At 71.3% G+C, this 84,634-nt stretch carries 67 protein-coding genes and 3 pseudogenes; 31 read left to right on the top strand and 39 right to left on the bottom strand.

Annotated features, from left to right (window positions below; translation table 11 throughout):
• Positions 1-303 precede the first annotated feature (303 nt).
• Together ACZ61E_RS07780 and ACZ61E_RS07775 are read left to right on the top strand one after the other, a co-directional pair.
• The gene (locus tag ACZ61E_RS07780; RefSeq protein ID WP_469698492.1) at positions 304-546 is read left to right on the top strand and encodes an SCO2195 family GlnR-regulated protein; all 243 of its coding nucleotides are present in this window, start codon (positions 304-306) and stop codon (positions 544-546) included.
• Positions 547-556: 10 nt separating this feature from the next.
• Positions 557-1,255: a DUF4191 domain-containing protein gene (locus ACZ61E_RS07775; RefSeq protein WP_469698490.1), complete on the top strand. Its 699-nt coding sequence runs from the start codon at positions 557-559 to the stop codon at positions 1,253-1,255.
• Positions 1,256-1,405: 150 nt separating this feature from the next.
• On the opposite strand, the gene ACZ61E_RS07770 is transcribed toward ACZ61E_RS07775, so the two are convergent.
• On the bottom strand, positions 1,406-1,870 hold the full coding sequence (locus ACZ61E_RS07770; RefSeq protein ID WP_469698488.1) for an RDD family protein: 465 nt from the start codon (positions 1,868-1,870) through the stop codon (positions 1,406-1,408).
• 307 nt (positions 1,871-2,177) lie between these two features.
• Here ACZ61E_RS07770 and glnA (ACZ61E_RS07765) point away from each other — a divergent pair, with 307 nt between their 5' ends.
• From glnA (ACZ61E_RS07765) to ACZ61E_RS07755, 3 genes are all read left to right on the top strand, one after another.
• Positions 2,178-3,587: a type I glutamate--ammonia ligase gene (gene glnA / locus ACZ61E_RS07765; RefSeq protein ID WP_469698487.1), complete on the top strand. Its 1,410-nt coding sequence runs from the start codon at positions 2,178-2,180 to the stop codon at positions 3,585-3,587.
• Positions 3,588-3,821: 234 nt separating this feature from the next.
• Positions 3,822-4,508, top strand: coding sequence for a CBS domain-containing protein (locus ACZ61E_RS07760; protein ID WP_469698485.1), 687 nt, complete (start codon positions 3,822-3,824; stop codon positions 4,506-4,508).
• A gap of 48 nt (positions 4,509-4,556) precedes the next feature.
• A complete protein-coding gene (locus ACZ61E_RS07755; RefSeq protein WP_469698483.1) occupies positions 4,557-5,585 on the top strand; it encodes a zinc-dependent alcohol dehydrogenase family protein in 1,029 nt (342 codons plus the stop codon).
• On the opposite strand, the gene ACZ61E_RS07750 is transcribed toward ACZ61E_RS07755, so the two are convergent.
• Both ACZ61E_RS07750 and ACZ61E_RS07745 read right to left on the bottom strand, forming a co-directional pair.
• A complete protein-coding gene (locus tag ACZ61E_RS07750; RefSeq protein WP_469698482.1) occupies positions 5,554-8,202 on the bottom strand; it encodes a glycoside hydrolase family 65 protein in 2,649 nt (882 codons plus the stop codon). The genes ACZ61E_RS07755 and ACZ61E_RS07750 overlap by 32 nt on opposite strands.
• The gene (locus ACZ61E_RS07745; RefSeq protein ID WP_469698480.1) at positions 8,199-10,715 is read right to left on the bottom strand and encodes a phosphoketolase family protein; all 2,517 of its coding nucleotides are present in this window, start codon (positions 10,713-10,715) and stop codon (positions 8,199-8,201) included. The genes ACZ61E_RS07750 and ACZ61E_RS07745 overlap by 4 nt, the downstream gene beginning before the upstream one ends.
• Positions 10,716-10,955: 240 nt before the next feature.
• On the opposite strand from ACZ61E_RS07745, the gene ACZ61E_RS07740 reads away from it, so the two are divergent.
• Entirely contained in the window at positions 10,956-11,681 is a 726-nt protein-coding gene (locus tag ACZ61E_RS07740; protein WP_469698479.1) for a response regulator, read from the top strand.
• Between the two features lie 118 nt (positions 11,682-11,799).
• On the opposite strand, the gene ACZ61E_RS07735 is transcribed toward ACZ61E_RS07740, so the two are convergent.
• The 4 genes from ACZ61E_RS07735 to ACZ61E_RS07720 all read right to left on the bottom strand — a co-directional run bounded on the left by ACZ61E_RS07735 (position 11,800) and on the right by ACZ61E_RS07720 (position 16,022).
• Positions 11,800-12,261 (bottom strand): cyclic nucleotide-binding domain-containing protein, encoded by a 462-nt coding sequence (locus ACZ61E_RS07735; RefSeq protein WP_469698477.1) that lies wholly within the window; start codon positions 12,259-12,261, stop codon positions 11,800-11,802.
• Positions 12,262-12,452: 191 nt separating this feature from the next.
• Entirely contained in the window at positions 12,453-14,180 is a 1,728-nt protein-coding gene (locus ACZ61E_RS07730; protein WP_469698476.1) for a sensor histidine kinase, read from the bottom strand.
• A gap of 165 nt (positions 14,181-14,345) precedes the next feature.
• Positions 14,346-15,086, bottom strand: coding sequence for a helix-turn-helix domain-containing protein (locus ACZ61E_RS07725; protein ID WP_469698475.1), 741 nt, complete (start codon positions 15,084-15,086; stop codon positions 14,346-14,348).
• A gap of 63 nt (positions 15,087-15,149) precedes the next feature.
• Positions 15,150-16,022, bottom strand: coding sequence for a universal stress protein (locus ACZ61E_RS07720; RefSeq protein ID WP_469698473.1), 873 nt, complete (start codon positions 16,020-16,022; stop codon positions 15,150-15,152).
• A gap of 229 nt (positions 16,023-16,251) precedes the next feature.
• Between ACZ61E_RS07720 and ACZ61E_RS07715 the strand changes: the two genes are divergently transcribed.
• The 3 genes from ACZ61E_RS07715 (at position 16,252) to ACZ61E_RS07705 (ending at position 19,181) form a co-directional block, all read left to right on the top strand.
• On the top strand, positions 16,252-17,235 hold the full coding sequence (locus ACZ61E_RS07715) for an Acg family FMN-binding oxidoreductase (RefSeq protein WP_469698472.1): 984 nt from the start codon (positions 16,252-16,254) through the stop codon (positions 17,233-17,235).
• Positions 17,236-17,366: 131 nt separating this feature from the next.
• The gene (locus ACZ61E_RS07710) at positions 17,367-18,242 is read left to right on the top strand and encodes a universal stress protein (RefSeq protein WP_469698624.1); all 876 of its coding nucleotides are present in this window, start codon (positions 17,367-17,369) and stop codon (positions 18,240-18,242) included.
• Positions 18,243-18,254: 12 nt separating this feature from the next.
• Positions 18,255-19,181 carry a universal stress protein gene (locus ACZ61E_RS07705; protein ID WP_469698470.1) on the top strand — a complete coding sequence of 309 codons (927 nt, stop codon included), beginning with the start codon at positions 18,255-18,257 and terminating at the stop codon, positions 19,179-19,181.
• Between the two features lie 10 nt (positions 19,182-19,191).
• Here the strand turns inward: ACZ61E_RS07705 and ACZ61E_RS07700 are convergent, their stop codons facing one another.
• The 5 genes from ACZ61E_RS07700 to ACZ61E_RS07680 form a co-directional block, all read right to left on the bottom strand.
• Complete coding sequence (locus tag ACZ61E_RS07700) at positions 19,192-20,022, bottom strand: ABC transporter ATP-binding protein (RefSeq protein WP_469698468.1); 831 nt, start codon at positions 20,020-20,022, stop codon at positions 19,192-19,194.
• Positions 20,019-21,095 (bottom strand): FecCD family ABC transporter permease, encoded by a 1,077-nt coding sequence (locus tag ACZ61E_RS07695; protein ID WP_469698466.1) that lies wholly within the window; start codon positions 21,093-21,095, stop codon positions 20,019-20,021. Before ACZ61E_RS07695 ends, ACZ61E_RS07700 begins: the two co-directional genes overlap by 4 nt.
• Positions 21,092-22,027 carry a FecCD family ABC transporter permease gene (locus tag ACZ61E_RS07690; protein WP_469698622.1) on the bottom strand — a complete coding sequence of 312 codons (936 nt, stop codon included), beginning with the start codon at positions 22,025-22,027 and terminating at the stop codon, positions 21,092-21,094. Before ACZ61E_RS07690 ends, ACZ61E_RS07695 begins: the two co-directional genes overlap by 4 nt.
• Before the next feature lie 137 nt (positions 22,028-22,164).
• The gene (locus ACZ61E_RS07685; RefSeq protein WP_469698464.1) at positions 22,165-23,199 is read right to left on the bottom strand and encodes an iron-siderophore ABC transporter substrate-binding protein; all 1,035 of its coding nucleotides are present in this window, start codon (positions 23,197-23,199) and stop codon (positions 22,165-22,167) included.
• A gap of 193 nt (positions 23,200-23,392) precedes the next feature.
• Positions 23,393-24,166 carry a helix-turn-helix transcriptional regulator gene (locus ACZ61E_RS07680; RefSeq protein WP_469698463.1) on the bottom strand — a complete coding sequence of 258 codons (774 nt, stop codon included), beginning with the start codon at positions 24,164-24,166 and terminating at the stop codon, positions 23,393-23,395.
• A gap of 132 nt (positions 24,167-24,298) precedes the next feature.
• On the opposite strand from ACZ61E_RS07680, the gene ACZ61E_RS07675 reads away from it, so the two are divergent.
• On the top strand, positions 24,299-25,603 hold the full coding sequence (locus ACZ61E_RS07675) for a hypothetical protein (protein WP_469698461.1): 1,305 nt from the start codon (positions 24,299-24,301) through the stop codon (positions 25,601-25,603).
• Here the strand turns inward: ACZ61E_RS07675 and ACZ61E_RS07670 are convergent.
• From ACZ61E_RS07670 to ACZ61E_RS07660, 3 genes are all read right to left on the bottom strand, one after another.
• Positions 25,593-28,409, bottom strand: coding sequence for a glycosyl hydrolase family 95 catalytic domain-containing protein (locus tag ACZ61E_RS07670; RefSeq protein WP_469698459.1), 2,817 nt, complete (start codon positions 28,407-28,409; stop codon positions 25,593-25,595). The two genes, ACZ61E_RS07675 and ACZ61E_RS07670, sit on opposite strands and share 11 nt — an antisense overlap.
• Positions 28,406-28,534 (bottom strand): hypothetical protein, encoded by a 129-nt coding sequence (locus ACZ61E_RS07665; RefSeq protein WP_469698457.1) that lies wholly within the window; start codon positions 28,532-28,534, stop codon positions 28,406-28,408. The genes ACZ61E_RS07670 and ACZ61E_RS07665 overlap by 4 nt, the downstream gene beginning before the upstream one ends.
• 290 nt (positions 28,535-28,824) lie before the next feature.
• On the bottom strand, positions 28,825-29,637 hold the full coding sequence (locus ACZ61E_RS07660) for a hypothetical protein (protein WP_469698456.1): 813 nt from the start codon (positions 29,635-29,637) through the stop codon (positions 28,825-28,827).
• A gap of 172 nt (positions 29,638-29,809) precedes the next feature.
• Here ACZ61E_RS07660 and ACZ61E_RS07655 point away from each other — a divergent pair, with 172 nt between their 5' ends.
• Positions 29,810-30,364: a GNAT family N-acetyltransferase gene (locus ACZ61E_RS07655; protein WP_469698454.1), complete on the top strand. Its 555-nt coding sequence runs from the start codon at positions 29,810-29,812 to the stop codon at positions 30,362-30,364.
• Here the strand turns inward: ACZ61E_RS07655 and ACZ61E_RS07650 are convergent.
• The 3 genes from ACZ61E_RS07650 to ACZ61E_RS07640 all read right to left on the bottom strand — a co-directional run bounded on the left by ACZ61E_RS07650 (position 30,345) and on the right by ACZ61E_RS07640 (position 33,187).
• On the bottom strand, positions 30,345-31,268 hold the full coding sequence (locus tag ACZ61E_RS07650) for an AEC family transporter (protein WP_469698452.1): 924 nt from the start codon (positions 31,266-31,268) through the stop codon (positions 30,345-30,347). The genes ACZ61E_RS07655 and ACZ61E_RS07650 overlap by 20 nt on opposite strands.
• 435 nt (positions 31,269-31,703) lie before the next feature.
• The gene (locus ACZ61E_RS07645) at positions 31,704-31,991 is read right to left on the bottom strand and encodes a hypothetical protein (protein ID WP_469698450.1); all 288 of its coding nucleotides are present in this window, start codon (positions 31,989-31,991) and stop codon (positions 31,704-31,706) included.
• A 236-nt stretch (positions 31,992-32,227) separates the two neighbouring features.
• Positions 32,228-33,187 (bottom strand): Gfo/Idh/MocA family protein, encoded by a 960-nt coding sequence (locus ACZ61E_RS07640; RefSeq protein WP_469698448.1) that lies wholly within the window; start codon positions 33,185-33,187, stop codon positions 32,228-32,230.
• Between the two features lie 183 nt (positions 33,188-33,370).
• Between ACZ61E_RS07640 and ACZ61E_RS07635 the strand changes: the two genes are divergently transcribed.
• Entirely contained in the window at positions 33,371-33,547 is a 177-nt protein-coding gene (locus ACZ61E_RS07635; protein ID WP_469698632.1) for a hypothetical protein, read from the top strand.
• A gap of 483 nt (positions 33,548-34,030) precedes the next feature.
• Positions 34,031-34,630: a winged helix-turn-helix domain-containing protein gene (locus ACZ61E_RS07630; protein ID WP_469698446.1), complete on the top strand. Its 600-nt coding sequence runs from the start codon at positions 34,031-34,033 to the stop codon at positions 34,628-34,630.
• 92 nt (positions 34,631-34,722) lie between these two features.
• On the opposite strand, the gene ACZ61E_RS07625 is transcribed toward ACZ61E_RS07630, so the two are convergent.
• Positions 34,723-36,291 carry a PepSY-associated TM helix domain-containing protein gene (locus ACZ61E_RS07625; protein WP_469698445.1) on the bottom strand — a complete coding sequence of 523 codons (1,569 nt, stop codon included), beginning with the start codon at positions 36,289-36,291 and terminating at the stop codon, positions 34,723-34,725.
• A gap of 55 nt (positions 36,292-36,346) precedes the next feature.
• Positions 36,347-37,063, bottom strand: coding sequence for a hypothetical protein (locus ACZ61E_RS07620; protein WP_469698444.1), 717 nt, complete (start codon positions 37,061-37,063; stop codon positions 36,347-36,349).
• A gap of 119 nt (positions 37,064-37,182) precedes the next feature.
• On the opposite strand from ACZ61E_RS07620, the gene ACZ61E_RS07615 reads away from it, so the two are divergent.
• From ACZ61E_RS07615 to ACZ61E_RS07600, 4 genes are all read left to right on the top strand, one after another.
• Entirely contained in the window at positions 37,183-38,187 is a 1,005-nt protein-coding gene (locus ACZ61E_RS07615) for an NAD-dependent epimerase/dehydratase family protein (RefSeq protein WP_469698442.1), read from the top strand.
• Positions 38,188-38,327: 140 nt separating this feature from the next.
• Entirely contained in the window at positions 38,328-39,599 is a 1,272-nt protein-coding gene (locus ACZ61E_RS07610; RefSeq protein WP_469698440.1) for a sensor histidine kinase, read from the top strand.
• Positions 39,584-40,240: a LuxR C-terminal-related transcriptional regulator gene (locus tag ACZ61E_RS07605; RefSeq protein WP_469698439.1), complete on the top strand. Its 657-nt coding sequence runs from the start codon at positions 39,584-39,586 to the stop codon at positions 40,238-40,240. The genes ACZ61E_RS07610 and ACZ61E_RS07605 overlap by 16 nt, the downstream gene beginning before the upstream one ends.
• 203 nt (positions 40,241-40,443) lie before the next feature.
• Positions 40,444-41,934, top strand: coding sequence for a DUF1996 domain-containing protein (locus tag ACZ61E_RS07600; RefSeq protein WP_469698437.1), 1,491 nt, complete (start codon positions 40,444-40,446; stop codon positions 41,932-41,934).
• A 59-nt stretch (positions 41,935-41,993) separates the two neighbouring features.
• Here ACZ61E_RS07600 and ACZ61E_RS07595 read toward each other — a convergent pair whose 3' ends face one another.
• Positions 41,994-42,518 carry a hypothetical protein gene (locus ACZ61E_RS07595; RefSeq protein ID WP_469698436.1) on the bottom strand — a complete coding sequence of 175 codons (525 nt, stop codon included), beginning with the start codon at positions 42,516-42,518 and terminating at the stop codon, positions 41,994-41,996.
• A 131-nt stretch (positions 42,519-42,649) separates the two neighbouring features.
• On the opposite strand from ACZ61E_RS07595, the gene ACZ61E_RS07590 reads away from it, so the two are divergent.
• Entirely contained in the window at positions 42,650-45,835 is a 3,186-nt protein-coding gene (locus ACZ61E_RS07590) for an alpha-N-acetylglucosaminidase (RefSeq protein ID WP_469698434.1), read from the top strand.
• A 218-nt stretch (positions 45,836-46,053) separates the two neighbouring features.
• Positions 46,054-48,018 carry a hypothetical protein gene (locus tag ACZ61E_RS07585; protein WP_469698620.1) on the top strand — a complete coding sequence of 655 codons (1,965 nt, stop codon included), beginning with the start codon at positions 46,054-46,056 and terminating at the stop codon, positions 48,016-48,018.
• Positions 48,019-48,056: 38 nt separating this feature from the next.
• On the opposite strand, the gene ACZ61E_RS07580 is transcribed toward ACZ61E_RS07585, so the two are convergent.
• Positions 48,057-48,590 carry a hypothetical protein gene (locus ACZ61E_RS07580; RefSeq protein ID WP_469698432.1) on the bottom strand — a complete coding sequence of 178 codons (534 nt, stop codon included), beginning with the start codon at positions 48,588-48,590 and terminating at the stop codon, positions 48,057-48,059.
• 52 nt (positions 48,591-48,642) lie between these two features.
• Here ACZ61E_RS07580 and ACZ61E_RS07575 point away from each other — a divergent pair, with 52 nt between their 5' ends.
• Entirely contained in the window at positions 48,643-49,389 is a 747-nt protein-coding gene (locus tag ACZ61E_RS07575) for a TetR/AcrR family transcriptional regulator (RefSeq protein ID WP_469698430.1), read from the top strand.
• Positions 49,390-49,445: 56 nt separating this feature from the next.
• Here the strand turns inward: ACZ61E_RS07575 and ACZ61E_RS07570 are convergent, their stop codons facing one another.
• The 9 genes from ACZ61E_RS07570 to ACZ61E_RS07530 form a co-directional block, all read right to left on the bottom strand.
• Entirely contained in the window at positions 49,446-50,153 is a 708-nt protein-coding gene (locus ACZ61E_RS07570; protein WP_469698428.1) for a DUF4230 domain-containing protein, read from the bottom strand.
• 114 nt (positions 50,154-50,267) lie between these two features.
• Complete coding sequence (locus tag ACZ61E_RS07565; RefSeq protein ID WP_469698426.1) at positions 50,268-52,307, bottom strand: ATP-binding protein; 2,040 nt, start codon at positions 52,305-52,307, stop codon at positions 50,268-50,270.
• A 96-nt stretch (positions 52,308-52,403) separates the two neighbouring features.
• Complete coding sequence (gene pulA / locus ACZ61E_RS07560; protein WP_469698618.1) at positions 52,404-57,686, bottom strand: pullulanase-type alpha-1,6-glucosidase; 5,283 nt, start codon at positions 57,684-57,686, stop codon at positions 52,404-52,406.
• 192 nt (positions 57,687-57,878) lie between these two features.
• Positions 57,879-59,582 (bottom strand): carbohydrate-binding module family 20 domain-containing protein, encoded by a 1,704-nt coding sequence (locus tag ACZ61E_RS07555; RefSeq protein ID WP_469698424.1) that lies wholly within the window; start codon positions 59,580-59,582, stop codon positions 57,879-57,881.
• A 357-nt stretch (positions 59,583-59,939) separates the two neighbouring features.
• A complete protein-coding gene (locus tag ACZ61E_RS07550; RefSeq protein WP_469698422.1) occupies positions 59,940-61,007 on the bottom strand; it encodes a LacI family DNA-binding transcriptional regulator in 1,068 nt (355 codons plus the stop codon).
• The gene (locus ACZ61E_RS07545) at positions 60,992-62,701 is read right to left on the bottom strand and encodes a glycoside hydrolase family 13 protein (protein ID WP_469698420.1); all 1,710 of its coding nucleotides are present in this window, start codon (positions 62,699-62,701) and stop codon (positions 60,992-60,994) included. Before ACZ61E_RS07545 ends, ACZ61E_RS07550 begins: the two co-directional genes overlap by 16 nt.
• A 47-nt stretch (positions 62,702-62,748) precedes the next feature.
• Positions 62,749-63,645: a sugar ABC transporter permease gene (locus ACZ61E_RS07540; RefSeq protein ID WP_469698617.1), complete on the bottom strand. Its 897-nt coding sequence runs from the start codon at positions 63,643-63,645 to the stop codon at positions 62,749-62,751.
• Between the two features lie 5 nt (positions 63,646-63,650).
• Complete coding sequence (locus ACZ61E_RS07535) at positions 63,651-64,664, bottom strand: carbohydrate ABC transporter permease (RefSeq protein WP_469698418.1); 1,014 nt, start codon at positions 64,662-64,664, stop codon at positions 63,651-63,653.
• 33 nt (positions 64,665-64,697) lie between these two features.
• Entirely contained in the window at positions 64,698-65,972 is a 1,275-nt protein-coding gene (locus ACZ61E_RS07530) for an extracellular solute-binding protein (RefSeq protein ID WP_469698416.1), read from the bottom strand.
• A gap of 382 nt (positions 65,973-66,354) precedes the next feature.
• On the opposite strand from ACZ61E_RS07530, the gene ACZ61E_RS07525 reads away from it, so the two are divergent.
• Positions 66,355-67,434 carry a LacI family DNA-binding transcriptional regulator gene (locus ACZ61E_RS07525; RefSeq protein ID WP_469698414.1) on the top strand — a complete coding sequence of 360 codons (1,080 nt, stop codon included), beginning with the start codon at positions 66,355-66,357 and terminating at the stop codon, positions 67,432-67,434.
• Between the two features lie 74 nt (positions 67,435-67,508).
• Complete coding sequence (locus tag ACZ61E_RS07520; protein ID WP_469698412.1) at positions 67,509-68,624, top strand: phosphatase PAP2 family protein; 1,116 nt, start codon at positions 67,509-67,511, stop codon at positions 68,622-68,624.
• Here ACZ61E_RS07520 and ACZ61E_RS07515 read toward each other — a convergent pair.
• Positions 68,609-71,698, bottom strand: a complete 3,090-nt coding sequence (locus ACZ61E_RS07515) for a bifunctional [glutamine synthetase] adenylyltransferase/[glutamine synthetase]-adenylyl-L-tyrosine phosphorylase (RefSeq protein ID WP_469698410.1) — start codon at positions 71,696-71,698, stop codon at positions 68,609-68,611. The genes ACZ61E_RS07520 and ACZ61E_RS07515 overlap by 16 nt on opposite strands.
• A gap of 388 nt (positions 71,699-72,086) precedes the next feature.
• Here ACZ61E_RS07515 and ACZ61E_RS07510 point away from each other — a divergent pair, with 388 nt between their 5' ends.
• The 4 genes from ACZ61E_RS07510 to ACZ61E_RS07495 all read left to right on the top strand — a co-directional run bounded on the left by ACZ61E_RS07510 (position 72,087) and on the right by ACZ61E_RS07495 (position 75,726).
• On the top strand, positions 72,087-72,599 hold the full coding sequence (locus tag ACZ61E_RS07510; protein WP_469698408.1) for a pyridoxamine 5'-phosphate oxidase family protein: 513 nt from the start codon (positions 72,087-72,089) through the stop codon (positions 72,597-72,599).
• A 57-nt stretch (positions 72,600-72,656) separates the two neighbouring features.
• On the top strand, positions 72,657-73,415 hold the full coding sequence (locus ACZ61E_RS07505) for a sulfite exporter TauE/SafE family protein (protein WP_469698406.1): 759 nt from the start codon (positions 72,657-72,659) through the stop codon (positions 73,413-73,415).
• A gap of 94 nt (positions 73,416-73,509) precedes the next feature.
• Positions 73,510-75,033 (top strand): hypothetical protein, encoded by a 1,524-nt coding sequence (locus tag ACZ61E_RS07500; RefSeq protein ID WP_469698404.1) that lies wholly within the window; start codon positions 73,510-73,512, stop codon positions 75,031-75,033.
• Positions 75,034-75,039: 6 nt separating this feature from the next.
• The gene (locus ACZ61E_RS07495; RefSeq protein ID WP_469698402.1) at positions 75,040-75,726 is read left to right on the top strand and encodes an NUDIX hydrolase; all 687 of its coding nucleotides are present in this window, start codon (positions 75,040-75,042) and stop codon (positions 75,724-75,726) included.
• A gap of 75 nt (positions 75,727-75,801) precedes the next feature.
• Here the strand turns inward: ACZ61E_RS07495 and ACZ61E_RS07490 are convergent.
• Positions 75,802-75,888: pseudogene (locus ACZ61E_RS07490) on the bottom strand (glutamine synthetase); the annotation flags it as partial.
• A 262-nt stretch (positions 75,889-76,150) separates the two neighbouring features.
• Between ACZ61E_RS07490 and ACZ61E_RS07485 the strand changes: the two are divergent.
• Complete coding sequence (locus tag ACZ61E_RS07485; RefSeq protein ID WP_469698400.1) at positions 76,151-77,554, top strand: ApeA N-terminal domain 1-containing protein; 1,404 nt, start codon at positions 76,151-76,153, stop codon at positions 77,552-77,554.
• Between the two features lie 282 nt (positions 77,555-77,836).
• Here ACZ61E_RS07485 and ACZ61E_RS07480 read toward each other — a convergent pair whose 3' ends face one another.
• Together ACZ61E_RS07480 and ACZ61E_RS07475 are read right to left on the bottom strand one after the other, a co-directional pair.
• Positions 77,837-78,505: a YdcF family protein gene (locus ACZ61E_RS07480; protein WP_469698398.1), complete on the bottom strand. Its 669-nt coding sequence runs from the start codon at positions 78,503-78,505 to the stop codon at positions 77,837-77,839.
• Positions 78,502-78,774: pseudogene (locus tag ACZ61E_RS07475) on the bottom strand (UTRA domain-containing protein); the annotation flags it as partial. The gene ACZ61E_RS07480 and the pseudogene ACZ61E_RS07475, both read right to left, overlap by 4 nt.
• A 2-nt stretch (positions 78,775-78,776) precedes the next feature.
• Between ACZ61E_RS07475 and ACZ61E_RS07470 the strand changes: the two are divergent.
• A pseudogene (locus tag ACZ61E_RS07470) lies at positions 78,777-79,502 on the top strand (tyrosine-type recombinase/integrase); the annotation flags it as partial.
• A gap of 77 nt (positions 79,503-79,579) precedes the next feature.
• Here ACZ61E_RS07470 and glnA (ACZ61E_RS07465) read toward each other — a convergent pair.
• From glnA (ACZ61E_RS07465) to ACZ61E_RS07450, 4 genes are all read right to left on the bottom strand, one after another.
• Positions 79,580-80,941: a type I glutamate--ammonia ligase gene (glnA, locus tag ACZ61E_RS07465; protein WP_078077637.1), complete on the bottom strand. Its 1,362-nt coding sequence runs from the start codon at positions 80,939-80,941 to the stop codon at positions 79,580-79,582.
• Positions 80,942-81,139: 198 nt separating this feature from the next.
• A complete protein-coding gene (locus tag ACZ61E_RS07460; protein WP_469698396.1) occupies positions 81,140-81,526 on the bottom strand; it encodes a VOC family protein in 387 nt (128 codons plus the stop codon).
• A complete protein-coding gene (locus ACZ61E_RS07455) occupies positions 81,523-81,852 on the bottom strand; it encodes an ArsR/SmtB family transcription factor (protein ID WP_469698394.1) in 330 nt (109 codons plus the stop codon). Before ACZ61E_RS07455 ends, ACZ61E_RS07460 begins: the two co-directional genes overlap by 4 nt.
• 121 nt (positions 81,853-81,973) lie before the next feature.
• Complete coding sequence (locus tag ACZ61E_RS07450) at positions 81,974-82,501, bottom strand: MarR family winged helix-turn-helix transcriptional regulator (RefSeq protein WP_469698392.1); 528 nt, start codon at positions 82,499-82,501, stop codon at positions 81,974-81,976.
• Between the two features lie 136 nt (positions 82,502-82,637).
• Here ACZ61E_RS07450 and ACZ61E_RS07445 point away from each other — a divergent pair, with 136 nt between their 5' ends.
• From ACZ61E_RS07445 to ACZ61E_RS07435, 3 genes are all read left to right on the top strand, one after another.
• Positions 82,638-83,093, top strand: a complete 456-nt coding sequence (locus ACZ61E_RS07445) for a hypothetical protein (RefSeq protein WP_469698390.1) — start codon at positions 82,638-82,640, stop codon at positions 83,091-83,093.
• A 78-nt stretch (positions 83,094-83,171) separates the two neighbouring features.
• Positions 83,172-83,819 carry a DUF3105 domain-containing protein gene (locus ACZ61E_RS07440; protein WP_469698388.1) on the top strand — a complete coding sequence of 216 codons (648 nt, stop codon included), beginning with the start codon at positions 83,172-83,174 and terminating at the stop codon, positions 83,817-83,819.
• The gene (locus tag ACZ61E_RS07435) at positions 83,816-84,493 is read left to right on the top strand and encodes a DUF305 domain-containing protein (RefSeq protein ID WP_469698386.1); all 678 of its coding nucleotides are present in this window, start codon (positions 83,816-83,818) and stop codon (positions 84,491-84,493) included. The genes ACZ61E_RS07440 and ACZ61E_RS07435 overlap by 4 nt, the downstream gene beginning before the upstream one ends.
• Positions 84,494-84,634: the final 141 nt, after the last annotated feature.

Below are 84,634 nucleotides of genomic sequence, written 5' to 3'. Positions count from 1 at the left end.
CAACACGCCCATTGGGGAACTCAGAAAAAAAGTCACCCCCAAACAACACCCCCCCCCCCCCCCCCCCCCCCCCCCCCCCCCCCTCCCGTCCCCCCCCCCCCCCCCCCGGGGCTGTTCGGGGGTGCCGCTTCGGGCATTCACGGCCGTTTGACCGCTTGGTCACGCACTGGTAACACCATCGGGTAACCCTCGTTGAGTACACGGCTCACGCCGGTTCCCGTACCGGAACCCGCACGGGCCGGACGCGCTCACGCACCACTCCCGCACCCGTCTCCGCACTCGTTCCCAGGAGGAACAGCCACCATGCAGGCCGCGCCGGTACGACCCGTCACCCAGGTGATGGCGGCAGCCAACCGCCCCACCGCCCTGCCCTCCGTCTCCCACGCCCTGCGCGCCGTGGAGTCGCTGCTCCTCGGCGGCGGCCAGCGCACGGCTCGCAGGAACGCCTGGACGGCCGTCCTGGAGGACCGCCGCAGGGCCAAGGACCGGGTCGAGGCGCAGTCCGTACTGGAGGCCGTGTCGGGCCGCGCTTCCCGGGCCACGTAAACTTCGGTACATGGCGAGGAAGGAAAACGCAGACACTGCTGCGGAAACTGGGCGACTGAAGCAGATCGCCCTTACCTACAAGATGACCCGACGGGTCGACAAGAGGGTCGGTCTCGTCGTCGCGGGCGTGGGAATCGTCACCTTCGGTGTCTTCCTCGCGATCGGTTTTCTGGTCGGTCACCCCATTTACCTGGGCATTCTGGGCTTCATTCTGGCCTTCCTCGCGATGGCGATCGTCTTCGGACGCCGCGCCGAGCGTGCTGCCTTCGGACAGATGGAGGGCCAGCCGGGAGCGGCGGCGGCCGTGCTGGACAACGTGGGCCGCGGCTGGTCCACCACCCCGGCGGTCGCGATGAACCGCAGCCAGGACGTGATCCACCGCGCGGTCGGCAAGGCCGGCATCGTGCTGGTGGCCGAGGGCAACCCGAACCGGCTCAAGAGCCTGCTGGCGGCCGAGAAGAAGAAGATGGCCCGCATCGTCATCGACGTGCCGGTGCACGACATCATCGTCGGCGACGGCGAGGGCCAGGTGCCGCTGAAGAAGGTCCGTACGACGATGCTCAAGCTGCCCCGGGTGCTCTCCGGCCCGCAGGTGACGGCGGCCAACGACCGGTTGCGGGCGATGGGCGACCTGATGAGCAACATGCCGCTGCCGAAGGGCCCGATGCCGAAGGGCATGCGGATGCCGCGCGGCGGAAAGATGCGCTGACCGGTCCCCCGGTCTCCGGACACGAGTGAGGGCGGCGTGGAACGCGAGTTCCCGCCGCCCTCTCCTATGTCCCCGGCCCCCACGCCCCGCCGAAGGGCACGGCGCCCTGATCCGTATCCGTACCGTCCGGCCGGGGCCGTACGAGAGACCCTAGATGCGTACCTGTACGGCGCGGCCGAGCCGGTCGTGCAGCCCGCGCCCGTCCCGGTCCCAGATGAGGGCGGGTACGGCGAGGCACAGCAGCACGCTGCGGACCACGGCCCACCCGAGGCCGAGCCGGTCGCGGCTCTCGGAGATGACCCGCAGCCCGAAGAGGCGCTTGCCGATCGTGGAGCCGACCGTCCCGACGGTCAGGATGTTCATGACGAGGAGAACACCGATCGCGTAGTTGCTCGCCGACTGCGGGTCGTCGGCGAGGAGCCCGAACGCGATCAGCATGCACAGCGCCCAGTCGACGAAGAGCGCGCCGAAGCGCCGCCCGAGAGGGGCGGCGGAACCGGGGCCTTCCTTCGGCAGCCCGAGGCGCTCGCCGCGGTATCCGAAGTCGGTACCCATCCCCTCGGCCGCCGCACGCGGTCCGGAGAGCCACGATCCGATTGCTTCCCTGTTGTCCACCGGAACACGGTACTGCGCGGGTGGGCGTGCGCGGGGTCCCGGGGGTACGGGACGGGCCACGGGGTAGCCGGGGGGAGAAGAGACGGATTCCGTGCCACGCCACCCACCGGGCCGGTCGTTTCCGGCCGCGGTGGCCTGTCTGTGGAACGGCACACACCCAGGCCGGTTAACTTCGGCGAAACAAACGGGTCATGCCTGAGAAATCACGCATACCTATGGTCGGGTCCTGCGTGTGCCACCGCACTGGCCGCACGACCAGTAGCGATAAACCCCCGCCCCTCCCCGGGACGGGAGGAGGAGGAGCTGGATGTTCCAGAACGCCGACGAGGCCAAGAAGTTCATCGCGGACGAGGACGTGAAATTCGTAGACGTCCGTTTCTGCGACCTGCCTGGCGTGATGCAGCACTTCACGATCCCGGCGAAGGCGTTCGACCCCGCCGACGAGCTGGCTTTCGACGGTTCGTCGATCCGTGGTTTCCAGGCGATCCACGAGTCGGACATGGCGCTTCGCGCCGACCTGTCGACCGCTCGCGTGGACCCCTTCCGCCGCGACAAGACGGTGAACATCAACTTCTTCATCCACGACCCGATCACGGGTGAGCAGTACAGCCGCGACCCGCGCAACATCGCCAAGAAGGCCGAGGCGTACCTCGCCTCCACCGGCATCGCGGACACCGCGTACTTCGGCCCGGAGGCCGAGTTCTACGTCTTCGACAACGTGCGCTTCAACACGACGTCGAACGAGAGCTTCTACCACATCGACTCCGAGGCCGGCGCCTGGAACACGGGCTCGACCGAGGACAACCGCGGCTACAAGGTCCGCTACAAGGGCGGTTACTTCCCGGCCCCGCCGGTCGACCACTTCGCCGACCTGCGCGCCGAGATCTCGCTCGAACTGCACAACGTCGGCATCGAGGTCGAGCGCCAGCACCACGAGGTCGGCACCGCCGGCCAGGCCGAGATCAACTACAAGTTCAACACGCTGCTCGCCGCGGCCGACGACCTGATGCTCTTCAAGTACATCGTGAAGAACGTCGCCTGGCGCAACAACAGGACCGCGACCTTCATGCCCAAGCCGATCTTCGGCGACAACGGCTCCGGCATGCACGTCCACCAGTCGCTGTGGGCCGGCGGCGACCCGCTCTTCTACGACGAGCAGGGTTACGCGGGCCTGTCGGACACCGCCCGCTACTACATCGGCGGCATCCTGCGCCACGCGCCGTCGCTGCTGGCGTTCACCAACCCGACGGTGAACTCGTACCACCGCCTGGTCCCCGGCTTCGAGGCCCCGGTCAACCTGGTCTACTCGCAGCGCAACCGCTCGGCCGCGATGCGCATCCCGATCACGGGCTCGAACCCGAAGGCCAAGCGCGTCGAGTTCCGCGCCCCGGACCCGTCGTCCAACCCGTACCTGGCCTTCTCGGCGCTGCTCCTCGCGGGCCTGGACGGCATCAAGAACAAGATCGAGCCGGCGGAGCCGATCGACAAGGACCTCTACGAGCTGGCCCCGGAGGAGCACGCGGGCGTGGCCCAGGTCCCGACCTCCCTCCCGGCGGTCCTGGACGCCCTGGAGGCCGACAACGAGTACCTCCAGGCGGGCGGCGTGTTCACGTCCGACCTGATCGAGACGTGGATCGACTACAAGCGCACGAACGAAATCGCCCCGATCCAACTCCGCCCGCACCCGCACGAGTTCGAGCTCTATTACGACATCTAGGAACCCCGCGGACCGGGTTGCCCGGGCGGAGGAACCGCCCGCTCACAGCTCGTCGTCCGGTCGGTTCGCCTGTGTGGTCCCGTGGACCTTTCGAGGGCCGCCACCCCGTTGCCGGGGTGGCGGTCCTCGTCCGTGTCCCCCCGGTGGACCCCCGTCAGGGCCTTTCGGCCCCTCCTGGGTGGCGGGGTGCGGGAGCACACTTGGAGGTGGAGGGGGCAGGTGGGAGGAGGGATCATGCGTCATGCGCCGCATCTTGTCGCCGATGTGATGACGAATCCCGTCGTCGCCGTCGGGCCCGGGGCCGGGTTCAAGGAGATCGTCGAGACCCTGCGGGAGTGGAAGGTGAGCGCCGTTCCGGTGCTTGAGGGGGACGGGCGGGTCACCGGGGTGGTGTCCGAGGCCGATCTGCTCGGGAAGGAGGAGTTCCGGGACGCGGATCCCAGCCGGCTGGAGCAGCGGCGGCGGCTGGGCGATCTGCGGAAGGCCGGGGCCGTGAACGCCGGGGAGTTGATGAGCGCGCCCGCCGTCACCGTGCGGGAGGACGCGACGCTGGCCCAGGCCGCGCGGACCATGGAGCGGGGGAGGCTGAAGCGGCTGCCGGTGGTCGACGGCTCCGGGATGCTGCGCGGGATCGTCAGCCGGTCCGACCTGCTCAAGGTGTTCCTGCGGTCCGACGCCGACCTCGCCGAGGAGGTGCGCGTCGAGGTGGTCGAGCGGATCTTCCTGGTGTCCCGCGAGAACGTAAGGGTGACGGTCAACGACGGGGTCGTCACGCTCAGCGGCCGGGTCCGGGACACCGCGCTCGTACCGGTGGCGGCCCGGCTCGTCCGGGCCGTCGAGGGTGTCGTGGACGTCGAATGCGACCTGGTGGGCCCGCGTGCCGCGTCGATGGGGGCCTACTCCTCGGAGCTGCGGCCCTGACGTCCTGATCCGTTTGCCCCGGCCGTGTGCCCGTCGCACGCTGGAGGCATGACGTTCACAGCCTCGGCGCGGACGACGCGCGGCTGGGCCGTCGAGCGGCCCGGTCCCATCGGCACGCGCCCCCTGACCCCGGTACGGCGGCGGTCCCCCGACCCCGGTCCCCGTGATCTGCTGCTGCGGGTGGAGGCGTGCGGTGTGTGCCGGACGGATCTGCATCTGGCCGAAGGGGATCTGGAACCCCGGCGGCCCGCGGCCGTGCCCGGCCATGAGATCGTCGGCCGCGTCGTCGCCGTCGGTGACGGGGTGACGTCGTTCCGGCCCGGCGACCGGGCGGGCGGTGCCTGGCTGCGCTCCACGTGCGGGGAGTGCCGTTACTGCCTGGCCGGGCGGGAGAACCTCTGCCCCCGGTCCACCTACACGGGCTGGGACGAGGACGGCGGCTTCGCCGATCTGGCGCTGGTCCCGGCCGACTTCGCCTACCCGCTCCCGGAGTCCCACGACGCCGCCTCCCTCGCGCCCCTGCTGTGCGCCGGGATCATCGGCTACCGCGCGCTGCGCCGCTCCGCGCTGCCCCGGGGCGGGCGGCTCGGTATCTACGGTTTCGGCGCCTCGGCCCATCTGGCGGCCCAGGTCGCCCTGGCCGAGGGCGCCACCGTCCATGTGCTGACCAGATCGGCGCGGGCGCGTGCACTGGCCCTGAGTCTGGGTGCCGCCTCGGCCGGCGGCGCGTACGACAGCCCGCCCGAACCGCTCGACTCGGCCGTCCTGTTCGCCCCCGTGGGCGATCTGGTGCCGGTGGCGCTGGAGGCGCTGGACCGGTCCGGCACGCTCGCCGTCGCGGGCATCCATCTCTCCGACATCCCCTCGCTGAACTACCAGCGGCATCTCTTCCAGGAGCGTGACCTGCGCAGCGTCACCTCCAACACCCGTCAGGACGGACGCGACTTCCTGGCCCTCGCCGAACGGATCGGTATCCGGGTCACCGTGAGCCCGTATCCGTTGAGCCGGGCGGACCAGGCGCTCGCCGATCTCGCGGGCGACCGGGTCAACGGCGCCGCCGTGCTCGTGCCCGGCTGACCCGGCCACGGCGCGGATCGGGACCGCGCGGATCGGGACCGCGCGGGTCGGGACCGCGCGGGTCGGGGCCACGCGGATCGTCGCGGCCGGGCCGGCCGGAGCCGGGAAGGTCGAGCCAGCGGGCGGTGCCGGGCGGGACCGCCGACGCGTGGTCCCCGACCACGACCCGTACGGGCCCCTCCGCCGACCGCGGCACGCCGACCCGTACCCGCTCCGCCCGGATCCGCAGGTCCACGTCCCAGTGGTCGCGGTAGCGGACGCCGACCCGGAACTTCGAGAGCTGGGGCAGTGGCGCCGGGTCGATCCACAGCCCGTCCTCCCGGGCTTCCAGCCCGGTCAGACAGCGCTGTACGAAATCCAGGGTGCCCGCCATCGCGCCCAGGTGGATGCCCTCGGCCGTGGTGCCGCCCTGGATGTCCGCCACGTCCCCGATCAGGGCCTCCTCGGCGTACGCCCATGCCTCGTCCCTGCGTGCCCTGGCCAGCACCCAGGCGCTGACCAGGGCACTGAGCGTCGATCCGTGGCTGGTGCGCGGCAGGTAGTAGTCGATCGTGGCCCGCCACGACTCGTCGTCGAGCCGGTGGCCGAGCTGCCGGAAGAGACCCGCGAGTTCCCGTGGGGGGAAGAGATGGCCGAGCATCAGCACGTCGGCCTGCTTGGACGCCTTGTACCGGTTGACCGAGTCGCCCTCGGCCTCCAGGATCCGGTCCAGCCTGCGGATGTCGCCGTACTGGTCGCGGTACCGGTCCCAGTCGAGTTCGCCGAGCGCCCCGTACCCCTCGAACTGGCTGATGACGCCGGCGTGGTAAGGCACATGGAGACGGTGCGCGATGTCGTCCCAGCGTTCGGGCTCGGCCGGGTCGATCCGGAGAAGCTCGAAGAGTTCCTGTCCGCGCGAGGGCGGGAGGGCGCGGCTGAGTTCCGCCGCGCGGGTCAGGACCCACGCCGCGGTGACGTTCGTGTACGCGTTGTCGTCGAGCCCCGGCACCGTGGCGTCCGGGTAGGCGTCGTGGTACTCGTCGGGGCCGACGACCCCCCGGACGCGGTACCGCTCGAACGACGGGTCCCAGACGGCCGAGTCCGCCCAGAAGCGGGCGATCTGGACGAGGATCTCCGCACCCTCGCCGTACAGGAACGCCGTGTCGCCGCTCGCCTGCGCGTACTGCCACACGTTGTACGCGATCGCCGATCCGACATGGTGCTGGAGGCGGGAGTGGTCGGGCAGCCAGCGGCCCGAGCGCGGATTCAGATGGAGTTCCTGCGACTCCTCACGCCCGTCGCTGCCGCTCTGCCACGGGTACATCGCCCCCGCGCGTCCCGCGTCCCGCGCGGCGCGGCAGGCCGCGGGCAGCCGCCGGTGGCGGTAGCGGAGCAGCGCCCGGGAGACCTCCGGGAAGTGCAGGTTGAGATAGGGCAGGACGAAGAGTTCGTCCCAGAAGACATGGCCGCGGTACGCCTCGCCGTGCAGCCCCCTGGCGGGTACCCCGACATCCAGGCCGGCGGTGTGCGGGGAGAGCGTCTGGAGTACGTGGAAAAGGTGCAGGCGCAGGATCACCCCCGCCTCCCCCGGCACGTCGAGAGCCGCCCGCCGCCAGATCTGCCGCCAGGCGCGCTGGTGCGAGGCGAGCAGCCGGGGGAAGTCCCTCGCCCGCCGTACGGCCTCGGTCGCGGCCGTGAGGGGGTCGCTGATGGCCGGATCGCGTGAGGTGTGGAGGGCGACCGTCTTGTCGACGGTCACCGTCTCGCCGCTCGCCACGGGAATGGTCAGGATCTGGACGGCCCGCCGGTCGGTGAGGCGTGTACGGGGCGGTGTGGCGTGGCCGGGCGCGCGGCCGGGGCGGGCGACGACCCGGGTCCGCGCGGCCAGTGCGACACGGATGTGGGAGTTGAGCGTGCGGCAGCACAGCCACACCAGGTCGCTCCGCCCGGGTGCGGTCCCGGTTGCGGTGCCGGTCGCCGTCCTCGCCAGGGCATCGGCGCCGGAACCGGCGCCCGTGCTCCACCCCGTCAGATGCAGGTTCGCGAGGTCCGCGTACCGTTCGACCCCTTCGTTGCGCACGTCACCGTCGAGCGCCGCCTCGACCTCCACCTCGCCCGTCCAGCCCTCGGCCGTGAACGAGGTGCGCTGCGCGGCCAGATGGGGCTCGTCCATGTGAACCAGCCGGCGCTGCTCCACACGCAGACGGCCCCCGCCACCGCCCTCCCCCGCCACCGTGTACACCGACCGCCGCGTGAGCGTGCCGTGCCGCAAGTCCAACGTCTGCCCGTGTTCCGTCAGTTCGGGACCGTCGGGCGCCAGCCACGGCCCGGGGCCCGCCCCTTCGGCGTGTACGCGGTAGCGCAGCGGCAGCCAGTCGGGCAGGTTGACCATGTCCTCGTTCTCGACCCGGCGCCCCGCGACGGTGGACGTCAACCGGTTGTAGCAGCCCGCCGCGTAGGTCCCGGGACGGTGCGAGGGCCCGTCGGACGTCTCGGACGCCGCCCCGCGCGTCGCGAAGTAGCCGTTGCCCAGGGTGCAGAGAGCTTCACGCAGGCGTTCGCGCTCCGGGTCGTAACCCTCGTACGTCCACGTCCAGGCGGGCGGGGTCCGGGCCCGGTCCGCCCGCGCCGTGCTCAACGCAGGGGCCCGTCACCGCCGTGGGTGACGGGATGCCAGGTCCAGTCGGCCACCTCCGGGAGGTCGGTGCCGTGCTCCCGGATCCAGGCGTGGTGCCGGAGGCGGGCGTCCTCCATGGCCTGTCGCGCCCGCGTGGCCCGGACCGCGAGCCCGGGGACACGGTCGATGACGTCCATGACGAGCTGGTAGCGGTCCATGTTGTTGAGCACCACCATGTCGAACGGGGTCGTGGTGGTGCCGGTCTCCCGGTAGCCGCGCACGTGCAGGTTCGGGTGGCCGTCGCGGCGGTAGGCGAGACGGTGGATCAGCCACGGGTAGCCGTGGTAGGCGAAGATCACCGGCCGGTCGCGGGTGAACAGCGCGTCGTACTGGCTGTCGGAGAGTCCGTGCGGATGTTCCGTCTCGGGAAGCAGCCTGGCCAGATCGACCACGTTGACGACGCGGAGCGCGAGCCGGGGAAGGTGACGGCGGATCAGCTGGGAGGCGGCGAGCACCTCCTGGGTCGGTACGTCTCCGGCACAGGCGAGCACCACGTCGGGCTCGTCCCCCTCCCGTTCGGTGCCCGCCCACTCCCAGACGCCCACGCCGCGTGCGCAGTGGGCGCGTGCCTCGTCCATGGTGAGCCAGTCGAAGGTGGGCTGCTTGCCGGCGACGACGACGTTGACGTAGTCACGGCTGTGCAGGACGTGCTCGGCGACGGAGAGCAGGGTGTTGGTGTCCGGCGGCAGATAGACCCGTACGACCTCGGGGCTCTTGTTCAGCACGTGGTCGACGAAGCCGGGGTCCTGGTGGGAGAAACCGTTGTGGTCCTGGCGCCAGACGTGCGACGTGAGCAGGTAGTTGAGGGAGGCGATCGGCCGGCGCCAGGGCAGGGCGCGGGACACCTTCAGCCACTTGATGTGCTGGTTGACCATCGAGTCCACGATGTGCACGAACGCCTCGTAGCAGGAGAAGAGGCCGTGCCGTCCGGTGAGCAGATACCCCTCCAGCCAGCCCTGGCAGGTGTGTTCGGAGAGGATCTCCATCACCCGGCCGTGCCGGTCGAGGTGTTCGTCCTCGCGCAGTGCCGTGGCCTGCCACGCCTTCCCGGTGGCCCCGTACAGCGACTGGAGCCGGTTGGACGCGGTCTCGTCCGGGCCGACGACACGGAAGTCGCGGCGCTCGGTCGTGGCCTCCATGACCGATTCGAGCAGGTCGCCCAGCACCCGCGTCGGTTCGTGCAGGCTCGCACCGGGACGGTCGACCCGCGCGGCGTACCGGTCGAGCGCGGGGACGGGCAGATCACGCAGCAGCAGGCCGCCGTTGGCGTGCGGGGTCGCGCCGAGGCGGCGCGCGCCCTCGGGCACGCAGGCCAGTACGTGCGGGAGCGGCCGGCCGTCACGGTCGAACAGCTCCTCCGGCCGGTAGGAGCGCAGCCATGCCTCCAACTGCCGAAGGTGGTCCGGGTTTTCGCGTACGGCGGGCAGCGGCACCTGGTGGGAGCGCCAGGTGCCCTCGACGGGCAGTCCGTCCACGGTGGCCGGTCCCGTCCAGCCCTTGGGGGTGCGCAGGACGATCACCGGCCAGCGCGGGCGTTCGGTGACACCGTCCTCGCGGGCGGTGCGCTGGATGAGGGCGATGGTGTCCAGCGCGGTGTCCATGGCCTCGGCCATGGCGCGGTGGACGGCGTACGGCTCGTCGCCCGTGACGTGCAGGACCTCGTGTCCGTAGCCGCGCAGCAGCTCGTCCAGTTCCTGCTCGGGGATGCGGGAGAGGACGGTCGGGTTGGCGATCTTGTAGCCGTTGAGGTGGAGGATCGGGAGGACCGCGCCGTCGCGGACCGGGTCGAGGAACTTGTTGGAGTGCCACGACGCCGCCAGGGGGCCGGTCTCCGCCTCGCCGTCGCCGATGACGCAGCCGACCAGCAGATCCGGATTGTCGAAGGCGGCCCCGTAGGCGTGGGAGAGGGAGTAGCCCAGCTCGCCGCCCTCGTGGATGGATCCGGGTGTCTCGGGCGCCACATGGCTGGGGACCCCGCCGGGGAAGGAGAACTGGCGGAAGAGGCGGGCCATGCCGTCCGTGTCCCGCCCGATGTCCGGGTACGTCTCGGAGTAGCTGCCCTCCAGCCAGGAGTTGGCGAGCACCGCCGGTCCGCCGTGGCCGGGCCCCCAGACGCACAGGGCGTCGCGGTCACGGGCCTTGACGACGCGGTTGAGATGGGTGTGGACGAGGTTGAGTCCCGGAGAGGTGCCCCAGTGGCCGAGGAGCCGGGGCTTGATGTGCTCCGGGCGCAGGGGCTCGTCGAGGAGCGGATTGGCCATGAGGTAGATCTGCCCGACGGCCAGATAGTTGGCTGCCCGCCAGTGCGCGACCAGGTCGGCCAGCTCCTCGTCGGTGACCGGGCCGCCGGGTCGGCCGGTACGCGTGCCGGTGCCGGTGCCGGTATCGGCTGGGGTGCCGGTGGCCGAATCGGTGGTCGGGTGAGCGGCCGAGTCGGTGGTCGGATCGTGCACCGGCGTACTCGCGTCTCGCATCGGTTCCTCCGGATCGTCGTGGAGCCGGGCGCCGTATTCCAGCGTCCCCCCGACGGGCGCTTCCGGCCAACGCACGGCAGCGGTCCTGCCCGCGCGTGAGGGGGCGGGGCGGGGCATGCACCCGGGACGGGGCGCCGGAGTCCTCCGGTCGTCGCATGGGCCCGTTCGGCCCTGGCCCGGTCCCGGAAGCTGGGTCACGATGGAAGCCGGGGGTTGGTCCACGACCGGTGGAGGGCCGCAATGAGCGAGGTGCGGGAGTTCTCGCCGTCGAACCCGATCCGGGTTTTCCTGCTCGACGACCACGAAGTCGTGCGGCGCGGCGTACAGGACCTTCTCGACGCCAAGCCGGACATCGAGGTGGTGGGCGACACGGGTACGGCCGCCCATACGCTGGCCCGGGGCCCGGCCCTGCGCCCGGATGTCGCCGTGCTCGACGTACGGATCCCGGACGGTGACGGAATCACCGTCTGCCGGGAGCTGCGCTCCCTGATGCCCCGCCTCGCGTGCCTGATGCTGACGTCGTTCGACGACGACGACGCGCTCCTCGACGCGATCATGGCCGGGGCCGCGGGATACGTGCTGAAGGAGATCAAGGGGTCGGACCTGGTCGCGGCCGTACGGACGGTCGCGTCCGGCCAGTCCATGCTCGACCCGGCGACCACGACGCGGCTGATGAAGAGTCTGCGCGGGGAGGAGGACGGGACGGAGTCCGAGCAGGACGTGCTGTCGCAGCTCTCGCCCCGTGAGCGGGAGATCCTCGCGCTGATCGGCGAGGGACTCACCAACCGGGAGATCGGCGGACGCCTCTATCTGTCGGAGAAGACGGTGAAGAACCACATCTCTCGGCTGCTGGCCAAACTCGGCGTCGAGCGGCGCATCCAGGCGGCCGTCCTCGCCACGCAGGCGGCCTCCCGGGCGGACGGTCATGGTGGCCGGCCCGACGGTCTCACGGGCGAGGGGCACTGAGCGGACGACCGCCGGCCGGACGGGCCCGGACAGGCCCGCCCCACGGACTCAGCGCGCGCTCACGGCGCGTGCCACCGCCGTCACCCGGTGGGCCGGTGGGCCGTGATTCGGTCCGCCGTCACTCGACCGGCAACGACATTTCGGCGCCGTGCGGGGCGTACACACCCAGCAGACGGACACGGGTCGCCTGGAGCCGGTCCGCCACCACCTCCAGCACCCGGCGGGTCAGTTCCAGGCCGAGGACGGGGTCCTCGTCGCACAGGGCGCGTACGGCGCGGGCGTCGAACTCGTCCGCCCGGACCATGCTGAACGCCTCGGCACCCAGACGCCAGGTGTACGGCGGCACCAGCCACGACCATCCGAGGAGATCGCCGTGGCCGAGCATCTCCAGCGTGCCGGCGTTCCGGCCGGGCCCGTGCAGATCGAGATTGACCGCTCCCGTACGGATGACCCAGAAGCGGTCCGCCGGACCCCGGTCCTCGAAGATCCGGGTGCCCGCCGCGAAGATCACCGGACGGGAGCATTTCATCAGACGCTCCCGTCCCTGGCCGGGGAGAGCGTTCAGCAGGGTCATGGTCATGGCCGTACCTCCCGGGTCCGCTCCGGCGACGGCCCCACCACCACGCCGGACGGGTCTTGCATCCAGACTGCCTGCCGTGGCGGGGTACGGGCAGGGGCCGTCCGGCATCGGGGGTGGGCCCGACCGGCCCGTTCGCCGCCCCGCGCGGGACGGGATCGGCGCGGGACTGGATCGCTCCGGGGGGGGCGGGGTCACCGGGGGACGACGGGCACCGTCCACACGAGCCGGGTGCCCCCCTCGTCCGGCGCGTCGAGCGTCATGGTGCCGTTCAGCCCGTGCGCCCGCTTCGCGAGGTTCGTCAGCCCGCTCCTGCGGCCCTCCGCCCCGATGCCCACTCCGTCGTCCGAGACCGTCAGCGTCAGGACACCACCGCGGACCACCAGCGACACCGAGGCCGAGGTGGCCCGCGCGTGCCGCGCGACGTTGCTGAGCGCCTCCGCCAGTACGGCGACGACATGCTCGGCCGCCTCCGGAGGAACATCCGTGTCGAGCAGGCCCTCCATGCGCAGGGACGGCGTGAAGCCGAGCGGGCGCACCGCCCGCTGGACCGTGTCGGTGACGCGCCCCCGCAGCCCCCGGTGGGAACGCCCCGCCTCACGGACCCGGAGTCCGAAGATCGTCGAGCGAATGATCTTGATGGTCTCGTCGAGGTCGTCCACGGCCCGCAGCAGCCGCTCCTGCGCGCCGGGGTGCTCGACGAACCGGACGACGCTCTGGAGGGTCATCCCCGTGGCGAAGAGCCGCTGGATCGCCAGATCGTGCAGGTCCCGGGCGATTCGGTCCCGGTCCTCCAGCACGGTCATCTGCTCGGAGGCGTGCCGGCGCTCGGCGAGTTCCATGGCCAGCGCCGCCTGCGCGGCGAAGGTCTGGAGGGGTGCCGTCTCGGTCGGGGTGAACAGCGCGCCCGACCGGAGCCTGGCCAGCAGCAGGACCCCCCGGACCTCCTCGCTGGCGATCATCGGCACCGCGACGGCCGGTCCCAGACCGCCCCAGCGCGCCGGTCCCGCGGTGATCCTGGGATCGTGCTCCACATCGGCGCTGATGAGCGGCTTCCCGGCGTGCAGGGCGGCACCGACGAACGAGCCCCGGCGGGGCAGCAGCAGACCCCGGTGGGCGTCGGCGTCGACCCCGGCGGCCAGGGCGACGCGCAGCGACGTACCGTCCCTGTCGGGGAGGGCCAGCACCCCGAGGTCGGCGGAGAGGATGTGGCGCGCCCGGTCGACGATCAGCCGCAGCACCTGTGTCTCGTCCGCGCCGGACAGCAGGTCGGCGACGACCGCCGCGTTGGCCCGCAGCCAGCTCTGTCTGTCGCGCGCGGTCTCGTAGAGCCGGGCGTTCTCGATCGCCACCCCGGCGGCCACGGCGAGCGTGGACAGGACGGTCTCGTCGTCGTCGTCGAAGTCCCCGCCGCCGCGCTTCTCGGTCAGGTAGAGGTTGCCGAACACGTTGTCGCGGACCCTGATCGGCACACCGAGGAACGAGTGCATGGGGGGATGGTTCGGCGGAAAGCCGTAGGACGCCGGATGAGTCGTCAGGTCCGACAGGCGCAACGTCCTGGGGTGGCGGATGAGTTCACCCAGGATGCCGTGGCCGCGGGGAAGGTGTCCGATGGCGGCGGCCCGGTCCGCGTCGACGCCGACCGTCACGAACTGCGACAGGCTCGTGTCCTCCCCGACGACCCCCAGCGCTCCGTACTCGGCGTCCACCAGCACCACCGCGGCCTCCACGATGCGCCGCAGCACCTGCGGGAGGTCCAGCTCCCGGCCGACGGAGAGCACGGCCTGGAGCAGACTCTGCACCGTCTCGGGCTTTCCGTGCTGCACGGCGCCGAGCTGCGCCCGCAGCTCGGCGGGCAGGACGTCCTCCGGCCCCCGTACGTCGTCGCCGTACCCGCCCGTGTCGCCGCCGTCGTCGCCCACGAGTCCTCCGTCGGGGCAGTCCTGCCGTCGGGCCTCCACGAGGCCGCAGTTCCACGGTAGCGACTGCCTCCGTCGGCGCATCCCGGGACGCCGCCCCGGCCGGGCGGCGAGCGCGGTGGGACGCCGCCCCGGCAGGCGGAGGGCGGGCCCGTCCCCGGCGGGGACTCAGGCGCGTGGGCGGCTCCCCGCCGGAGGCGGATTCGTCACCGGGCGCCGGTGGTGCCGCTGCCGGATCCGGCGCCCGGTGATCTCGGCCGGGGTGACCGCGATCCACAGGCCGCGGTCGCCGCCGGCCCAGGGCATCGTGTGGGCCCGTTCCTCCAGCCGCAGTACGCGCTCCGGATCGGTGACGGCGTGGCCGTCACCCACGACGAGGACGCTCCAGCCCTGGCTGAACGCCTCGTCGATGTGGTCCACCTCGAACGCGACCGCCTGGTCACGGGCCACGGCGGGCGCCGCTTCCGGTGAGGTCCTGAAAGCCACCACCTCGTCGTCGACCGTGTAGTTCACGGGGTACACGGCGGGCGCGCCGTGCCGCGTCACGGCCACTCTGCCCACCCCGTGGGTGGACAGGAGCCGCCGGCACTCGCGGGCGTCCAGAGCGGTCAGCTCCGGCTCGTTCCCCGCCGCCCCCAGGCCCGGCGGAAGATCGGCCGTCCCGCCGACCAGCTCCGTGACGGTGGTCTCCAGCGCGTCGGCCAGGCGCAGCAGGAAGCCGGTCCCGGGCGCCGCCGCCCACTCCTCCAGGTACTGGATGTAGCCGGGCGCCGAGCCCGCCCGCACCGCGACGTCCTCACGGGTCAGCCCCAGCTCCTGGCGCCTGGCCGTCACCCGCCGGCCGAGATCGGACCGGTGCGGTACGGGCGCGTCGGGCCGGAACCCCTGGTCCGGCTCGGTGCCGGTCATCGTGGTCGCCTCCTCCGTGTTCGCTTCCGGTGCGGCTCTCCGGTTCGGCGTTCGCCTCCGGTGTCAGCCGTGCGGGACGATCGCGACCGGGCACGGCGCGTGGTGCACCGCCGCGCCGAGGACGTTGCCCACCCGGACCGCAGTCCTCGGGTGGCTCTCGCGGCGGCCCACGACCAGCAGGCCGGCGCCCGCCGCTCCCCGTACGAGGGCCCTCGCCGGACTCTCCGCCCGCACGCTGTCGACCACCGGCACATCGGGGTACTTCTCGCGCCAGGGACGCAGGGCGTCGGCCAGTTCCCGTCGGGCGCCCCTGATGACGACGCGGGGCAGATACGGGTCGGCGACGACGCCGCCCCGTGTGTAGGCGGAGGCGGGCAGATTCCGGCCGTGCACGGCGCGCAGGGTGGCACCCCGCCGGGCCGCGGTGGAGAACGCGAACTCCAGCAGTTCGTCGCACGGACCGTGCAGCCCGAGGGCCACCGCCACGTCGTCCTCACCGGTGGCCGGTACGGAGTCGTCACGCTCCCGCACGAACACGGTCGGGGCGCGCGCCCGCACCATCAGGTGCAGTCCGATGTCGCCGAGGAAGTAGCTCGCCAGAGGTGCCATGTCCCGCGAGCCGAGCACCAGCAGCTCCGACTCCTCCGCCGCGGCCAGCAGCGCGTCCACCGGATCCTCCGCGACCAGGTCCTCGACGAGGGGCAGACCGGGGTGGAGCGGCTCGACGCTTCGGCGTGCCTGTTCGACGATCCACTTCGGCCAGTAGTTCGGGTCGTCCTCGGCGGTGGGCGGCCGGCCCCACTCCTCGGCGAGCAGCACCCACGCGTGCATCATCCGCAGGGTCACCCCGCGCAGCTCCGCCTCCCGCGCCGCCCAGCGGGCGGCGGTGAGGGATTCGGGCGTGCCGTCGAGGCCGACGGTCACGGCACGGTTCATGACGTCCCCCTTCCGGGTACGGGCCGCCGGGGACCGGGCCCACACCGTCCAGCGTGACTCCGGTGGCCACGGCGCGGCAGGTGCCACTCGGCCCTGCCGGGCGACGACAGGCCCCGGGTCCGCCGGCCGCGAGGGACCGGCCCGGCCTCGGTAAGGGGGACGGTCGGCCCCTGCCGGGGAACCCGTCGTACCGCCACGCTGGAGTTACGACGAGTCCCCGGGAGGCGCCGTGTCCGTACAGACGATCGACGAGCTGACGGTGACGGGGCTCGTGTCCGACGCCATCGCCGCGCCGTCGATGCACAACGCACAGCCGTGGCTGTTCCGGTACGCCCCGGCGACCGGCACCCTCACGATGTTCGCGGACCTCTCCCGCGCCATGCCGCACGAGGACCGGGACGGGCGGGGACTGCACGTGGGGTGCGGGGCCGCGCTCCTCAATCTGCGGGTGGCGCTCGCCCGTCTCGGCCGGCGCTGCGAGACGACGCTGCTCCCCGATCCGGCGGCTCCCGAGTGGCTGGCGACCGTACGGATCGGCCCACCCACGACCGCGGACGCTTTGGCCGAGCTGTATCCGGCGATCCGTGAACGGCACACGAGCCGGTTCCCGTTCGCCGAGCGGGAGATTCCGCCGGCCCTGCGGGACACGCTCGGGGGCGCCGCCGGCCTTGAGGGCGCGGAGCTGACTTTCCTCTCCGGGCCGCACCTGAAGTCCGTGCTGGACCTGATCGCGGACGCCGAGGGCTACAGCCGCATGGATCCCGGGCGGGACGCGGAGCGGGCGGAGTGGACGAGGAACTCCGGGGCGGATGCCGTCGGCGACGGGGTGCCGGAGTACGCGTTCGGCCCGCGCAAACGCGGCGGGACCGCGCCCGCCCGCGACTTCGCCGGGCTCGGCACGGTGCGGGGCCGGCCCATGGCCGACTTCGAGGAACGGCCCCAACTGGCCCTGCTGAGCACGGCGGCGGACGAGCCGGCCGACTGGCTGCGGGCGGGTCAGGCACTGGAACGGCTGCTTCTCGTCGCCACCCGACACGGGCTGCGGAGTTCCTTCGCCACCCAGGCCCTCGAATGGTCCGACCTGCGGTGGCTGCTGCGCGATCCGGTCTCGGGCAGGGGGCACGTCCAGATGGTGCTGCGGCTGGGTTACGGCCCGCGGGGGCCCCGGACACCACGCCGGTCGGTCCACGAGGTGCTCACGTTCGACGGCTGACCGGTACCGGCGTCCGACCGGCTCGACGGCTGACCGGTTCGGCGGCTGACCGGTTCGCGGGCCCGTCGCTTTCGAGGTGCTGGGCGGTACGAAAGCACCACCGGCGCACAGGAGGAGAGGTCGTGGGAGTGATGGAGCTTCCGGTGGTCGCGGGAGTCGACGGGTCGGAGGGCAGCCTGCGCGCGCTGGACTGGGCGGTTCCCGAGGCGGCGCGCCGCGGCCTGCCGCTGAGGATCGTGCACGCGTCGGTCTGGGAGCACTTCGAGGGCGTACGGTCCGGGCCCGGCGCGGACATCCCGTCCGAGCAGGTGTACGCGGAGAGCCTCGTCGCCCTGTCGGAGGAGCGGGCGCGCGGTCTCTCCGCCGAGGTGAAGGTGTCCACCGACATCCGGCCCGAGGAGCCCGTGACGGCGCTCCTGGAGGAGGCGGACGACGCCGCGCTGCTGGTGCTGGGCTCCCGGGGACACGGCCCGGTCGGCGGCATGCTGCTGGGATCGGTGGGTCTGTCCGTCGCCGCGCGGGCCCGCTGCCCGGTCGTCGTGGTCAGGGGCGGCGAATCCGGGGGGCGGACCGGCCCCGGGCGGGTCGTCCTCGGAGTCGGGGACGGCGCCGCGAGCGGGGCGACGGCGCGCTTCGCGTACCGCGAGGCCCGGTCGCGGGGGTGTGAACTCGTGGCCGTGCGCGCCTGGCAGGATCCGCGTCGTCCGGTCGTACGCCGCTCGTCGGCCCGCAGCGGTCGATCGACGGAGCGTCGGCTGCGGGCGGACGAGTACGTGGACACCGCCCTGTCCGCCGTGGGCGACGACCTCGCCGGGGTGACCGTCCGCCGGAAGGTCGTGCGGGGCGCGGCGCACCAGACGCTGCTGGAGACGGCGGCCCCCGCGGATCTGCTGGTCGTCGGCGCCCGGCGGCGGCACGGGGCCTTCGGTCTCCAGCTCGGGCAGGTGGGTCACGCGGTGCTGCACTACGCGCCCTGTCCGGTCGCGATCGTGCCCGAGCGCGAGTGAGGCAGGTGCGGTATGACACGTCCGGTGGTCGTCGGTATGAACAACACGGCGGGGAGCCTCGGCGCGGCGTACTGGGGCGCGCACGAGGCGTCGCTCAGGGACGCGCCCCTGCGGCTCGTCAGCGCCTGGGAGTGGCAGCCGTACGCGCGGGCGTCGCTCGGCTCGAACGAGACGGCCGAGCAGTGGTCCCGCCGGGTCCCGGTGGAGACGGCGGCGGAGATCCAGTGCCGTTACCCGCGTCTCGACATCACGACGGAGCGGTTGACGGGGCCTCCCCCGGAGATGCTGCGCCGGGCGGCATCGGAGAGCCTGCTGCTGGCCATCGGCGTCGGAGGCCTGGGCGGACGCACCGGGTTCCTCGGGGGGTCGGTGGCGTCGGCCACCGTGTCGGCCGCCGAGCGGCCCGTCGTGCTCGTCGGTTCCGGCCGTGGGGCGCCGGAGCCGGGTGGGAAGGCGCCGGGCGGCGGGTACCCCGGCCCGGGGACGGCCGGGGACCCGGTGACCGGCCCGGGGGCGGCGGCGGGCCCGGTGACCGGTCCCGAGACGGCCGCCGACCCGGTGACCTCGGGCCCGGTGGTCGTCGGCGTCGATCTCGGCCGGCCGGGCGAGGAGGCGCTCGCCTTTGCCTTCGAAGCGGCGTCACTCCGCTCGGCACGGCTCGAAGTGATCCACCGTCGGCACCGTCCCCCCGCCCGGGACGAGGAGTCGCTCCAGCACACTCTGGCGCCGTGGTTCGAGCGCTATCCGGACGTCGCCGTCCGGGAGCACTCCGTGATCGGCGGGCCCGCCCGGGAGCTGACGGACGCCGGTGACGGGGCGGCACTGGTGGTGCTCGGCCTCGGGGCGCGCCGTCACCGGCGGGGTGCCCGTGTCGGGCACGTGAACCACACGGTCCTGCACCGCTGTTCCGCCCCGGTGGCCGTCGTCCCGCGGGCGTAGGACTCGGGGTCTACGGTGCCGGCGCCGACCGGGCGGCCGTCGCACCGGTGTGATGGCGGCCGATCGGCAGCATCAGCGGTCTCCCCGAGACGGGGTCCTCGATGATGCGGCTGTCGAGGCCGAACACCGTGCGCACGGTGTCCCTGGTCAGTACGTCGGCCGGGGCGCCGAAGGCGTGGAGCCGGCCCCCGGCGAGCGCGATGAGGTGATCGGCGTACCTGGCCGCGAGGTTGAGGTCGTGCAGCACCATCACGATGGTGGTGCCGCGTGCCTCGTTCAGGTCGGTCAGCAGATCGAGGACCTCGATCTGGTGGCTCGCGTCGAGGAAGGTGGTGGGCTCGTCCAGGAGCAGCAGATCGGTCCGCTGAGCGAGCGCCATCGCGATCCAGACGCGCTGGCGCTGGCCGCCGGAGAGTTCGTCGACCGCCCTGTCCGCGAGGGAGGCGGTCCGCGTCGCCGCCAGGGCGGACGCCACCGCCTCGTCGTCCTCCTTCTTCCAGCGGGAGAAGGCGCTCTGGTGCGGGTGCCGGCCGCGGCCGACGAGATCCGCCACGGTGATGCCCTCGGGCGCGACCGGAGACTGCGGCAACAGGCCGAGCGTACGGGCCAGTTGCTTGGCGGGCAGCCGGTGCACCTCCTTGCCGTCCAGTACGACCCGGCCTTCGCGTGGTGCGAGCAGACGGGACATCGAGCGCAGCAGCGTCGACTTCCCGCAGGCGTTGGCGCCGACGATCACCGTGATCGCGCCGGGCGGCACGGCCAGGTCGAGGGATTCGATGACGGTGCGGTCGCCGTAACCGAGGGTGAGGTGTTCGGCGGCGAGTGTGTGGGTCGTGGTCATGTCGAGCCTCCCGCCCGGTTGGTGCGGATGATCAGGTGGACGAGGTAGGGGGCGCCGAGTACGCCGGTGACGACGCCGACCGGGTAGCGGGCACCGAAGGCGTACTGGCCGCAGAAGTCGGCGACGAGCACCAGCAGGGCGCCGACCAGCCCGGCGGGCACCAGCAGGGAGGTGCCCGCGCCCACGACGCGGGCCGCGATGGGCCCGGAGAGGAACGCCACGAACGCGATGGGCCCGGCCGCCGCCGTGGCGAAGGCGATGAGCCCGACGGCGGCGACGATCACGGTGACGCGGGTGCGTTCGACCCGTACGCCGAGAGCCGCCGCGGTGTCGTCGCCGAGCCGCATCGCCGAGAGGTCGCGTGACCTGGCCAGCAGCACGGGTGTCAGTACGGCGAGGGCGACGAGGGCGGGGACGGTCTGGTCCCAGGTCGCGCCGTTGAGGCTGCCGGTCAGCCAGCGCATCGCCTCCTGGAGGTCCCACTCGGCGGCCTGCGACAGGACGTACGAGGTGGTGCTCTCCAGCATCGCGGAGATCCCGATGCCGATCAGGATGAGCCGGGCGCCGACGACACCTCCCCGGAACGCCAGGCCGTAGACCAGGATCGCCACCGCGAGGGCCGCGACGATGGCGAGGACCGACACCTGGGTCCCGCCGAGGGACAGCGTCACGATCGCGATCGCCGCGGCGGCGCTCGCGCCGGAGCTGATGCCGATGATGTCGGGGCTGGCGAGCGGGTTGCGGAGCATCGTCTGGAAGGTGATGCCGGCCAGACCGAAGCTGAATCCCGCCACGACGGCGAGGACGGCGCGTGGCAGCCGGAGCCGGCCGACCGTGAAGGAGGCGCCGGGCACCTGTTCGCCGAGGATCACCCGGATCACGTCGCCCGGCGGGTAGTTGGTCCGGCCGGCCATCAGGGTCAGGGCGAACACGGCGACGACCAGGACGGCGAGCACGGTGACGACGACGCGGCGCCGGGACGCGCGGCGCAGCCGCCCGCGGGCGACGGCGTCGACGGCGGCGCTGCCGGGGGGCTCGACGGACGCCGGCCGGGTGAGGATCTCGGCGCTCACAGGGCACGCACCTTCTGACGGCGGACGATGTAGATGAAGAACGGGGCGCCGATCAGCGCCGTCACGATGCCCACGTCGATCTCGGCGGGGCGTGCCACGACCCGTCCGACCACGTCGGCGACGGTGAGCAGCGCCGCGCCGAGCAGTACGGAGAACGGCAGCAGCCAGCGGTGGTCGACACCGACCAGCAGACGGCAGGCGTGCGGTACGACGAGGCCGACGAAGGCGATCGGGCCGGCGACCGCGGTGGCGGCGCCGCACAGGAGTACGGCGCCGAGCGCCGCCACGGCGCGTGCGACGGCGACGCGTTCGCCGAGCCCGGCGGCGAGTTCGTCGCCCAGGGCCAGCGAGTTCAGGGCACGCGCCGACAGCAGGCAGAGCGCGAACCCGGCGAGAAGGAACGGCAGGATGTGCCCGATCCGCTCGAAGGACGCACCCCCGACGCCGCCGATCTGCCAGAGCCGGAAGCTTCCCGCGATGTCGTTTCGGGGCAGGACGACGGCGCTGACGAGCGAGGCGAACGCCGCGGAGGTGGCGGCGCCGGCGAGCGCGAGCTTGAGCGGTGTGGCACCGCCCCGTCCGAGCGTCCCGACGGCGTAGACGAATCCGGCCGAGAGCGCCGCGCCCGCGGTCGCGACCCAGATGTACCCGGTCGGCGAGGTCAGCCCGAAGAAGGCGACGGCGCTGACGACGGCGAGCGAGGCGCCCATGTTGACCCCGAGGATGCCGGGGTCGGCCAGCGGGTTACGGGTCACGCCCTGCATCACGGCCCCGGCCAGCCCGAGCGCCCCGCCGACGACGACCGCGAGCACCGTACGCGGCACCCGTTTCGTGGCGGCGGCCTGTTCCAGCGTCCCGTCCGCGCCTGCGAGCGCGGCCCAGACATCCTCCCAGGCGACGTCGCGCGACCCGAAGGCGAGCGACGCGACCATGACGCCCGCCAGCACCAGGACGGCCAGCAGCGACCACAACACCCGCGACCCGACGCGCTGTCGCGGCGGTGCCGCGTGAGGAGCCGGGGGGCCGGCCGGCCCCGGCGGCAGCGGGCCGGGACCGTCCGGGGGTGGTGTCACTTCGTCTTGTCCGCGGCCTCGGCGAGCGCGGCGACGTAGTCGTCCAGCACCCAGGAGATCGACAGCGGTGTCGGGTTCGCGGCCGTCGCCAGCGGTGCGTCGCCCGGCAGGAGGTAGGCCGAACCCCGGTTGATCGCGGGGATCTTCGACAGCAGCGGGTCCTGGCGGAACGAGGCGAGCAGTTCGCCCGACTCGTCGCCGTACCCCGTGATGATGTCGACGTCGTCGAAGACGTCGATCTGTTCGGCGCTCTGCGTCAGGGCGAACTTCTTCGTGCCCTCGGACGCCTTCGCGATGCTGCCGGGGATCTCCAGGCCGAGGTCCTCGAAGAACTGGGTCCGGGTGTCGTGCGCCGTGTAGAAGCCGATCTCGCTCACGTCGTTCGGGTCGACGTGCGTCATGAACATCGCCGACTTGCCCTTGAGCTGGGGGTACTTGGCGACCGTGGTGGCGATGTCGCCCTCCAGGTCCTTGATCAGCTTCTCGCCCTCGTCGGCGAGCCCGATGGCCTCGCTGTTCGTCCGGATGATCTCGCGCCAGGGGGTCGCCCACGCCGCCTCCGGGTACGCCACCACGGGCGCGATCTCGCTGAGCGTGTCGTAGTCCTGCCGGGTGAGCCCGGAGTAGGCGGCCAGGATGACATCGGGCTCCGTGTCGGCCACGGCCTCGAAGTCGATTCCGTCGGTCTCGTCGAAGAGCACCGGTGTGTCCGCGTCGAGTTCGTCGAGCCGTTCGGCGGTCCAGGGCAGGACACCGTCGTCGTTGTCGTCGCCGAAGTTCGCCGCGGCCATGCCGACCGGCACGACGCCGAGCGCCAGCGGCACCTCGTCGTTGGCCCAGTTGACCGTGGCGACCCGCTCGGGCTTGGCCGGGATGGTGGTCTTACCCAGGGCGTGCTCGACCGTCAGGGGGAACCCGCTCGAACCGCCCTTCTCACCCTCGCCCCCGGTGTCGGCCGGGCCGCCGCCGCAGGCGACGAGACTCGACAGGGCGGCTGCCACGATGAGCGGGCGAAGACGGCGTGAAGGCATGGGTCCGTACTCAGCTTTCGGGAGATCAGGCGTGCGGGTCCTCGCACGGCCGGGCGGCGGGGCACGTCATGGGACGGCACGCCGAACATCTGGTTAGGTAAGGCTTACCTTCGCACCTTATGAGAGAGCGGCGCCGTGTCGCAATCAACCCTTTGAGACAGGGGCTGTAGCGATCGGGACATGAAGGCGCCGCTCAGCGCAGTCGGAAGGTCCCCGGAGTGAGCCCCGTCGTACGCCGGAAGGCCGCGCCGAACGCGCTCGCCGACCGGTAGCCCACCTGCTCCGCGACGGTCTCGACGTCCCAGCCGCGGGCGAGCAGCGCGACCGCGTGCTGCGCGCGCACCGCCGCGACCCAGCGCGCGAAACTCGTGCCCGTCTCGGTGTTGAACGCGCGGGTGACCGTGCGCGGGCTCACACCGAGCGCGGACGCCCACTCCGTCAGCGTCCGGGAGTCCCCCGGATTCTCACGCACCGCGTCGGCGACCGGCCGCAGCAGGGCGGAGGTGGGCACGTGTACGAGCAACTCGCGGGGCGACGGCGCGAGCACGTCGAACACCAGCGCCTCGGTCGCCGCTCGCGAAGCGGCGGAGAGCCCAGGGTCCCCGAGCCGCTCCAGCAACAGCCGCAGCAGCGGCGTGATCTCGACGGCCACCGGTGCGGGCGAGATCGAGGACGTGGTGCGGAAGCCGAAGAAACTCGCGCGGAACCAGGTGCCCGCGACCGCCGAACCGGAGTGCAGCGTGCCCGCGGGCATCCACAGCCCGAGCGTCGGGGTGACGGTCCACACCCGCGTACCCACCACCGCCGACGACGCCCCGCGTTCGTTCCACAGCAGCTCGTGGAAGGGGTGGGAGTGCTCGTCCCAGACGGTGTCGTGGACGACGACCTCGTCGTAACCCGCGATGACGAACGCCGGGTCCGTCCCGCCCGGCGCGAGCGCCGGCAGCGATCTGGTCACCGTGGTCATGCGCGGGCCCCGCCCGCACATGAGCCGGTGGACCGGCCGGGAGATCGCATACCGCCACCCTACGGCGGTCCCTCCCCCGCCCGCCGTCGCGGGCCGGCGGGGGCCTCGGCGGGACGGCTCTAGGATCGGCGGATGCCGAAGCAGCCGTCAGGTCCCGCCCGTCATGTGCCGCGACGGGCGCGCGCCGTGGTCGCCGTACTGGTCAGTGTGTGTGCGCTGCTCGGCACGGTGCGGCTCGTCGCGCCCGCCACCGGGGGCACGGAGGGCGAGCCCGGCGGCGTCCGCGCCCAGCTCGCCTTCATACGCGCGGCGTTGGACGACGGAGCCGGAGCCGAGGCGCAGCAGCAGTTCCCGGAGGGGTACTTCTTCCTGCACGCGCTGTACGGACTGAGCTGGGTCGAGCTGGGGATGCGCGAGCCGGCCGGTGCGGCGAGGGCCGAGGCGGTGCGGGAGTCACGGTGGGCCCTGGGGCGGCTGGACTCGGCTGACGGGCGGGCCGCGTTCAGCGCGGAACTGGTCCCGTCGTACGGGGTCTTCTACCGCGGCTGGACCAACTGGCTGCGCGGCGGCACCCTGATGCTGCGACCGGACGACGAGCGCGACGCCGCGCGGGTACGGCGGTTCGCGGACGACTCCGCCGCTCTCGGCGCGGCCTTCGACGACTCCCCGTCGCCGTATCTGGCGGCCTATCCGGGGCAGGCGTGGCCGGTGGACTCGACCGTGGCGATGGCCTCGCTGCGGCTGCACGACACGCTGCGCCCCGCCCGGTTCACCGGCACCGTGGAGCGGTGGACCGACGGGGTGCGACAGCGTCTCGACCCCCGTACGGGACTGCTGCCGCACCGCGTCGACCCCGGCACCGGCGACCCCCTGGAAGTCGCCAGAGGCACCTCTCAGAGCATCATCCAGCGTTTCCTTCCCGACATCGACCCGAATTTCGCCCGCGAGCAGTACGTGCGCTTCCGCGACCGGTTCGTCGTCACCCCGCTCGGCCTCGGGCCGACGACGAGGGAGTACCCCCGGGGCATGGAAGGCCCGGCCGACGTCGACTCCGGGCCGCTCCCCCTCGGCGTGAGCCTGTCCGCGACGGTCGTCACGCTCGGCGCGGCCCAGGTCCAGGGCGACACCCCGCTCGCCGAAGGGATCGCCAACTACGGCGAGTTGCTCGGCTTTCCGGTCCGCACCCCGTGGACGAAGCGTTACGCCTTCGGGCTGATCCCGATCGGTGACGCGTTCGTGGCCTGGTCGAAGACGGCCCGGCCGTGGGTGGCGGAGCCCCCGGCCCCGCCCCCGGCACACCTCTCGCCCTGGTGGCGCCTGCCCCTCCTGTCGCTCCTGCTGCTCGCCGGCGCCGCACCGTGGCTTCCGGCGCTGCTGCGCCGGCTGCCACGTCGGCGTCCCGTCCTCCGCGCTCAGGAGACCGGGCTCACGGGGTGATCCGCAGCGCGTCCACCATCCCCACCGAGGTACTGCGGTTGACGATCCTGATCGTGTGCGAACCGCGGGTGAGTCCCTGTTTCTGCCAGACGACCTGCTGGACCTGTCTCGCGCCGTCGGCTCTGAGATTCACGGTCGCCTGGAGGACGTTGTCCAGGTACACGTCGACCGTCCCCATGTCGCCGTTGCGTTCGGACAGGTACTGGATCCCGGTACCGGTGAACGTGTACGACGCGACCGCGTCCACGGTGGTGCTGTGGTGCGTGTCGTCGTTGAAGTCGCCGTAGCCGCGGCTGTTGGTGAGGTGCCAGTTGCTGTCGTAGGTGAGCGCCGTGTTGTTCACCATCGGGTCGGCGGTCGCGTTCGACCCCAGCGTGGAGCTGGTGCCGGCCAGGGACTTCATGCCCTGGTTCGCGCTGCCGGTGAGCTGTGTCGGGGTGTAGGAGCCGAGCGGCTTGGCGGTCCGCTCGACCACGTACACCTCGTTCGCCCCGGTGTTGAAGGTGATCTCGGCGCCGGCGGACGTCGTCACGACGGCGTTGTCGGAGGTCCTGCGGACCCTGACCTCCTGTGTCCCCCACGGGTTGACGACGCGGGCGGCGTTGCCGAACCGGCTCCTGATCCCGACGTATTTGACCTCACCGGCCTCCCTCTCCGAGCTGACCAGGAATCCGCCCTTGGCCAGCAGAGTGAATTTGCCGACGAAGGTGGAGTCGGTGGGGACGGCGGGGAAGACCCGGATCTTGTCGTTGTACGACTGGAGCAGCGATTCGTTGGTCGCCGCCAGATGCACACCGAGGTACTCGAAGACGCCGTTGGTGTTGCTGGTCATTCCGTTCGGATGGTTCTGGTACTTCTGGAGCATCGTCTTCATGCCCTGGAGCGTCTGATTCCCGAGTCCGAGCCTGGCGGCCTGGATCGCGTCGTTGGCCCATACGTTTCCGTACGGGAACGGCCTGGCGTTCCAGGTGTTGACCGCCTTCTGCTGGTCGGGATATCCGATGCCGGTGAGGTCGTAGGGCCAGATGATCTCGGCCGCGACGTTCTCGTTGTTGCGCGTCTGCGCGATCGGGGGTGTGTGGGGCAGATAGGTGTTGGCGCTCGTATCGGACGGATACGCGATCAGGTTGTCCAGGATGTTCTGCCACTGCGGACGCAGGGAGGCGTCCAGGCCGAGCTGGGCGCTCGCCTTGATGGCGAGCGGGAAAAGGGTGCGTACGGCGGCCAGGTCCGTGATCGCGTTGGGAACGTTCCAGTACGTCTCGTGCGAATGGGAGCTGGCCACGTAGTACTTGCCGGTCGAGCTGTTGAACGACAGCTTCGCCTGGTAGAACCTGGCGACCTCGCGCATGAACGGATAGGCCGTGTTCCGCAGGTAGGCGGTGTCGTTCGTGTACGCGTACTGGAGGTACATGTTGTACGCGGCCTCGGTGCCGGTCGACCAGATGTTGTTCGTGAAATCGCTGTTGACCGTGCCGCGCGCGTTCCCGTCCCAGCCCATGGTCTCCGGGACCCAGATGCCGTCCACGTTGTACCGGGTGCGGGTGTACGCCTTCAGGGCGTCGAAATTGCGGCTGTAGAGCCTGTTGAACCCGGCGATGAGATCGGTGTGGTCGGAGGCGAGGAACGAGTTGTAGATGTCCCGCTGGTTCCAGTACCAGTACGCGTTGCTCCATTTCGTGGCGTCCCCGGTGGCCCGGAAGACGCCGTTGATGAAGTGGGCGGGATAGTTCCCGTATCCGGCCGCCGCGATCATGTAGGTGGAGAGGTAGTAGATGTTCTCCATGTAGTCCGCTTCACGGGACCCGTTGGAGTACTGGACGAACGACTTCTGCCAGAACGCGTGCCACCAGTTGAGATAGGCGGTGTTGGTGCTCGCGTATCCGGTGGCCTTGACGGCCGCCAGCGCGCGCTTGGCCTCGGCGACCGAGTTGTGGCCGGGCGCGTTGAGCCGACTGCTCGCGGTGAACCAGATGGTGTAGCTGGAGTCCGGTGTGATCGACAGCCGCACCTTGCGGCCGTCGACGACCCGCGCCGTGTAGGAGGCGCCCTCCACGGTCGCGCCGAGGGTGTAGCCGAAGTTCTGCGGGTCGGACTGACCGCGGCTGAGCCCGGCGCCGGTGGAGTCCGCGTACGTGGACACGGTCCGCCAGGTGTCGATGTCCGGCACGTCACCGCTGTTGCCGAGGTTGGCGACGTCCCACAGGCTCAGGTCCAGCGTGATCGCGGAGACCCCCGGGCGGGTGTCCTCCACATGGATGCCCATGACCTCGGAGTCGGGCTGCCCCATCACCGTGACGGTGCGGTTGTCGTCGTACTTGGTGGTGAGGGTGCCGTCGTAGAGGGACAGGCGCTGCTGGAAGGAGGAATAGCCGCTGTCCATGGCCGGGGTGGTGGACAGGTTGATCAGCCCGGCGCCGAAGGCGGTCTGCTGGGAGGTGTCCACGCCGGACACCTGCATGTTGAGACCGTTGTTCTGCCAGGCCATCGCGCCGGTGCGGCCGTTGCCCACGGTCAGGCCGTGCTGGGGCTCGGTGGTCGGCCGGTTGTAGACGAGGTCGTGCTTGGACAGGTACTTGGCGTAGTCCACGTTCAGGGCGCCGGTGGAGGAGTTGAAGGCGGCGTCGGTGGGCGAGGCCGCGGCCGGTGACACGCCGGACAGGCCGCTCACGGCGCAGACGAGGACGAGGAGCACCCCGAGGAGGCGCGCGGTCCGGGTACTCCCGCCGGTCCGGGCGCTCCCGCCGGCGAACGCGTTCGCCCTCCCGGCGGACAGGCCCGTTCTCAGGGATCTCGTGGTGGTCACTGTGCATCACTCCCACGGCCGTTGACGGTTGCGGGGCGGCTGATGCCGGGCCCGGTGAAGGTGTAGCTGTCGAGGTCGAGAATGGCGCCGGAGCCTCCGGTGAAGACCACGAAGAGATCGGTCATCTCTCGGGGGCGCCCGTGGGCGCGGCTGAGCGAAGCGGTGACGGGTGGTCCACGGCTGGTCCGAAGCCGATCTTCGACGAGGCAGCGGCGTCGTCAGGCGTAGTGAACATCGGAGGTATAGGGGGGTCAAGGGTCGGCGTCGAACTATCCGAAGATTAGTTTTCCTTCATGACAAAATGTCCCCCTTGGCCTCTCCTTCCGAGAAGAGAGCGCTCAACAGGGCGTGCGGGGAAGGGAATCGGCCACCGGGATTGATCCGATCTCCGTGTGGGACCGGGGGTGCGGCGCGCTCAGCCGAGGTCGAGGACGGGGCGGACACCGAACTCGTCACCCATGCCCTCACCCTCGGGACCGTTGAGGAATTCGGCCATGCCGGGGTTGCGGTTGGCCGTCGCCAGGGGCAGCCAACCGACGAAGGCGCCGTAACCACCGCAGACCGCCTCCCCGCCGTCCCCGCCGTAGACGGACCCCGGGTCGGACGTCGCCTCCGACTCGTAGACGTCGCGGGCTATTCGCAGACCGAACGCGTTCGGCCGGAGCCGGAGGCCGCCCACGTCGTCGTGGTCCCCGTACGGCGCCCGGTCCAGCGGACAGGCGGCGCCCCAGCGGAACAGCGTCGGCGCGCCCGCCCCGCAGGCGTGCTCCCACTCGTCCGGAGCGGGCAGCCGCAGCCTCCGCTCCACGAGGAAGTCCGTGACGGAACCGGCCTCGTCGGGCAGCTCCCACGGCTCCACCGCCATCAGCACGGTCGGCACCGCGGCCGTACGCCCCGGCGTCAGGAACCGGGCGAGATGGTCCGTCAGGTCGTCGTCGAAGCCGAATCCACCGGCGAGGCTCTCCGTCCGGTAGGAGTCGAGCTGCTCCGGCAGGGGCCGCCAGCTCTCCAGGTCGAAGCCGACCGTCACCTCACCGCCGGGTATCAGCGCGAACCGCTGCCCGCCGCGCTCGATCACGGCGCGGTGCAGGAGACCACCGAGGTGGGACACGGCGACGAACTCCACCAGCCGCCCGTCCACCCGTCGCGCGGCATCGAGCGCGAGCCGGCGTGCGGCGTCCCGCTCCAGGGCGCGCCAGCGGTCGAAGGTGAGATCGGCGAGAGACATGGGGGAATTCTGGCACCCGGCACTGACAACCCCGTTCCCCGGCGACCGGGCGGACATCACACCCGCGCGCCTGCGCCGACCACCCACCGGACGAGCCGCGCGGCGGACGATCCGCGCACCGGCCGAACCGCGTGGCGGCCGGTTGTCGGTGGGCGATGTCACCATGAGTCACATGGAGAACCTGGGGTGGGCGGCGACGGGCCGCGTCGAGGCGGACGTCATCCGGACGGAGCGGCTGGTGCTGGTGCCGCAGCGGGTGGAGCACGCGCGGGAGATGGCGGAGGTGCTGGCCGACCCGGCGCTGCACACCTTCATCGGGGGTGCGCCCGCGACCGAGGACGAGTTGCGGTCGCGCTACGCGCGCATGGCGGCCGGGCCCGCCGATCCGGCCGAGTCCTGGTGCAACTGGGTCGTCCGGCTCACGGAGGGCGGGGAGGGGCAGGGGCCCTTGACGGGAACGGTCCAGGCGACGATCAGCCCGGCCGGGCCCGGGCTCGTCGCGGAGATCGCCTGGGTGGTGGGGACCGCCTTCCAGGGCCGGGGCATAGCGAGCGAGGCGGCGCGCGGGCTGGTCGGCTGGCTGGGACGGCGCTCGGTGCCCGACGTCGCCGCCCATGTCCACCCCGGCCACGCGGCGTCGGAGGCCGTCGCCCGCGCGGCGGGTCTGGAGCCCACCGACGAGTGGCACGACGGCGAGGTGCGGTGGGTCAGACGAGGAGCCAGGTGATCGCTGACAGGGACAGCATCGAGCAGAGCGTGGAGAGGATGACGGTGTCCCTGGCGAGGTCGGTGTTGAGCCGGTACTCGGACGCGAAGATGAAGGCGTTCTGAGCCGTCGGCAGTCCCGCGCAGACCACGACGGCGAACAGGGTGTGGCCGTCGAGCCCGAAGACCCAGTGGCCGACGGCGTAGGCGAGCAGCGGCTGGACCACGATCTTGAGGGCGACCAGCAGGGCCCGTTCGGCGCGTGCGGAGGAGTCCGCGCGCACCCGGGTGTTGAGGGACATGCCGAGGGCGAAGAGGGCGGCCGGGACGGCGGCGTCGCCGAGCAGTTCGAGCGGCGCCGTCGCCTCCGCGGGCAGGGGCGGGCCGAGTGCCGACACGGCCACCCCGGCGAGCGAGGCCGCGATGATCGGGTTGCGGAAGGGCAGTTGGAGCATCCGGGCGGCGCGTCCGCCGGTCTCGTGCCGGGCGTCCATATCGAGGAGGACGAGCACCACCGGCGCGACGAAAAGCATCTGGAAGAGGGCGACGGTGATGACGAAGGAGGTGTCGCCCAGGACGTGTACGGCCACCGGGATACCGAGGTTGGCGGAGTTGACGTAACCGGCCGCCATCGCGCCGATGCCCTGTTCGGCCCGGCCGCGCCGGAACACCCAGCGGCTGACCAGCAGTCCGGCGGTGAACACGACGGTCAGGCTGATGGCGAAGACGAGTACGCCGACGTTCAGCAGGGCGGTCACATCGGACCCGGCCATCGCCAGGAACAGCAGCGCAGGCATGGCGAAGGTGAAGGCGAAGCGTCCGAGGACGTCTTGGGCCCGGCTGCCGAGGATGTCGTGGCGCGCGGCCAGCCAGCCGAGGCCGGTGATCACCCAGATGGGCAGAAAGCCGAAGAGGACGGCGTTCATCGTGTCCGCGCACGGGTCGGCGGTCGCGACGGCTCCGTCGCCGGCGACCGGCGCACCTGGACGCGTATGTGTATGTGCCCGGCTTCGGAGGAGATCACCGGCCTCAGCATGCCGGACGCCGCTGCCGGCCGGGCACCCGGCCCCCGCGGGCCGGCCCTCCGGACACACGAGGGCCCGGTGCGGAACGGTGTCTCCACCGGCCCCTCACCGGACCCTCGCCGTCTCACGGCCCCCGTCCCTGGGTCGTGTCTTCGACGTGGCGCCGTTCACCCGCAGGGCCGGGGCCCGCGGCGGCCGGCGCGGTGCGTCGCGAGACGGAGGACCGGTCTCGTACCGGGCGTACCCGGCCGACTCCGACCACGCGGCGAGGCGCCGCGCCAGGCGCCGCGGGCCAGGCGGGACTCCGAAGACACGACCTGGGCGCGGTCGGCCCCCTCAGCGCCCGTAGCGGATCAGGGCACGCACCATGCGGCACGTCGTGTCGGACGGGGGATGTATCCCCATCAGCGACGCCGTCGCACGTATCTTCCGGTTGGACGCGTTCGCCGGGTGGTACACGCCCGAGTCGAGCAGGGCGATGGCGAGGCGCATGGCCTTGAGGCGGCGGTTGTGGCTCTCGTACCACTCACGGGGCTGTCCCGCGGGCAGTGGCTTGCGCTGCACGGTCCTGGCTGCTGGCTGTGTGATGTCGAAGAGCTTCGTCGTGATTGTGGCAACGGCCATCGGCGACCTCCCGGCACGGTGGTGGAACCCTCACGAACACTTACGATTCTACCGCCCCCCACTGACAATCGCCCCTGGCCAGACGGTGTTTGAGGGGGCTTCGACAGCGGTCGCCGGGAGGCATGGCGGGGCATGGCGGGGGCATGGCCGAGGAGGACGGACCGAAGGCGCGGGAGCGGATCAGCTGTCCCGGCGGCCTCCGGCGACCGGCTCCCCGGACTCCCCGTCCGCGGACATCAGTCCACCCGGCCGATCTGCTCCTGCGCCTCCGCGAGGATCTCCGTCAGGCGCAGGCCGAACCGCACGTCGCAGGCGTGCGGCCGGCCCGTGCGCGCCGCCGTGAGCAGCGCGTCGATCGCCGAACCGAAGATGTCCGCCGGGTCGCCCCAGCCCTCGGGAAGTACCGCCGTCCCGTGCTCGCCCCGCAGTTCGAGCCCGGCGCCCGCGCCCTTCTCCGGGGCGCTCAGGCTCAGCACCGCCGAACTCGTGACACCCGACGTGTGCGTGAGCACCAGATGCGTGAGGTCCGGCTCGGCCCGTACCGCCGTCACGCCCGTCACGTCGCCCAGGATCGGCAGCAGCGCGGAGAGCGCGTGCGGGCCCACGTCCCACAGGCCGCCCTTCTCGCGGCGCCAGGGCGATTCGGCGTAGGGGCTCTTGACGCCCGCGCCGTACAGCGCGCCGAGCCAGTGGGCGCGTGCGGTGAACCAGCCGCCCACCGCGGCCTGTTCCTCGACCCACTCCGCGCTCCCGGGCGCGAAGCGGAGTGTGCAGAAGACGAGTGAGGCGACACCGGCGCGTTCGGCGGCGTCCGCGACGGCGCGCGCGCCGGGCACGGTGGTCGCGACGGGCTTGTCCATGAGGAGGTGGCAGCCGGCCGCCGCCGCGCGGGCGGCGAGCGGGGCCTGGACGTCGGGCGGCAGGGCGAAGGCGACGGCGTCGCTCACGGCGAGCAGCGCGTCGAGCCCCTCCAGCCCGCCCGCACCGCCCGAGACGCCCGCACCACCGTCGCCGTCGATCCCGATACCGCCGGCGTACGCCTTGGTGTCGTGGGCGGCGGCGAGCGCGGCGGCGGCCTCGGGGCGCCGCCCCCAGACGCCGCTGAACACGACGTCCGGATGCGCCGCGATGGCGGGGGCGTGCGTGCGCTCGGCCCAGGGGCCGGTACCGAGGAGTGCGATGCGTAGCTGGCTCATACGGATCAGTGTGCCGCCCGCGCCCGCCCCGGCCCAGAGCGGCCCGGGAATCGGGTGGCGCCGTACGGGACCCCCGGTGCTGCGTTTCGAGGGCCGGCCGCGGGCCTCCGGGGCGACTTCCGGGACTTGCCTCCGAAGCAATCATTTCGCTGATCGCGCCCCCGTGCCCCGGCCGGCTTCGGCATGCGCGGAGCCGACGGGCGCACTGCCCGCCGCCGCCCGCTCCGTGCGCGCGTTCTCGACGCGCTGGAGTACGCCCCCGACCGGCTGGTGATCGTCCCGGACGGCTGGGACAACGCGCCTGCGGGGCCGGCGGGCGAGGCCCTGCGCGCTCTCGGGGGCGGGCTGTCGCTCTACTAGAGGGTTCGACGGCTCGCGGGAGACGACGGCCGCTGTCGGCAGGGAGGTCACGGCGGCCCTGACGGGCGCGGGTCTGCCGGTGGAGTGGGGACGGTTGGCCGGGGTCCGCGATCGACGTGCCGGACCCGGACTGGCGCAAGCGGCTCGGCTGACGGACATCCTCCGACGTCAGCCCCGTGAACGGGCCATGGAACGGCCGGAGGACACCGCCGTGCGTACCGACCGGTGAGAGAGCACTCCTGCCGCGCCCGCGTTTCTGCTTCAATGAGGTCATGGCCAGCCTTCAGCACGACGCGTCGGGTCGCATCGACCTTGAGCCGTTCTGGCCGTCCCGGCAGCATCACGACTTCGACCGGGTGTGTTGCCGCGCGAGGAACGCGCCGGCCCTCTAAAGCCTCTTCCCGGGCCTTCGGCCGTCGCGGATGACGTACGTCCCGTCCTGTCGACTCGACGACATCCTTCGCGCGAAAGAGCTGACCCCTCATGGCGAACTCCCGCCCTTTCTCCACCGTCACCGCGGCCACCGCCGCGGTATCCCCCGCCTCGGGCCGTCACCGGCTCCGAGCCGTCGACCGTGACGAGGTCGTGCCACCCGGCGCGGCCGTCACGGCAGGTGCGGCCGACCGGCTCGTGGACTTCCTGCCGCCCGGCTCCACCTGGCTGCCCGCTCCGGCGCACACCCTGCCGACGCTGCCCGGCCGGCCGCCGATGATCGGCTATCTCGTGCTCGTACCGGCCGATCAGCACCCGGTGGCCACCACCTCGCCCGTGCCGGGGCCCGCACCGGCTCCCGGCACGGGCGGGGGGCCGGTGCGGATCGACCCCGCCGAGCGGACCGTCGAGGTGGACGGCCGGCCGCTGGATCTGACGTACCTCGAATTCGAGCTGCTCGCCCATCTCGTGGCGCACCCCCACCGGGTGCACACCCGCGACCAGTTGGTGACCACCGTCTGGGGTTACGGACACGTGGGCGACGGCCGGACCGTGGATGTGCACGTGGCGAGGCTGCGCCGGAAGCTGGGTGTCGAGCACCGCCACACGATCCGTACGATCCGCCGCGTCGGCTACAAGTACGCGCCGTAGGAGCACGTGGGCACCGGGCCCCCGGCGCCCCCGGCGGGTGTGCGGCCCCCGCCGGGCGGACCGGCGGGGGCCGCACACGTGTGCGCCGCGGGCTAGACCGCCGAACCGGCCCGCGCGGCCCGCGCCCGTGCCACCGCGCCGAGGGCCACGTCCAGGACCAGGAACGCCACCAGCGTGATGCCGAGCAGCGGAACGAACCAGCCGGCCAGGGCGGCCGCCGCGATCAGCGGCAGCAGCACGGAGAGCGGGACCTTCCGCCACGCCCCGCGTGCCATCGGCTTGCCCACACCCAGCGTGCGGTCCTGGGTGGGCCTGCGCTGCCACCACATGCGATAGCCCCAGACGATGATGAGGATCAGCGAGAGGGCGAGTGCGGCGAGGAGCAGCTGGTTGACGACGCCGAACGTGAGGCCCATGTGGGCGTCGATGCCGATACGGGTGAGCTGTGCGAGCAACGGGTAGTCGGCGAAGCGCAGTTCGTCGATGATCAGTCCGGTGCCGGGGTCGACCGAGACGGAGTCCAGCCGCAGCGGGAACTGGTTGTCGCGCTGGGCGACGACGTAAGCGGTGCCCTCGGCGGGCGGCTTCACGGTCACCGGGCCGTCGAGTCCGGCCTGGCGCGCGGCGGTCAGGGCGTTGTCGAAGCCGATGTCCATGCCCTCGTGGTCACCGCCGGTCCCGCTGTCGCCGCCGTGCCCCTCGTGGCCCTCGTGCCCGTCGGCACCCCCAGCCGCGCCGTCGCCGCTGTCCAGTTCGGCGGAGACGACGGGGGTGGCTCCGCCGAGCTGGTCCTGGACCGCGCCGATGTTCTCGCCCGCGTACGTCGACCAGGTCAGGCCGGTCGCGGAGAGCGCCAGGAATCCCGCCGCGGCCCACATTCCGAGCGCGCCGTGCCTGCTGAGCGTCCTGCGGCGTCCGGTGGCGCCGCGTTCGGGCCGCAGCAGGGCCCGCTTCGAGGTTCTCCGGCGGCCGATCCAGAGCAGCAGCCCGCCGAGCGCCACGACCCACAGCCAACTGGCCGCCGTCTCGCTGTAGATACGGCCCGGCTCGCCGAGGTGCAGATGGCGGTGGAGTTCGGAGAGCCAGGTACGCAGCGGGAGGGCCCCCGAACTGCCGTAGCTGTCCAGCTCGCCGCGTATCTGGGCGGTGTGCGGGTCGACGAACACGGCCAGCGACTTGCTCTCCCCGCTGTCGGGCATCGTCATCAGGACGCGGGTGGACTCCTCGGCCTCGGAGGAGGGCCAGACGGCGGTGACCTTGCCGTCGGGGTGCGCGGCGCGCGCCGCCTCGACCTGCTGGGAGAGCATGGCCGTCCGGTCGCTGTCCGGGGAGCGCAGCTCCTGCCGGTAGACGATCTTCTCCGCCTGGTAGGAGAGCGAGTAGAGCAGGCCGCTGACGGCGGCGATCAGCAGGAGCGGGGCGATGAGCAGGCCGGCGTAGAAGTGCAGCCGCAGGACGAGCGGGCGCACGGCGCCCCAGGTGGTCGCGGGTGCGGCGGCCTTCCCGTCGTTCGCCTTCTTGCCGTTCGGCGTCCTGCCGTTCGCGTTCTTGCCGTTCGGCGTCCCGCCGTTCGGCTTCCGGGTGCCCGCTCTCTTGTCGTTCGGCTTCTCGGTGGCGGCGCGCGGGGAGCCGGCGCCCTGTACGGGGTCGTCAATGGCCATGACTGTCCTAGGAGTTGGCGTGACACGGGGAATCGACCCCCGGGTCCCGCCCAGGTCAGACCATGGCGGAGGCGGCCCCGGAGGCCGTCGTTCGGATCGGGAGCGCTCGGAGCGCGGGTGGTCCGCGCCGGGACACCGCGTGGGCCAGGACGGTGCCGCGCCGCCGGTGCGGCGCGCGGGTGCGGAGCCGGGGCCGTACGGGCGGCGGTACGGCGAGCGGCCGGGGCGCGGCGAGCAGCAGCCCCAGCGGGGTGAAGGCGAAGGCGGCGACGGTGCCGGCGAGCCGGAAGAACGCGGCCTCGCCGCGGGCCAGCCACAGTGCGCAGCCCGCGCCCGCGAGCAGGTGGGCGGCGAGCATGCCTGCCGAGGTGTCGCCCGCGGCGGCCAGGACGTCGGCCAGTCCGCCCCGCCCCGCGCTCCGCCCCATCTCCGCACCGGGGCCCATGCCCGTACCGGCGCCCATGCCCGCCGTGGGGTGGCCGTGGGCACGCGCCGGCATCGGGCCGTGCGTTCCCGCGGCGGAGAACGTCATGTGCAGCGCGCCCTGTGCGGTGAGCACGGCGGGTGCGATGAATCCGATGCCCCGGCGCCGGCCGCCCGCGAGCCACGACAGACAGGTGAGCACGGCGAAGGCCGCCGTGAGCACACCGAGCGGAATCTCGTGACCGGACCCGGCAGATACGGACGAATGCCCCACCGCCGCCAGTGTCACGCACACCGCCGCGAGGATCGCGGCCCGCAAGGCGCGCATCGGCGACCGGGCATCTGTCATGGTGCGCTCATGCTGCCATCCCCGTGACGCGTGCGGCAGATGGTGCTAACGCCGTTGACCTGCTATGCCCGCAGCAGAAGGGATCCGGTAATCGGACAGCCCCGTGGCAGGGTTCCCCCATGAGACTTCTGATACTGGGTGGTACGGAATTCGTGGGACGAGCCGTGGCCGGGGCCGCGCTCGCCCGCGGCTGGCCGGTGACCGTCTTCCACCGAGGGCACCACGAGCCGCCGGCGGGCGTCGGTGTCCTGCGCGGAGACCGCACCGCCCCGGACGGCCTCGCGGCCCTGACCGGCACGGCGGGCGGCGCGGCTCCCGAGTGGGACGTGGTCGTCGACACCTGGTCGGGCGCCCCGTCGGCGGTGCTCGACACGGCCCGGCTGCTGGCCGGCCGGGTGGGGCGCTACGCGTACGTGTCCAGCCGTTCCGTCTACGCGTACCCGACCCCGGCCGGGCTCACGGAGGACGGCCCGCTGGTGGAGGGCGCCGACGCAGGCGCCGGTCAGCGTGACTACGCGCGGGACAAGCGGGGCGGCGAGCTGGCCGCCGAGGCGGCCTTCGGCGACCGTGCGCTCCTGGTGCGCGCGGGGCTGATCCTCGGCCCCTGGGAGAACGTGGGGCGGCTGCCGTGGTGGCTGGGGCGGATCGCGCGCGGCGGACCGGTGCTGGCGCCCGGACCGCGTGACAACCCGTTGCAGTACATCGACGTGCGGGACCTGGCCGAGTGGACGCTCGACGCCGCGGCGCGCGGTCTCGGGGGCGCGTACAACCTGGTGAGCCCGCCCGGTCACACCACGATGGGCGGGCTGCTGGAGGCGTGTGTCGAGGCGACGGGGTCGGACGCCGAGCTGCGCTGGACGGATCCGGACACGATCCTCGCCGCCGGGGTCGAGCCGTGGACGGACCTGCCGGTCTGGCTGCCGCGCGGTGAGGCGCACGACATGATGCACCGCGGCGATGTCTCCAAGGCGCTGGCGGCGGGACTGCGGTGCCGGCCGGCCCGGGAGACCGTCCTCGACACCTGGGCCTGGCTCCGGTCGGTCGGCGGCACGGCACCGCAGCGTCCGGACCGCCCGGTGCTCGGGCTCGCGCCGGAGGTGGAGGCGGCTCTGCTGGGCCGGTGAGTGGTGCTGGCTACACCATCGATCGGGGGCCGAACCAGCTCCCGCCGTACGTATCCCGCCCGGCAGACTGATGCCCGTGCCCGCGGGCCGGGCGAGGGCCGGGGGCCGACGGGGCACGGGCGACGAGGAGAGGAACGGCGATGAACAGGACGAAGAAGGTGGCCGCGGAGGCGGCGGTGACCGCGGGGCGGGGGCTGGTGCTCGGGGTCACCGCGGTCGCGGGCTCGGTCACGCTGTTCGTCCTGTCGGTGCTCTCCGTCGTCTTCGTCGTCCTCGGTATCGGTGTCTTCACCACCCCGCACGTCCTGCGGGCGGTACGGGCGCACGCCAACCGGCGGCGGCTGCTCGCGGCGACCTGGTCGGACGTCAGGATCCCGGTCCCCTACCGGCCGATGCCCGCCGATCTGCGCACCGGTGTCACCGGCCAGGTGGAGCGGACCTCGCTCATGCTGAAGGACCCGGCGACCTGGCGGGACCTGGCGTGGCTGCTGGTGGACATGACGGCGGGCGCGATCACCGCCTTCGTCTCCCTGGGGCTGTTCGTCTACCCGGTGGAGGGTCTCGTGCTGGCGGCGGGGCTGTGGCGGGTCTTCGAGGAGGGCGGCTCGTACTGGTACGGATTCGTCCCCGTCCACAGTCAGTTCACGGGCGTGCTCGCCGCCCTGCTGGGCGCGGCGATCGCCGCGGTGGGCGTGCGGTACGCCAAGGACGTGCAGCGCGGTCACTTCCTGCTGGCCAGATCGCTGCTCGCGCCGGGCCAGGACCAGGAGCTGGAGCGGCGCGTCGCGCGTCTCACCGAGACCCGGCACGACGCCGTGGACACCTCGGCCGCCGAACTGCGCCGGATCGAGCGCGATCTGCACGACGGTGCGCAGGCCCGCCTGGTCGCCATGGGCATGGACCTCGGGACGATCGAGGCGCTCGTCGAGAAGGACCCGGCCAAGGCCAAGGAGCTGATCGCCCACGCCCGCAGGTCCTCGGCCGAGGCACTGACCGAACTGCGTGACCTGGTCAGGGGCATCCACCCGCCGGTGCTGGCGGAACGCGGACTGGGCGACGCGGTGCGGGCGCTGGCCCTGCGGCTGCCGGTGGGGACCGACGTACAGGTGGATCTGCCGGGCCGCGCCGAGGCCCCGGTGGAGTCGGCCGCGTACTTCGCGGTGAGCGAGATCCTCACCAACGCGATCAAGCACGCGAACGCGGACCGGGTCTGGATCGACATGACGTACGCGGAGTCGATGCTGCGGATCAGCGTCGGCGACAACGGAGTCGGCGGCGCGAGGGTCGGTGCCGGTACGGGGCTGAGCGGACTGGAGCGCCGACTCGGTACATTCGACGGCATCCTGGCCGTCAGCAGCCCCGCCGGCGGCCCCACCATGGTCACCGTGGAGATCCCTTGCGAGTTGTCCTAGCCGAAGATCTCTTCCTGCTCCGTGACGGCCTGGTCCGGATGCTGGAGGCGTACGACTTCGAGGTGCTGGCCGCCGTGGAGACCGGGCCGGAACTGACGAAGGCGTTCGCGGAGCTGGAGCCGGACGTCGCCGTCGTCGATGTGCGGCTCCCGCCGTCGCACACCGACGAGGGGCTCCAGTGCGCGCTCGCCGCCCGCAGGGAACGGCCCGGACTGCCCGTCCTCGTCCTGTCGCAGCACGTGGAGCAGTTGTACGCACGCGAGTTGCTGGCCGACGGCAACGGCGGCATCGGCTACCTGCTCAAGGACCGGGTCTTCGACGCCGACCAGTTCATCGACGCGGTGCGGCGGGTCGCGGGCGGCGGTACGGCGATGGACCCCCAGGTCATCCAGCAACTGCTGTCGCGCCGCGCCCAGGACGCGCCGATCGGCCGGCTGACGCCGCGTGAGCGCGAGGTGATGGAGCTGATGGCACAGGGGCGGTCGAACGCGGCGATCGCCGCCCAACTCGTGGTCACTGAGCGGGCGGTGTCGAAGCACACGTCGAACATCTTCGGGAAGCTGGGACTGCCGGTGTCGGACGACGACAATCGGCGGGTACTCGCGGTGATCGCCTATCTGGACCGGGGGCAGCAGCGGTGACGGACGGGGCGTGCCCGCGCCCGAGTTGCCCAAGGGGCCGCCGTGCGCGGTGTGTTGAGGAGGATCCGCCCGGTTTGTTGCTGGAGATTTCTATGAATTCCCGCGGCGGCTGAACAGGCCGCGAATGACGTCCGTATGGAACGGAGCGCTTCCTCCCCCCGCCGGAGATCCCCCTGAACCGGCACCGAAGCTTGAGGAGTTCCATGGGACGCACGTCAAGAAAACGCTCGACAGTGGCGAACCGGGCCATCGCGGCCTCGGCGGCCTTGATTCTGGGCGGGGGTGGGCTGGTAGCGGTAAATGTCTACGCATCCGCGGGAGAAGGCGGCTCCGGCCGGGATCAGCGCATCCAGAATGCCGGGCGCCAGATGTCCACCATCGACTGTCCCGAGGTCGTCAATGAGCTCACCAAGGTGCCGAGGCGGGCCCGTGCTCAGGTCGACCGGGAACTGGCCAGGATGGATTCGCAGATCACCGCCGCCTACAAACGGTTCGCCGACAACAAGACGCGGTTGGAGAGAGATCCGAAACTGACCGAGCGGAAGATCCTGAAACCGCTGAAGCAGAAGAGGCTCGCCAGCATCGAACGCATCCGTTCCGCGCTCAAGCGCGCGGGGCACTGGCAGAAGAACCTGGACTCGCTGGCCCCCTGCACCATGCGGCCCGACGACAGCACCAACGAGGGTGATCCGGGCGGCGGCCAGAACGGCGGGCAGAACGCCGGCCAGGACGGTGGCCAGGGCCAGAACGCGGGCCAGGACGGCGGGCAGGGCGGCGACAACGGAGGCAACGGGGGCCAGCCCCCCGGCAACGGCCCCGACGCCTCCGACTTCGTCGACATCGAGTCCATCGAGCCCAACATCCAGCAGCCCCAGGAGCAGGAGCAGGCTTCGACCGGCACCTTCACCACCGAGTGCGGGCGCAACGAGAACGGCCTCTTCAACTCGGACAACGTCATCGCCGCGCCCGGTGTGAGCAACGGCGCCCACCACAAGCACGACTACGTGGGCAACCAGGCCAACAACGCCTTCGCGAGCGACGACGACCTCGCGGGCGGTGAGACGACCTGCAACGAGCAGGGCGACAAGTCCACCTACTACTGGCCGGTGATCCGCCTCCAGAACGGTCAGAACGAGGACGACGCGAACGAGGACGGTGGCGGCAAGGACGGCAATGTCGGCGAGATCCAGACACCGTCCGAGGTCACGCTGCAATTCGTCGGGAACCCCACGACGAAGGTCACGGCCATGCCGCGATTCCTGCGGATCATCACCGGTGACGCCAAGGCGTTCGTCAACGGCGACGCCAACGCGAATGCCTCCTGGAGCTGCACCGGATTCGAGGACCGCCAGCTGAAGGACAAATACCCGATCTGCCCCGCGGGCAGCCAGGTGGTGCGTTCCTTCGCCTTCCAGAGCTGCTGGGACGGCCAGAACACCGACAGCGCGAATCACCGCACCCATGTGGCGTTCGCCGACGAGAACGGTCAGTGCCAGGAGGGATTCCAGGCCATTCCGCAGCTGAAGCAGCGGATCGTCTACGACCTCCCGCCGGGCCCCGGATTCGCGGTGGACTCGTTCCCCGAGCAGTTGCACAAGCCCATCACCGACCACGGTGACTTCATCAATGTCTTCGACGACGACGTGATGACGAAGATGGTCGACTGCATCAACACCGGCAAGGAATGCAACTAGCGATATGAGCTGAACCGCCGGCGCCGGACGGGGTCTCCCCCGTCCGCCGCTCGCGTGTGTCAGCCCTGCCCGTGGTGACCCGAGTGCCCTTCCCCGCCCTCGCCCTCGCCCTCGTTCTCACCGCTGCCGCCGCTCCCCGAATGGTGCTCGGGGGCCGTCTCGACCGTCCCGCCCAGCCGGCCGCGCAGCGTCTCGACGGTCTTCGCGTCGCCGCTGGCGACCCACTTCCTGCCGACGAGATACGAACCGCCGTAGTCGTTGGCCTCGTTGATCCACTCGCGCAGACCGCGGTCGGTCGCGAAGGTGGTGAGGATGTATCTGCCGTCCGAGGTCCGGCAGTTCGCCTGACGCAGCTCCTCCGCGTCGGTCTGCACGTTCGGATCACAGTCGGCCCGCTCGGCCAGTTGTTCGAGGCTCCCGGTCGCCGTCTTCGGCGTCCCGGGGGCCTCGTCGTTCGCGCCGCAGCCGCTCGACAGGGTCAGGGCCAGCACCGCCAGTGCCAGGGCGGGTGGGGGGAGTCCCGCACTCCGGGTGGACGACGCCGTTCTCACCACACGCCCCAGTCGGGGTCGCTCAGTACGCATTCGGCCATCGTGCCCTCTCGACAAGCCCCCGCGCGGGTGAACGAGGCATCACATCGTTGCCCACCCCCTGCCCCGTCATTAACGTGCGCTCCGCATGCACCTGTTGTCACACCCGCCGCAGAGGACCGCTGATGACCGAGCTGCCGAGCCCCACCCCTCCCGTCCCCGCGTCCGCGCCCGCCGCCCCCTCCAGACGCGTCCTGCTGGCGGGCGCCGGTGCGATCGGCGTCGGCACCGCACTGACCTCGCGCTCCGTCGCCGCGGCCCGCCCCGCCGCGCCGCCGTCCGCCCCGGCGCCCGCACCCGCGCCCTCCCCCGCGTCCGAGGGCACGGCGGCGGCATCCGCGACCGCCGCCGCGCGGGCCGCCGTGGAGCGGCTGCTGCCCACCCACGCCGCCCAGTTCCGATTCCGCGTGACCCCCGGCCCCGAGCGGTTCCGGGTCACCGGGTCCGCCGGCCGGATCGAGGTGTCGGGCACCGACGCCGGAGTCCTGCTCACCGGGGTGCACTGGTATCTGAAATACGTGTGCGGCGCCCACATCAGCTGGTCGGGCAGCCAACTCGACCTGCCCGCCACACTGCCCGCGCCCGGCGCCCCGCTGGAGCGCTCCGCGACCGTGCGGCACCGGTTCGCCTTCAACGACACGCACGACGGCTACACCGCCCCGTACGCCGACTGGCCGCGCTGGGAGCGGCTGCTGGACGTCCTCGCCCTGCACGGCTGCAACGAGGTACTGGTCACCACCGGCCAGGAGGCCGTCTACCACCGGCTGCTGACCGGCTTCGGCTACTCCGACACCGAGGCCCGCACGTGGCTGCCCGCGCCCTCGCACCAGCCGTGGTGGCTGTTGCAGAACATGAGCGAGTACGGCGGCCCGCTCTCCCCCGAGCTGATCGACGCCCGCGCCGTGCTCGGCCGCCGGATCACCGACCGGATGCGCGAACTGGGCATGTCCCCGGTGCTGCCCGGCTACTTCGGCACCGTCCCGGACGGGTTCGCCGCCCGTAACCCCGGCGCGCGGACCGTGCCGCAGGGCAGTTGGAACGGACTGCCGCGCCCCGACTGGCTCGACCCGCGCACCTCCGTCTTCGCCGACGTCGCCGCCGCGTTCTACCGGCACCAGGCCGACCTCTTCGGCGAGGTGGACCACTTCAAGATGGACCTGCTGCACGAGGGCGGCAACGCCGGGGACGTCCCCGTGCCCGACGCCGCCCGCGCGGTCGAGACCGCACTGCGCACGGCGCGCCCCGGCGCGACCTGGGTGATCCTCGGCTGGCAGACCAACCCCGTGCCCGCCCTGCTCGACGCCATCGACACCGACCGCGTGCTGATCGTCGACGGCCTGTCCGACCTGGACTCGGTGACGGACCGCGAGCGGGACTGGGGCGGCGCGCCGTACGCCTTCGGCACCATCCCCAACTTCGGCGGCCGGACGACCCTGGGCGCCAACTCCGACCGCTGGACGGAGCGGTTCACCGCCTGGCGCGACAAGCCGGGCAGCGCGCTGGCCGGCACGGCGTACATGCCGGAGGCCGCCGAGCGCGACCCGGCCGCCTTCGAGCTGTTCAGCGAGCTGGCGTGGCGTCAGGACGCGGTGGACCGGGAGAGCTGGTTCCGCTCGTACGCCGATCTGCGCTACGGCGGCGAGGACAGTGCCGCGCGGGACGCCTTCGGGGTGCTGGCGGCGACCGCGTACCGGCTCACGACGGCGGACGGCCGCCCCGTCGACTCGCTGTTCTCCCGCCGGCCCTCCCTCACCTCCTCCGCCGGGACCGCCTACGACACGGCCGAGTTCGACAAGGCCTTCGGCTCGCTGCTGGACGTACGGCAGGAGCTGCGCGGCTCGGACGCGTACCGGCACGACGTGACCGAGCTGGCGAGACAGGCGCTCGCCAACCGTTCCCGGCTGCTGCTGCCGCAGTTGCGCGGCGCCTTCCAAGGAGGCGACGTCGCCACGTTCCGCGCGCTGGCCGCGCTGTGGCTGAAGCTGATGCGGCTGAGCGACACGGTGGCGGGCTGCCACCGGTCCTTCCTGCTCGGACCGTGGCTGGAGGACGCCAAACGGCTCGCGACCAGCCCGGAGGAGGCAGTGACGCTGGAGTGGACGGCGCGCACACTGATCACCACCTGGGCCGGCAGATCGGCCGCCGGTCATCTGAGCAACTACGCCAACCGCGACTGGCAGGGCCTGCTCGCCGATGTCCATCTGCCGCAGTGGCGGGAGTTCCTGGACGAGCTGGCCGACGCGCTGGCCGCCGGACGCGAACCGAGGACGTTCGACTGGTACGTGGGCGAGGAGGCGTGGACGCGGGCGCGCGGCGGCTATCCGGTGCGGGCGACCGGTGACGCGTACCGGACGGCGCTGCGCGTACGGGACACCCTGGCCACCGCCCCGTACCAGGGCACCGTCACCGTCACGGCCGACCCGCTCACCTTCACACCGGGCAGCGAGGGGACGGTCAGGGCCGACTTCCGCCACGTCAACGGGCTGCGCGGCACCGGCCCCGTGGACTTCGCGCTGACCGGCCTCGACGCCCGGCCGGACGGCCCCACACGGCTGCCCGCCGTCGCCCCGGCGGGATCCGGGTCCGTCTCCTGGTCGGTGACGGCGCCCGGCGATCCCCTGACGGTGCCGCTGCGCCCGCTGCCGTACGCGCTGGCGCTGGAGTACGGGCCGCGCGGCGAGGAGCGCGTGCGGAGCGTCCAGCGGGGCGCGGTGTACGTCGCGGGGCCGCTGGCGGCAGGCTGGCGCACCTACAGCAACAACGGTGCGGTCTTCGGGCAGTCCGGCGACCGCTTCGGGATCAACGGCGGAGGCCAGGACCTGTGGCGGGCGACCACGCAGTTCGGCTCGGCCTTCCGGGAAGGGGTGTTCAGGGACGGCGCGAACGTGACGGTGCGGGTGGACTCGCAGGAGAACACGGGGCCCTGGGCCCGCGCGGGCATCATCGTCCGGGACCGCCTGGCGACCCCGGGCTCGCCGGGCATCGTCAACCTCGCGGTGACACCGTCCAACGGTGTGGTGCTCTCCTACGACACGACCGGCGACGGCACGCTGGACACCTATCAGCGCCTCACGGGCGTCACCGCTCCGGTCCTCCTGCGGCTGACCCGCGCGGGCAGCGGATTGACCGGCTCGTGCTCGGCGGACGACGGCGCGACATGGCGAACGGTCGCCACGATCCCGGCCACCGGCGCGGCGCCCGTCCAGGACGCGGGCCTGTTCATGACCGCGACGAACGGAAGCAGCGGCCTGCGCGGCACGGCCGAGTTCAGCGGGTGGGGGGTCACGGGCCAGGTCGTGTCTTCCAAGTAGCGCCGTCCGCCCGCAGGGCGGGGCCTACGGCGGCTGGTGCGGTGCACCGCGAGGCGACGGACCCGCCTCGTACCGGGCCTACCCGTCCGGCTAACGACAACGCGGAGAGCTGCCGCGCCAGGCGCCGCGGGCCGCCGGGCGGGACTTCGAAGACACGACCTGGGGCAAACGCCCCTGGGGGCACGGTGGTTGGGTGACCATCCGGGGCGTGGATCGTTCTGCTGGGCGTGCCCCCACACGACACCGTCACGGCCGTCCCCGCCGTCCCCGGTCCCGCCGTCGCCGTGCCCATCGAAGTCGAGCAGGCCGAGGCCGCCCTCGTCGAGCACTATCAGCGGCTGGCGCGGCTCGCCTACCTCGTGCTGCCCCCGGCCCTCGGGCGCAACCGCCGGGTGCTGACCGCGCACGCCCTCGTCCAGCGCGCCCTGCCGCGCGGGCGCACGGCCGCGACCACCGACAGCGGATACGTCCATGTCCGGGGCCGGGTGCTGCGGCAGGCTCTCGACGCGGGGCGCACGCCGCGCCGCGCGGCGTGGCCCCGGCGCGCCCAGCTGCCGCCGCTGCTGCCGCACGTGTGGGGCCTGCGGCTGTTCCCGCGTTCGGGCGGCGCCGACGAACTCGCCCTCGACCGGCGCCTGTCGGCCCTCTCCTGCGGCGCCAGGGCCGCCTTCGTACTGAGGGGGCTGGAGGGGCTGTCCGACACGGAGGTGCGCCGGCTGCTCTCCGCCGCGGGGGTCGACGACCCGCACGCGGCGCTCGTGGAGGCCGACGGCATCGGTACGGAGGGCGTGGCGCTGCTGGAGTCCCCCGAGTACGACCCCTGTTCGCTCCAGGCCCGCCCCACCGATCTGCTGCGCCGGCGCCAGCACGCGCGCGCCGCGGTCGCGGGCGTCGCCGCCGTCGCCGTCTGCGGCGCGCTGTTCGCCCTGCCCGGCGGCGGCTGGGGCGCGAACGGCGCCGCGGCCCCCTCGTACGCGCGCAACCCGGCGGCGGAGGCGGCCCTCGACCCGGCGAAGGTGCGGCGAGTCCCGGCGAACGCGTGGCGGGCGTCGGCCCGTACCGACTTCTCCGTGTGGCCCACGCGCGGCGCGCTGGCCGTCGACCGGCCGCTGCTGCGCCGCGCGCTGGCGGTCTGGGCGAGACCCGGCGCCTCGGTGCGGGTCTCGTCGACGCCCGCGACACCGGTGGGACCACCGATGGGACCGGCGCAGTTGCTGTACGCGGGCGAGGTGGACCGGGCGCGGGTGGTGCTGCTGTACGACGGACTGCGGATCGCCCGGTACGCGGAACCCCGCACCGGCACGGGCCCGGTGGCGCTGGACTTCGCCCGGGTCGACGGGGCGGCGGCCGACACCGCGCCGGGCGCGGCCCCGGCCACGTACGCGCTGGTCGCCGGCCGTACGGACGGCAACGTGCGCTATCTGACGGCGCCCTGGGTGACGGCGACGTCCGTGCGCGATCTGCTCCGCCCGGCCGGTGACGCGACCGTTCTGCGGCGCGGCGCCGACGGTGTGACGGACCCGCTGCCGGCGCCGGACGCGGCACGGGAGTGCGGGACGTGGGACGTGCTGGAGGTGGCGGAGGCGGGCACGGGCGGCGGCGCGGGCGCCGTACGGCTGCTGACCGATCTCGGCGAACTCGTGCCCGCCCGGCTGACGTCGGGCCCGCCGTCGGCGCCCGCCGATGTGTCGGGCGGGGCCGCGCGGGCGGCGTGGGCGCGTACGGCCTGTCTGCTGCCCGCGGTGCGTTCGCACGGGGTGCGGACGGTCAACTCGTGGCAGTACGCGAGTCAGTCCCTGCCCGAGTCCAACGGCGGCGCGCGGTGGGTCTGCACCCGCGCCGACACCTGGCGCGGTACGGACAGCAGGGTGCTGGCGCAGTTCCAGGCGCCGTCGGCGAAGGCCGGGGTTCCGCAGCCGGGCGCGATCGCGGCGCGGGCCGAGGACTCGGCGGCGTGCGGCGCGCGGGAGCCGCATGTGCTGGCGGGTGTGCTGTGGAAGTCGCGCGGCGGGCAGTGGTACGTACTGGCGGCGGGCGGCGGCGAGTTCCGCTCCGTCCGTACGACGGGCGGCGTCACGGGCGAGGCGCGGGGGCGGCTCCTCGCGGTTCCGGCGAAGCCCGGCGACCGGGCGGAGCTCGACGGCAGGCTGGCCGACGGCAGGCGGGTGGGTGCCCTGCGGTGACCCGGGCGCGGCCGGCCGGGACGGTGCGGCGGTCCGGCTCAGGGCAGGAGGAGCCAGTCGGTGGCCAGCGTCGCGGCGAGGCCGGTGCCGAGCACCCAGCTGGCGAGGCGGGTGCGGCCGTGCCTGCTGAGTTCGATGACGACACCGCAGAGGATCATCGCGAGCCCGTAGACGCCGACGACGAGGACGGAACTGCGGTTGGCGAGCCGTACGGCCAACAGCGCGGCCATGGCGACCAGAAGGACCGAGGCGACGGTGACACGGATACGGCGGGCCTGGCGCGGGGTGAGGGCGGTGTCGTCGTGCGCGGGGTCGGTGTGCCCGGGGTCGGTGTGCGCGGGGTCGGTGGGATCGCCGTCACCGGCGTCCGGGACGCTCGCGGGTCCGCTGGTCCGGCCGCTCTCCGGCCCGCTCGCGGGACCGGCTCCGCGCTCGGTCCCGTGCGCGGTCTCCGGGTCCCCCGCCGGCGCGCCCGTCCCGGACTCCGCCTCCGGTTCGGGCTTCGGCTCCCGCTTCGACTCCGGCCGCGATCCGGGCGATTCGGTGACCTCTTCCTGGTCAGATGCGCTCATGGTCGGCGAGCGTAACCGACGGGCTTCAACCACCGACGGTTAGGCTGTTCGTATGACGACCGGGGTCCGACGCAGAATGGGCGTCGAAGAGCGACGCCAGCAACTGATCGGTGTCGCGCTGGAACTGTTCAGCCACCGCTCGCCCGATCACGTCTCCATCGACGAGATCGCGGCGGCCGCCGGCATCTCCAGGCCGCTGGTCTACCACTACTTCCCGGGCAAGCAGTCGCTGTACGAGGCGGCGCTGCGGCGGGCCGCCGACGAGTTGGCCGAGCGCTTCGCCGAACCGCGCGAAGGTCCGCTCGGCGCCCGGCTGCTCCGGGTCATGGGGCGCTTCTTCGACTTCGTCGACGAGCACGGCCCCGGCTTCTTCGCGCTGATGCGGGGCGGCCCCGCCGCGGGTTCGTCCACGACCAACGCGATGATCGACGAGGTGCGGCAGGCCGCGTACGAGCAGATACTGTCCCATCTCGCAGTCCAGTCACCGCCGCCCCGGCTGGAACTGGTCGTGCGCTCCTGGGTGTCGCTCGCGGAGTCGACGGCGCTGCTCTGGCTCGACGGCCGGCGGATTCCGCGTGGGGAGCTGGAGTTGCAGCTCGTGCACGACTTCGCCGCGCTGGCCGCGGTGAGCGCGGCCTACGACGAGGAGATGGCGCGGATCCTGCTGCCGGTGCTCGCCGACGAGCCGTCGGGCGGGCCGTTCGGCGATCTGCTGGCCCGTCTGACGGCTCTGGCGGCGACGCTGCCGGCGCGGCCGGTACCGGCACCAACGCCGCTGCCGGCACCGCGCACGGCGTAGGGGGCGCAGGGCGGTTCCGGAAAGCGGCGCCGGCAGCGGCCCGGTGGGAGCCGCGGTCAGCCCGCGTCCCCGTAGACCACCGTCACTTCCTTGAAACCGAGGGAGACGAGCAGCCCTTGCAGCATGCTGGTGGTGTTCTTCTCGGCCCGCTCGGTCAGTCCGCTGTCCTTCGCGGCGTCCTGGATGTGCTTGGCGGCGAGTTTGTTGACGGCCCGCTCGTCGGCCGGGTTGTCGGAGAAGAAGTCCCCGAGCCGGTCGAGCAGTCCGCGCTGTTTGGATACGGCGTACGACCGGTCGGCGTCCAGCGTCGCCTTGCCGAGCTCGGCGTGCGGCAGTCGCAGCGTCGCGGTGGTGCGCTCCTTGTTGACCTGTACGTTCTCGTCCTTGACCCCGCCGAGGTCCACGTACGAGCCCACGCTGCCGGCCCCCACGTAGAGCGTGCGGCTGCCCTTGATGGTGTCGGGGAGGAACTTGGCGTCCTTCTCCAGATCCACCACCACCTGGAAGTTCCCGGACGCCGCCTGGTACCGGCTGAGGTCCTGGATGGACTTGAGAAGCGTCGGCCCGGTGCGGTCCTTCGTCTTCTCGCCGAAGACGTCGTCGAAGCCGGGCACGAGATCGAGCCTGCTGCCGATGCCGATGAGCAGGACGAGCACCACGAGTCCGGCGGGCAGTTTGATCCACCAGGGCGCTCGCGACACACGTGACCCTGGCGTCCCGCCCTGGCTCTGTTCGGGTTCTGGTTTCACGTCGGTGGACGTCATACCTACCGGGTTACCCGTCAGACGGGGTTCAAGCTCCGCCGATTACCGCAACAAGTTCCGGCAACTCACGCGCATGAAACGCGCGTTGGCGGTGCGGACCTTCGGACGCGCCGGTCAGGGCAGCGGCCCCCGCAGCGCCCGTGCCAGAGCGTTCGCGCTGTTCTCCGACAGACCCAGGCGGAACGCGGCCTCGTAACCGTGGTCGCCCGCCGCCGCACGGGCCCGGCGTTCGCACTCCGCGCGGACCGCCGCCAGTTCGGGGGTGCCGCGCTGGGGGTGGCCGACCATGTCCCAGTACGCCTGGCCGGTGCCGTAGACACGCGCGGCCCGTTCGCCGTCGCCCTGGGCGGCGACCGCCGCCGCCAGCAGGTCGAGGCCGAGCGCGATGCCGAAGCTGTCGCGCAGTTGGTGCTTGCCGGCGAGCATCGAGCGGGCGTGCGTCTCCGCCTCGTACGGGTGCCCGCTCAGCAGGTGGATCAGGGAGAGCTGGTAGTCGGCGTACGAGCGGGTCCAGCATTCACCGCGTGCCGCGCACTCCTCCCGCAGTGCGGCGGCTTCCGCACCGGCCTCGCCGAGCCGGCCGAGTCCGGTGAGGGCGAAGACACGGACGAGGCGGCAGCGCAGTTCGGAGGGGTGGGAGAAGCCGTCGCCGCCGACGGCCCGCAGGGCGCGGTCCGCCACGGTGTGGCCCGCCTGTGTGCGGCCCGTCATGAGTGAGGTGAGGCCGACGAGGTACGCCGCCGAGAGCGTGGACTCGGGATCCTTGTCGCGCCAGGCCGCCGTGACGCACCGTTCGCCGAGCGTGTGCGCGGCCTCGTGGTCGCCCTGGAGCATGACGGTCAGTCCCAGCGCCCACAGGGTGCGGGTGCGGTCCGGGCCGGGTGTGCGGTCGGCGGCGAGCGTGCGCTCCAGATAGATCCTGGCTTCGTGGAGATGGCCGCAGCAGGTCCAGAAGAAGCCGACGCGGCCCGCCATCTCCTGGGCCGCCGCCGGGTCGGTGTCGAGCAGGTGGTCGAGGGCGGCGCAGAGTTCGGCGTGGCTGTCGGCGATCCTGCCGTACCAGACGGCCTGGTCGTGGCCGAGCCAGCCGGCGTGCGCCTCGCGGACGAGCGCGGCGAAGTGGGCGGCGTGGCGGTCGGTGAGCGCGCGTTCCTCGCGGAGTTCGGCCAGCCACAGCGCGCCGTACTCGCGGAGGGTGTCGAGCATCCGGTAGCGGGTGCCCTCGCGCCGGACCACGGAGCGGTCGGCCAGACCGGCGAGGGCGCGGGTGACGTCGTCGGCGGAGAGCGGACCGCCGGAGCAGACGGCCCGCGCGTCCGCCTCCTCGATGTCGCCGCCGAACACGGCGAGCCTGGCCCACAGCAGCCGCTCCAGCGGGGCGCAGAGTTCGTGGCTCCAGCCGATGGCGGTGCGCAGCGCGCGGTGGCGCCGGGGCCAGGCGGTCCGGTCGGTGAGGACGTCGAGGCGGGAGGTGAGCCGTCGCGCGATCTCCTCGACGCCGTCCTCGGAGAGCCGGGCGCAGGCGAGTTCGAGGGCGAGTGGGATGCCTTCGAGGCGCCGGCAGATCTCCTGGGCCGCCGCCGCGGTCGCCGGTTCGTCGAGACGGACACCGGGCGCGGCTGTCGCGGCGCGTTCGCGGAACAGGGCGAGCGCCTGGCCCTTCTCGTCGTCGCCGTCCAGCGGCAGCGGGGCCACCTCGACGCGCTCCTCGTCGAGAACGCCGAGCGGTTGTCTGCTGGTGGCGAGGACGGTGAGGCCGGGGGCGGCGGTGAGCAGGTCGGCGACGAGCTGGGCGCAGGAGTTCACCAGCCGTTCGCAGCAGTCCAGTACGAGCAGTGTGCGCCGGTCGGCGAACCACTCGCAGAGCGCCTCGACGGGCATCCGCAGGGTGTGGTCGGAGAGTCCGACCGCGTCGGAGACGGTCATCAGGAGCAGCCGGTCGTCGGTGAGGGGCGACAGGTCGGCCCACCGGACGCCGTCGGGGAACCGGTCGGCGGCCCGGTCCGCCGCGCGGAGGGCCAGTCTGGTCTTGCCGATGCCGCCGGGGCCGGTGAGGGTGGTCAGCCGGTGGGTGCGCAGGGCGCGTTCCACGGTGACCAGTTCGGTCGCGCGTCCTACGAAACTGGTCGTCTCTTCGGGAAGGTGTCCCACCACGGGTGACAGTCTGGCCCAGTTGGGGACCTCGACTGCCACCCGTGGTGGGAATCGGTCAGAACAGGACCGGTTCTGTCAGGTCGCCGGCCCGGTCGCTCACGCGCCCGCCCTGAAGACCGCCACGGTCCGGGCCGGCACCGTGAAGGTGCCCGAACCCGCCTCGTACGCCGCCTTCTTGACCGTCGCGTCCGAGCCCGCCGCCTGCACCGGGTGCAGCGCGTACGTCCGGTCCGCCGACGCCGGGACCCGCTGCCGCGCGCTGTCCGGAGTGGCGTTGAAGACCACCACCAGCTCACCGAGGCGCATCGTGATGACCCCCGGTGTCTCGTCGGGCCCCGACAGCGGGAAGGACAGCGCGGACTGGACGGCGCCGGTCGAGGAGAGGCGGAAGTCCGCCTCGGTGGTACGGATCTTCAGCAGGTCCCGGTAGGCGGCGGAGGCGCCGGAGATCTCCCGGCAGCCGGGCGCGATGCCCTTGGTCCCCAACAGGGGCTTGGCGTATGGCCACTTGTCCTCGTTGTCGGCGGCGGGCGGCAGTCCCCGCCCGAAGCCGTTGCCGTCCCGGCAGTCCCAGTTGATCGCGTTGAACCAGTCGCCGCTGTCGTAGGAGTTGCGGTCCAGTGACTTGGAGCGGAGCAGGTCCGTCGCCGCCTGGGACAGCGAAGGCCCCTGGGTGAGCGTCGCCGTGGCCATGGCGAGCACCTGCGCCCTGGCCCGGTCGGCGGCCGGCGTGTCGCGCGGCAGCTTGAACGCCAGTGCGTCGTAGAGGCTCTCGTTGTCGTGCGCGTCCGAGTAGGCCAGTGCGTCGCCGGGCGCGGCGGCGTATCCGGCGGGCGAGCCGTTGTAGTCGACCTCGGAGCCCTTGACGGTGCGGCCCGCGCTGTCGGTGAAGGAGTAGTCGGCGAGATTGCCGCTGAGACCGACCTTGATCAGGTCCTGGTAGTGCAGCAGCCGCGCCCGCTGCTCGGCCTCGGTGCCGTTCGCCGCCGAGGTGTTGGGGTCGGTGAACAGTCCGGAGGCGAAGCCCTGGACGCCCGGGTCCTCGTCGAAGGGGCCGCCGCCGCGCACCGCGTCGCGCGCCCGGTCGGAGAAGGTCGCGATCCCGGTGCCCGCCATGTTCTTCTGCGTGGCCTGGACGAAGCGGGCGTCGCCGGCGATCTCGCCGAAGTCCCAGCCTTCCCCGTAGAGGACGATCGCCTTGCCGTCGACTCCGTCCTTCGCGACGGTCAGGGCGTCCAGCGCCTTGCGCACGGCGAGGATGTTGGCCTTGGGGTGATGGCCCATCAGGTCGAAGCGGAAGCCGTCGACCTTGTACTCCCTGGCCCAGGTGACCATCGAGTCGACCACGAGCTTGCCCATCATGGCGTTCTCAGGCGCGGTGTTGGCGCAGCAGGTGGATGTCGCCACCGTGCCGTCGTCGAGCAGCCGCTGGTAGTAGCCGGGCACGATCCGGTCCAGTACGGACTTCGGGTCCTGCCCGCTCGCCACGGTGTGGTTGTAGACGACGTCCATCACGGTACGCAGTCCGGTGCCGTTGATGCCCTGCACCATCCGCCGGAACTCGACCGTGCGGCGGGTGCCTTCGGGGTCACTGGCGTAACTGCCCTCGGGCACCGTGTAGTGCAGCGGGTCGTAACCCCAGTTGAAGCCGTCCTTCGCCGCCGCCTCGGCGACGCACGCCTGCTGCTCGTCGGAGTCGGGAGCGTACACGGACAGGTCGCAGGCCGGTTCCTGCTGGTCGGTCCTCCTCTCGGGGATGGTGCCGATGTCGAAGGCGGGCAGCAGATGGACGTAGCTGGTGCCCGCGTCGGCCAGCTCGGCCAGGTGCTTCATGCCCTTCGACCCGGTGTCGGTGAAGGCCAGATAGCGGCCGGGGTGGGCGGAGGTGCGGTCGGCGATCGAGAAGTCGCGGACGTGCAGTTCCTGGATCTGCGCGTCACGCATCGGGACGGCGGCCGGTTTCCTCAGCGTCGACCAGCCCTTGGGCGCGAGCTTCGGGTCGGTGAGGTCGACGGCGAGGCTGCGCGCCGAGTCGGTGGTCAGCGCGGTCGAGTACGGGTCGGTGACCTTGTTGGTGACCATCCTCCCGGCGCTCGGCGCCCAGACGTCGACCACGTACCGGTACGGCTTGCCGGACCAGCCGCGGGTTCCCTCGACGGACCAGACACCGCTGCGGTCGTCGCGCCGCATCGGCACGCGCTTCCCGTCGAGTTCGAGCGCGACCCGCCGGGCGGTGGGCGCCCACACCGACAGGGTGGGACGTCCCGCGCGGAAGACGGGGCCGAGCGAGGCGCGTGTGGCGTCGGCGCTGTACAGGTCGTCGAGCACGCCGGGGATCTGCACGCCGGTCGCGTCGAGCAGCGCTCCGTTGGCGGCCCGCTGCGTGGCGATGAGCTGGCCGCGCAGCGACTCCTTCACCCTGTCCCGGTCGCGGGGGTCGACGGTGAACGCCGGGAAGTCCTTCAGGTGGGGGTACTTGGCCTTCTGCGCGTCGGTCAGCGTGCCCGGGTTCAGCCGCAGCCACTGCCCCTCGTCGGAGAGCGCGCCCTTCTCGACGGTGATACCGCCGTCCGGGGCGTACACCAGCTGCTGGCTGGTGGCCTCGGTGGCCTTCACCTTCCAGACGACGGTGTCGCGGCCGATCCACTGGGCCTCGGCCTTGCCGAGGTCCGGGGCGGGTACGGCCCCGGCGGTCGGCAGCAGGTACCCGGGCCGGCCGCCGAGCAGCCAGACCTCGTTGCCGTACGTCGCCAGGTCGAGCGACTGGTCGGACGGCAGGTCCTTCTCGTCGCCCTTGTGCAGGATGTAGCTGAGTGACGTGGCGCCCTCGGCGAGCGGCACCTCGTACGTCACGCCGTACGCGTCCTCCTTCACCGGCATCAGCGGCTTCGCCCAGTCGGTCGGGTCCTTGGCGCCGGTCCAGGTGTGCAGACCCCAGCCGTCGTACTCGCCGTCGGCCCGCTGGTAGTGCAGTACGGCCTTGGTCTTGTCCTGCGGCGGGTAGGCGCCGTCCGGAGCCCGCTCGCTCTGGCCGTCCGCGCCCTGCTCGATCCAGACCTCGCCGGTCTTCGCGAGGTCGACGGTGCGCTCGGGCCCGTCCGCCGTGCCGTCCTTGACGACGGTGTACGGGACGGCCGCCGCGCCCTCGGTGACATCGACCCACGCGAACGCGCCGTACGCGTCGCGGCCGGTGAACTCGGCGGTCCTGTCACCGGACTTGAGCTGCCAGCCGTCGTACTTCCCGTCGGCGCGCCGGTAGTGCACGATCGCGTGCTCGCGCTCGACGGCGGTGGGGGGCTCGGGGGCGGGCGCCGCGCCCGCGGTGGTCGAGTCGAGGGCGGAGGCGGTACGGCCCCGGCTGTCGACGGCGACCGCCTTGTAGCGCAGGGGTGTTCCCTCGGCGACGTCGTCGCCCAGGTGCTGGGTGACCCGGTACGGGGCGTGGTCGGCGCTGCCGAGGGTGCGCCACTTGCCGTTGCCCACCTGGGCGGCGAAGACGACCCGGTTGAGCTGCCCGCCGTCGACGTCCGCGGTGATCTCGACGGTGCCGGTGGCCCCGGCCGCCGGGGCCTCCAGGGTGATCGTGGGCTTGGCGGGCGGCGGCGCGAGCGGCGCGGCGGCGCGCAGGACGACCGCCGACAGCGCCGGGACGGTGATCTCGGCCCGGGCGTCGGCCCCGCTGCGTACGGTGCCCGAAGTCCCGTACAGGGCACGGAAGTCGGTACGCGCCGACCCGGTCGGCACCCGCACGGTCCTGGGCGCCGTGGCGTTGTTCACGGCGACGACGTACTCGGTCCGCTCTCGCGCGTCGGTGCGGGAGAACGCGTAGACCGAGTCCGTCGCGTACCGCTGTGTCTGTACGCCGTCCCGCAGCGCCGGGTGCCGCTCGGTGAGCTTCGACAGCTCCGCGATGGACCGGTAGAGGGGGTGCGTGGTGTCGTACGCGTCGGAGGCGTGCGTCCGGTCGGTGCCGAGCTGGTCGTCGTCCAGGTAGTCGGGGGTCTTGGAGGCGAAGAGGCTCTGGCGGGCGTCCTTGTCGCCGCCGGGGCCGGTGAAGCCCTGTTCGTCGCCGTAGTAGATCACCGGGTTGCCGCGCGAGAGGAACATCAGCTCGTTGGCGAGACGGGCCCGCTTCAGCAGTTCCGCGTCACCGGCGTCCGGGTTGTCCTGCTTGAGGAAGGTGCCGATCCGGCCCATGTCGTGGTTGCCGAGGAACGTGACCTGTTCGTAGGCGTTGGCCTTGTCGGTGGTGTAGCGGTAGTCCTCGCCGAAGACCTTCGCCGGCCGCTCGGCGGACGCGCCCTGGGAGGCGTAGGCGCGCACCGCGTCCTGGAAGGGGAAGTCGAGGGTGGAGTCGAGCCGCCCGCGCGTCACGTACGGCGAGGTGACGGCCGTGTCGGCGGAGTAGACCTCGCCGAACATGAAGAAGTCCTCGCGCCCCCGTTTCGCGGCGTAGGCGTCGAGCGCGGTGGCCCACTGGGTCCAGAAGTCCAGGTCGACGTGTTTGACGGTGTCGATGCGGAAGCCGTCGATGTCGAAGTCACGGACCCACTTCCGGTAGATCTCCGCCATGCCCTCGACGACCTCGGGGCGCTCGGTCCACAGGTCGTCCAGGCCCGAGAAGTCGCCGTACTCGGAGCTCTCCCCGGCGAAGGTGGAGTCGCCCCGGTTGTGGTACATCGCCGGGTCGTTGAGCCAGGCCGGGACCTTCTTCGCGCCCGTCTCGGGGACGGGTGTGTACGGGAACGAGTCCGCGTCGACCCTGCCGACGCCCGCGCGGTCGTCGAAGGGACGGCCGTCCTTGTCGAGGTACGGATAGGCGCCCTTGGGGCGGTAGCCGTACTTCTTCTCCGCGTAGTCGACGGTGTCGGCCGTGTGGTTGGTGATGACGTCGAAGAAGACCTTCATGCCCTTGTCGTGGGCCTTGTCGATCAGCTTCTCCAGTTCGGCGGTGGTGCCGAAGTGCGGGTCGACCTGGGTGAAGTCGGTGATCCAGTAGCCGTGGTAGCCGGCCGACATGTCGTCGCCGGTGCCCTGGACCGGCTTGTTCTTGAAGATCGGCGCCATCCAGATGGCGGTGGTGCCGAGCCCCTTGATGTAGTCCAGCCGGTCGGTGATCCCCTTGAGGTCGCCGCCCTGGTAGAAGCCCTTGTCGGCGGGGTCGTGCCCGGTCCGGTCACGCGAACCGGTCAGCCCTCCACGGTCGTTGGACCGGTCGCCGTTGGCGAAGCGGTCGGGCAGCACGAAGTAGAACTGTTCCCGCGTCAGGTCGTGACGGGCGGGTTCGTCGGCCAGCCGGGCGTCCGACGGCGGGGCCGGGGCGCGGGCGGCGACGGCCGGCAGCGCGGGCACCAGGGTCGCGCACAGGGCGGCGGCCACGACGGCGACGGCCGTTCTGCGCGGGAACGCGGGCAGGGGCGGGCGTTTCACGGGAGGGTCTCCTCGGGGTACGGAAGAGGGCCGGCCCGGCGGCGCGCGGGGGAGGCCGGGTGCGCGTCGCCGGGGCGGCCGGATGGTGCGGGGGGTGCTTGACCGGAGCAGGGCGTGCCGGTCGGGGACGGGGCGTGCGGGTCAGTTGCGCCAGGTGTCGTTCAGCGTCAGCCCGCCCGATGTGGTGCTCGGCACGGTGGCCGTGCGGTTGGCACCGCTCTCCCATGTGACGTTCCCGGCGGCGTCCTTGCGGATGTACTTGTAGGCGAAGGACGTGCCGGCGGGCAGCGGCACGGCCAGCTTCCACACCGGGTAGGCGGCCGGGTCGAGCTTCGGCGCGGCCGCGGTGTTCCAGTTGCCGAGTTCGGCGCGGTCACCGGTGACGTGGATGTTCTGGCCGGGCTGGGTGGTCGCGTTGACGCCGAACGTCACCGAGGACTGGCCGGGCTGCGGGTTGCCGCCCCCGCCGCAGCCGCGGGCCCCGGCGTGCAGGGCGACCGCCGTGTTGGCGCCGAGTGACGCGGTGAACTGGCCGGAGCCGTTCACGGTGACGCCGTTCCCGCTCTGGACGTCGCAGTAGTCACCTGCGGGCAGCGACGTCTGGAAGGTGCGGCTGAGCGAGGAGCCGGTGTAGTTGATGGCGACGTACGCCTTGGAGCCGCGGCCGAAGGCGATCTGGTCGCCGCCGTTGTCCCACCAGTCGGTGACCGCCTGGCCGCGGGCGGCGTTGCGGAAGCCGACCATGGAGGAGATCTCGCGCCAGGCGTGCTGGCACTTCCAGCCGCCGGAGTAACAGGCGTTCACGGTGCCGCCGTTGGGCGGTCCGGCGTCGTGGTCGCTGAACTCGTAGCCGGAGTGCACGTCGGGCGCGCCGTACGGGTAGGCCAGCATGAAGACGTTGGCCAGTGTGTAGGCGGCGCCGTTCTTGTAGTTGAGGGTGTCGCCGCCGCGCTCGGTGTCGTGGTTGTCCACGAAGACGCCGGACTTGCCGCTCTGCATGAAGCCCCAGCCCTCGCCGAAGTTCTTCAGATAGGCGAGGTTCTCGTTGAGGAAGACCTGCTTGAGGCTTCGGCCGTAGCGGAATTCCTGTACGTCTCCGGTGCCCAGGTACTCGGCGGGCGACACGGCCTCGCCACCACCGTAGATGGCCTCCTGCTTCCAGTACACGCCCGGATTGCTCAGCCTGGACTTGATGTTGGCGAGATCGGCGGCCGGCATGTGCTTCGCCGCGTCGATCCGGAAGCCGTCCACGCCGAGCGACAGCAGGTCGTTGAGGTACGTGGCGATCCGGCCGCGTACGTAGTCCTCACCGGTGTCGAGGTCGGCGAGGCCGACGAGTTCGCAGTTCTGCACGTTGCCGCGGTCGCCGTAGTTGTTGATCTGGGAGCGGCAGTCGTCCATGTCGGCGCCCGAATAGATGCCGGGGTACTCGTACTTGGTGTACGAGGTGCCACCGGTGCCGGTGCCCGAGCCGGCCGACATGTGGTTGATGACGGCGTCGGCGACGACCTTCACACCGGCGGCGTGGCAGGTGTTGACCATCGACTGGAAGGCGGCGCGGTCGCCGAGCCGGCCGGCGATCTTGTAGCTGACGGGCTGGTACGAGGTCCACCACTGGCCGCCCTGGATGTGCTCCTGGGGCGGGGACACCTGGACGTAGCCGTATCCGGCGGGGCCGAGGCTGTCGGTGCACGCCTTGGCGACCGAGGCGAACCGCCACTCGAACAGGACGGCGGTGACGTCCTTCTCGCCGGGAGGCGCCGCCTGGGCGGGGCTTCCCGGCGAGACGAGGGCGGCGGCGCCGGCCACGAGGGCGAGCGCGAGGGCGGGAGCTCTGCGGGCCATATTTCCTCCTGCGTGGGGGGAGGTGCGGGTGACGGGAGAGACCTCGCACGGCAACGCGCCCTGCCCTCAAGGCTCCTGAATGTTCTTGCTGCAAGAAAGCAAAAGCTTGCCGCGGAGCAGACCGTACGAGCCCTGTCGTTCCCGGTCAACCCTCTGGACAACACCGGGTAACACGCGGGAAATATCGGAAACGGTGATGTGCAAGAGCTTCCGCAAGAGATTGCGGCGAGGTACCTTCATTGCGACTCCGGTCCGGTCGGACGGGAGGTCCCGGCGACGCCGGGGCCCCACGCGCCCGGCCGGCCGGGCCGGTCACGCGCGGGAAGTCCCGGGCACGCCCGTGTGCTTGACGGTGCGTCAGGCGGGACGCGCCGTTCCCGCCGTCGATCCCCGGACCACCAGCTCCGGCTGGAACACGTACTCCGTGCGCTGCACGGGACTTCCGCCGATCTCCTCCAGCAGCGCGCTCACCGCCGCCCCCGCCATCGCCTGCACCGGCTGCCGGACCGTGGTGAGCGGCGGGTCGGTGAAGGCGATCAGCTGCGAGTCGTCGAAGCCGACCACCGAGACGTCCCGCGGCACCCGCAGCCCGCGCTCCCGGGCCGCCCGCACCACGCCCAGCGCCATCATGTCGCTGCCGCAGACGATGCCCGTGCAGCCGCGGTCGAGGAGCGCGCCGGCCGCCACCTGGCCGCCCTCCACGCTGAACAGCGTGCAGCACACCTGCTCCTCGGCCTCCTCCCGCGAGAGTCCGAGGCAGGCGCCCAGCGCGTCGACGAACCCCTCACGCTTGCGCGCGGAGGGCACGTACCGCAGCGGTCCCGTGGCCAGGCCGATCCGCCGGTGCCCCAGATCGGCGAGGTGCCCGACGGCCATCCGCATGGCCGCCCGGTCGTCCAGCGACACGAACGGCGCGCTGACCCGGTCGTTGCAGCCGTTGATCATGACGAACGGCACCCCGCGGTCGATGAGCGCGGCGTAGCGCGACGGGTCGGCCGAGGTGTCCGCGTGCAGCCCGGACAGGAAGACGATGCCGCCGACGCCGCGCTCGACCAACTGCTCGACCAGTTCGTCCTCCGTCGCCCCGCCCGGCAGCTGGGTGCAGAGGACCGGGGTGTAGCCGTGCCCGGCCAGGACCTGTTCGACGGCCTGGGCGAACGCCGGGAAGATCGGGTTGATCAGCTCCGGGGTCACCAGACCGATCAGTCCGGCGCTGCGCTGCCGCAGCCGCAGGGGCCGTTCGTAGCCCAGCACGTCGAGCGCGGCGAGGACCCGCTGGCGGGTGCCGTCCGCGACGCCCGGCTTGCCGTTGAGCACCCGGCTGACCGTCGCCTCGCTGACCGATGCCTGTCCCGCGATGTCCGAGAGCCGTGGCGTACCGGCCCCGGACATCTTGGGAAGGGGCAGCGTCACACCGTCCACCACACCGTGGTGTCGGCGGGCAGCTCGGCCTCGTGGACGCCGTTCGCACCCGGGGAGCCGGCCTCGGTGAAGGCGACGGTGCCGGGGCCGCTGGCGAGCAGCAGGCTGCCGCGCACCGGGATCCGGACCGGCGTGCCGGTGGTGTTGACGGTGCAGAGGAAGCCGGGGCGGGCGAAGACCAGCACCCCCTCCGGGGCGTCCTGCCAGTCGACGGACGATCCGGCGCCGAGCCCCGGGTGCGCGCGCCGGGCGGCGATGGCCGCGCGGTACAGCTCCAGGCTGGAGCCCTCCACCCCGGTCTGCGCCTCGACGCTCAGCGCGCCCCAGCCGGCCGGCTGGGGCAGCCAGCTGCCGCCGGAGCCGAAGCCGTACGACGAGCCCTCGCGGGTCCACGGGATGGGCACCCGGCAGCCGTCGCGGAAGCCGTCCTGGCCCGCCGCGCGGAAGTACGAGGGGTCCTGCCTGGCCTCGTCGGGGAGGTCGGTGACGTCGGGCAGGCCCAGCTCCTCGCCCTGGTAGACGTAGGCGGAGCCGGGCAGGGCGAGCATCAGCAGGGTCGCCGCGCGGGCGCGGCGCAGCCCCAGTTCGCGGTCGCCGGCGTCCCGGAGCTGGGTGCCGAGGGCGACGGGGTGGGCGAAGCGGGTGGTGTGGCGGGTGACGTCGTGGTTGGAGAGCACCCAGGTGGTGGGGGCCCCGACGGGACGCATCGCGGCGAGGGAGGTGTCGATCACGTCGCGGAGGGCCGCGGCGTCCCAGAAGGTGCTCAGGTACTGGAAGTTGAACGCCTGGTGCATCTCGTCGGGGCGCACGTAGTTCGCGGTGCGCTCCACGGTGGGTGTCCATGCCTCGGCGACGGCGATCCGCTCGCCGGGGTACTCGTCGAGGATGGTGCGCCAGCTGCGGTAGATCTCGTGGACACCGTCCTGGTCGAAGAACGGCATGACGTCATTGCCCAGCAGCTTGAGCTGGCTGTCGCTGCCGATGTCGGGGAGCCCGGCGGCCTTGACGAGTCCGTGGGCGACGTCGACCCGGAAGCCGTCGACGCCCATGTCGAGCCAGAAGCGCAGGATGGAGCGGAATTCGTCGGCGACGGCCGGGTGGTCCCAGTTGAAGTCGGGCTGCTCGGGCGCGAAGAGGTGCAGATACCACTCGCCGGGGGTGCCGTCCGGGTCGGTGGTCCTGGTCCAGGCGGGTCCGCCGAAGATGGACTCCCAGTCGTTGGGCGGGAGTTCACCGCTGCCGCCCTTGCCGGGACGGAAGTGGTAGCGGTCGCGCAGGGCCGATCCGGGACCGTCCTGGAGGGCACGGCGGAACCAGTCGTGCTGGTCGGAGGAGTGGTTGGGCACCACGTCCACGATGATCCGCAGGCCGAGTTCGTGCGCGTCGCGGATCAGCGCGTCCGCGTCGAGCAGCGAGCCGAACATGGGGTCGATGGCGCGGTAGTCGGCGACGTCGTAGCCCGCGTCGGCCTGCGGCGAGGCGTAGAACGGGCTGAGCCAGACGGCGTCGACACCCAGTGCGCGGAGGTACGGCAGCCGGCTCCGTACACCTTCGAGATCGCCCATGCCGTCGCCGTCGGAGTCGGCGAAGCTGCGCGGATAGACCTGGTAGATCACCGCGTCCTGCCACCAGCCGGAGCGGTGGCCCGGGGCGTCGTCGGACGTGCCGGTGGAAGGGGCAGCGAGGTGCTGGGTCATGTCGTCCCTGGGGGGTCTGGGTGGGAGGGTGCGGGGGGAAGGCGTCGTCAGCCCTTTACGGCGCCCGCGGAGACGCCGGTCACCAGATGGCGCTGGGCGAACAGGAAGACGATCGCCGCGGGTATCGCGATGAGCACGGACGCCGCTGTCATCGGACCCCACTGGGCGCCGTACTGGTTGACGAACTTCTGCAAACCGCCCGCGAGGGTGAGGTTCTCGTCACCGACCATGAAGGCGGAGGCGTAGGCCACTTCGCCCCAGGCGGTGATGAAGGAGTAGAACGCGGTCACCGCGAGACCGGGCTTGGCGAGCGGCAGGATCAGCCGCCAGAAGGTGCCGAACGGCGTGAGCCCGTCGACCATGCCCGACTCGTCGATCTCGCGCGGGATGGTGTCGAAGAAGCCCTTCATCATCCAGGCGCAGAAGGGCACGGCGATGGTCAGGTACGTGATCACCAGACCGGCGGCCTGATTGAGCAGGCCGAGGTCCGACATGATGTTGTACAGCGGCACGATGAGGACCGCCATCGGGAACATCTGCGTGATCAGCAGGGTCCACATCAGTCCGCGCTTGCCGGGGAAGCGGTAGCGGCTGACGGCGTAGCCGGTGGTGGCGGCGGTGAACACGCCCAGCACGGTGGTGAGTCCGGCGATGAGCAGCGAGTTGCCGAACCAGGTGAGGAACGGCGTGTCGGCCAGCAGCTTGGTGTAGTTCTCGAACGTCGTCTCTCTGAAGAAGTCCGTCGTCGTCGCGTACGCGGCGGGCTTGAGCGACGTCAGCAGCACCCACAGCACGGGGAAGACGGCGATGACGGACGCCACGATCAGGGTGGCGTGCAGGGCGACGGACGCGCCCCTGGAGCGGTCGCCGCGGCGCCGTACCTTGGCGTCCCGGCGCGCGGACGCGCCGTTCGGGCGCGGTGTGTTCGTCGTGGTCTCGGTCACGGCGGTCACCAGGTATCTCCCTGCTTGCGGAGGACTCGTTGGTAGACCACGGCGAAGATCATCAGGAGTACGAGGATCAGCACGCCCCAGGTGGACGACTGGGCGAAGTCGCGTGGGCTGATCTCGAAGGAGAACTTGTACGCCTGGGTCACCAGGATCTGGGTTGCCTCGCCGGGTCCGCCTCTGGTCAGCAGGAAGATCACCGGGAACATGTTGAACGTCCAGATGGTGCTGAGCAGGATCACGGTGGTGCTGACCGATCTGAGGCCCGGCATGGTGATGTGCCGGAAGCGCTGCCAGGGGCCCGCGCCGTCCATCTCGGCGGCCTCGTACATCTCGCCCGGAATGGACTGGAGTCCGCCGAGCAGGGCCACGAGCATGAAGGGCACACCGAGCCAGATGTTCACGGCGATGACCGAGAACTTGGCCCAGGTGGGGTCGTTCAGCCACGGCACGGCGTCGATGCCGCCGCCGGCGAGCAGCTTGTTGAGGAAGCCCCGGTCCTCGTTGTAGAGGAAGCGCCAGGCGAAGACGGAGACGAAGCCCGGTACGGCCCAGGGCAGGATGAGCATCATCCGGTAGGCGGAGCGGCCCGCGATCCGGCGGTTGAGGATGTTGGCGAGGCCGAGGCCGAGTGCGAAGGTGATACCGACGCAGGAGACCGTCCACACCAGCGTCCAGCCGAGGGTGGACAGGAACTGACCACCCGTCAGGGCGTCGGCGTAGTTGTCGAGGCCGACGAACTCGTAGGTGGCGGGCAGGTGGTTGACGCCGATGTTCCGCTCGACGTTGCGTTCGTTGGCGTCGGTCAGCGACAGATAGACGCCGCGGAGCAGCGGATACCCGACGATCACGCCGATCACGGCCACCACGGGGGCGACCATGGCCCAGGCGTACCAGTGGGTCGAGACCGAGCGCCGCAGCCCGCCGGGGGGTTTGCCAGTGCCGCGGCTCCGGCCGCGGGCGACATCCGAGTCACCCGCGGCCTTCGCCACCGACTGGCCGGTGTGGACAGCCATCAGCCGGCCTGCCTTCCTTCCTCCCGGTCCGGGTTACTTCCAGCCCTTGAGCAGCTTGCGGTAGGAGTCACCGGTCGCCTTGACGCCCTTCTCGGGGGTCGTCTGGCCGGTGAGGACCTTGGTGTACTCGGTCACCAGCGGCGCGAACAGGCTGCCGGTCTCCGGGATCCAGGGGCGCTCGATGGCCTTGTCGACGACCGGCTTGAAGAAGCCGACGATCTCGTTCTCCGCGACCTCGGGCCGGGAGTAGACCGACGTACGGGTCGGCAGCAGGTTCAGCTCGGTGGTGATCTTCGCCTGGGACTCGGCGGAGGACATGTACTCGACGAACGCGTAGGAGGCGTCCAGGTTCTTGGAGCCCGCGTAGACACCGAGGTTGTGGCCGCCCTGCGGGGCGCCCTGGCCGGCCGAGCCGGCGGGCACCGGCGCGACACCCAGGTTGGCCTTGTCCTTGAACTGGGGTCCGGCGTAGGTGTCGGCGATCGCCCACGGGCCGTTGATCATCATGGCCACGTCGCCGCCCTTGAAGGCGGCCTGCATGTTCTCCCAGCCGTCGGTGGCGTCGGTCTTGGCGGCCCCGGAGTCGACCAGGTCCTTCACGACCTCCATGGCCTTGACGCCGGCCGGGCTGTCGACGGTGACGGTCTTGTCCTTGGCGTCGACCAGGTCGCCGCCCTCGCCGTAGAGGAACGACAGGAACCAGTACGCGTCGTCGCCGCGCAGATACATGCCGGTCTTGCCGGTCTTGTCCTTGACGGTCTTCGAGACCGTCTTCAACTCGTCGATGGTCGTGGGGACTTCGACGCCCGCGTCCTTGAACAGCTTCTTGTTGTAGAAGATGCCGAGGGAGTCGATGACCTGCGGGACCGCGTAGGTCTTCCCGTCGTACTTGGTGGAGGCGGCGGCCTGCGGGACGAAGTCCTTCTCGTCCTTCAGCGCGGCGGTGCCGTCCAGCGGCGCGAGGTAGCCGAGGTCGGCGAACTCGGGCGTCCACGCGACCTCGGAGCGGATCACGTCGGGGGCGCCGGAGCCGGACTGTGCGGCGTTCTTGAACTTGTTCTGCGCCTCACCGAACGGCACGTTCACGTACTTGACGTCGACGCCCTCGTGCTTGGCCTCGAAGTCCTCGGCGAGCTTCTTGAAGACCTTGTCCTCACTGCCCACGGTGGAGGTGTCCCACCAGGTGACCGTCCCGCTGAGCTCGCCCGAGCTCGACTTGCCGCCGGTGGACTCCTCGTCGCCGCCGCAGGCGGTCGCCGCGATCGCCAGGGTCGCGACCAGGGCGGTGGCCGTTATGCCACGTCGCATCTGAACTCCTTCAACTGCCGTACCGCTCCGTCGCGGCGCCGGGTCGACGTGAAGGTAACAAGGATGAAAGAAGGCCGAAAGAGCTTGCGGAAGATTTCTGCAAGCGACTGTGATCGTTACATTCACGTGTCCTCACAGTTGCCGCAAGGGTTCTTGACGAGACACGCGCGACCTGGCAAGCACGGTACGTGTCGGCCGATACCGGCTCGGTTAGCACCGACACCGCTCCACCGGTGCCGTTCCGCAAGGTATTGCAAGATTTTGCTAAGCGCTCCACTGCAAGGCCCTGCAAGGCATCCGGCACCGGACGCCCCACCGGCACCGGTGGCTGATTCATGCACATGGTGGGCAATCCGGCACACGCCCGGTACAGTCCACTTCCATGACCGCACGGCTAGCCGACATCGCAGCCCAGGCGGGGGTCAGCGAAGCGACGGTCAGCCGCGTACTGAACGGCAAACCGGGTGTTGCCACGGCCACCCGCGAATCCGTACTCGCCGCACTGGACGTCCTCGGCTACGAGCGCCCGGTACGGCTGCGCAGGCGCAGCGCCGGCCTCGTCGGACTGATCACGCCCGAGCTGGAGAATCCCATCTTCCCGGCGCTCGCCCAGGTCATCGGCCAGGCTCTGACGCGCCAGGGTTACACCCCGGTGCTCGCCACCCAGACCCCGGGCGGCTCCACCGAGGACGAGCTGACGGAGATGCTGGTCGACCGCGGTGTCTCCGGCATCATCTTCGTCTCAGGGCTGCACGCCGACACCTCGGCCGACATGCAGCGCTACGAGCAACTGCGCGCCCAGGGAGTGCCGTTCGTCCTCGTGGACGGTTTCTCACCGAAGGTCAGGGCGCCGTTCATCTCGCCGGACGACCGGGCGGCGATGCGGCTGGCCGTCACCCATCTCGTCTCGCTCGGGCACCGGCGGATCGGTCTCGCGGTCGGCCCCAAGCGTTTCGTGCCGGTCCTGCGCAAGATCGAGGGTTTCCGCGCGACCGTGCGCGAGCAGCTGGGGCTGAACCCGGAGGAGACGGAGGAGCTGATCCAGCACTCCCTCTACACGCTGGAGGGCGGTCAGGCGGCGACGACGGCGCTCATCGCGCGCGGGTGCACGGCGGTGGTGTGCGCGAGCGACATGATGGCGCTGGGGGCGATCCGGGCCGCCAGACAGCTCGGCAAGGACGTGCCGCGCGATGTGTCCGTCGTCGGATTCGACGATTCGCCGCTCATAGCGTTCACCGACCCACCACTGACCACGATCCGCAAGCCGGTGCCGTCGATGGGCCAGGCCGCGGTGCGCACGCTGCTGGAGGAGATCGGCGGGACACCCGCCCCGCACAGCGAGTTCGTCTTCATGCCCGAGCTGGTGGTTCGCGGCTCCACGGCCTCCGGACCCGCACCCGGTCCCCTGGGGATTTCCCCCGAGGAAACCGGCCGGAAGTCAGGCTCAGGGACTCGTCCGTAGGACGTAGCGCATGCGTTCAGGACCCACCCGAGGGATGATCGGTCGAGAGCGGAAATCTGGCAGACTCTCTCTCCATGGGTGAAACGACCGTGAAGATTCCGGAAGGCACGACGGCTCCGCCGACACCCCCCTCGGGTGCGACGGCCGACGAGTCCGGCCCGGTGTCACGCGGCGGTCGGAAGCGCCCTATCCGGTCACCGCGGCGGCCCCGGATCTGGTTCGAAATCCTGCTGATCGCGGTGAGTTACTGGATCTATTCGCTGGTCCGCAACGCGGTTCCGGAGCAGAAGGCCGAGGCCCTGCGGAACGCGGACTGGATCTGGCACGCGGAGCGGGCGATGGGCCTCGGATTCGAGGAGGCCGTCAATCACGCCGTGAACTCGGTGACATGGCTCGTCGTCGCGATGAACTACTACTACGCGACTCTGCACTTCATCGTCACGATCGCGGTACTCGTCTGGCTCTACCGCAGACATCCGGGCCGTTACGCGGCCAGCCGGCTCATCCTCTTCGCCACCACCGCTGTGGCACTGGCCGGTTACTATCTGTATCCGCTCGCGCCGCCCCGGTTGATGAACGGGCAGAACTTCATCGACACCGTGCAGGTCCACGAGACCTGGGGTTCGATGGCCTCGGGCAACTTCAAGGCCGTCTCCAACCAGTACGCGGCGATGCCCTCGATGCACATCGGCTGGTCCCTGTGGTGCGGGCTGACCATCCTCGCGCTGGCCAGGGCGCCCTGGGCGAAGATCCTGGGGGTGCTCTACCCCGCGCTCACCCTGGTCGTGATCGTCGCGACCGCGAACCACTTCTGGCTGGACGCGGTGGGCGGCATGATCTGCCTCGCGTTCGGCTTCACCGTGTCCTACGTCTGGTACCGGGCCCTGCCGCACCAGCTCCCCCGGTGGGTGGAGGACGACCGGCCCGGACGCCGGTGGTTCCGCGGGCCCGGCACGCCGGGCGAACCGGCCGCCGCCCGGCCACGGCACCGGCCCGTCGGACACACCGTCGGCAGTACGACGGCGACACGGACCGCACCGCCCGGCACCAGCTCGCCGCCCACCCCGACCGCGCCGTCCCCGCGCAGCTCGCCGTCGCCGAGGACGGCACGGCCCGGTGGTGCGGCGCCGCCGAAGGGCAAGGTCCCGCCACCGGGCCGGACCGCGCCGTCCTCTCAGACGGCCCCGTAGAACAGCTCCTCCATCACCGCGCGTGCGCGCCGGGTGGTCCGGCGGTAGTCGTCGATCATGTCGCCGCTGTGCCCGCCGTGGCCGCCGGGCCCGTTGTGCGGACCGGCGCCCGGCGTCACCGAACCGGGCCCGTAGCCCAAGTACCGCCCCATCGCGGACAGTTCACGGCCGTCCGAGGGGAACGTGTCGCCCGCTCTGCCGCGCACCAGCATCACGCCGTTGCGGACGCGGGTCGCGAGCACCCATGCCTCGTCGAGGATCTGCGCGTGCTCCACGGAGAGCAGCCCGGCGGCGTGCGCGGCGGCCAGGGCCTCGCGCGTACGGGTCGTGCGCAGGCCCGGCACGTGCCAGGCGTGCTGCATCTGGATCAGCTGCACCGTCCACTCGACGTCCGAGAGCCCGCCCCGGCCCAGCTTGGTGTGCAGCGTGGGGTCGGCGCCGCGCGGCAGCCGCTCGGTCTCCATCCGCGCCTTGAGCCGGCGGATCTCCCGTACGGCGGCCTCGCTCAGTCCCTCGGCGGGATAGCGCAGCGGGTCGATCAGTTCGATGAAGGACCGGCCCAGCTCCGCGTCGCCCGCCATCGGCTCGGCCCGCAGCAGCGCCTGGCTCTCCCAACCCAGCGACCAGCGGCGGTAGTAGGCGGCGTAGGAGGCCAGGGTCCGCACCAGGGGGCCGCTCTTGCCCTCCGGGCGCAGATCGGCGTCGATCATCAACGGCGGGTCGGTCGTGGGCAGTTGGAGGAGTCTGCGCATCTCGGAGACGACGGTGGTGGCGGCCCGTGACGCCTCGTGCTCGCTGACGCCCTCCCGCGGCTCGAAGACGAACAGGACGTCGGCGTCGGAGCCGTAACCCTGCTCGTGGCCGCCGAAGCGGCCCATGCCGATGACCGCGAACCTGGCGGGGAGGGTGTCGCCCCAGGTCTGCCGCACGGCGGCGCGCAACGCGCCCGACAGGGTGGCGGAGTTGAGGTCGGTGACGGCCCTGCCGACCCGGTCGACCAGCTGGCCGGGGTCCTCCTCCGCCGGGTTCTCCTCGGTGCCGTAACTGCCGATGATGTCGGCCGCGGCGGTCCGGAACAGCTCGCGGCGGCGGACCCCGCGGGTGACGGCGACGGCGATCTCGGCGGTCTCGGCCCGTCCGACGGCGGCCAGTACCTCCTGCTCCAGATGTTTGACGCCACGCGGTTTCAGGCCGCCCGGGTCGCCGAGGATGGCCACCGCCTCCGGGGCGCGCAGCAGCAGGTCGGGGGCGAGCCGGCCGGCGGAGAGCACACGGGCCAGATTCTCGGCCGCGGCCCCCTCGTCCCTGAGCAGCCGCAGATACCAGGGGGTCTTGCCGAGCGCGTCGGACACCTTCCGGAAGCCCAGCAGACCGGCGTCCGGGTCGGCGGAGTCCGCGAACCAGCCCAACAGCACGGGCAGCAGCGTCCGTTGGATGGCGGCCTTGCGGCTCACCCCGGACGACAAGGCCTCCAGATGCCGCAGCGCGGACACCGGGTCCGCGTAGCCGAGGGCTTCCAGACGCTGGCCGGCCGCCTTCGTGCTGAGCCTGATCTCACCGGGTGCGAGCTGGGCGACGGCGTCGAGCAGCGGCCGGTAGAAGATCTTCTCGTGCAGCCGCCGGACCATCGAAGCGTGCCGCCGCCAGGCCCTGTTCAGCTCGGAGACCGGTTCGGTGCGCAGCCCGAGCGAGCGTCCGAGACGGCGCAGATCGGCGTCGTCGTCGGGCACCAGATGGGTGCGCCGCAGCCGGAACAGCTGGATGTGGTGCTCCATGGAGCGCAGGAAGCGGTACGCCTCGTCGAGCTGAGCCGCGTCGGTCCTGCCGACGTAGCCGCCGGCGGCGAGCGCCCGCAGGGCGACGAGCGTGCTGCCGCTGCGGAGGGAGGCGTCGCTGCGGCCGTGGACCAACTGGAGGAGCTGTACGGCGAATTCGACGTCCCGCAGCCCGCCGGGGCCGAGTTTGAGTTCACGGTCGATCTGGCCGACGGGAATGTTGTCGACGACCCTGCGGCGCATCTTCTGCACGTCGGGCACGAAGTTCTCGCGGTCGGCGGCCTGCCAGACCATGGGCGAGACGGCCTCCACGTACTCCTTGCCGAGCGCGATGTCACCGGCGACGGCGCGGGCCTTGAGCAGGGCCTGGAACTCCCAGGTCTTGGCCCAGCGCTGGTAGTAGGCGAGATGGCTGGAGAGGGTGCGTACGAGCGGGCCGTTGCGGCCCTCGGGGCGCAGATTGGCGTCGACGGGCCAGATGGTGCCCTCGGCCGTCGTCTCGGAGCAGATCCGCATCATGTGCGCGGCCAGCCGGGTGGCCGCCTGGACGGCCCTGGCCTCGGTGCTCGCGGTGTCCGCGGCACCGTCCTCGGACCCGCCGCGCTCGTGCCCGGCGGAGTGGGCGGGCTCGCCGACGAAGATGACGTCGACGTCGGAGACGTAGTTCAGCTCGTTGCCGCCGCACTTGCCGAGCGCCACGACCGCGAGCCGGCACGCCGCGGCGTCGTCGGGCGCGGCGGCGCGTGCGATGGCGAGCGCGGCGCGCAGCGTGGCGATCGCCAGGTCGGCCAGTTCGGCGGCGGTCTGGGCGACGTCGGTCGTCCCGCAGACGTCGCGGGCGGCGAGGGAGAGCAGACAGCGGCGGTAGGCGACGCGCAGCGAGTCGACGTCGTGCGCCTCGGCGAGACCGGCCTCGAACTCGGTGACGCCGGGGTGCAGATCGGCCGACTCGTAGGTGACGAGGACCTGCCAGTCGGCGGGGTGCCTGGCCAGATGGTCCCCGAGCGCCTCGGACGCCCCGAGCACCCCGAGCAGCCGGTCCCGCAGCGGCTTCGCCGCGAGCAGCGTGTCCAGCAGCCGGTGCCGTTCGTCGGGTTCGTGCGCCTCGGTGAGCCGGACCAGACCGCGCAGTGCCAGATCGGGGTCGGCGGTGGCGCCGAGAGCGTCGAGAAGGACGGGATCGGTCCGTACGGAGCCCATCTCGGGGGCGTCGAGCAGCCGCTCGGCCGCGGAGGGGTCGGTGAAGCCGTGCCGGAGCAGGCGGGTGAAGGTACTGCTCCTGCGTCCCTGCACCGTCATTCGGCCTTTCGTCCGTCCGATCAAGGTCCGGGCCCGAGCCTAGACGAGTCGTTCGGAAGTGGCGCCGTCCGCCCGGAGTGCGGGCCCGGTGGTGTCGGGTGCGTGCGGCCTCGGGGTGGCGGGATGCCCCGGTTGCTCCGCTACGAGGGTGTTTCGACGGCGCGGCGGGCGTGGCCGCCCCGGAACCGCCGGGGCGGGCGGGGCGGGCGGGGCTCCAATACGACTCGTCCGGCCACGGCGGTCCCCCGGGGGCACGGACCGCTCCCCCGGGGCCCGGATCGCGACCTCGGGCGATGAGTTCTCGCGTCGCGGCCGGTCACCACGTGCGGAAGGGTCGTGGGTGCACTCCCGTCCGCGACCGCAGAGCCTCTCCCGAAGGGACCGCGCCATGGCGCACAAGGAACCGTCCGGCACCCACCTGGACACCCGCTACAGCGACCCGCGGGCCACCGCCGGGGACTGGGCCGACGCGGTGCCCCGGCTGAGGGAGGCGGAGATCTTCTGGCTGTCGACCGTGCGTCCCGACGGCCGCCCCCATGTCACCCCGCTGCTCGCGGTCTGGCAGCGCGACACGCTGTACTTCAGCTCGGGCGAGCGGGAGCGCAAGGTCCTCAATCTGAACGAGAACCGCGAGGTCGTCCTGACCACCGGCACCAACGCGCTCAACGAGGGTCACGACCTGGTGGTCGAGGGCGAGGCGGTACGCGAGACGGACGACGCGCGGCTGCGCGAACTGGCCGCGCTGTGGGAGTGCAAGTACGGCCCGGACTGGCGCTTCGAGGTGCGGGACGGCGCGTTCGCGGACCCCCATGGCGCGGCCCTGGTCTTCGGCGTCACCCCCCGCACGGTCTTCGGCTTCGCCAAGTCCCCGTACGGCCAGACCCGCTGGCGGTTCTCCTGACGCCCACCGGCTCGCCCGAGGCGGTCCGGACGCGTGGTCGTAGCATGGGACATCGCCATGGACACGATCAGCATCTGGGAATTCGTCGCGCTCGCCGCGGCGGCCGCCCTCGTCGGCTTCTCCAAGACGGCGGTGAGCGGTGCCAACACGGTCAGCCTCGCGGTGTTCGCCGCCGTGCTCCCCGCCCGCGAGTCGACCGGGGTCCTCCTGCCGATCCTCATCGTCGGCGACACGATCGCCGTCCTCACCTACCGCCGCCACGCGCACTGGCCCACCCTGTGGCGGCTGTTCCCGGCGGTCGCCGGGGGTGTGGTGATCGGCGCCGTCTTCATGCTGTGGGCCGACGACGGCGCCGTACGCGTCTCGATCGGTTCGATCCTGCTCCTGATGGCCGGGGTGACGATCTGGCGGCGGCGCCGGACGCGGGAGGAGGAGGCCCCGGAGGAGACGGCCTCGCTCAAGGGCCGCGTGAAGGCCCGCTCGTACGGGGTCCTCGGCGGCTTCACCACGATGGTCGCCAACGCGGGCGGCCCCGTGATGTCGCTCTACCTGCTGTCGGCGGGCTTCCGGAAGCTCGGCTTCCTCGGCACGTCCGCCTGGTTCTTCCTGATCGTCAACACCAGCAAGGTGCCCTTCAGCGTGGGCCTCGGCCTGATCGACCGCGAGTCGCTGCTGCTGGACGCGCTGCTCGTGCTCTTCGTCCTGCCCGGCGCCCTCATCGGCAAGCTCTGCGTGGACCGTATCGACCAGCGGGTCTTCGAACGGCTGGTGATCGGCGCGACGATCCTGGGCGGCCTCCAGCTCCTCCTGCGCTGAGCCGACGGCGTTCACGCCTCGGCGGGACACACCGGCCCCGTCCGTGATGGGATATCTGAATACTCGTCAGGCACCGGGTGTGGGGGGACGGATCATGAGCGGTGAGCGGACCGGGGACGACGCGCTGACCCGGATACGTCCGGAGAATCTGGATCCGGGCGCCGTCGTGGCGCAGTCGCTGGACAACCAGTGGGTCGACGCCGACCTGACCCGGAGAATGATCGCGAAGGGCAAGTCCCTGAAGGATGTCCGGGCCAAGCGGAACGACCAGGTGCGTGCCGAATACTTCCGCAGCCTGATCAACACCCGGCAAGTCGTCGTGAACCGGGTGTTCTTCTACAACAACCCCGCCATGAGCCGGGACCTCTCCGAGGGCGGGGAAGCCCGGCGGGCCCACCAGAAGTTACTGGCCGACGGCGCGCTCGTCCCCTTCCTGCTCGGTGAGCGTGAGCCCACCGACCGCCCGCGCATGGATGTCGACGAGGCCGCTTTCGACGCCTGGCGCGACACCCTCACGGAGATGCCGGCCACGGAGCGGGTGACCTGTCTGCGCATGTCCTGGAACGACCAGGAGAACGCCAGGGACGCCAAATCGGCCCTCATCAATCCGTTCGCCGCCAGGGTCCAGGGACTGACCGCCAAGGACATTCCGCTGCTCGCGGAACAGGTCGGCGTACCGGAAGGGCGGGTCGGAGCGTTCACCGAGAGGATCGGTGAGGTCGTCGACCACAGCAACCACGAGCGCATCCGTGACGCCGCCGTCACCCGCAATCTGCTGTACCAGAAGTTCGTGTGCGTGGACGGCACTCCCGTCACCGACGGCCGGTACGACCGCGACAAGCCCTTCGCCGCCGAGATCAAGCAGTTGCTGGACCTGATCTACAACGTGAATCTCGCCGACGCCCTCGGCATGTATCCGCTCACTCCGACCGACAGCCTGCGCCGGGTGACGCTCCAGGAGTGGCGGGACGTGCGCGCCGCACCCGCCGACGGGATCATCCGGGACCCGGAGCAGCTGGTGCGGTTCCTCCAGAGGCAGGCGTTCTCCACCGTCCAGGACCGGCTCACGCCCGCGGCGATCGACTCCCTGAGCCTGGAGGACATCTGGCGGCTGAGGCAGAGCGGCGCCTGGCACCGCTACATCGAGGCGTTCACGTCGCTGACGGGCGATCCGGCGGCCTTCGGGGACCATGTCGGCGAGGTCTTCGACCGGTACGTCCGGCTCAACTCCGAGATCATCAAGATCGCCGCGGCCGGACGCGGTGGCACCACCGCGACCGACTGGTCGCCCGTCGTCGAAGTCGTCCTGACCGTCGGCGGAGCCGCCTTCACCGCGGTGACCGGCAACGAGGGGTGGGCCGTGGCCGCGACTCTGGGAGCCGCGGCGACGGGATCGCGGGGCGGTTCGGTCCAGTTGATCGTGCGCAACCGGGCTGCCGGGAAACGGGAGCAGAAGTTCGCCCGCGAGATCGCCTCCGTACGGCTGGACACCGAACAGGAGTGGACCCGGTTCCATGAGCTGGCCCGCCGGCTTCCCGGGTACACGGAGCGCCACGGGTCCCCGTCCGCCACCAGTTCCACCACCATCCAGGAGACCGACGAAGTACCGGAGTACTGACGCGCCATGAAACGCCCCGTCCCCACCTACGACGAACTGCGCCGCGAGCGCCCGGAGATGTTCGCCAACGTCCCGGACGGCATCGAGATCCTGCTCGACCCGGCCGACATCGAGGCGGCCCGGCGCGGCGTCGGACCGGACGAACCGGTCGGCGTGGTGTACGGCGACCGGTTCATCACGCTCGTCCGTGACGCCGTCCGCTTCCCCGGGGGCGGGCTGGGCCTCTATCTGAGAGTCCTGCCCGCGACGGACACCCCCGGGGTGGTGGTCCTGCCGCTGATCGGCGAAGGCCCCGACGTCGTCCTGGTGGAGCACTACCGGCACGCCACCCGCGCCTGGCACCTGGAGGCACCGCGCGGCATGGGGGAACCGGGGTCGGGGGCGCCGGAGAACGCGATCCGCGAACTCCGGGAGGAGCTGGGCGTGCGGCTCGACGAGCTGATCCCGCTCGGCGGCGTCCACGCCGACACCGGGCTGCTCGGCTCGCACGCCGAGCTGTACGCGGCCCGGATCTCGGCGGTCGGGGCGCTGGACGCCGCGGAGGGCATCCGGCGGGCCGTGGTCATGCCGCCGCACCGGGCCGAGGAGCTGATCGGGCGGGGCGGGATCACCGACGGGTACACCATCGCCGTTCTCACCCGCGCCCGGCTCGCGGGCCTGCTCCCGAAGGACGGGCACCACACGGCCCCTTGACGCCTGCCGGCGCCCGGACGACCGCCGGCGTGGCGGCCCCGCCGCTTCCGGGGCCCGGCACTCCGGGACCCGCCGCTACAGCACCGGCAGCAGGGCCTTCAGCTCGAAGGCCGTGACCTCGGAGCGGTACTCCTCCCACTCGCGCTTCTTGTTGCGGAGGAACTGGCGCGTGGGGATGACGACTTCGAATTGTTCGATCTAATGGTGCGCTGACCTGCGGGATAGCGGTTGCCGATGGTCGTCCCTGGTCGTCCTGGGTCATCCCCCGACGGCCCAGAGACGGCCCGGCACCCGCGTCCGCATGCCCCCGCCCGGCTTGTTGATGGTGATCCACACGCGCACAGGGAAATGCCTGAAACAGGCCAAAGCGCGTAGTTAGAGTCGTACCATGCGATAGGGCCGAACCCGCATGGACAAGGGGGACATGATGCCAATCAAGACACTTACTTTTGGCGACTCGCTCGCTGGACTACTGGTAGACGGCGTCGAGGGGACGCCATACGTCGTCGCAACACTGACCTATAGCGAGACCCGTGGCGTCCGACTTGAGGTGCCATATATTCACCACTCAGATCAGGAACAATTCGCGAATGCTGAGAAATGGTTCGAGACTGGAGCGCCTCCAAAAAATCTCATGTTCATAACTCACGGTGGAGTTATCTATCTTTTCGGATGCCGGTACTCGGGCCACTCCATGAACTTTGGACACGGCCATGCAGCGGGGTTCATCACCCCTGATGAAGTCGTGCTGGCGAACAGGGATGGAGATCTTACCGAAGATCTAAAAGTATCGGAATTCACATCTGAGCTCGACGCTTTGTTCGAATGGACTCGCTTTCGAGCGGTTCACCACGAAAGAGAGACGAATGAGGAAGGTCGAGTAAATAAGGTCACCATCACCGCCGAAAGCACGGAGAGCGTCTCCTGGACCCAAGGAGAAGCGCAGATGAAGCTCAACACAAGTTGGTCCACATCTGATTCTTCACCTGGATTCCAAATCACCGAATGGGTGGCACTTCAGAGCACCTTTCCCACACCTCGCCCAATGAAAGAGCACCTCTCAGAACAGAGAAAGCTGGCTTCGCTCTTGAAGCTGGCTTTCGGACAGCCTATCTACTTCCGCCGCCATAAGATCCGGGATGATCTATTCGCCGACACGGCACTCAACGGAAGAACTCTTGGAAAATCATTCCATGAGGCCATTAGCCATAGAACCTTTCGAGACTTCTCTCAACCTAAACCCGAGCGGAAAAAATTCAGGCAGCCAGTCTTCTATCTAGCACAGGTTGGCGGTGAGGGCTTGGAGAGGTGGGGCCTAAATTATGAACCATGGAAGCGTTTCATTGAGCCAGCAGTCAGCGTATTGAGCCGACCGGGTACAGTGCTTGAGAATCTCGTGGTAAATGCTTCGATGAGCCTAGAAGCAGCAGGGAGTTTGCTTGGCCATATTTCCGGTGAAGAAGAAACCCACAACGGTTCAGGATATCCAACTACGGCCACTTACGTCCTTCGAGCCATCCTATCTCTTGACATTGACTGGCAGCGCCTATCCGAATCTCCTACCGCTTTGGCTCGCGCAATCTCCAAGAACTACAACACGATCAAGCACTTTGATCGTGGAGTATTTCCGGATCCCATTGAGACGTACTTCGTCAGTGAATTTGCTATGACAATCGTGCGCCTTGTCGCCACGAACTTGGTCGATCCTACCGGCCAATTGGTTCGAGATTACGCAACTAGCTCCTCCTTCGATGAGTTGGCCGAGATGTGCCGGCGACACGACAGGTTCGTTGGCCCTAACGGAGCATTCATAAACTATCCAAGCTAAGTCCTGAGCTGAGCAAGGTCCGCAAGAGTCGCACACGGTCGCTCTGGCGAATTCATAGACGCGATCTTTACGAGCACCAACAAAATGGACGTCACCGAAGCCTGCTCAGCCTCCTTCCCCCACACGAGAGATGGCCATTCGCTTGATCGCGAATGGCCATCTGCTCTGCTGTACTGACTGTCGGGGGGAGGGATTTGAGACCACACCCCGGCGAATTACCCGTCAGCACCCAAGCGGTCCAGTGGATTCACCGTTCTAGCCCTCAATTTGGTCCTTCAAACATCAACGACTGATCGAGGGATCGTCCGCCACGATTCGGCTTGTGAAGCCTCCCTGGCGCAACCGCTCGTAGGCCGCTGCCACGTCGTTCGCCACAGGCTGAGGGATCATGAACCCTTGCTTCGGGTAGATCATCAGACGCTGAAGCGCTCCGACAAGCATATCGAGCACAAGACGCGCATCACCGATGGAATCCACGTACGCCTCAAAGGTCATTGGCGTCGACGCGCTCACAATTTCGACTTCCGGCCAGAGCTTGCGCGCAGTCGCGTACGCGCGCCGCTCCTCATACGGCTTGCTGATCAACAGCACGGAAGACACTGCCACGTCGGCCTGTGCTAGCAGTGTCCGCGAGAAGCGAATGTTCTCGCCCGTGTTTCGAGCCCGAGGCTCGACAAGTACGGCGGCGGCGGGCACCCCGAGCGCGAGTGCACGTTCGCGGTAGTGGACAGCCTCACCGCGCGGCATGCGTTCTTCCGTCGTTCGGCTCGTCGCCCCGGTGAAGACAATGAGGGGCACCATGCCGCGCCGGTAGAAGTCCACGGCGGTATCAGCGACTCCCAGGTCATGGCTGCCGAGGCCGACCGCGACGGAACACGGTCTCGGCTCATGATGCATTTGATGGAAGTCCCACAGCTTCCGAGCGTCTGCCCAGGCCTGCGTCGAGATCATCGACCTTCCCTCCTGTCCTGTGCGGAGTCAGGAACCTTGAATTCGTACTTCCACGCAAAGCGTGATGCGGCATGCACCCCCAAGGCGAACTCAACAACCGTGCCATCTGCCGTGTAGGTGATCCGGTGGAGCTCAACGACAGGCTCACCGTTCGGCAGGTGTAGCAGCTTCACCTCCTCTGACGTTGGGATGCGAGCGAACAACTCTTCCGTCATGTGGTCGATCTCGTATCCTGCGTCGTACAGAACCCGGAATCCGCCACCACGGCCGGGCACGAAACACCCAGAAGGTTGTGCCCTGGACGTCGGGCCGCGTATTCGCCGTCCAGGCTGCACTCACCGAGCAGTACCGCACGATGGTCGACCTCGGCGCTGGTTGTGGTCTCCGCCAAGGTGAGATCTTCGGTCTGGCGGAAGAGGCGATCCAGTTCGACACCGGTTGGCTGCATGTGGGATGCCAAGTCAAAGTCGTGGAGGGCGCTTTGGTCTTCGCGCTGCCCAAGCGGCAGAAGGAACGTGATGTGCCGCTTGCCCCGCAGGTGGCCGCAGCATTGAAGGAGCATGTGGCCGAACATTCCCCGGTGCCTGTGACGCTGCCGTGGGCCCGCCCGGACGGCAAGCCCGTTACCAAGCGCATCCTTTTCGTCCGACCGGACGGGAAAGGGGCGGTACGCCGCACCGACTTCAACACGCGTCTATGGAAGCCCGCTCTCGTCTCGGCTGGCGTCATTCCGGGGCGCGAGCCGGGCAGGCGTCACGACGCCGCCAGGGAGCACGGCATGCACGCACTCAGGCACTTCTACGCGTCCGTTCTCCTGGACGCCGGGGAGAACATCAAAGCGCTGAGCACGTACCTCGGGCACACCGACCCTGGCTTCACCCTGCGGACGTACACGCACCTGCTCCCGAGCAGCGACGGACGGGCCCGCCACGCCATGGACAAGCTCTACTTGGGCCGCCCGTCCGGGCCGGACGGCCCACAGACGGCCCACGGGTGATCATGGCCACGGATGGGGCGCGACGCCCGTGCCCGGCGTCCCATCCGTGGGAGCACCCATAAGCCGCTGACCTGCGCCTACAGCACCGGCAGCAGGGCCTTCAGCTCGAAGGCCGTGACCTCGGAGCGGTACTCCTCCCACTCGCGCTTCTTGTTGCGGAGGAAGAAGTCGAAGACGTGCTCGCCCAGCGTCTCGGCGACCAGTTCGCTCCGCTCCATCAGGGAGATCGCCTCACCGAGGTTCTGCGGCAGCGGCTCGATGCCCATCGCGCGGCGCTCGGCGTCGGAGAGGGCCCATACGTCGTCGTCGGCGCCCGCCGGGAGTTCGTAGCCCTCCTCGATGCCCTTGAGACCGGCGGCCAGCAGGACGGCGTAGGTCAGGTAGGGGTTGGCGCCGGAGTCGATGGAGCGGACCTCCACGCGCGCGGAGCCGGTCTTGCCGGGCTTGTACATCGGGACGCGGATCAGGGCGGAGCGGTTGTTGTGGCCCCAGCAGATGTACGAGGGGGCCTCGCCGCCCGAGCCTGCGGTGCGGGTGGAGCCGCCCCAGATGCGCTTGTAGGAGTTGACCCACTGGTTGGTGACGGCGGAGATCTCGGCGGCGTGCCGCAGAAGTCCGGCGATGAAGGACCGGCCGACCTTGGAGAGCTGGTACTCGGCGCCCGACTCGTAGAACGCGTTGCGGTCGCCCTCGAAGAGGGAGAGGTGGGTGTGCATGCCGGAGCCCGGGTACTCGCTGAACGGCTTCGGCATGAAGGACGCGTGGACGCCCTGCTCCAGCGCGACCTGCTTCATGACCAGGCGGAAGGTCATGACGTTGTCGGCGGTGGAGAGCGCGTCGGCGTACCGCAGGTCGATCTCCTGCTGGCCCGGGGCGCCTTCGTGGTGGCTGAACTCCACGGAGATGCCCATGGATTCGAGCATGGTGATCGCCTGGCGGCGGAAGTCCATGCCGACGTTCTGCGGGGTGTGGTCGAAGTAGCCGGAGCTGTCGGCGGGGGTGGGTCGGGTGCCGTCGACCGGCTTGTCCTTCAGGAGGAAGAACTCGATCTCGGGGTGGGTGTAGAAGGTGAAGCCGAGGTCCGAGGTCTTGGCGAGCATCCTCTTCAGGACGTAGCGGGGGTCCGCGAAGGACGGGGAGCCGTCGGGCATCAGGATGTCGCAGAACATCCGGGCGGTGCCGGGGGCCTCCGCGCGCCACGGCAGGATCTGGAAGGTCCCCGGATCCGGCTTGGCGATCATGTCCGACTCGTAGACCCGCGCGAAGCCCTCGATGGCCGAGCCGTCGAAGCCGATGCCCTCGTCGAATGCCTGTTCAAGCTCGGCGGGGGCGACGGCGACCGACTTGAGGAAGCCGAGCACATCGGTGAACCACAGGCGTACGAAGCGGATGTCGCGTTCCTCGAGCGTCCGGAGCACGAATTCCTGCTGCTTGTCCATGTCTGCTGTCCTACCCATCCTTGCCGGTCAGGCCGCCTGCTCCCACGCCGCCGAGTACACCGGGGCACCCGAGCATGACACCACAGGATTTCCGGAAGGTTGCACACCGGCGTACTAAAGCATTGTCGGACACCCGGCGCGCGGTCCGCGCGTCCGGGTGTCCCAGTGGCGCAAGGGGGTGCGGGGACGGCCGCCGGCTCAGGCGGCGTGGGCGATCTGGATGAGATTGCCGCACGTGTCGTCGAAGACGGCGACGGTCACCGGGCCCATCTCGACGGGCTCCTGCGTGAAACGCACACCGAGCCCCTGGAGGCGCGTGAACTCGGCGTGGACGTCGTCGACGGCGAAGGAGGTGTACGGGATGCCGTCGGCGACCAGCGCGTCCCTGAAGGGCTTCACGGCGGGGTGCCCGGACGGTTCGAGCAGCAGCTCGGTGCCGTCGGGGTCGGCCGGGGAGACGACGGTGATCCAGCGGTCCTCACCCACCGGGACGTCGTTCTTCTTCCGGAAGCCGAGCACTTCGGTGTAGAAGCGCAGCGCCTCGGCCTGGTCGTTGACGAAGACGCCGGCCAGATTGATCTTCATGGGGTCTCTCCTGGTGATTCGGGTGCGGGACCGGAGGCGGTCCCGGCCCGGCTCGCGGGCGCGAGCCAGCGGTCGGTGAGGTGTTCCAGCGGTCCGGTGTTCAGATGGTGGAACTTGTAGCGGCCGTCGCGCCGTGTCTCGACGAGACCGGCGGCCTCGAGAAGGGTCAGATGCTGCGAGACGCCCTGCCGGGACAGGCTGAGCCCGTGTTTGGTCAGCAGCCGGCCGCAGATCTCGAAGAGCGTCTGTCCGTCGCGTTCGGCCAGTTCGTCGAGGATCGTGCGGCGGGTGGGGTCGGCCAGGGCCTTGAACACGTCATCGGGCACACCCCACTATAGGCAAGAATTCACTTGCCTATCAACCCGGCCGGCCGCGCCCGCGGACCGCCGGGCGGTCACCGGTCGCCGGGACCCGGTACGCGTCGGCCGTCGGCCGTCGGCCGTCGGCTCAGTGGAGCGGCACCGCCGTGTCCGACCAGCCCAGCGGATACGGCTCCCCGTCGTCGCCCGGCATGGGCCGCTCCCCGCCCGCCTCGGTGAACGCCGTGAGGGCCTCCACGAGCGCCGTACGCTGCTCGGGAGCCAACCGCTGGACGATCGAGGTGATCTCCCGGCGGCGTGCCGCCGAGACGTCCGCCACGAGCGTCCGGCCCTCCTCCGTGAGCCGCAGCACGGTCTCGCGCCGGTCGCCGGGGTTGACCCCGCGTTCGGCGAGCCCGGCGGCGATGAGCCGGTCGACCATCCGCATCGCGGTGGAGGGGTTCACGCCCAGCCGTTCGGCGAGCGACACGAGCTTGGCGCCGCCCTGGCCCGAGAGGACCTTCAGCAGCCGGAACTGGGGCAGCGTGACCCGGTCCCGGACAGTGGCCAGGGAACGGACGGAGACGGCCACCAGCAGCCGTGAGGCGATCAGCACGGCGCGGGTGACGTCGTCGACGTCGGGCTCGCTCGGCAAGGGTTCCGGAGGGTCGTCCATGCTTCTTTGTACCGCGCCCAGGGCCCCGCCGACCCCTCCTCGCACCCCGCCGCCACTACCGCGACAGGCACGTTCCGGACTCGGAACCCGCCGCGCCCTCCTGCTCGGCCACCTGTACGGACTACGATCTGCGCCCATGGGGGGACGGCGGCACATACGCGACGCGCGTCCCACGGCCTTGCTCAGCGCCGTGGTGACGCTGCTCGCCGCGCTCTACGTCTGTCTGGGCCCCGCCGACGCGCACGACACGCGGTCCCCGGCCGTACGGGCGGCGGAAACCGCGGCGGACGGTGCGGCGGCCCGGCACACCGCGCGGACGGCCGGCGCCGGCATCACCCTCCGTACGGATGTGGCGGCGGCCGGGCCCGCCGCCGCCCCCGAGTACACCTGCCCGTACGACCGGGGCAACTGCCGCTTCATCCCGCACCTCAGCCCGGCCGTGCTGACCGCGCCGCACCCCGCCGACCCGCTCGGCACCGACGACGTAAATCCCGCGCGCCCCGCGCTGCCGCCCCCCACCGGCCAGGTGTCCCGCTCCGGAGCGTCTCCGCGCGCGCCGGACCTCCACGTCCTTCAAGTACTGCGGACGTAGCCGGGCCCGCGCCCCCACCGGGTTCCAGTACCTCCCCCACCCCCGTTCCGCAGTTTTCGAGAAGGACGAATTACAACCATGGCTTCCAAGTCCCAGAGCACCGAGCGCAAGGCCCGAATAGAGCAGATGCGCAAGGCCGAGCGCGCGCGCGAGCGGCGCAACCGCATCATCACCATCACGGCGAGCACGGTCGTGGTCGTGGCCCTCGTCGCCTTCGGCGCGTTCGTGCTGAACAAGGAGTCCGAGGACCAGAAGAAGGAGGAGAAGGCCGCCGCCGAGCCCGTGAAGGGCGAGAAGTCCTGGGACGCGAAGGAGCTGGGCCGCGACCACGTCGCAGAGGCGGTCGACTACCCGCAGACGCCGCCGGTCGGCGGCAACCACAACCAGGTCTGGATGAACTGCGGGGGCGACGTCTACAAGGACGCGATCCCCAACGAGAACGCCGTGCACTCGCTGGAGCACGGCGCGGTCTGGGTGACGTACAACGACAAGGCGCCCGAGAGCGACGTGAAGTCCCTCGGCGAGCGCGTGGGCAAGACGCAGTACACGCTGATGAGCCCCGTGAAGGAGCAGGCCGGCGCCATCATGCTGACCGCGTGGGGCAAGCAGGTCACCGTCGACAGCGCCAAGGACCCGCGCGTCGACCAGTTCTTCGCCAAGTACGTGCAGGGCCCGCAGACGCCTGAGCCGGGTGCGGCCTGCACCGGCGGAATGGGCGACCAGTGACCCGCACGAACTGGGCGGCCATCACGGCGGTCGTGCTCGCCCTGCTGTTCGCGGGGGCGGCCACGGTCGCCTCCGCGGGGCGCGAGGACTCGCCCCGCGCGAGCGCCACGCCCACGGAGGACTCGGCCGAGGCGGGCTTCGCGCGCGACATGGCGGTCCACCACCAGCAGGCGGTGGAGATGTCGTTCCTTGTGCGCGACAGCACGGACGACGAGGAGGTGCGCCGGCTCGCGTACGACATCGCCAACACCCAGGCGAACCAGCGCGGCATGCTGCTGGGCTGGCTGGACCTGTGGAAGCTGCCGAAGATCTCCACCGACCGGGAGCCGATGGCCTGGATGGCGGAGGACGGCGGCCACGCGGACATGGACGGCATGGAGGGCATGGATCACGGCGCCCACGAGGTCCGTGACGGCTCCCTGATGCCGGGCATGGCAACGAAGACGGAGCTGGAGGCCCTGCGGACCGCCAAAGGCGAGAAGGCGGAGATCCTCTACCTCCAGCTGATGACCGACCACCACAAGGGCGGTGTCACGATGGCCCGAGGCTGCGCCGAGTTGTGCGAGGTGGACACCGAACGGGCCCTGGCCGAGGGCATGGTGACGGCGCAGCAGTCCGAACTGGACCTGATGGCCGACCTCTTGAAGGCACGGGGCGCGAAGCCGCGCGCCTGACCACCCGGCGGGCCCCGCCCGCCCCCGGAGAGGGGGGGGGGGGGGGGGGGGGGGGGGGGGGGGGGGGGGGGGGGGGGGGGGGGGGGGGGTGGGGGTGGGGGGGGGGGGGGGGGGGGTGGGGGGGTGGTGAGGGGGTTTGGG

The organism is Streptomyces sp. NPDC104581 (assembly GCF_055583685.1).
The sequence above is the reverse complement of the archived record's forward strand: the minus strand, read 5'-3'. Positions and strand labels throughout refer to the sequence as shown.

Excerpts from the sequence above, each read along its gene's own strand:
- ACZ61E_RS07780 (WP_469698492.1), top strand. The coding sequence starts at position 304 with ATGCAGGCCGCGCCGGTACGACCCGTCACCCAGGTGATGGCGGCAGCC.
- ACZ61E_RS07775 (WP_469698490.1), top strand. The coding sequence starts at position 557 with ATGGCGAGGAAGGAAAACGCAGACACTGCTGCGGAAACTGGGCGACTG.
- glnA (WP_469698487.1), top strand. The coding sequence starts at position 2,178 with ATGTTCCAGAACGCCGACGAGGCCAAGAAGTTCATCGCGGACGAGGAC.
- ACZ61E_RS07760 (WP_469698485.1), top strand. The coding sequence starts at position 3,822 with ATGCGTCATGCGCCGCATCTTGTCGCCGATGTGATGACGAATCCCGTC.
- ACZ61E_RS07755 (WP_469698483.1), top strand. The coding sequence starts at position 4,557 with ATGACGTTCACAGCCTCGGCGCGGACGACGCGCGGCTGGGCCGTCGAG.
- ACZ61E_RS07745 (WP_469698480.1), bottom strand. The coding sequence starts at position 10,715 with ATGCGAGACGCGAGTACGCCGGTGCACGATCCGACCACCGACTCGGCC.
- ACZ61E_RS07740 (WP_469698479.1), top strand. The coding sequence starts at position 10,956 with ATGAGCGAGGTGCGGGAGTTCTCGCCGTCGAACCCGATCCGGGTTTTC.
- ACZ61E_RS07735 (WP_469698477.1), bottom strand. The coding sequence starts at position 12,261 with ATGACCATGACCCTGCTGAACGCTCTCCCCGGCCAGGGACGGGAGCGT.
- ACZ61E_RS07725 (WP_469698475.1), bottom strand. The coding sequence starts at position 15,086 with ATGACCGGCACCGAGCCGGACCAGGGGTTCCGGCCCGACGCGCCCGTA.
- ACZ61E_RS07720 (WP_469698473.1), bottom strand. The coding sequence starts at position 16,022 with ATGAACCGTGCCGTGACCGTCGGCCTCGACGGCACGCCCGAATCCCTC.
- ACZ61E_RS07710 (WP_469698624.1), top strand. The coding sequence starts at position 17,367 with ATGGAGCTTCCGGTGGTCGCGGGAGTCGACGGGTCGGAGGGCAGCCTG.
- ACZ61E_RS07705 (WP_469698470.1), top strand. The coding sequence starts at position 18,255 with ATGACACGTCCGGTGGTCGTCGGTATGAACAACACGGCGGGGAGCCTC.
- ACZ61E_RS07700 (WP_469698468.1), bottom strand. The coding sequence starts at position 20,022 with ATGACCACGACCCACACACTCGCCGCCGAACACCTCACCCTCGGTTAC.
- ACZ61E_RS07690 (WP_469698622.1), bottom strand. The coding sequence starts at position 22,027 with ATGGTCGCGTCGCTCGCCTTCGGGTCGCGCGACGTCGCCTGGGAGGAT.
- ACZ61E_RS07685 (WP_469698464.1), bottom strand. The coding sequence starts at position 23,199 with ATGCCTTCACGCCGTCTTCGCCCGCTCATCGTGGCAGCCGCCCTGTCG.
- ACZ61E_RS07680 (WP_469698463.1), bottom strand. The coding sequence starts at position 24,166 with ATGACCACGGTGACCAGATCGCTGCCGGCGCTCGCGCCGGGCGGGACG.
- ACZ61E_RS07675 (WP_469698461.1), top strand. The coding sequence starts at position 24,299 with ATGCCGAAGCAGCCGTCAGGTCCCGCCCGTCATGTGCCGCGACGGGCG.
- ACZ61E_RS07665 (WP_469698457.1), bottom strand. The coding sequence starts at position 28,534 with ATGACCGATCTCTTCGTGGTCTTCACCGGAGGCTCCGGCGCCATTCTC.
- ACZ61E_RS07660 (WP_469698456.1), bottom strand. The coding sequence starts at position 29,637 with ATGTCTCTCGCCGATCTCACCTTCGACCGCTGGCGCGCCCTGGAGCGG.
- ACZ61E_RS07655 (WP_469698454.1), top strand. The coding sequence starts at position 29,810 with ATGGAGAACCTGGGGTGGGCGGCGACGGGCCGCGTCGAGGCGGACGTC.
- ACZ61E_RS07650 (WP_469698452.1), bottom strand. The coding sequence starts at position 31,268 with ATGAACGCCGTCCTCTTCGGCTTTCTGCCCATCTGGGTGATCACCGGC.
- ACZ61E_RS07645 (WP_469698450.1), bottom strand. The coding sequence starts at position 31,991 with ATGGCCGTTGCCACAATCACGACGAAGCTCTTCGACATCACACAGCCA.
- ACZ61E_RS07640 (WP_469698448.1), bottom strand. The coding sequence starts at position 33,187 with ATGAGCCAGCTACGCATCGCACTCCTCGGTACCGGCCCCTGGGCCGAG.
- ACZ61E_RS07635 (WP_469698632.1), top strand. The coding sequence starts at position 33,371 with ATGCGCGGAGCCGACGGGCGCACTGCCCGCCGCCGCCCGCTCCGTGCG.
- ACZ61E_RS07630 (WP_469698446.1), top strand. The coding sequence starts at position 34,031 with ATGGCGAACTCCCGCCCTTTCTCCACCGTCACCGCGGCCACCGCCGCG.
- ACZ61E_RS07625 (WP_469698445.1), bottom strand. The coding sequence starts at position 36,291 with ATGGCCATTGACGACCCCGTACAGGGCGCCGGCTCCCCGCGCGCCGCC.
- ACZ61E_RS07620 (WP_469698444.1), bottom strand. The coding sequence starts at position 37,063 with ATGACAGATGCCCGGTCGCCGATGCGCGCCTTGCGGGCCGCGATCCTC.
- ACZ61E_RS07615 (WP_469698442.1), top strand. The coding sequence starts at position 37,183 with ATGAGACTTCTGATACTGGGTGGTACGGAATTCGTGGGACGAGCCGTG.
- ACZ61E_RS07610 (WP_469698440.1), top strand. The coding sequence starts at position 38,328 with ATGAACAGGACGAAGAAGGTGGCCGCGGAGGCGGCGGTGACCGCGGGG.
- ACZ61E_RS07600 (WP_469698437.1), top strand. The coding sequence starts at position 40,444 with ATGGGACGCACGTCAAGAAAACGCTCGACAGTGGCGAACCGGGCCATC.
- ACZ61E_RS07595 (WP_469698436.1), bottom strand. The coding sequence starts at position 42,518 with ATGCGTACTGAGCGACCCCGACTGGGGCGTGTGGTGAGAACGGCGTCG.
- ACZ61E_RS07590 (WP_469698434.1), top strand. The coding sequence starts at position 42,650 with ATGACCGAGCTGCCGAGCCCCACCCCTCCCGTCCCCGCGTCCGCGCCC.
- ACZ61E_RS07580 (WP_469698432.1), bottom strand. The coding sequence starts at position 48,590 with ATGAGCGCATCTGACCAGGAAGAGGTCACCGAATCGCCCGGATCGCGG.
- ACZ61E_RS07575 (WP_469698430.1), top strand. The coding sequence starts at position 48,643 with ATGACGACCGGGGTCCGACGCAGAATGGGCGTCGAAGAGCGACGCCAG.
- ACZ61E_RS07570 (WP_469698428.1), bottom strand. The coding sequence starts at position 50,153 with ATGACGTCCACCGACGTGAAACCAGAACCCGAACAGAGCCAGGGCGGG.
- ACZ61E_RS07555 (WP_469698424.1), bottom strand. The coding sequence starts at position 59,582 with ATGGCCCGCAGAGCTCCCGCCCTCGCGCTCGCCCTCGTGGCCGGCGCC.
- ACZ61E_RS07545 (WP_469698420.1), bottom strand. The coding sequence starts at position 62,701 with ATGACCCAGCACCTCGCTGCCCCTTCCACCGGCACGTCCGACGACGCC.
- ACZ61E_RS07535 (WP_469698418.1), bottom strand. The coding sequence starts at position 64,664 with ATGGCTGTCCACACCGGCCAGTCGGTGGCGAAGGCCGCGGGTGACTCG.
- ACZ61E_RS07530 (WP_469698416.1), bottom strand. The coding sequence starts at position 65,972 with ATGCGACGTGGCATAACGGCCACCGCCCTGGTCGCGACCCTGGCGATC.
- ACZ61E_RS07525 (WP_469698414.1), top strand. The coding sequence starts at position 66,355 with ATGACCGCACGGCTAGCCGACATCGCAGCCCAGGCGGGGGTCAGCGAA.
- ACZ61E_RS07520 (WP_469698412.1), top strand. The coding sequence starts at position 67,509 with ATGGGTGAAACGACCGTGAAGATTCCGGAAGGCACGACGGCTCCGCCG.
- ACZ61E_RS07515 (WP_469698410.1), bottom strand. The coding sequence starts at position 71,698 with ATGACGGTGCAGGGACGCAGGAGCAGTACCTTCACCCGCCTGCTCCGG.
- ACZ61E_RS07510 (WP_469698408.1), top strand. The coding sequence starts at position 72,087 with ATGGCGCACAAGGAACCGTCCGGCACCCACCTGGACACCCGCTACAGC.
- ACZ61E_RS07505 (WP_469698406.1), top strand. The coding sequence starts at position 72,657 with ATGGACACGATCAGCATCTGGGAATTCGTCGCGCTCGCCGCGGCGGCC.
- ACZ61E_RS07500 (WP_469698404.1), top strand. The coding sequence starts at position 73,510 with ATGAGCGGTGAGCGGACCGGGGACGACGCGCTGACCCGGATACGTCCG.
- ACZ61E_RS07495 (WP_469698402.1), top strand. The coding sequence starts at position 75,040 with ATGAAACGCCCCGTCCCCACCTACGACGAACTGCGCCGCGAGCGCCCG.
- ACZ61E_RS07485 (WP_469698400.1), top strand. The coding sequence starts at position 76,151 with ATGATGCCAATCAAGACACTTACTTTTGGCGACTCGCTCGCTGGACTA.
- ACZ61E_RS07480 (WP_469698398.1), bottom strand. The coding sequence starts at position 78,505 with ATGATCTCGACGCAGGCCTGGGCAGACGCTCGGAAGCTGTGGGACTTC.
- glnA (WP_078077637.1), bottom strand. The coding sequence starts at position 80,941 with ATGGACAAGCAGCAGGAATTCGTGCTCCGGACGCTCGAGGAACGCGAC.
- ACZ61E_RS07460 (WP_469698396.1), bottom strand. The coding sequence starts at position 81,526 with ATGAAGATCAATCTGGCCGGCGTCTTCGTCAACGACCAGGCCGAGGCG.
- ACZ61E_RS07450 (WP_469698392.1), bottom strand. The coding sequence starts at position 82,501 with ATGGACGACCCTCCGGAACCCTTGCCGAGCGAGCCCGACGTCGACGAC.
- ACZ61E_RS07445 (WP_469698390.1), top strand. The coding sequence starts at position 82,638 with ATGGGGGGACGGCGGCACATACGCGACGCGCGTCCCACGGCCTTGCTC.
- ACZ61E_RS07440 (WP_469698388.1), top strand. The coding sequence starts at position 83,172 with ATGGCTTCCAAGTCCCAGAGCACCGAGCGCAAGGCCCGAATAGAGCAG.